This window comes from Polynucleobacter sp. MG-5-Ahmo-C2, from assembly GCF_018687735.1.
Taxonomy (GTDB): Bacteria; Pseudomonadota; Gammaproteobacteria; order Burkholderiales; family Burkholderiaceae; genus Polynucleobacter.
In genome coordinates, this window is record NZ_CP061304.1 from 111,720 (window position 1) to 227,062 (window position 115,343).

Annotated in this window: 111 protein-coding genes, 1 tRNA gene and 2 pseudogenes (2 of these 114 cut by a window edge); 66 read left to right on the forward strand and 48 right to left on the reverse strand. The window is 46.0% G+C overall.

All coding sequences use genetic code 11. From position 1 onward, the window contains the following. Positions 1 to 218, forward strand: partial view of a tetratricopeptide repeat protein gene (locus tag C2740_RS00650; protein WP_215293499.1) — the final stretch only. It extends 1,699 nt beyond the left edge of the window; 218 of the gene's 1,917 nt are visible here — the last part of the coding sequence; the start codon falls outside the window, past its left edge; its stop codon occupies positions 216 to 218. Positions 219 to 234: 16 nt separating this feature from the next. Here the strand turns inward: C2740_RS00650 and C2740_RS00655 are convergent, their stop codons facing one another. Beyond that, a complete protein-coding gene (locus C2740_RS00655; protein ID WP_215293500.1) occupies positions 235 to 1,413 on the reverse strand; it encodes a Do family serine endopeptidase in 1,179 nt (392 codons plus the stop codon). A 21-nt stretch (positions 1,414 to 1,434) separates the two neighbouring features. Further along, the gene (gene mscL, locus C2740_RS00660; protein ID WP_215293501.1) at positions 1,435 to 1,854 is read right to left on the reverse strand and encodes a large conductance mechanosensitive channel protein MscL; all 420 of its coding nucleotides are present in this window, start codon (positions 1,852 to 1,854) and stop codon (positions 1,435 to 1,437) included. Between the two features lie 126 nt (positions 1,855 to 1,980). Between mscL and petA the strand changes: the two genes are divergently transcribed. The 6 genes from petA (at position 1,981) to C2740_RS00690 (ending at position 6,047) form a co-directional block, all read left to right on the forward strand. Continuing rightward, positions 1,981 to 2,583, forward strand: coding sequence for a ubiquinol-cytochrome c reductase iron-sulfur subunit (petA, locus tag C2740_RS00665; protein WP_215293502.1), 603 nt, complete (start codon positions 1,981 to 1,983; stop codon positions 2,581 to 2,583). A gap of 10 nt (positions 2,584 to 2,593) precedes the next feature. Then, positions 2,594 to 3,994, forward strand: coding sequence for a cytochrome bc complex cytochrome b subunit (locus C2740_RS00670; protein ID WP_215293503.1), 1,401 nt, complete (start codon positions 2,594 to 2,596; stop codon positions 3,992 to 3,994). A 41-nt stretch (positions 3,995 to 4,035) separates the two neighbouring features. Further along, positions 4,036 to 4,809, forward strand: a complete 774-nt coding sequence (locus tag C2740_RS00675) for a cytochrome c1 (RefSeq protein WP_371816718.1) — start codon at positions 4,036 to 4,038, stop codon at positions 4,807 to 4,809. Between the two features lie 97 nt (positions 4,810 to 4,906). Continuing rightward, positions 4,907 to 5,518 carry a glutathione S-transferase N-terminal domain-containing protein gene (locus C2740_RS00680; protein WP_028819209.1) on the forward strand — a complete coding sequence of 204 codons (612 nt, stop codon included), beginning with the start codon at positions 4,907 to 4,909 and terminating at the stop codon, positions 5,516 to 5,518. A 28-nt stretch (positions 5,519 to 5,546) separates the two neighbouring features. Then, on the forward strand, positions 5,547 to 5,954 hold the full coding sequence (locus C2740_RS00685; protein ID WP_215293504.1) for a ClpXP protease specificity-enhancing factor: 408 nt from the start codon (positions 5,547 to 5,549) through the stop codon (positions 5,952 to 5,954). A 17-nt stretch (positions 5,955 to 5,971) separates the two neighbouring features. Then, a tRNA-Thr gene (locus C2740_RS00690) sits at positions 5,972 to 6,047 on the forward strand. 53 nt (positions 6,048 to 6,100) lie between these two features. Here the strand turns inward: C2740_RS00690 and C2740_RS00695 are convergent. Beyond that, positions 6,101 to 7,450: an MFS transporter gene (locus C2740_RS00695; RefSeq protein ID WP_215293505.1), complete on the reverse strand. Its 1,350-nt coding sequence runs from the start codon at positions 7,448 to 7,450 to the stop codon at positions 6,101 to 6,103. 174 nt (positions 7,451 to 7,624) lie between these two features. On the opposite strand from C2740_RS00695, the gene C2740_RS00700 reads away from it, so the two are divergent. Next, on the forward strand, positions 7,625 to 8,209 hold the full coding sequence (locus C2740_RS00700) for a phasin family protein (RefSeq protein ID WP_215293506.1): 585 nt from the start codon (positions 7,625 to 7,627) through the stop codon (positions 8,207 to 8,209). A 78-nt stretch (positions 8,210 to 8,287) separates the two neighbouring features. Here the strand turns inward: C2740_RS00700 and rmuC are convergent, their stop codons facing one another. From rmuC to C2740_RS00745, 9 genes are all read right to left on the reverse strand, one after another. Further along, complete coding sequence (gene rmuC, locus C2740_RS00705) at positions 8,288 to 9,562, reverse strand: DNA recombination protein RmuC (RefSeq protein WP_215293507.1); 1,275 nt, start codon at positions 9,560 to 9,562, stop codon at positions 8,288 to 8,290. Between the two features lie 17 nt (positions 9,563 to 9,579). Next, on the reverse strand, positions 9,580 to 9,888 hold the full coding sequence (gene grxD, locus C2740_RS00710; protein ID WP_215293508.1) for a Grx4 family monothiol glutaredoxin: 309 nt from the start codon (positions 9,886 to 9,888) through the stop codon (positions 9,580 to 9,582). Positions 9,889 to 9,987: 99 nt separating this feature from the next. Next, positions 9,988 to 10,839, reverse strand: coding sequence for a peptide chain release factor N(5)-glutamine methyltransferase (prmC, locus tag C2740_RS00715; RefSeq protein WP_215293509.1), 852 nt, complete (start codon positions 10,837 to 10,839; stop codon positions 9,988 to 9,990). A 4-nt stretch (positions 10,840 to 10,843) separates the two neighbouring features. Next, positions 10,844 to 11,923, reverse strand: a complete 1,080-nt coding sequence (gene prfA / locus C2740_RS00720) for a peptide chain release factor 1 (RefSeq protein WP_215293510.1) — start codon at positions 11,921 to 11,923, stop codon at positions 10,844 to 10,846. Then, positions 11,924 to 13,240: a glutamyl-tRNA reductase gene (gene hemA / locus C2740_RS00725; RefSeq protein ID WP_215293511.1), complete on the reverse strand. Its 1,317-nt coding sequence runs from the start codon at positions 13,238 to 13,240 to the stop codon at positions 11,924 to 11,926. It lies immediately after the preceding gene. 280 nt (positions 13,241 to 13,520) lie between these two features. Continuing rightward, entirely contained in the window at positions 13,521 to 14,282 is a 762-nt protein-coding gene (locus C2740_RS00730) for a uracil-DNA glycosylase (protein WP_215293512.1), read from the reverse strand. 8 nt (positions 14,283 to 14,290) lie between these two features. Beyond that, on the reverse strand, positions 14,291 to 16,072 hold the full coding sequence (locus tag C2740_RS00735; protein WP_215293513.1) for a M61 family metallopeptidase: 1,782 nt from the start codon (positions 16,070 to 16,072) through the stop codon (positions 14,291 to 14,293). A gap of 5 nt (positions 16,073 to 16,077) precedes the next feature. After that, positions 16,078 to 16,794: a DsbC family protein gene (locus C2740_RS00740; protein WP_215293514.1), complete on the reverse strand. Its 717-nt coding sequence runs from the start codon at positions 16,792 to 16,794 to the stop codon at positions 16,078 to 16,080. Continuing rightward, a complete protein-coding gene (locus tag C2740_RS00745) occupies positions 16,787 to 18,061 on the reverse strand; it encodes an FAD-dependent monooxygenase (protein ID WP_215293515.1) in 1,275 nt (424 codons plus the stop codon). The genes C2740_RS00740 and C2740_RS00745 overlap by 8 nt, the downstream gene beginning before the upstream one ends. Before the next feature lie 40 nt (positions 18,062 to 18,101). On the opposite strand from C2740_RS00745, the gene ychF reads away from it, so the two are divergent. Next, on the forward strand, positions 18,102 to 19,196 hold the full coding sequence (gene ychF / locus C2740_RS00750; protein WP_215293516.1) for a redox-regulated ATPase YchF: 1,095 nt from the start codon (positions 18,102 to 18,104) through the stop codon (positions 19,194 to 19,196). Positions 19,197 to 19,267: 71 nt separating this feature from the next. On the opposite strand, the gene C2740_RS00755 is transcribed toward ychF, so the two are convergent. The 6 genes from C2740_RS00755 to rpe all read right to left on the reverse strand — a co-directional run bounded on the left by C2740_RS00755 (position 19,268) and on the right by rpe (position 24,378). After that, on the reverse strand, positions 19,268 to 19,618 hold the full coding sequence (locus tag C2740_RS00755; protein WP_215293517.1) for a hypothetical protein: 351 nt from the start codon (positions 19,616 to 19,618) through the stop codon (positions 19,268 to 19,270). Positions 19,619 to 19,754: 136 nt separating this feature from the next. Further along, on the reverse strand, positions 19,755 to 20,558 hold the full coding sequence (gene trpC, locus C2740_RS00760) for an indole-3-glycerol phosphate synthase TrpC (RefSeq protein ID WP_215293518.1): 804 nt from the start codon (positions 20,556 to 20,558) through the stop codon (positions 19,755 to 19,757). A gap of 5 nt (positions 20,559 to 20,563) precedes the next feature. After that, a complete protein-coding gene (trpD, locus tag C2740_RS00765; protein ID WP_215293519.1) occupies positions 20,564 to 21,589 on the reverse strand; it encodes an anthranilate phosphoribosyltransferase in 1,026 nt (341 codons plus the stop codon). An 8-nt stretch (positions 21,590 to 21,597) separates the two neighbouring features. Then, complete coding sequence (locus C2740_RS00770) at positions 21,598 to 22,164, reverse strand: aminodeoxychorismate/anthranilate synthase component II (protein WP_215293520.1); 567 nt, start codon at positions 22,162 to 22,164, stop codon at positions 21,598 to 21,600. Continuing rightward, complete coding sequence (trpE, locus tag C2740_RS00775) at positions 22,148 to 23,653, reverse strand: anthranilate synthase component I (RefSeq protein ID WP_215293521.1); 1,506 nt, start codon at positions 23,651 to 23,653, stop codon at positions 22,148 to 22,150. The genes C2740_RS00770 and trpE overlap by 17 nt, the downstream gene beginning before the upstream one ends. Continuing rightward, positions 23,653 to 24,378, reverse strand: coding sequence for a ribulose-phosphate 3-epimerase (gene rpe / locus C2740_RS00780; protein ID WP_215293522.1), 726 nt, complete (start codon positions 24,376 to 24,378; stop codon positions 23,653 to 23,655). The genes trpE and rpe overlap by 1 nt, the downstream gene beginning before the upstream one ends. Before the next feature lie 49 nt (positions 24,379 to 24,427). On the opposite strand from rpe, the gene apaG reads away from it, so the two are divergent. From apaG to C2740_RS00795, 3 genes are all read left to right on the forward strand, one after another. Further along, a complete protein-coding gene (gene apaG, locus C2740_RS00785; RefSeq protein ID WP_215293523.1) occupies positions 24,428 to 24,802 on the forward strand; it encodes a Co2+/Mg2+ efflux protein ApaG in 375 nt (124 codons plus the stop codon). An 83-nt stretch (positions 24,803 to 24,885) separates the two neighbouring features. Continuing rightward, entirely contained in the window at positions 24,886 to 26,061 is a 1,176-nt protein-coding gene (locus tag C2740_RS00790; RefSeq protein ID WP_371816719.1) for a murein transglycosylase A, read from the forward strand. 28 nt (positions 26,062 to 26,089) lie between these two features. Then, the gene (locus C2740_RS00795) at positions 26,090 to 26,866 is read left to right on the forward strand and encodes an enoyl-CoA hydratase (protein WP_215293524.1); all 777 of its coding nucleotides are present in this window, start codon (positions 26,090 to 26,092) and stop codon (positions 26,864 to 26,866) included. Between the two features lie 22 nt (positions 26,867 to 26,888). Here the strand turns inward: C2740_RS00795 and C2740_RS00800 are convergent, their stop codons facing one another. From C2740_RS00800 to bioA, 4 genes are read right to left on the reverse strand one after another with little or no spacing between them, the layout of a single operon-like run. Then, positions 26,889 to 28,085: a M20 aminoacylase family protein gene (locus C2740_RS00800; RefSeq protein ID WP_215293525.1), complete on the reverse strand. Its 1,197-nt coding sequence runs from the start codon at positions 28,083 to 28,085 to the stop codon at positions 26,889 to 26,891. A gap of 57 nt (positions 28,086 to 28,142) precedes the next feature. Continuing rightward, positions 28,143 to 28,862 carry a dethiobiotin synthase gene (gene bioD, locus C2740_RS00805; protein ID WP_215293526.1) on the reverse strand — a complete coding sequence of 240 codons (720 nt, stop codon included), beginning with the start codon at positions 28,860 to 28,862 and terminating at the stop codon, positions 28,143 to 28,145. After that, positions 28,855 to 30,093 carry an 8-amino-7-oxononanoate synthase gene (locus tag C2740_RS00810; RefSeq protein WP_215293527.1) on the reverse strand — a complete coding sequence of 413 codons (1,239 nt, stop codon included), beginning with the start codon at positions 30,091 to 30,093 and terminating at the stop codon, positions 28,855 to 28,857. Before C2740_RS00810 ends, bioD begins: the two co-directional genes overlap by 8 nt. Continuing rightward, positions 30,090 to 31,436 carry an adenosylmethionine--8-amino-7-oxononanoate transaminase gene (gene bioA, locus C2740_RS00815; RefSeq protein WP_251369653.1) on the reverse strand — a complete coding sequence of 449 codons (1,347 nt, stop codon included), beginning with the start codon at positions 31,434 to 31,436 and terminating at the stop codon, positions 30,090 to 30,092. Before bioA ends, C2740_RS00810 begins: the two co-directional genes overlap by 4 nt. Positions 31,437 to 31,525: 89 nt before the next feature. On the opposite strand from bioA, the gene bioB reads away from it, so the two are divergent. The 19 genes from bioB (at position 31,526) to lpxC (ending at position 52,572) form a co-directional block, all read left to right on the forward strand. Then, positions 31,526 to 32,563 (forward strand): biotin synthase BioB, encoded by a 1,038-nt coding sequence (gene bioB / locus C2740_RS00820; protein WP_215293529.1) that lies wholly within the window; start codon positions 31,526 to 31,528, stop codon positions 32,561 to 32,563. Positions 32,564 to 32,574: 11 nt separating this feature from the next. After that, positions 32,575 to 33,204: a 2-polyprenyl-3-methyl-6-methoxy-1,4-benzoquinone monooxygenase gene (gene coq7 / locus C2740_RS00825; protein WP_215293530.1), complete on the forward strand. Its 630-nt coding sequence runs from the start codon at positions 32,575 to 32,577 to the stop codon at positions 33,202 to 33,204. A gap of 315 nt (positions 33,205 to 33,519) precedes the next feature. Continuing rightward, on the forward strand, positions 33,520 to 33,948 hold the full coding sequence (mraZ, locus tag C2740_RS00830) for a division/cell wall cluster transcriptional repressor MraZ (protein ID WP_215294251.1): 429 nt from the start codon (positions 33,520 to 33,522) through the stop codon (positions 33,946 to 33,948). Positions 33,949 to 33,960: 12 nt separating this feature from the next. Continuing rightward, on the forward strand, positions 33,961 to 34,911 hold the full coding sequence (gene rsmH / locus C2740_RS00835) for a 16S rRNA (cytosine(1402)-N(4))-methyltransferase RsmH (RefSeq protein ID WP_215293531.1): 951 nt from the start codon (positions 33,961 to 33,963) through the stop codon (positions 34,909 to 34,911). Beyond that, positions 34,908 to 35,174 (forward strand): cell division protein FtsL, encoded by a 267-nt coding sequence (gene ftsL / locus C2740_RS00840; RefSeq protein ID WP_215293532.1) that lies wholly within the window; start codon positions 34,908 to 34,910, stop codon positions 35,172 to 35,174. The genes rsmH and ftsL overlap by 4 nt, the downstream gene beginning before the upstream one ends. Further along, the gene (locus C2740_RS00845; RefSeq protein ID WP_215293533.1) at positions 35,171 to 36,943 is read left to right on the forward strand and encodes a penicillin-binding protein 2; all 1,773 of its coding nucleotides are present in this window, start codon (positions 35,171 to 35,173) and stop codon (positions 36,941 to 36,943) included. Before ftsL ends, C2740_RS00845 begins: the two co-directional genes overlap by 4 nt. Positions 36,944 to 36,951: 8 nt before the next feature. Beyond that, positions 36,952 to 38,490, forward strand: a complete 1,539-nt coding sequence (locus C2740_RS00850; RefSeq protein ID WP_251369654.1) for a UDP-N-acetylmuramoyl-L-alanyl-D-glutamate--2,6-diaminopimelate ligase — start codon at positions 36,952 to 36,954, stop codon at positions 38,488 to 38,490. After that, a complete protein-coding gene (gene murF, locus C2740_RS00855) occupies positions 38,490 to 39,938 on the forward strand; it encodes a UDP-N-acetylmuramoyl-tripeptide--D-alanyl-D-alanine ligase (RefSeq protein ID WP_215293535.1) in 1,449 nt (482 codons plus the stop codon). Before C2740_RS00850 ends, murF begins: the two co-directional genes overlap by 1 nt. Further along, a complete protein-coding gene (gene mraY / locus C2740_RS00860; protein WP_215293536.1) occupies positions 39,929 to 41,098 on the forward strand; it encodes a phospho-N-acetylmuramoyl-pentapeptide-transferase in 1,170 nt (389 codons plus the stop codon). Before murF ends, mraY begins: the two co-directional genes overlap by 10 nt. A gap of 14 nt (positions 41,099 to 41,112) precedes the next feature. Beyond that, positions 41,113 to 42,735, forward strand: coding sequence for a UDP-N-acetylmuramoyl-L-alanine--D-glutamate ligase (murD, locus tag C2740_RS00865; protein WP_215293537.1), 1,623 nt, complete (start codon positions 41,113 to 41,115; stop codon positions 42,733 to 42,735). Between the two features lie 71 nt (positions 42,736 to 42,806). Next, positions 42,807 to 44,003: a putative lipid II flippase FtsW gene (ftsW, locus tag C2740_RS00870; RefSeq protein ID WP_251369705.1), complete on the forward strand. Its 1,197-nt coding sequence runs from the start codon at positions 42,807 to 42,809 to the stop codon at positions 44,001 to 44,003. A 20-nt stretch (positions 44,004 to 44,023) separates the two neighbouring features. Next, positions 44,024 to 45,073: an undecaprenyldiphospho-muramoylpentapeptide beta-N-acetylglucosaminyltransferase gene (murG, locus tag C2740_RS00875; RefSeq protein WP_215294252.1), complete on the forward strand. Its 1,050-nt coding sequence runs from the start codon at positions 44,024 to 44,026 to the stop codon at positions 45,071 to 45,073. Continuing rightward, positions 45,070 to 46,506, forward strand: coding sequence for a UDP-N-acetylmuramate--L-alanine ligase (murC, locus tag C2740_RS00880; protein ID WP_215293539.1), 1,437 nt, complete (start codon positions 45,070 to 45,072; stop codon positions 46,504 to 46,506). The genes murG and murC overlap by 4 nt, the downstream gene beginning before the upstream one ends. 19 nt (positions 46,507 to 46,525) lie before the next feature. Then, positions 46,526 to 47,512 carry a D-alanine--D-alanine ligase gene (locus C2740_RS00885; RefSeq protein ID WP_215294253.1) on the forward strand — a complete coding sequence of 329 codons (987 nt, stop codon included), beginning with the start codon at positions 46,526 to 46,528 and terminating at the stop codon, positions 47,510 to 47,512. After that, entirely contained in the window at positions 47,509 to 48,366 is an 858-nt protein-coding gene (locus tag C2740_RS00890) for a cell division protein FtsQ/DivIB (protein WP_215293540.1), read from the forward strand. Before C2740_RS00885 ends, C2740_RS00890 begins: the two co-directional genes overlap by 4 nt. Before the next feature lie 9 nt (positions 48,367 to 48,375). Next, positions 48,376 to 49,605, forward strand: a complete 1,230-nt coding sequence (ftsA, locus tag C2740_RS00895) for a cell division protein FtsA (protein WP_215293541.1) — start codon at positions 48,376 to 48,378, stop codon at positions 49,603 to 49,605. 48 nt (positions 49,606 to 49,653) lie between these two features. After that, the gene (gene ftsZ, locus C2740_RS00900; protein ID WP_215293542.1) at positions 49,654 to 50,997 is read left to right on the forward strand and encodes a cell division protein FtsZ; all 1,344 of its coding nucleotides are present in this window, start codon (positions 49,654 to 49,656) and stop codon (positions 50,995 to 50,997) included. A gap of 111 nt (positions 50,998 to 51,108) precedes the next feature. After that, positions 51,109 to 51,609, forward strand: coding sequence for a peroxiredoxin (locus tag C2740_RS00905; RefSeq protein WP_215293543.1), 501 nt, complete (start codon positions 51,109 to 51,111; stop codon positions 51,607 to 51,609). A 48-nt stretch (positions 51,610 to 51,657) separates the two neighbouring features. Next, positions 51,658 to 52,572, forward strand: a complete 915-nt coding sequence (gene lpxC / locus C2740_RS00910) for a UDP-3-O-acyl-N-acetylglucosamine deacetylase (protein WP_215293544.1) — start codon at positions 51,658 to 51,660, stop codon at positions 52,570 to 52,572. 23 nt (positions 52,573 to 52,595) lie between these two features. On the opposite strand, the gene C2740_RS00915 is transcribed toward lpxC, so the two are convergent. Next, positions 52,596 to 53,126 (reverse strand): hypothetical protein, encoded by a 531-nt coding sequence (locus C2740_RS00915; protein ID WP_251369655.1) that lies wholly within the window; start codon positions 53,124 to 53,126, stop codon positions 52,596 to 52,598. 24 nt (positions 53,127 to 53,150) lie between these two features. Between C2740_RS00915 and secA the strand changes: the two genes are divergently transcribed. The 4 genes from secA (at position 53,151) to mutT (ending at position 58,517) form a co-directional block, all read left to right on the forward strand. Next, positions 53,151 to 55,916, forward strand: a complete 2,766-nt coding sequence (gene secA, locus C2740_RS00920) for a preprotein translocase subunit SecA (RefSeq protein ID WP_215293545.1) — start codon at positions 53,151 to 53,153, stop codon at positions 55,914 to 55,916. A 62-nt stretch (positions 55,917 to 55,978) separates the two neighbouring features. Continuing rightward, a complete protein-coding gene (gene argJ, locus C2740_RS00925) occupies positions 55,979 to 57,214 on the forward strand; it encodes a bifunctional glutamate N-acetyltransferase/amino-acid acetyltransferase ArgJ (RefSeq protein ID WP_215293546.1) in 1,236 nt (411 codons plus the stop codon). Between the two features lie 14 nt (positions 57,215 to 57,228). Continuing rightward, positions 57,229 to 58,086 (forward strand): ATP-binding protein, encoded by an 858-nt coding sequence (locus tag C2740_RS00930; protein ID WP_215293547.1) that lies wholly within the window; start codon positions 57,229 to 57,231, stop codon positions 58,084 to 58,086. 14 nt (positions 58,087 to 58,100) lie between these two features. After that, the gene (mutT, locus tag C2740_RS00935; RefSeq protein ID WP_215293548.1) at positions 58,101 to 58,517 is read left to right on the forward strand and encodes an 8-oxo-dGTP diphosphatase MutT; all 417 of its coding nucleotides are present in this window, start codon (positions 58,101 to 58,103) and stop codon (positions 58,515 to 58,517) included. Here the strand turns inward: mutT and zapD are convergent. Genes zapD through C2740_RS00965 form a run of 6 tightly spaced genes read right to left on the reverse strand, consistent with a single transcriptional unit; the run spans position 58,514 to position 63,821 of the window. Beyond that, positions 58,514 to 59,266 (reverse strand): cell division protein ZapD, encoded by a 753-nt coding sequence (gene zapD, locus C2740_RS00940; RefSeq protein WP_215293549.1) that lies wholly within the window; start codon positions 59,264 to 59,266, stop codon positions 58,514 to 58,516. The two genes, mutT and zapD, sit on opposite strands and share 4 nt — an antisense overlap. Before the next feature lie 11 nt (positions 59,267 to 59,277). Then, a complete protein-coding gene (gene coaE, locus C2740_RS00945) occupies positions 59,278 to 59,964 on the reverse strand; it encodes a dephospho-CoA kinase (RefSeq protein ID WP_371816720.1) in 687 nt (228 codons plus the stop codon). Further along, on the reverse strand, positions 59,919 to 60,419 hold the full coding sequence (locus tag C2740_RS00950; protein WP_215293550.1) for an A24 family peptidase: 501 nt from the start codon (positions 60,417 to 60,419) through the stop codon (positions 59,919 to 59,921). The genes coaE and C2740_RS00950 overlap by 46 nt, the downstream gene beginning before the upstream one ends. Further along, positions 60,419 to 61,465 carry a type II secretion system F family protein gene (locus tag C2740_RS00955; RefSeq protein ID WP_215293551.1) on the reverse strand — a complete coding sequence of 349 codons (1,047 nt, stop codon included), beginning with the start codon at positions 61,463 to 61,465 and terminating at the stop codon, positions 60,419 to 60,421. The genes C2740_RS00950 and C2740_RS00955 overlap by 1 nt, the downstream gene beginning before the upstream one ends. Then, entirely contained in the window at positions 61,456 to 62,535 is a 1,080-nt protein-coding gene (locus C2740_RS00960; protein ID WP_215293552.1) for a GspE/PulE family protein, read from the reverse strand. Before C2740_RS00960 ends, C2740_RS00955 begins: the two co-directional genes overlap by 10 nt. Further along, positions 62,532 to 63,821 carry an HlyC/CorC family transporter gene (locus tag C2740_RS00965; RefSeq protein ID WP_215293553.1) on the reverse strand — a complete coding sequence of 430 codons (1,290 nt, stop codon included), beginning with the start codon at positions 63,819 to 63,821 and terminating at the stop codon, positions 62,532 to 62,534. The genes C2740_RS00960 and C2740_RS00965 overlap by 4 nt, the downstream gene beginning before the upstream one ends. Before the next feature lie 118 nt (positions 63,822 to 63,939). Here C2740_RS00965 and C2740_RS00970 point away from each other — a divergent pair, with 118 nt between their 5' ends. Beyond that, positions 63,940 to 64,452 carry a methylated-DNA--[protein]-cysteine S-methyltransferase gene (locus tag C2740_RS00970; RefSeq protein ID WP_215293554.1) on the forward strand — a complete coding sequence of 171 codons (513 nt, stop codon included), beginning with the start codon at positions 63,940 to 63,942 and terminating at the stop codon, positions 64,450 to 64,452. Between the two features lie 2 nt (positions 64,453 to 64,454). Here C2740_RS00970 and C2740_RS00975 read toward each other — a convergent pair whose 3' ends face one another. Continuing rightward, entirely contained in the window at positions 64,455 to 65,420 is a 966-nt protein-coding gene (locus tag C2740_RS00975; RefSeq protein WP_215293555.1) for a squalene/phytoene synthase family protein, read from the reverse strand. Positions 65,421 to 65,542: 122 nt separating this feature from the next. Between C2740_RS00975 and C2740_RS00980 the strand changes: the two genes are divergently transcribed. After that, the gene (locus tag C2740_RS00980; protein WP_215293556.1) at positions 65,543 to 66,958 is read left to right on the forward strand and encodes a sodium:solute symporter family protein; all 1,416 of its coding nucleotides are present in this window, start codon (positions 65,543 to 65,545) and stop codon (positions 66,956 to 66,958) included. 103 nt (positions 66,959 to 67,061) lie between these two features. Next, a complete protein-coding gene (locus C2740_RS00985) occupies positions 67,062 to 68,081 on the forward strand; it encodes a 2-dehydropantoate 2-reductase (RefSeq protein ID WP_215293557.1) in 1,020 nt (339 codons plus the stop codon). Positions 68,082 to 68,163: 82 nt separating this feature from the next. Here C2740_RS00985 and C2740_RS00990 read toward each other — a convergent pair whose 3' ends face one another. Then, complete coding sequence (locus C2740_RS00990) at positions 68,164 to 68,931, reverse strand: fumarylacetoacetate hydrolase family protein (RefSeq protein ID WP_215293558.1); 768 nt, start codon at positions 68,929 to 68,931, stop codon at positions 68,164 to 68,166. Between the two features lie 55 nt (positions 68,932 to 68,986). On the opposite strand from C2740_RS00990, the gene C2740_RS00995 reads away from it, so the two are divergent. After that, positions 68,987 to 69,922, forward strand: coding sequence for a reductase (locus C2740_RS00995; protein ID WP_215293559.1), 936 nt, complete (start codon positions 68,987 to 68,989; stop codon positions 69,920 to 69,922). 6 nt (positions 69,923 to 69,928) lie between these two features. Here C2740_RS00995 and C2740_RS01000 read toward each other — a convergent pair whose 3' ends face one another. Beyond that, entirely contained in the window at positions 69,929 to 70,933 is a 1,005-nt protein-coding gene (locus tag C2740_RS01000; RefSeq protein ID WP_215293560.1) for a polyprenyl synthetase family protein, read from the reverse strand. A 75-nt stretch (positions 70,934 to 71,008) separates the two neighbouring features. On the opposite strand from C2740_RS01000, the gene rplU reads away from it, so the two are divergent. The 4 genes and pseudogenes from rplU to proB form a co-directional block, all read left to right on the forward strand. Next, the gene (gene rplU / locus C2740_RS01005) at positions 71,009 to 71,320 is read left to right on the forward strand and encodes a 50S ribosomal protein L21 (protein WP_011902040.1); all 312 of its coding nucleotides are present in this window, start codon (positions 71,009 to 71,011) and stop codon (positions 71,318 to 71,320) included. A 19-nt stretch (positions 71,321 to 71,339) separates the two neighbouring features. After that, positions 71,340 to 71,600: a 50S ribosomal protein L27 gene (gene rpmA / locus C2740_RS01010; RefSeq protein WP_112202866.1), complete on the forward strand. Its 261-nt coding sequence runs from the start codon at positions 71,340 to 71,342 to the stop codon at positions 71,598 to 71,600. Positions 71,601 to 71,687: 87 nt separating this feature from the next. Beyond that, positions 71,688 to 72,776, forward strand: a complete 1,089-nt coding sequence (cgtA, locus tag C2740_RS01015; protein WP_215293561.1) for an Obg family GTPase CgtA — start codon at positions 71,688 to 71,690, stop codon at positions 72,774 to 72,776. A 26-nt stretch (positions 72,777 to 72,802) separates the two neighbouring features. After that, a pseudogene (proB, locus tag C2740_RS01020) lies at positions 72,803 to 73,573 on the forward strand (glutamate 5-kinase); the annotation flags it as partial. A gap of 17 nt (positions 73,574 to 73,590) precedes the next feature. On the opposite strand, the gene C2740_RS01025 reads toward proB, so the two are convergent. Both C2740_RS01025 and C2740_RS01030 read right to left on the reverse strand, forming a co-directional pair. Then, complete coding sequence (locus tag C2740_RS01025; RefSeq protein ID WP_215293563.1) at positions 73,591 to 74,160, reverse strand: CNP1-like family protein; 570 nt, start codon at positions 74,158 to 74,160, stop codon at positions 73,591 to 73,593. Next, entirely contained in the window at positions 74,157 to 74,756 is a 600-nt protein-coding gene (locus C2740_RS01030) for an RNA pyrophosphohydrolase (RefSeq protein WP_215293564.1), read from the reverse strand. The genes C2740_RS01025 and C2740_RS01030 overlap by 4 nt, the downstream gene beginning before the upstream one ends. Before the next feature lie 48 nt (positions 74,757 to 74,804). Here C2740_RS01030 and C2740_RS01035 point away from each other — a divergent pair, with 48 nt between their 5' ends. After that, positions 74,805 to 76,547 carry a proline--tRNA ligase gene (locus C2740_RS01035; RefSeq protein ID WP_215293565.1) on the forward strand — a complete coding sequence of 581 codons (1,743 nt, stop codon included), beginning with the start codon at positions 74,805 to 74,807 and terminating at the stop codon, positions 76,545 to 76,547. Positions 76,548 to 76,570: 23 nt separating this feature from the next. Here the strand turns inward: C2740_RS01035 and ffh are convergent, their stop codons facing one another. Then, the gene (gene ffh / locus C2740_RS01040; RefSeq protein WP_215293566.1) at positions 76,571 to 77,953 is read right to left on the reverse strand and encodes a signal recognition particle protein; all 1,383 of its coding nucleotides are present in this window, start codon (positions 77,951 to 77,953) and stop codon (positions 76,571 to 76,573) included. Positions 77,954 to 77,973: 20 nt separating this feature from the next. On the opposite strand from ffh, the gene C2740_RS01045 reads away from it, so the two are divergent. The 5 genes from C2740_RS01045 (at position 77,974) to C2740_RS01065 (ending at position 84,738) form a co-directional block, all read left to right on the forward strand. Next, entirely contained in the window at positions 77,974 to 78,822 is an 849-nt protein-coding gene (locus C2740_RS01045) for an inner membrane protein YpjD (protein WP_215293567.1), read from the forward strand. Between the two features lie 3 nt (positions 78,823 to 78,825). Then, entirely contained in the window at positions 78,826 to 79,644 is an 819-nt protein-coding gene (gene ampD / locus C2740_RS01050) for a 1,6-anhydro-N-acetylmuramyl-L-alanine amidase AmpD (RefSeq protein WP_256440744.1), read from the forward strand. Positions 79,645 to 79,919: 275 nt separating this feature from the next. Next, entirely contained in the window at positions 79,920 to 82,904 is a 2,985-nt protein-coding gene (locus tag C2740_RS01055) for a ribonucleoside-diphosphate reductase subunit alpha (RefSeq protein ID WP_215293568.1), read from the forward strand. Between the two features lie 45 nt (positions 82,905 to 82,949). Further along, complete coding sequence (locus C2740_RS01060; RefSeq protein WP_215293569.1) at positions 82,950 to 84,134, forward strand: ribonucleotide-diphosphate reductase subunit beta; 1,185 nt, start codon at positions 82,950 to 82,952, stop codon at positions 84,132 to 84,134. Between the two features lie 334 nt (positions 84,135 to 84,468). After that, positions 84,469 to 84,738, forward strand: coding sequence for a hypothetical protein (locus tag C2740_RS01065; RefSeq protein WP_305849418.1), 270 nt, complete (start codon positions 84,469 to 84,471; stop codon positions 84,736 to 84,738). Between the two features lie 184 nt (positions 84,739 to 84,922). Here the strand turns inward: C2740_RS01065 and C2740_RS01070 are convergent, their stop codons facing one another. From C2740_RS01070 to C2740_RS01095, 7 genes and pseudogenes are all read right to left on the reverse strand, one after another. Next, positions 84,923 to 85,882 (reverse strand): carbohydrate kinase family protein, encoded by a 960-nt coding sequence (locus C2740_RS01070; RefSeq protein ID WP_215293570.1) that lies wholly within the window; start codon positions 85,880 to 85,882, stop codon positions 84,923 to 84,925. 71 nt (positions 85,883 to 85,953) lie between these two features. Beyond that, positions 85,954 to 86,574, reverse strand: coding sequence for a DUF3426 domain-containing protein (locus C2740_RS09355; RefSeq protein WP_251369706.1), 621 nt, complete (start codon positions 86,572 to 86,574; stop codon positions 85,954 to 85,956). Continuing rightward, a pseudogene (gene prmA, locus C2740_RS09360) lies at positions 86,566 to 87,483 on the reverse strand (50S ribosomal protein L11 methyltransferase); the annotation flags it as partial. The pseudogene prmA and the gene C2740_RS09355, both read right to left, overlap by 9 nt. Before the next feature lie 16 nt (positions 87,484 to 87,499). Then, positions 87,500 to 88,864, reverse strand: a complete 1,365-nt coding sequence (gene accC / locus C2740_RS01080; protein WP_215293572.1) for an acetyl-CoA carboxylase biotin carboxylase subunit — start codon at positions 88,862 to 88,864, stop codon at positions 87,500 to 87,502. 44 nt (positions 88,865 to 88,908) lie between these two features. Continuing rightward, complete coding sequence (gene accB / locus C2740_RS01085; protein WP_215293573.1) at positions 88,909 to 89,370, reverse strand: acetyl-CoA carboxylase biotin carboxyl carrier protein; 462 nt, start codon at positions 89,368 to 89,370, stop codon at positions 88,909 to 88,911. 36 nt (positions 89,371 to 89,406) lie between these two features. Then, positions 89,407 to 89,856 carry a type II 3-dehydroquinate dehydratase gene (gene aroQ / locus C2740_RS01090; protein WP_215293574.1) on the reverse strand — a complete coding sequence of 150 codons (450 nt, stop codon included), beginning with the start codon at positions 89,854 to 89,856 and terminating at the stop codon, positions 89,407 to 89,409. A gap of 191 nt (positions 89,857 to 90,047) precedes the next feature. Further along, positions 90,048 to 90,575, reverse strand: coding sequence for a TlpA disulfide reductase family protein (locus tag C2740_RS01095; protein ID WP_215293575.1), 528 nt, complete (start codon positions 90,573 to 90,575; stop codon positions 90,048 to 90,050). Between the two features lie 26 nt (positions 90,576 to 90,601). Between C2740_RS01095 and mpl the strand changes: the two genes are divergently transcribed. Genes mpl through mtgA form a run of 6 tightly spaced genes read left to right on the forward strand, consistent with a single transcriptional unit; the run spans position 90,602 to position 97,357 of the window. Next, positions 90,602 to 92,002 (forward strand): UDP-N-acetylmuramate:L-alanyl-gamma-D-glutamyl-meso-diaminopimelate ligase, encoded by a 1,401-nt coding sequence (gene mpl / locus C2740_RS01100; RefSeq protein WP_215293576.1) that lies wholly within the window; start codon positions 90,602 to 90,604, stop codon positions 92,000 to 92,002. 16 nt (positions 92,003 to 92,018) lie between these two features. Next, complete coding sequence (locus C2740_RS01105) at positions 92,019 to 92,753, forward strand: beta-ketoacyl-ACP reductase (RefSeq protein ID WP_215293577.1); 735 nt, start codon at positions 92,019 to 92,021, stop codon at positions 92,751 to 92,753. Positions 92,754 to 92,755: 2 nt separating this feature from the next. Beyond that, positions 92,756 to 94,759 carry a ribonuclease catalytic domain-containing protein gene (locus tag C2740_RS01110; RefSeq protein ID WP_215293578.1) on the forward strand — a complete coding sequence of 668 codons (2,004 nt, stop codon included), beginning with the start codon at positions 92,756 to 92,758 and terminating at the stop codon, positions 94,757 to 94,759. A gap of 16 nt (positions 94,760 to 94,775) precedes the next feature. Beyond that, a complete protein-coding gene (locus C2740_RS01115) occupies positions 94,776 to 95,630 on the forward strand; it encodes a TonB family protein (RefSeq protein ID WP_251369656.1) in 855 nt (284 codons plus the stop codon). A 44-nt stretch (positions 95,631 to 95,674) separates the two neighbouring features. Then, on the forward strand, positions 95,675 to 96,580 hold the full coding sequence (gene aroE, locus C2740_RS01120) for a shikimate dehydrogenase (RefSeq protein ID WP_215293580.1): 906 nt from the start codon (positions 95,675 to 95,677) through the stop codon (positions 96,578 to 96,580). 24 nt (positions 96,581 to 96,604) lie between these two features. Further along, on the forward strand, positions 96,605 to 97,357 hold the full coding sequence (gene mtgA / locus C2740_RS01125) for a monofunctional biosynthetic peptidoglycan transglycosylase (RefSeq protein WP_215293581.1): 753 nt from the start codon (positions 96,605 to 96,607) through the stop codon (positions 97,355 to 97,357). Between the two features lie 16 nt (positions 97,358 to 97,373). Here mtgA and pyrF read toward each other — a convergent pair whose 3' ends face one another. Next, entirely contained in the window at positions 97,374 to 98,216 is an 843-nt protein-coding gene (gene pyrF, locus C2740_RS01130) for an orotidine-5'-phosphate decarboxylase (protein ID WP_215293582.1), read from the reverse strand. Between the two features lie 73 nt (positions 98,217 to 98,289). Between pyrF and corA the strand changes: the two genes are divergently transcribed. Continuing rightward, positions 98,290 to 99,255, forward strand: a complete 966-nt coding sequence (gene corA, locus C2740_RS01135; protein WP_215293583.1) for a magnesium/cobalt transporter CorA — start codon at positions 98,290 to 98,292, stop codon at positions 99,253 to 99,255. Here corA and C2740_RS01140 read toward each other — a convergent pair whose 3' ends face one another. Genes C2740_RS01140 through thiL form a run of 3 tightly spaced genes read right to left on the reverse strand, consistent with a single transcriptional unit; the run spans position 99,256 to position 101,329 of the window. Next, positions 99,256 to 99,750 (reverse strand): CinA family protein, encoded by a 495-nt coding sequence (locus C2740_RS01140; RefSeq protein WP_215293584.1) that lies wholly within the window; start codon positions 99,748 to 99,750, stop codon positions 99,256 to 99,258. It abuts the gene before it with no gap. Continuing rightward, positions 99,747 to 100,307, reverse strand: a complete 561-nt coding sequence (locus C2740_RS01145; RefSeq protein WP_215293585.1) for a phosphatidylglycerophosphatase A — start codon at positions 100,305 to 100,307, stop codon at positions 99,747 to 99,749. Before C2740_RS01145 ends, C2740_RS01140 begins: the two co-directional genes overlap by 4 nt. After that, complete coding sequence (gene thiL / locus C2740_RS01150; protein WP_215293586.1) at positions 100,304 to 101,329, reverse strand: thiamine-phosphate kinase; 1,026 nt, start codon at positions 101,327 to 101,329, stop codon at positions 100,304 to 100,306. The genes C2740_RS01145 and thiL overlap by 4 nt, the downstream gene beginning before the upstream one ends. 84 nt (positions 101,330 to 101,413) lie before the next feature. Between thiL and C2740_RS01155 the strand changes: the two genes are divergently transcribed. Then, positions 101,414 to 103,735 (forward strand): NADP-dependent malic enzyme, encoded by a 2,322-nt coding sequence (locus C2740_RS01155; RefSeq protein WP_215293587.1) that lies wholly within the window; start codon positions 101,414 to 101,416, stop codon positions 103,733 to 103,735. Between the two features lie 128 nt (positions 103,736 to 103,863). After that, positions 103,864 to 104,484 carry a barstar family protein gene (locus C2740_RS01160; RefSeq protein WP_215293588.1) on the forward strand — a complete coding sequence of 207 codons (621 nt, stop codon included), beginning with the start codon at positions 103,864 to 103,866 and terminating at the stop codon, positions 104,482 to 104,484. A gap of 34 nt (positions 104,485 to 104,518) precedes the next feature. Here the strand turns inward: C2740_RS01160 and C2740_RS01165 are convergent, their stop codons facing one another. Then, positions 104,519 to 105,280 (reverse strand): 16S rRNA (uracil(1498)-N(3))-methyltransferase, encoded by a 762-nt coding sequence (locus C2740_RS01165; protein ID WP_215293589.1) that lies wholly within the window; start codon positions 105,278 to 105,280, stop codon positions 104,519 to 104,521. 44 nt (positions 105,281 to 105,324) lie between these two features. Between C2740_RS01165 and tkt the strand changes: the two genes are divergently transcribed. Both tkt and gap read left to right on the forward strand, forming a co-directional pair. Then, positions 105,325 to 107,328 (forward strand): transketolase, encoded by a 2,004-nt coding sequence (tkt, locus tag C2740_RS01170; RefSeq protein ID WP_215293590.1) that lies wholly within the window; start codon positions 105,325 to 105,327, stop codon positions 107,326 to 107,328. 34 nt (positions 107,329 to 107,362) lie between these two features. After that, on the forward strand, positions 107,363 to 108,391 hold the full coding sequence (gene gap, locus C2740_RS01175) for a type I glyceraldehyde-3-phosphate dehydrogenase (RefSeq protein ID WP_215293591.1): 1,029 nt from the start codon (positions 107,363 to 107,365) through the stop codon (positions 108,389 to 108,391). A 102-nt stretch (positions 108,392 to 108,493) separates the two neighbouring features. On the opposite strand, the gene fur is transcribed toward gap, so the two are convergent. Then, entirely contained in the window at positions 108,494 to 108,949 is a 456-nt protein-coding gene (gene fur, locus C2740_RS01180) for a ferric iron uptake transcriptional regulator (protein WP_215294257.1), read from the reverse strand. Between the two features lie 136 nt (positions 108,950 to 109,085). On the opposite strand from fur, the gene C2740_RS01185 reads away from it, so the two are divergent. The 6 genes in view from C2740_RS01185 to C2740_RS01210 are tightly spaced (at most 56 nt apart) and all read left to right on the forward strand, a layout consistent with a single transcriptional unit that may run on beyond the window. Then, positions 109,086 to 109,727 carry an outer membrane protein assembly factor BamE gene (locus C2740_RS01185; protein WP_251369657.1) on the forward strand — a complete coding sequence of 214 codons (642 nt, stop codon included), beginning with the start codon at positions 109,086 to 109,088 and terminating at the stop codon, positions 109,725 to 109,727. 33 nt (positions 109,728 to 109,760) lie between these two features. Next, on the forward strand, positions 109,761 to 110,561 hold the full coding sequence (dapB, locus tag C2740_RS01190; protein WP_215294259.1) for a 4-hydroxy-tetrahydrodipicolinate reductase: 801 nt from the start codon (positions 109,761 to 109,763) through the stop codon (positions 110,559 to 110,561). Between the two features lie 56 nt (positions 110,562 to 110,617). Then, positions 110,618 to 113,290, forward strand: coding sequence for a leucine--tRNA ligase (gene leuS / locus C2740_RS01195; RefSeq protein WP_215293592.1), 2,673 nt, complete (start codon positions 110,618 to 110,620; stop codon positions 113,288 to 113,290). 14 nt (positions 113,291 to 113,304) lie between these two features. After that, positions 113,305 to 113,832, forward strand: a complete 528-nt coding sequence (gene lptE, locus C2740_RS01200) for an LPS assembly lipoprotein LptE (RefSeq protein ID WP_215293593.1) — start codon at positions 113,305 to 113,307, stop codon at positions 113,830 to 113,832. A 19-nt stretch (positions 113,833 to 113,851) separates the two neighbouring features. Continuing rightward, a complete protein-coding gene (gene holA, locus C2740_RS01205; protein ID WP_215293594.1) occupies positions 113,852 to 114,913 on the forward strand; it encodes a DNA polymerase III subunit delta in 1,062 nt (353 codons plus the stop codon). Positions 114,914 to 114,933: 20 nt separating this feature from the next. Continuing rightward, positions 114,934 to 115,343, forward strand: the beginning of a protein-coding gene (locus C2740_RS01210) for a glutamate-5-semialdehyde dehydrogenase (protein WP_215293595.1). The gene runs 868 nt beyond the window's last position; 410 of the gene's 1,278 nt are visible here — the first part of the coding sequence; the start codon lies at positions 114,934 to 114,936; its stop codon lies off the right edge, out of view.

The window sequence follows — 115,343 nt, forward strand, 5'->3', positions numbered from 1 at the left end:
TTATTACTTATTCGATTGGTGAATATGAAGAGTTTGCCGTGGAGTTGGCGACCCATAGATCAAAATTGCAATGCATCAGAAAAAAGATAGAGGCCAATAGGATGTCTGCGCCACTTTTTGATTCTCCCCAAACCACCAAAAACATTGAGAGGGCATTTCAAATAATGTACTCACGATATCTCGATGGTAAGGATCCCGAGAATATCGAGCTAGTCTAATCAGCATATTCAGTGATTAATTGATGGCTTTAGGTTTTGGCCTTTTGCCAATCTGCACTTTAAGTTCTAATGCTTTGTCCTTACGTTGTGTGCTGAGTGTTGCTTCCGATCCAGGCTTGAGTACAGAAACTCTGCTGAGTAACTCCCGTACATCTTTAATTTGCTGTCCATCAACCGCGGTTAGGACATCTCCAGGCTTTGCTCCTGCTCGGTCTGCCGGGCCTCCTTTTAGAATCCCTGAGAGCAATACTCCTTGTATTTTGGGGGAAAGCCCCATTGATTCTGCAAGCTCTTTAGATAGATTCTGAGGTTCAACGCCTATCCAACCTCTTGTAACGCTTCCGTTGCCAATAATGGACTCCATAATCTGTTTTACAAGATTTACTGGAATTGCAAAGCCAATGCCCATGGATCCACCATTGTTAGAGAAAATTGCAGTATTAATTCCTATCAGATTGCCGCGTGTATCAATGAGTGCGCCACCAGAATTTCCTGGATTAATTGCAGCATCTGTTTGGATAAAATTTTCGAATGTATTAATGCCGACATGGTCACGCCCCATCGCAGAAACTATGCCAGAGGTTACTGTTTGGCCAACGCCAAATGGATTGCCAATAGCCAGTACAACATCACCTACATGGACAGATTCAATTTTTCCAAGGGTAATTGGAGTCGGCAATTGTTTAGGGTCAATTTTCAAAACGGCAATATCTGTTTCTGGATCGCTACCAATTATTTTTGCTTTAACTTTGCGACCATCAGAAAGAGCTACATCAATATCATCCGCATCATGAATGACGTGATGGTTGGTGAGGATGATTCCTTCTGGACTTACCAGAACCCCGGAGCCCAGGCTGGAGCTGGGCTCCTCGTCTGGTGGCTGATCACCAAAAAAGAATTTAAATAAAGGGTCGGCAGGATTTTGTTTATTGCCTTTGCGCGCTTTTGTCTTTACAGAAGTCTTGCTAGTAAAGATATTGACAACAGCTGGCATCGATTTTTTGACTGCATCGTGATACGAGCCAGGACTTAGAGTGCTGCTGTCATATGAGTCCTCTTTTAATGTAACGCTGTCGACTATCGCCTCGAAGCCTTCATCAGATATCCAACTTGGTTTTAGGGTAATAACGATAAACCATGCAGCAAGAAGGATAGTTACCGTTTGTGCAAAAAGTAACCATAGGCGATTAAACATTTTTTGGTTTTCTTTGCGAGGTTATTTTTTGAGGCTGTCGCGAATCTCGCGTAGCAATACAACATCTTCTGGAGTTGGCGGTGGTGGTGTATCCATTATGCGAATCTTGTTGACGATCTTCACCATTTGAAAAATCACAAAGGCTAACAAAATGAAATTAATTGAAATGGTGATGAAATTGCCATAGGCAAAAATGGGCACCCCAGCCTTTTTGAGGGCATCGAAGGTTCTGGGCACCCCATCTGGAATATGGCCCAGGACGACAAATAGGTTTGTAAAGTCGATATGCCCCCCCAAAAGGGTCGAAATAACCGGCATAACAATGTCATTTACCAGCGAATCGACAATTTTCCCGAAGGCTCCGCCGATGATCACGCCCACTGCCAAATCAATGACATTGCCCTTTACGGCAAAGTCCCGAAATTCCTTTAAAACGCTCATTTAAACCCCACTTTTTGTTTAGAACCTGATTAACCCCATAACTTTCTTGCTTACCCCACTTTTTACTTTAAAATCCTACCTTTAAGCAATTTCCACCCATAAATACCCTTTCTAGGAATTTTGTAAATGAGTGACAAGCCCAGTATGGATAAGGATCGCCGTAATTGGCTGATCGCCACTTCGGCAGTTGGGGGCGTAGGTGCAGCCGCAGCCCTTTACCCTTTTGTAGACAGTTTTGAGCCTTCTGAGCGTGCTAAAGCCGCTGGTGCCGCTGTCGAGATTGATATTACTGGCATGAAGCCAGATGAAATGCGCATGGTTGAATGGCGCGGCAAGCCAGTGTGGGTTGTTCGTCGCACCCCAGAGCAGGTCGCCGAATTGTCAAAAATTGATAGCGAATTGGCTGACCCAGATTCATTGCGTGATCCATCTCAATTTACGCCTCCTTATGCCCAAAACCAATGGCGCTCAATCAAGCCTGAGTACTTGGTAGTGGTTGGTATCTGCACTCACTTGGGCTGCTCTCCAACGCCTAAATTTGAAGCGGGTGCACAACCCTCTTTGCCAAATACCTGGCCAGGAGGTTTCCTGTGCCCTTGCCACGGCTCTACCTTTGATATGGCAGGTCGTGTCTATAAAAATAAACCAGCCCCAGATAATCTTGAAGTTCCGCCACATATGTATTTGAGCGATACCAAGATTCTGGTTGGCGATGATAAGAAGGCCTAAGGAGAGATAAATGGCATTTCAAGAAAAACAAGTTCCAGCGGACGCCTCTGCGGCTCAAAAGCTGATGGCATGGGTTGACTCACGTCTACCGGTAACAGAAGCTTTTAAGCGTCACATGAGTGAGTATTACGCTCCCAAGAATCTTAATTTTTTCTACATTTTTGGCGCATTAGCTATCGTAGTGTTGGTAAACCAGATACTTACCGGTATTTTCTTAACCATGAACTACAAGCCTGATGCCGCCAAGGCGTTTGAGTCCGTTGAGTACATCATGCGCGAAGTTCCTTTTGGCTGGTTGATTCGTTACATGCATTCCACCGGCGCTTCGATGTTTTTCGTAGTTGTTTACATGCATATGTTCCGCGGCTTGATATACGGTTCTTATCGCAAGCCACGTGAGCTCATTTGGATCTTTGGTTGTGCAATCTTCTTGTGCTTAATGGGCGAAGCATTTTTCGGTTACTTACTCCCATGGGGTCAAATGTCCTACTGGGGCGCTCAGGTAATTGTGAACTTATTCTCCGCAATTCCATTCATTGGTCCAGACCTATCCCTTTGGTTGCGCGGTGATTATGTCGTGGGTGATGCAACTCTGAACCGCTTCTTTGCATTCCACGTGATTGCAATTCCATTGGTATTGATTGGTTTGGTTGCGGCTCATATTCTTGCTTTGCATGAAGTTGGTTCAAATAATCCAGACGGTGTTGAAATTAAAAATACACTCGATGCTAACGGGCATCCTGTTGACGGCATTCCATTTCACCCCTATTACAGCGTTCATGATGTGATGTATCTGGGCGGCTTCTTGATGGTATTTGCTTGTGTTGTATTTTTTGCCCCGGAAATGGGTGGATATTTCCTAGAAGCCAATAACTTCATACCGGCAAACCCATTTGTAACGCCATCGCATATAGCGCCTGTTTGGTATTTCACGCCGTTCTACTCAATGTTGCGTGCGACCACTTCAAACTTCTTGTTACCACTTTGGATTTTCTTAGCAGTCATTCTTGGAATGTTTGCTAAGAGCAGCAAAGACATCAAGATCAAAGGTGTTTGTGCTGCCATTGCAGTGGTATTGGCTGGCGGCTTCTATTTGTTTGATGCGAAGTTCTGGGGCGTAGTGATCATGGGCGGTTCGGTCGTGATCATGTTCTTCTTGCCTTGGCTTGATCATTCTCCTGTTAAATCCATACGCTATCGCCCACAGTTCCATAAATATATTTATGGCGTGTTTGTGGTCAGTTTTGTGATCTTGGGTTACTTGGGAATTCAGCCGCCATCACCGGTATTTGAAAAGATTTCTCAGATTTGTACTATCTACTACCTGGGCTTCTTCTTAGCAATGCCATTCTGGAGCAAACTTGGTACTTTCAAGCCAGTTCCAACCCGCGTTACTTTTGAGGCTCATTAATTCACGCCTCTGATATTGGTAAAAAGACATTAGGAACTAGTATGAAACGAATTCTTCAAACATTGATGGGCGTCTGCCAGGCAACAGTATTCGTTGCCGCCCTTGGCTTTGCGGTTGCTGCCGATGCAAATGAAGGCGGCTTTCCTTTGGATAAGGCTCCAGACCGCGTCAGCAGTAATGCTTCTTTGCAAAATGGCGCAAAGATTTTTGTGAACTACTGCTTAAACTGCCATGCAGCTTCTAGCATGCGTTACAACCGCTTGCGCGATATTGGCTTGACCGACCAGCAAATTAAAGACAACCTAATTCTTACTGATGCTAAGGTTGGCGATTTGATGACTATCGCAATGACGCCAAAAGAAGGCAAGGCTTTCTTTGGTAAGACGCCGCCAGACCTCTCTGTTGAGGCTCGTGCCCGTGGAACGGATTGGCTCTACACCTACTTCCGCACTTTCTATAAAGACGACTCTACTCAAACCGGTTGGAATAATATGGTCTATCCAAACGTAGGCATGCCCCATGTACTATGGCAGTTACAGGGTGAGCGTGCGGCAAAGTTTGAAGAGCATAAAGACCCGCATGATGAAGGCAGAATGGAAAAGGTATTCGTGGGCTTTGAGCAGTTGACCCCAGGTACCATGAAGTCGCAAGAGTATGACGACAATATCGCTGATTTAGTTGCCTTCATGTCTTGGATGGCCGAGCCAGTTCAGCTTGAGCGTAAGCGTCTTGGTGTTGTAGTGCTTTTGTTTTTAGCGATCTTTACACTCTTAGCGTGGCGCTTAAATAAGGCTTACTGGAAAGATATTCACTAATTGAATTTGATGGGCCCTGTAGCTGGGGCTCGTAAGTGAAAGATTTAACGCTGTTGTGCGTTTGTTGTATGAAGTAGAAATTTAAGGAAATAAATTTATGATGGTGTTGTACTCGGGTACTAATTGCCCATTCTCGCAACGCTGCCGTTTGGTGCTTTTTGAAAAAGGCATGGATTTTGAAATCCGCGATGTTGACTTGTTCAACAAGCCAGAAGACATTTCGGTAATGAATCCCTATGGCCAAGTTCCGATCTTGGTTGAACGCGATTTAATTTTGTATGAATCTAACATCATCAATGAGTATATTGATGAGCGTTTTCCTCATCCACAATTAATGCCGCCTGATCCTGTAGCTCGCGCACGTGCACGCCTATTCTTGTTTAATTTCGAGAAAGAGTTGTTTGTTCATGTTGCCGCATTGGAAAATGAAAAAGGCAAAGCCGCTGAAAAGACTCATGAGAAAGCGCGTTTAGCGATTCGTGATCGCTTGACTCAATTAGCTCCAATTTTCGTTAAGAATAAGTACATGCTTGGCGATGAATTCTCCATGCTGGATGTCGCGATTGCTCCATTGTTATGGCGTCTTGAGCACTACGGCATTGATCTTTCTCGCAATGCTGCAGCTCTGTTGAAATACGCTGAGCGTATTTTCAGCAGACCGGCTTATATTGAGGCTTTGACCCCTTCAGAAAAGGTAATGCGCCGCTAAGCAGTCCTAGCGGTTCATTTCAGTTGGCATGCCTGACGTTCCAAGTAATAAACCCTATCTAATCCGTGCTCTACATCAGTGGTGCACGGATTTTGGTTTTACGCCGTTTATAGCGGTGTTTGTGGATACCAGGGTTGAGGTGCCTATGGAGTTTGTCAAGAATGATGAGATCGTTTTAAATCTCGCCTTGGAGGCGTGCCATCAATTGCAGATGGAGAACGATTGGATTAGCTTTCAGGCGCGTTTTGGGGGTATTCCAAGAAAGATTATGGTTCCGGTGAGCCATGTTTTGGCTATTTACGCTCGGGAAAATGGACAGGGAATGTCTTTTCCATTTGACCCTAAGCAGGCGCGTGACTTGCATATTGCAGATTCATCAGATGCCCCCCCTGAAAAGCCTAAAACTAGCCGGCCTTCCTTGAAGATTGTGAAATAGGCTAAAATATTCACGTTGCCCCTTTAGCTCATCTGGTAGAGCAACTGATTTGTAATCAGTAGGTGGTCTGTTCGAGTCGGACAAGGGGCACCAAATACTTCAAGCCTCTAAGACAAAAGTCTTAGAGGCTTTTTCCTTTTAGTGCTCTAGAGATTCAAGTTGACTTTATTGGTCTCAGGTAAATATAGAAGTGCAACAATCGCTGCGCCTGTTAAAAAGATTGTTGGATACCAAAGTCCAGCTAAATCACCCCCCCATATTTGATTCAACCAGGTCACAATTAGTGGTAGAAGTCCGCCTATCCAGCCTGCTGCAAGGTTGTGAGGGAGGGTTGCAGCACTATTGCGAGTTTTAGCTGGAAATAGCTCTGCTAGAAGTGCGGTTTGTGGGCCAACAACCAATGCAAGCGCTAAAGATAAACAAATTAAAAGCAGCCCGATCAAGATAACTGAGCCGTTGACATCAGGCGCCATAAGATATTCTTCACTTAAAGATTGCAGCACTTGGAATGCGGGTCGAATGAAAATTGCACCCAACAAAAGTCCGCCGATTACAACTGGCTTTCGCCCCACTTTATCCGAAAGCCAGCCAGCAAAAAGTGTTAGCGGGAACAAAGCTAAGGTTGCATAAATACTTAGTTGGTCTACTAGCACCGCTGGTAGTTTGGCTGAAGTCTTTAAAAAGATTGCTGTGTAAACCTGTACGCAGAAAAATAGTACGGCTCCACCAGCAGAGATGCAGAAGAAAAGTAAAAACATTCGCTTGCGTGTTTCCGGATCTCGAAAATTACTAAGTAATGGATTCTCCGTTTTTTGATTGCATTTACTGAGCTCCAAAAATACAGGTGTTTCCTCCAGCGCCATGCGCGCTTTACATGCAATGAGCAACAATAAAATAGAAATCCAAAAGGGCACTCGCCACCCCCATTCCTGGAATTCTTCTGGCGAGAGATAACTTCGCAGAAGTGCGATTTGCAAAGTAGAAAACAGAATTCCAAGTGGGCCCATTAGTTGTAGAAAGCTAGTCTTGAATCCCCTGTGTTCGTTGCCGGCATGTTCGGTTAGGTATACGGCGCTGCCACCAATTTCACCACCGGCAGATAAGCCCTGAAGTAAGCGCAAAGCAACTAGCAAAATTGGCGCCCAGATTCCAACTTGGGCATAGGTAGGTAGGAGGCCGACGCAAACAGTTGCAAATCCCATCAAGGCAATCGTGATCATAAATACTGGTTTGCGACCAATACGATCGCCCATAGAGCCAAAAATGGCGGCACCGATGGGGCGAACTATCATCCCAACGCCAAAAGTGGCGAGGCTTGCTAATAGGCCTGCGCTTGGGTCGCTGGAAGGGAAGAAGAGAGGGGCAAAAACAACCGCTAATGTAGCAAAAGTCAGAAAGTCATACCACTCTAAAAAAGTTCCAAAACAGGCGGCAATCGCTATTTTTCGGTAAGAATGAGAATCTTGTAATTTTTTTAAGTTATTGATTTTATTCAATTTAATTCTTTTTATAAAATATTTGTTGCAAAGCAGCAAAAAGTTCTTGATTTGTCATTTTCGTTCAGTTACAGTTTGATGGTGCAGTGCAGTATTTGGGGTATCGAAACTTTTCTGATCCCTAAATCGCGCACCCAATGAACTAGTTTTACCACTTAATTTATGGAGAAATACATGAACCAAGACCAAATCGCCGCTAAATTGTCCCAAATTAATAGCAAAGGCCTCGAGGCTTCCTTTTCTTTAAGCGAAGCTGCTTTGGAAAACGCTCAAAAATTAGCTGAATTGAACTATGCAGCCTCTAAAGATGTTTTGGTAAATGCTCAAGACGGTATTCAACAAGTTTTGACAGCTAAAGATCCAAAAGAAGTGACCGAACTTCTCAATGCTGACACATTACAAGCTGCCGGCGATCAAGCGGTTGCCTATCAAAAGAGGGTAGCTAAAGTATTGCGTGACGGCAATAAAGAATTTGCAAACGTAGTTGATGCAAGCATCGACCATTTGCAAGATGGTTTCCAGGATTGGATTAATACTGTTGCCGCTAATGCACCTGCTGGCTCCGACGTATTTCTATCTTCCTTCAAGACTGTCTACGGTAGCGCGTTGCAAGGCTTTGAACAGTTCCGCGCTGCTAGCAAAGAAGCTTTTGCTACTGCAGAAAAAACTGCTGATCAAGCAATCGACGCCGTGCAAGGTCAAATCTCACAGGTTAAGAAATCTGCCACACCCGCATCACGTGCACGTAAATCTGCTTAATTAAGTCCAGATTTAGAGGTAGGTTTTCAATAAGGCCCCGCTTGGTCAGAACTAGGCGGGGCTTTGCTTTATAGCGATTTATTCAGAATCTGCAGAAGATTCAATCAATGGCATGGATAAATTTTTGCTAGGCTTGACGCCTAGCTCGCGAACCTTCTCAGCAGAGCGAATGAGATTGCCTTTACCAGACTTCAGTTTATTAAAGGCGTCGTGATAACTGGTTTGGGCTTGATCTAAACGTTGCCCAAGCTTCTCTAAATCCTCTACAAAACCCACAAACTTGTCGTACAGATTGCCACATTGTTTTGCAATTTCAAGTGCATTACGGTTTTGTTGATCCTGTCTCCATAAATGAGCCACAGTCCGTAAGGTTGCCATTAAAGTGCTTGGGCAAACCAAAACGATATTTTTGGCTAAAGCTTCTTGATAGAGATTGGGCGCAGTCTTTAGTGCCAATAAAAATGCCGGCTCAATTGGCACAAACATCAAGACAAAATCGACTGAGCCAGTGCCATATAGCGAGCTGTAGTTCTTTCCAGAAAGGCCTTGAATATGTTGGCGTAATGATTGGATGTGTGCTGCCAATTCTTGCTCTGCCACAGCTGGATCAGTAGTCTCAGCATGTCTTGCATAAGCAGTAATGGATACCTTGCTATCAACCACGAGACTTCTGCCTTCAGGAAGTTTAATGACAACGTCAGGCTGAAGACGAGATCCATCGGATTGAGTATGACTATCTTGCACAACATACTCTTCACCCTTGCGTAGGCCAGAAGATTCGAGGATTGACTCAAGAACAAGCTCGCCCCAATTGCCCTGCACTTTTGAATCGCCTTTAAGGGCTTGAGTTAAAGAACGTGTTTCATCAGACATGCGTAGATTGAGATTGGCTAAGCGCTCGATCTCGCTCTTAAGGGCAAAGCGTTCGCGAGCCTCGTTGCCATAAGAGGTGCTTACCTGCTCTTTAAACTCAGTAAGCTTAGTTTGTAGTGGCTTTAGTAACGCATCTAGGCTTGCTGCATTTTGCTCGGTAAAGCGCTTAGACTTGTCTTCTAAAATATCATTAGCTAGATTCTTAAACTGGTTTGTGAGGGCCTCTTTGGCCTCATTGAGAGACTCGATTCTTCCGAGTCCCTGTTTGCGCTCAGAGTCTAACTCTGCTTCAAGTCGAATAGCATTTTGTAGGGCTTGGTCACGTTCTGTCCGCAGACCAATCGCAAGAGCTGCTTCCGTTTGGGCTTGCTGCTCTGTTCGTGCTAGAGCAGAGCGTAAGTTCAGCGCATAAACCAAAAGGCCTGCACATAAAGCAAATGGCAGGCCAAACAGCAGAAGTGAGCTTAGATCAAAAGTCACGGGCAAATGGAAGAGACTTAAGCCTTGACTAATTTTTGCAGCTCACCAGACTGGAACATTTCAGTCAGGATATCTGAGCCGCCAATGAACTCACCATTGATATAGAGCTGAGGAATCGTTGGCCAATTAGCATATTCCTTAATACCTTGGCGGATTTCGGCATCTTCTAATACGTTCACGGTATGGAGTTTTTCAACACCGCTAGCGCGTAAGATATTGATAGCATTACCAGAGAAGCCGCACTGAGGAAACTGCGCCGTTCCCTTCATAAAGAGTACAACTGGGTGGCTGGTAACGATTTCTTTGATTTGGGCTTGTGTATCCATAAATTCTTTCTTAACGAGCAGTAATTCTGTAAAAAGGGTTTGCAATTCTCTTGGGTAGATTTTAAGACTATATGCGGAAAAAGGTTATTTAAAGCCTCATTACCCGCCTGAATTTCTACCGGAGGCGACTCGGCGATGTCCCGCTAAATCTAAATGCGTTTGAATATCACATAGACCAACGGATTTCATCAGATCAAGGACAGCATCCGATTGATCAAAGCCATGTTCAACAGCGATTAAGCCATTGAGATTGAGATGATCTTTAGCGCCATCAATAATTGTTTTTAGGCAGCTCAGTCCACCAGCGTGATCGGTAAGAGCCGAGATGGGCTCAAAGCGCAAGTCACCTTGTTTTAAGTGGGGATCTTGGCTGTTGATATAGGGTGGGTTGCTCAGAATGATGTCAAAGCGATTCTCATCACTTAAAGCCTCATACCAGTTACCCTCAATTAATTGAACTTGAGTTTCAAGACCTAAAAGTATGGTATTGGTTTTTGCAATAGCTAAAGCTTCGGTTGAATGATCGGCGGCTGTTACTAATACATGAGGGGCTGAATGTGCGACTGCTAGAGCAATGGCTCCAGACCCCGTTCCTAAATCTAATACTGATGCTGAACCCTGCAAGCGTTTAATTTCTCGCAGACCAATTTCAACCAGAAGCTCGGTTTCAGGGCGCGGTATTAGAACACCTGGAGCAACAGATAACTCGATATTGTAAAAACCTTTTTTGCCAACAAGGTAGGCAATCGGTTCACCCTGAAGTCTCTTAGACTCAAATCTCTTCCACTCATCCAGTGCCTGGCTATTAAGCCCTAAATCATCGTGCGATAGTAAGGCAGAGCGTGGAAGTTGGTAGTGCTTTTCAAGAATGTAGGCCATCAAAATTTTGGCTTCATTAGGGGCAAGTGCTGAGGCCCTCAGCAAGGAGCGTAGGCTTAAATCTTCACTCACAGATTTAGTTGTCACCCAGTGCTGCAAGCAATTCTGCTTGGTGTTCAGATGCCAATGCATTGCAGAGATCATCAATATCCCCATCCATCATGGCATCTATCTTATAGAGCGTCAGATTGATGCGGTGATCGGTAATTCTTCCTTGTGGGAAGTTATAGGTGCGAATGCGATCACTGCGATCGCCCGAGCCAATTAAGGATTTCCTGGTTTGCGCCTCTAGCTGATGCTTCTCTCGTTCGCGTGCATCCATAATTCGTGACACAAGTACCTTCATTGCCTGCTCACGATTACGATGTTGGCTACGGTCATCTTGACACTCCACTACAGTACCAGTCGGTAAGTGGGTGATACGAACTGCAGAATCGGTTTTGTTGATGTGCTGACCACCCGCACCAGAGGCGCGGAAAGTGTCGATACGTAACTCTGCGGGATTAATTTTTACCGCTTCCAATTCATCTGCTTCTGGCATCACCGCCACAGTACAAGCTGATGTGTGAATGCGTCCTTGAGTTTCTGTCTGGGGAACGCGTTGCACGCGGTGGCCGCCTGACTCAAATTTCAGCCGTGAGTACACTGCTTGGCCAACTAAGCGAAGCACAACCTCTTTATAACCACCCAAATCAGATTCGGCGGCACTAACTACTTCTACTTTCCAGCCTTGGCGTTCTGCAAAGCGGGTATACATGCGCAATAAGTCGCCTGCAAACAGCGCACTTTCATCGCCACCAGTGCCTGCTCTAATTTCTAAGAAGACATTTCGCTCATCGTTCACGTCTTTTGGTAATAAGAGTTTTTGTAGGGCTCCCGCAAGCTCTTCCATGGTAGCTAAAGCCTGCTTTTGTTCTTCGTCAGCAAAATCCTTCATTTCAGGATCTTTGCGCATTTCCTCTGCTGCTTGTGCGTCTGCCTCGGCTTGCTTGTATAGACCAAATTGCTCAACAACCGAAGCAATATCAGAATGTTCGCGCGTGAGCTTCCTATAAGCATCCATATCCTTGGTGGCTTCTTCGGAGGTTAAAAGGGAGTTAAGTTCGGCTAAGCGCGTGTCTAGATGATCTAGCTTAGCCCGCATGCTGGGCTTCATCTAATGATCTTCTGGCTTAGTGTGTGAGGCAAATAGTTTGGGTAAGAGCTTAATCAGAGCATCACGCTCAGCGCCATTGGAGTGTTGTAATGCATGAAGAGAACCATGCAAGAATTTGTTGGTTAATCCCTGAGCCATTGCATTCAGTACTTCTTGTGGATCATCGCCACGCATTAAGCGTTTCATGGCACGTTCTAATTCAAGCTGTCTTAAGCGTTCACCCTGCAGCTGAATATCCTGAATGATGGGCACGGCATTGCGTCCTTGCATCCAATGCATAAAGTTGCCAACGCGATCTTCAATGATGGCTTCAGCTTGACTTACCGCAGCTTGACGTAAATTAGCGCCAGTCTGAATCATGACGCCGAGGTCATCTACAGTGTAGAGATACACATCATCTAGTCGTGAGATTTCTGGCTCAAAGTCACGGGGAACCGCAAGATCTATCATCACCATCGGTTTATGGCGGCGCTGTTTAAGAGCGCTCTCCACCATGCCTAAACCAATGATAGGTAAAGATGAGGCAGTACTGGAAACAATAATGTCGAATTCATGTAGACGCCCTGGAAGCTCAGAGAGTTTGAATGATTCGGCTTCTATAGCTTGCGCAGAGATGGAGTCTGCCAATTCTTGGCCGCGTTCAATAGTCCGGTTAGCAATTGCAACATTTTTGGGCTTATGTGCTACAAAGTGTGTAGCACATAAGCTGATCATGTCCCCAGCACCAATAAATAAAATGCGCTGATCAGCAATCTTTTCAAAAATGCGCTCCGCAAGGCGAACAGATGCAGCGGCCATTGAAATTGAATGCGTGCCAATTTCAGTAGAGCCACGAACCTCTTTAGCAACAGCAAATGTTTTCTGAAAAAGTTGATTGAGATAGGTTCCCAACACGCCTGCATCATTTGCAGTGCGAACCGCATCTTTCATTTGACCCAAAATCTGAGTTTCGCCAATCACCATAGAATCTAATCCACAAGCAACTCTAAAAGCATGGCGAACCGCATCAGATTGTGGCAAGGAATAAATATGAGGTTGAAGGCTACTTGGAGCTAGCTGTTGAGTTTTAGCAAGCCAATCAAAAGTGGCTTCATGAAGGAGGTCGGCAGCGCTGGCATCATTTGCCGCGCAGTACACCTCAGTGCGGTTACAGGTTGATAAAATCGTAGCTTCTGGCAGCCCGGCCTGATTCGCGCCAAGCAAATGTTGGCGTAAATCATGCAACGCTTCTTGAAGAAATTCAGGGTCGAAGGCGACCTTTTCCCGAATGGCGACCGGCGCTGTGTGATGATTGATGCCGAGTGTCAACAACTTCATAATGGCGATTATAGATTTGATGACGGCATTAATGGAGGTATCAATGGGGTTTTTAGCTTTTCTGCTAATTGGAGGTGTTTCTGGGGCTTCTGCCTGGATCTTTTACCCAGGCCAAGCCAGTGGGCCAAATCTGGTAAAGCTTCTGTTGGCGGTGCTTATGGGCTTTATATCTGCCTTGCTGAGCTCATACCTAGGCCAGTACTTGGGATTTTTTCAGCCTGGCCAGATGTTGGAGTGGCTAAGTGCCATTTTTGCCTCTTGCCTGGTGGGGTGCATCTACTCAGCTTTTGCCAAATAGGTCTGTCTGGGGTGCTCCACCAACCCAAATAATTTCTTTTTTACCCAGCTCCCTAAGCCATTTATTGGTTTTGCTGAAATGCCCGCAGCTAGCTCTTGCCCCTGGCTCTAAAAAAGGCTTGTCTGTTTTGTAAACACCTAAACCAGAGGGGTGGGAAGACTGCAAAATGAATTGATCGATACCAGATTCAATCAACGGTAATTTAGATTGTGCGTGTCCGCCCCAGAGCATCCAAACTAATTGCGGCCTCTGTGCAGCCAAAGCAGAAATGAGTCGATCGATCAAACTCTTCCAGCCAAGGTTAGCGTGGCTACCTGCCTCACCTAATCTCACACTTAAGGCTGTATTGAGAAGCAGCACTCCTTGCTTTGCCCAGGCATGGAGATCACCATTGGGTAGGTGACCAAATCCCTCAAGAGCAAGTGCTTTGCTAATGTTGCGTAAGGAGCTTGGAAATTCTCGAGAGTTAATAGGGATACTAGCGGGAATTGAGAACGCCAATCCCTGAGCAAGGCCCGGTGAGTGATAAGGATCTTGCCCCAGAATCACAGCCTTAACAGATTGAACGGGAGTCAATTCAAATGCTCGAAAAAAATGACTCGGCTCTGGCCGGATGATTTTTGGATCTACATCAAGGGCGACTTGTAAATTGGTTTCTAATTCTTGCCAGGCGGTAGAGTCAAAATAATCACCCAGTAATTTGCGCCAATCTCCCGGAATGTCGTCTTTAGAAAAAGTGGACATCTATGAAATTAAGAGTTCGCGCTATTGGCGATGAGCTCATATTGCGTAGGTAGTTGACTTGCGTGCAAGCTTGCGATGCGCTCATGTTCTAAATCATCGCGATAGAAGCAAAAGTGAATATTTTGCGTTTCAGTAAGGCCAGCAAGAATCTTATCTAGGCGTGTATTGGTGACGCGTTGACCATTGATACTAGCAAGAAGATCACCAGGTGCCAGGCCCGCTAACTGTCCGGCTCCGCCATCCAAGACATGCGTTACTTTTAGCCATCCATTGGTATCGGAATGTCGCATTCCAAGCTGCAGCTTGATCTTCTCTAATTTGGAGTGCGTTTTTTGTTTTACTGCAATTAACTTAGAGGTGATCCATTTCTGAATTGGAATATCTTCTGTGCCAAAAATATAGCGTGCTTTCATGTCGGTCCAGGTTTTCAAAAAACCAACCCCAAGTAATTCATCAACCAAACTATCTAAGCCATCCTCGGCAATACCGTCGAGTGTGACGCCATGTCTTTGCCAAATTAAACGCATGAGGTCATCTAGTGATTTCTTATTTTTTGAGAAGGTCCGAATTTGTAGGTCCAGACCTAGCGCAAATAGGGCGCCCTTACTGTAGTAACTCACTACTGCATTAGGGGTGTTTTCATCGGCTTGGTAATACTTGGTCCAGGCGTCAAATGAGCTATCTGTCAGGCTCTGTTTATGTCTTCCCGGACCACGAAGGATGCTATTCCAATTATTAGAAACTAGCCCTAAATAAGTTTTGAGATCAATGCGTTTACTGCGTAATAGCTGGAGATCATCATAGTAACTAGTAAAGCCCTCAAACAGCCAAAGCAAACCAGTGTGATTGCGCTTGCTTAAATCATAAGGCTGAAATGCTCTTGGCTGAATGCGCTTGACTAACCAGGCATGAAAATATTCATGACTACATAAACCTAAAAACTCACGATAGACGGTTTCATCAAGCGGTGCATCTTGTTGCGGAATCTGGTCGCGGCGGCATAGTAGTGCTGTGCTGTTGCGATGTTCAAGTCCACCATAGCCATTCAGTAATGTATTGACTAGAAAGAGATAGTTTGCAAATGGAGCTTGATGGGTTTTGGGGTCAAATAAATTAATCGTGCAAGAACAAATAGCTTGCAAGTCTTGTGCAAGGCGCTTTGCGTCAATTGTATTAATGCATCCCTGAATCGCCATACTGTGTGGAATGCCATTTGATTCCCAGCGAACCATCTGAAATTCACCCATGGCAACGGGGTGATCAAGAAGGTCATCATAATTCTGTGCAAGGTAAAAACCAAATCCACGCTCGTCGGTTTTCGCTTCCCTTAAACCTGTTTGCACTGACCAATGCTCTGGAAAGCTGGCGTCTGGTGGCGCAATAGCAAGCGAGCAAGGCGTATTATTTTGACCTATGACCTCAAGACATAGGCTGCTTGCGTTGAAGAACCCGCGTTCAGTATCAAGATAAGCAGCGCGTACGGAGGAATCATAGGCATATACCGTCGTGATCACTTCAATTGCACTATTTTCTTTTGGTAAGCGCCACTGATCGTTATTGAGTCTGTCTAGAGGAAGCTTTTTCTTTGTACTCACTGAATAGGCCTCAATCGATTCAATCTGCTTACTAAAGTCTCGAATCAAATAGCTTCCCGGAATCCATGTTGGCATCTGCAATATCTGCCCTTCTGGGTCAGGATTCACAATGTGCAGCTTCACTTGGTAGCGATGACCATGAAGGTCTGCCGGCCATACGGTGTATTGAATTTCTGGAAGATCTGCTGTATTCATGATGTTTATTTCAGTGAACTCAATTTCTTTTCAATATCACCAATCTGAACTGCGCCAGGGAAGCGGCTGCCGTCAGTAAAGAAAAGAGTGGGTGTTCCTGTGATGCCATAGGTTTTTGCAAAAACGACATTCTTATCAAGTGGAGTAGCGCAATCAGTTTTACCACTTGGGCTGATGCCGTTAATCATCCAGTCGATGTATGCCTTGTATGGATCTGATGAGCACCAAATTTGTTTTGATTTTTGGGCTGAGTCGGGCGACAGGATGGGAACGAGGTAGGTATATACGGTAACGTTATCCAATTGTTGCAGGGATTTTTCTAAACGCTTGCAGTAGCCACAATTAGGATCCGAAAATACAGCTAGCTGACGGCTGCCATTACCGCGCACAGTTTTGATAGCGTTAGCTTGATTTAAGTCAGTCCACTTAATGCGATTTATATCAGCCTGCCTTTGCTCAGTAATATTTTTGCCAGTCGCTAATTCAATGATTTCACCCTGAATTAAATATTTCCCAGAGGCATCCGTATAAAAAACTTCATTACCAACCAATACCTCATACAAGCCTGGAACTGGCGCTGCTGACACGCCTCTCACTTTTACATTTGTACCCAGCTTTTTTTGTATCTCCATTTTGATTTGCTGTTCAACTTGTGCATTCGCAGAACCAGTGAAGAGGAGGATGGAGGAGATAAAAGCTAGTGCTGATAACAAGTTAATCAAAATCAATGTCTCCTAGAGCGCGTTCAATGAGGCGCTGTTTAATAAAATGGCTTTTATTAACTAAGCCAAGGCCCCAGTTACGTAGTTGTCGTTCAGTATTGCTGCTTGCAGAAAATAGTTTCTTGAGTTTGTCAGTGACCCACAAGAGTGCGCTCGTATCGCCTTGGCGTTGACGCTCGTAGCGACGCAGTAATACTGCATCGCTTGGTGAGCGGAAAGATTCGCGTTTACCAAGAATGTTGAGTAAGACAGCAACATCGCGCAAGCCCAAGTTGAGGCCTTGCCCTGCCAGGGGGTGCATCACATGAGCCGCATCGCCAATAAGGATAACTTTAGGCGTTACTTCTGGACCAATAAACCGTTTAGCCTGAATCTTCCTTAGCGGATGGGCCGCCGGGGTCGAGTTGAGGGTGAGCTCACCTAATTGTTTGCCAATGGCGCCGTTCGCAATCGAGCTAAATCGCTCTTGCCATTGGATTTGATCTAGGTTTAATAAATCTATCGCATGCTCAGGGGAGGTTGACCACACCATTGATACTTGCTTGCCGGGCAAGGGGAGCATCGCCACAATATCGCCGCCGGGCAAGAACCACTGAAAGGCTGTTTCAAGATGAGGGTAAGTGCAATTCCAGTTGGCAACTACAGCGCTTTGGGAGTAGCTCTCTTCGCTGGTAGTGATGCCAAGTGATGCCCGAATAGGAGAGTTGGCGCCATCAGCAGCAATAATGAGTTGTGCACGAATGGCCTCACCATTTTTTAGATGTAGCGTACCGCCATCAGCATCAACTTCTAGTCTTTCAATAGCATCACTAATGCGCTCCAACTTATTTTGAAAACGGGATGCTTGATCGAGCGTGTGTTCAATGAGGTTAGATTCGCCAATCCAGGCTAATTGCGGAGTACCTGCTTCGAAGGCAGACAGGTGAAGTTGATCATCTTTTTCACCACGGTCACCGTAGATACGCATATCGCGCACTGACTGCATGCGACTATGATCTAGCGCATCCCAAATTTGTAAATGAGCCAACAGTTTTTGGCTGCTGGGCGAAAAAGCATAGATACGTTGACCCCATTGATGGCCCTGAGGGCTTGGCGTGGCCTGACCAAGATCAGGTGCGATTTCAATGGTTTTGAGGCCAAGCTGGGCTAAGCCCAGCGCGCAGGCCTTGCCAGCAATACCTCCGCCAACTACGACAACGTCTACAGAACGGGTTTTAGCCGAATGCGTAGGGGAATTTGGTGGGCTATTTGCGTAAACTTCTGACATAACTCGATGATATCGAAACCAGGCCCTTTACAATAATGCTATGTCTTTGAAATGTGGCATCGTCGGCCTGCCTAACGTCGGCAAATCTACCCTCTTTAACGCGCTTACCAAAGCTGGAATCGCAGCGGAAAACTATCCTTTCTGCACGATTGAGCCCAATGTAGGCGTAGTTGAGGTTCCTGACCCCCGTCTCGCCGCCTTGGCTGAGATTGTGAAGCCTGAGCGCATCCTGCCTGCCGCAGTCGAGTTTGTCGATATTGCAGGTTTGGTAGCTGGTGCCTCCAAAGGTGAGGGTCTCGGAAATCAATTTTTAGCCAATATTCGAGAAACGGATGCAATTACCCATGTGGTTCGTTGCTTTGAGGATCCGAATGTGATTCACGTCGCAGGCAAGATTGACCCTATCGCCGATATTGGTGTGATCGATACGGAATTGGCACTATCAGATTTAGCAACAGTTGAGAAAACACTCAATCGTTCTAGTAAGGCTGCCAAGTCTGGTAACGACAAAGAGGCAGCAGCCTTGGTTGCAGTCCTTACTAAAGTCCAGGCTCACCTTGATTTAGCGCTACCAGTGCGGAGTCTGAATTTGAGCGAGGAAGAGCTTCTATTGATTAAGCCATTGTGTTTAATCACTGCTAAACCAGCAATGTATGTTGCAAACGTCAAGGAAGATGGCTTTACTAATAATCCACATCTTGAAGCAGTAAAGCAACACGCCGCAAAAGAAAAGGCTCCGGTGGTTGCTGTTTGTGCGGCAATTGAGGCAGAGATTGCTGATTTGGATGATGTCGATAAAACAGAATTCTTGGCTGACCTGGGCATGGAGGAGCCTGGCTTAGATCGCGTTATTCGTGCTGGCTACTCATTGCTTGGTTTGCAAACTTACTTTACAGCCGGGGTTAAAGAAGTGCGCGCCTGGACTATTCATCAAGGCGATACTGCGCCGCAGGCTGCTGGCGTTATTCATACAGACTTTGAGCGCGGCTTCATTCGTGCGCAAACTATTGCTTATGATGACTTCATTCAATTTAAGGGTGAGGCTGGAGCTAAAGAGGCTGGCAAGATGCGCGCTGAAGGCAAGGAATATGTTGTTAAGGATGGGGACGTATTGAACTTCTTGTTCAATGTTTAAGCAGTCGATATATCTTTGACTAATAAAAAAGCCCTTTCAATAAGGGCTTTTTTATTGGAACTTAAATAAACTTAAGCCGACTTCACTGCCTTCTCAAGACATTTCGAAATTTCTTCGTAGCGCTTGAGGGCCAACTTTGTTGGCACTACCTCCTTCTTGCGCCCATCAGCATTTGATGCCATTTTGATGTAGCCCATAGCACTCAGGTTTTTCAAGCGGCCATGTAATGTTGCTTGAGAACCCAGATCTGAAAGTGAAATTAAATCACCCACTAATAGAGGGGTTTTTGAATGTGCGCAGTTAACAATCTTATCTAATAAGTTTTCTTCAATGGCATCGAGTTTCTTGCCGGGGTTAATTCGATCTAAAGCATCGATTAAATTGAGAAAGCGAAGATAAGATGAGGGCTTCGGTATGGCCATAATTTATTAGTATTTAATCCAGTTTAAGGGCTATTAGCTATAGGGCTAGTATATTCCCTAAGCATCACTTTTTCAAACGAAATTAGTTATAAAAAGCATTCATAATCAATGCATTCTCTAGCTTGCTTAAAGTAGCTTAGAAAAATAACTCGCGAAGAGCTGCTCCTGGATCGGCTGCTCGCATAAATGCTTCACCAACTAAGAATGCATTGATTTGATTGTTGCGCATCAGTTGCACATCAGTACGGCCCAATATCCCTGATTCAGTTACCAAAGTCTTATTTTTTGGAACCATGGCTAGAAGTGAGAGCGTGGTTTGTAGTGTTACCTCGAATGTCTTGAGATTCCGGTTATTGATGCCAAGTAAAGGCGTTTTAAGCTGTAGTGCTTGCTCTAGTTCTGGCGCATTGTGGACTTCAACTAAAACATCTAGGCCGAGTTCGTGAGCGCAAGCCTCAAGCTCCTTCATTTGATTCATCTCTAAGCAGGCGGCGATTAAGAGAATTGCATCTGCACCAATTGCACGCGCCTCATAAACTTGATATGGATCTATGGTGAAATCTTTACGAAGTACTGGAATGCTGCAAGCAGATCTGGCTTCTTGGAGATAGGCATTGCAGCCTTGAAAGTATTCAATATCAGTAAGCACTGATAAACAGGCGGCGCCATGCTTTTCATAAGACTGAGCAATTTCTGCGGGTTTAAAATTTTCTCGAAGAATTCCTTTGCTGGGACTCGCTTTTTTGATTTCGGTAATCACGCCAGCTTTGCCGGCAGCGATTTTTTGTTCAATTGAGGCAATAAAGCCACGCGGCTTTAGCTGAGCATCTTTGTTATTGAATTCGGCAATATCACGTTGGTTCCCAAGTGAGACCTGCCTAAGGTTGTTTGCAATCTCAATCTTCTTGGTTGCAACAATTTTATCGAGAATGTCGCTCATGGGTTTCATTTAGATTGGCTTGCTGCAACAAATGCGTCTAGCTTCTTGCGTGCGGCCCCAGATGAAATTGCAGCTTTGGCCATTTCTACCCCAGAAGCGATATCTTTAGCGACACCGGCAACATAAAGAGTTGCGCCTGCATTGAGGCACACAATATCACTCGCCGCGCCTGGTTTGTTATCGATTACATCCAATACGATTTGTTTTGATTCTTCCGCATTGGCTACTTTGAAGCTATTCGTGAGGGCGGTATTCAATCCAAAGTCTTTAGGGTGGATTTCATATTCGCGGACAACACCATTCTTAAGTTCACCCACAAGAGTAGAACCCTCTAGGGAGATCTCATCGAGGCCATCGCAACCATAAACCACCAGGGCGTGTTCCATGCCTAAGGCTTGCAGCACATGGGCTTGAATGCCAACAAGATCAGGATGAAATACGCCCATCAAGATTCGTTTTGCATCAGCAGGATTGGTAAGTGGCCCCAAGATATTAAAAATCGTCCGTACACCCAATTGCTTACGAATGGGCACCACGTTTTTCATGGCTGGGTGATGGTTGGGCGCAAACATAAAGCCGGCACCTACAGTGGCAATACATTTGGCAACTTGATCTGCGGAAAGTCCTAGATTTACACCCAGAGCTTCAAGTACATCAGCGCTACCAGATTTACTGCTCACGCTACGATTACCGTGCTTAGCAATTTTGGCTCCAGCGGCTGCAGCAACAAACATCGCTGCAGTGGAAATATTGAAGGTATGCGCGCCATCGCCCCCTGTACCCACAACGTCAACTAGATGTGTGCGATCTTCCACCTTAACTGGGGTTGCAAATTCACGCATGACTTGTGCAGCAGCAGCAATTTCTCCAACAGTCTCTTTTTTAGTACGCAGAGCTACTAATAGCCCGGCAACTAATTCAGGCGACATTTCGCCACTCATGATGAGTCGCATCATTGCAGTCATTTCATCATGAAAGAGTTCGCGATGTTCGATGCAGCGTTGTAGTGCTTCTTGTGGAGTAATTGGCATAGTGCTGTTTACTTATTCAGTAAGAAATTCTTGAGCAGTGCATGACCATGCTCAGAAAGAATGGACTCAGGATGGAATTGCACGCCTTGAACAGCGAGTTCGCGATGGCGCACACCCATGATCTCTCCATCAGAAGATGTGGCAGTTACCTCTAGCATCGCTGGTAAGGAACTCTTTTCAATAGCGAGTGAGTGATAGCGAGTAACTTTGAACGGATCCGGTAAGTTTTTGAAGACACCCACACCCGTGTGGTGAATTGAGTCAGTCTTACCGTGCATGACTTTCTGCGCACGAATGACCTTTCCGCCAAAAGCTTCACCAATCGCTTGATGTCCAAGACATACACCGAGAATCGGAATCTGTCCTGCGTAGCATTTGATGGTCGCCACTGATATGCCAGCTTCAGCTGGGCTGCATGGCCCAGGAGAGATGCAAATACGCGCCGGGTTGAGCTTCGCAATGTCTTCTACCGCGATTTCATCATTGCGAAGTACTTTGACCTCTTCACCTAACTCAGCAAAATACTGCACGAGGTTATAAGTAAAAGAATCGTAGTTATCAATCATTAGGAGCATCGAGTCCTCCTTGTACCAATTCTGCGGCGCTTAGAACTGCGCGTGCCTTGGCTTCAGTTTCTTTCCATTCGGCAGTAGGATCTGAGTCAGCCACAACACCGGCACCTGCTTGGGAATGTAGCATGCCCTCACGAATCACTCCAGTACGAATGGCGATTGCCACATCCATGTCCCCTGAGAAGGATAGATAACCTACTGCGCCGCCATAAACGCCACGTTTCACAATTTCCATTTCGTCAATAATTTCCATGGCACGAATTTTAGGCGCACCAGAAAGCGTTCCTGCTGGGAAGGTGGCTCGTAAGACATCCATATTGCTCATGTTCTCTAAAAGATCGCCTTCTACTGAACTCACAATGTGCTGCACATGAGAATATTTTTCAATCGACATGGAATCGGTGACTTTGACAGATCCCGTTTTGGCAATTCTGCCAACATCATTGCGAGCAAGATCAATCAGCATGACGTGTTCGGCAATTTCCTTTGGGTCTGCAAGCAATTCTTTGGCTAAGCGCTCATCTTCTTCTGGGTTAGCACCTCGTGGACGGGTGCCGGCAAGTGGGCGAATCGTCACAATTTTTTCTGCGGCACGTTTTTCTTGACGAACCAGAATTTCTGGAGATGAGCCCACAATTTGCATATCACCAAAATCATAGAAATACATATAGGGCGAAGGATTCAGTGAGCGGAGCGCTCTGTAGAGAGCTAATGGTGAGTCAGTAAATGGTTTGCTAATTCGTTGGCCAATCACAACCTGCATGCAGTCACCAGCCAAAATATATTCTTTGGTTTTACGAACTGCATCTTCAAAATCCGCAGCCTTAAATTTACGAATTAGATCAGTTTTTGCACTTGGCAATGATGCAGGCATATTCGCCAGTTTACTAAGACAAGTGAGTAATTCTTTTAAGCGATCTTGTGCTTTTTCAAAGCCATCAGGAATGCTTGGATCGGCATAAACAATGAAGTAAATCTTTCCAGCGACGTTATCAATCACAGCTAACTCTTCGGTTAGCATGAGTTGAATGTCGGGCACGCCGAGTTCATCCGGTAAATCATGTTTCGCTAGACGCGCTTCGATATAGCGAACGGTGTCATAACCAAAGTAACCAGCAAGACCACCACAAAAACGAGGTAGACCTGGTTGAACTGCAACCTTAAAACGTTTGAAATAAGCATCTACAAAATCTAGTGGATTATCAGTATTGGTCTCAACTACTTTGCCATCAGTAAGCACTTCATTTAACGGTGAAGTTGGAGTGCCAACCGTTCTGACAATAGTCTTGGCAGGTAAGCCAATAAACGAGAAGCGGCCAAAGCGCTCGCCTCCCAAAACTGATTCCAAAAGGTAAGTGTTTTTCTTGCCAAACGCTTGACTTATTTTGACGTAAAGCGAGAGTGGTGTTTCTAAGTCCGCAAGAACCTCTTTCACAAGGGGAATGCGATTGAAACCCTGCTTTGCTAGGGCATTAAATTCTTCGCGCTGCATTAGGATTTCCCAGTCTTTCCTAACTCAGCGCGCATTGCCTCAATCACTTGAGCGTAATTTTCTTTTCCAAAAATAGCTGACCCAGCAACAAAAGTATCGGCACCTGCTTGGGCAACTTGCGCAATATTATCCACTTTGATTCCACCATCAACTTCAAGGCGAATATGGCGACCTGTTTCTGCTTCATAGCGATCTAAACGTACGCGAACTTGTTCAATCTTATGAAGAGTGCTTGGAATGAAGGATTGACCACCAAAGCCTGGATTGACAGACATGAGCAGAACTAAGTCGAGCAATTCCAAGGTGTGATCTAAATGATCTAGTGGCGTTGCAGGGTTAAGTACGAGACCTGCTTGACACCCTTGATCACGAATTAAATTCAGCGTGCGGTTCACGTGCGGGCTAGCCTCGGGATGAAAGCTAATTAAATTAGCGCCAGCTTTTGCAAAATCGGGCACGATGCGATCTACGGGCTCAATCATGAGGTGAACATCAATCACTGCAGGCTTGCCATTTTTTAAGGTGTGCGGACGAATCGCCTCACAAACTAATGGACCAATAGTGAGGTTAGGAACGTAGTGGTTATCCATCACGTCAAAGTGAATCCAATCAGCACCGGCCGCAAGAACATCCTGAACTTCTTTGCCTAAGCAGGCAAAGTCAGCCGACAGAATGGAGGGGGCAATGAAGAATTCACGATTTGAGGATGATTTTTGGCTTTCCATCCCTAGATTCTAGCTTGCAGTTGGCCTTGGGATGGAGCAGAATTCGAGGATGAATCCCCATGAAATGAGCATTACGGTCAAAGCCCAGTACCTTCCAGAGCAATCTGACCCCGATAACCGCCAATTTGCCTTTGCTTATACGGTTACCATTCGCAATACTGGTCCGGCCAGTATTCAGTTGATTGCCCGCCATTGGTTCATCACGGATGGGGATAATGATGTCCAAGAGGTCCGTGGCTTAGGGGTAGTTGGGCAACAACCGTTATTGCGCGCTGGGGAGCAATTTGAGTACACCAGCTGGGCCACTTTACCCACTCCAGCAGGAACCATGCGAGGCGAATATTTTTGCGTTACCGAGGAAGCACAGATTTTTCAGGCGCCAATCCCTGAATTTGCTCTGGTGATGCCCCGAACCCTCCATTAGGGGGGGCTTGGAAAAACTATTTTTTCCCTTTGCCCGTCCATAGGACAATAAATAGCAATAGCCCCAAAGCAATAGCCCCTTCAATGACAAAGAGCAGCATTGGGTATTCATCGAGTAAATTGGCGATCATGATTTCTAAATTTAAATTATTTGAAGTAAGTGTATTCGCTATTCTGATTACGAGCCTAGTTGCTGGATGCTCGACACCACCCACCAGAAGCGCCGGCTATCGATCTAGCAGCTCTGGAGCAGCTCCCTCGTCTTATAGCTCATCAATAGCTAGCTTTAATGTAGTTTCTTGGCAAGCTTTACCCGGTTGGCAAGATGATGACTTGTCACAAGCTTGGCCGGCGTGGTTAAAAAGTTGTGATGCATTACGTAAGCGAAGCGGAGAGGTGAATTGGCGCCAGGTGTGTGCGCAAACTGCTAACGTATCAGCTCGTGATACTCAAGCGATTCGCTCATATTTTGAAAGCAATTTCCAGGCTTATGAAATTCGCAATAGCGCTGGAAGCGAAACAGGTTTAATTACGGGTTACTACGAGCCAGTAATGAATGGGTCGCAAACCCGCACTAGCACTTACAGCGTGCCGCTCTATGCCTATCCGAATGCTTGGAAAAAATCAAAACCGAATCCAGGGCCAACACGAGCTGAACTCATGAGCTCAGGGATTTTGCAAGGGTCTGAAATCGCGTGGGTACAAGATCCTGTTGCTGCTGCATCTATGCAGATTCAGGGCTCAGGAAAAATTCGCCTGCAAGATGGTCGCGTATTGCGTTTAGGTTTTGCTGGTACTAATGAGCAGCCTTTTAAATCATTTGCACAATGGTTATTAGATCGCAAAGAGATTACTCGCAGTGAGGCCACCATGCAGGGCATTTCTCAGTGGGCTAAGCGTAATCCAGATCGAGTGAATGAAATGCTCAATGCTAATCCACGTTTTGTTTTCTTTAAAGAGTTGCCTAGCAATGTTGATGCTGATCTAGGCCCTAATGGCGCACTTGGTGTTCCATTAACAGGTGAACGCAGCATTGCAGTTGATTTACAAGCTCTGCCATTGGGCGCACCTGTATTTTTGGCTACTACTAAGCCTTTAAGTAATCAATCCTTGCAAAAGCTCGTGATGGCACAAGATACTGGTAAAGCGATTGTAGGTGGCGTCAGGGCTGATTATTATTGGGGTTCGGGTGAGGCCGCAGGAGAAACCGCAGGGCGTATGAAACAAAATGGCAAGATGTGGTTATTGTTACCACGTTAATTGACGGATATTGAAGAGAAAGAAATTGATGAGCTACAAAACAATTTTGACTGAAGTGGATGGCAAAGTTGCCATCATTACCTTAAATCGTCCTGAGGTTCTCAATGCATTAAATGATCAATTAATGGATGAGCTAGGCGCTGCTTTGCTTGGTTTTGATGCTGATGACAATGTTGGCTGCATCATCATTACTGGTAGTGAGAAAGCGTTTGCTGCTGGTGCTGATATTGCATTTATGGCTAAGTATGGTTTGCAGGAAGTCTATCGCGGTGACTTTATTACTCGCAACTGGGAAGAGATTAGAAAAGTTCGTAAGCCAGTAATTGCGGCAGTCTCTGGCTATGCGCTTGGCGGTGGCTGTGAGCTGGCGATGATGTGCGACACCATTATGGCTGCCGATAACGCCAAGTTTGCACAACCCGAAGTGAAGTTAGGAATCATTCCTGGCGCTGGTGGCACACAACGCTTGCCTCGCGCGGTATCGAAAGCCAAAGCGATGGATTTGGCCCTGACCGGGCGCATGATGGATGCCGCAGAGGCTGAGCGCTCTGGCTTGGTGTCACGTATTTTTCCAAAAGCAGATTTAATGAAGGAAGTGAAAGCCATCGCTAAAGAGATTGCTGATATGCCGCTACTAACATCGATGATGGTGAAAGAAGCGGTGAATACTGCTTACGAAACCACGCTCTCAGAAGGCATTCATTTTGAGCGTCGCTTGTTCCATGCTTGTTTTGGAACGAATGATCAAAAAGAAGGTATGGCTGCATTTATAGAAAAACGCCCAGCTAAATTTACCAACTCTTAAATGTAAAGATTTCGCGAGAGATCTAGGTTTTCTCGAGGTAGCGTTGCGCTAGTTTTACCCAATAGCTCACGCCTATTGGAATCAAGGCATCATTAAAGTCGTAAGAGGGGTTGTGAAGATGGCATGGGCCCATGCCATGGCCAACGGCCCGATGATCACCGTCCCCATTGCCCAGAAACACATAGCAACCCGGTTTCTCAAGCAACATAAAAGCAAAGTCTTCTGCGCCCATTGTCGGATCAATATGGGTATTGACGTTTTGTTTGCCCACCAATTCGCTCATCACCTCACTAGCAAATTGAACCTCGGCATCATGATTGATTAATGGTGGATAGTTTCTGGAGAAAGTAATGTCTACTTGGCAATCAAATGCACTTGCAATATTTTGGGTAATCTCCCGCAGGCGTTGCTCCATTAAATTGAGTACTTCTAAGGTAAATGTTCTGATGGTCCCGCCGATAAAAGCGCTGTCAGGAATTACATTACTGGTTTCCCCCGCATGAAACTGTGTGACCGATAACACAGCCGCATCAACAGGGCGCTTATTGCGAGTAATGATGCTTTGCAGTGCCAACACCACTTGCGCTCCAGTGAGTAGCGGGTCAGCGCTATTGTGAGGAAGCGCGGCGTGACCACCTTTGCCTGTAATGGTAATTTCAAAAGTATTGCTAGAGGCCATCATCGGGCCTGAGGTCACGCCAAAGTGTCCTTCGGCTAAGCCTGGCCAATTGTGTAAACCGAAAACAGCATTGCAGGGAAATTGTTTAAAGAGTCCATCTTTAATCATTTCATTAGCACCAGCGCCACCTTCTTCAGCAGGCTGGAATATAAAAATAACGCTGCCTTTGAAATCGCGATGATTTGATAAATACTGCGCTGCCCCTAAAAGCATTGCAGTGTGACCATCATGACCGCAGGCATGCATTTTTCCAGCGTTGCGTGAGGTATGCTCAAAATGATTATGTTCTTGTAATGGCAGTGCATCCATGTCGGCACGCAAGCCAATCATTTTTCCAGAACCCAATTCACCGTCTAGGCGACCGACAACACCTGTTTTGCCCATGCCTCGATAAACAGTAATCCCCCAGCTAGAAAGTGCTTCTGCAACTAAATCGGCTGTGCGATTCTCTTCGAAGCGTAATTCAGGATGAGCATGAATATTGCGACGAATGTCTTGAATAGCTTCTGCAGAATCAAGGATTTCAGAGGGTAAATGCATTCCTTCATCTTATCTGAAAGTCCCATTAGTTGCACTCTAGGGCTTGCCATAGGGACTTTAATTGCTCATTATTTGGATGTGCTGTGCAGCAAAATCAAGGGCTTCTATTGAATAAGGGTTGTTATTTAATTTTAGAAGCGCTTTTGGCAAAGAGGGAATCAATCCTAAAAAAGGCACATCCATTTTTTTTTGCAAAGTAGCGATATTTTCTTTTAGAAGAGGCATCTCGCTCGATAAGGAATTGGCAACCCATCCTGCAATTTTTAAGCCACGAGCTTTGATCGCCTCTTGGGTAAGAAGGGCGTGATTAATGCAACCTAATTTCATACCAACTACCAAGATGATTGGTAGGTCAATTTGTTGCGCAAAATTGCCTAGATCTTCATGCTCATTCAAGGGAATTAAGAATCCACCGGCCCCTTCCACAATAATGCAATCGCTGTGTTTTTGAACCTCACTAAGTGCTCGAATAATCGTATTAAGGTCAAGAGTAGTGCCCGTATTTGCCGCGGCCAGATGGGGTGCAACTGGCACGTCTAAAACATAAGGGCATAAATTTAATTGGCCAGGCGCAAGTTGGGAAGCAATGCGTAAAGTTTCTAGATCCTCGTTGAGAAGATCGCCATTGGCACTTTGATATGTGCCAGCAGCTACAGGTTTAAAACCGATAGCTTGCTTACCTTGCTTGCGTAGCTTGAGAATGAGTGCACCACTAATAAGCGTTTTTCCAACCTCAGTGTCAGTGCCTACTACAAAGTAGCCGGTTAGTTTAGTCATGACTTACTTTCTCACTCACTTGCTGCTCGATCCTTTTCAGAGTCATGATGAGTTTGCGTAATTCATTAACGCTATGGTTTGCTGAAAAGGTAATCCGTAAACGAGCACTGCCAAGCGGTACTGTTGGCGGACGAATTGCCGGAATCCAGTAACCCGCTTCATCTAATAACTTTGCCGCCAAGAGTGCAGTAGCGTTGCCGCCCAAAATGACCGGCTGAATTGGTGTACAAGAAGAAACTTTTTTCCAATCTGAGAAGGTCATTTCATCTTGCCAAATGGTAATGAGGTCACATAGTTGCGCGCGACGCTTTGCACCCTCATCGCTTTCGATGATTTCAAGACTTTTAAGTAAGGTATGCGCAATAGCGGGCGGGGTTGCAGTGCTGTAGATATAAGGCCTACCCTTTTGAATCAGCCATTCAATAAAAGAATCTTGTGCACAAATAAAAGCACCGCTTACTCCGGCAGCTTTACCTAAAGTCCCAATATAAATAATGCGATCAGATTGAATGCCCTCTTGCTCCAGGATGCCATGACCCTGTTTGCCAAGTACCCCAAAACCATGTGCGTCATCTACCATCAATAAGGCATCATATTGCTCTGCTATATGAAGTAACTCTTTAACAGGCGCCAGATCACCATCCATACTAAAGACTCCATCTGCCACAATCAGCTTGAGAGACTTAGTATCTTTTTTAAGAGTATCAGTTAAAGAAGTAAGCTGAGTGTGATCAAACAAGTGAACTACGGCATTGGTTTGTGCGCTAGCCAAGCGAACGCCATCAATCAGTGATGCGTGATTCAGCTTCGCCGAATAAATACTCAGATCGCCACGCTGGGCAAGTCTAGCAAGGCCCGTTATGGCTGTTAGGTTGGCAAGGTAGCCAGTACTAAAGAATAAGGCGCGAGCATTGGGAATGTGTTTTTCTTGAAAAGAAGCCAGCTGCTTTTCAAGAAACTCATGCGCAGCGCTATGACCACTGATTAAATGCGAAGCGCCGCTACCTACCCCATATTTTTCACCACCCTGCGCTAGCGCTTTAATGAGGTCTGGGTGATTGGCAAGCCCAAGATAGTCATTGCTACAAAAGGCCTTAAGCTGCCTATTGCTAATGGTTACATCGGTATCGCAGGGGGATTCGGTAATGCGCAATTTTCGTTTTAGTAATTGCAAATCTAAATCTGCAATTTGCTCTTGCGCAAGTTTTAGGGCATTAAATGCACTGGTCATGTGAGTATCTTTTCGATTGCACGTCTGATAGCTTGACCCATTTGCATGGTTTCTTCGGTAGATAGGATGTATGGGGGCATTACATAAATCGTATTGCCAATGGGCCTGATGAGAACGCCCTCTTCCATGCCTTTGGCAAATAATTCGCGAGGGAAGATGCTTGCATTCTTAAGGTATTCATTTTTAATATCGAAGGCTAAAATCATTCCTTGTTGGCGCCAATACTCTATTCGAGAATCGGTTTTTGCCCATCTAAATGCATTCTCTAAATCTTGCGAGCGAGCAATATTTTTTTCTAAAACATGTTCAACTTCGAAAATCTTTAAGCAGGCTAGTGCTGCTGCACATGCTAGTGGGTTTCCGGTGTATGAATGCGAATGCAAGAAGCCCTGTTGTGTTTTATCACTATAAAAAGTATAGTAAATCGTATCGGTGGTCATGCATAGCGAGAGGGGAAGATAGCCACCACTGATGCCTTTGGATAAGGTTAAAAAGTCAGGCCAAATACTGGCATGCTCACAGGCAAAAAACTTGCCACTGCGCCCACATCCTACTGCTATCTCGTCAGCTATGAAATGCACCTCATAGCGATTGCATAAGTCTCTTACTAAGCGAAGATATTCTGGTGAATACATTGCCATTTGCCCTGCACATTGCACTAGTGGCTCGATGATGATTGCAGCAATATGTTGATGTTCTTCTTTGAATAATTTTTCTAGTTCTGCCGCAGCATGTTTTGCAACATCTATTGCGCTCTCACCAGATTTTGCTTTGCGCGCATCAGGTGATGTGACGGTATACACATCTTGCAAGAGTGAGCCATATGCTTCACGAAAAATAGCAACATCGGTTACGGCTAATGCGCCAAGTGTTTCTCCGTGATAGCCATTCTCTAGGCAAACAAACTTTTTCTTTTTGGGTTTGCCATTAAGTTGCCAAAAATGATGACTCATTTTTAAGGCAATCTCGACTGCAGACGCACCATCGGAGGCATAAAAGACATGACCTAAATTTCCACCCGTGAGCGTGGAGAGTTTTTCGGAAAGCTCTACAACCGGTGGATGCGTAAACCCAGCCAGCATGACATGCTCAATTTTTTCTAACTGATTCGTTATTGCTTGATTAATCTGTGGGTTGGAGTGGCCAAATAAATTGGTCCACCAGGAGCTAATGCAATCAAGTAGAGCATTGCCTTTTTCGTCATATAGCCATGGACCCCGCCCTTTTGTGATGGCAATCAGCGGAAAAGACTCATGATGTTTCATCTGAGTGCAGGGGTGCCAAACGGCAGTCAGGCTACGATCAACGAGAGTGGGTTGATTTAAATCAGTAATAACCTTCATGTTTGATATTTGACCACTAGTTTTTCCAATTTCCGGCATGTATCTGTTATGTTTATGCCTTGAATTGATCTATTTTCTGGAATTTGCCTATGTTGGACGCCCAAACTGCTGAAAAACCGCTTACCTTAGTTAAATCTAAGGCTAATTTACGTAAAGAGGTTGATGCCTCTGGCGATTGGACTGTTACCCAGATCGAGGCACTCTTTGCGATGCCTTTCAATGAATTAATGCTACAAGCTCAAGAGACTCATAAGGTCAATTTCCCTGAGGGTGATGTGGAGTTGGCTACTTTGTTGTCCATTAAGACCGGTGGCTGCCCTGAGGATTGCGGCTACTGTCCGCAAGCTGCTCGCTATGACACCGACGTTAAGGCCGAGAAACTGATGGGCTTGGCAGAGGTTTTGGAAGCTGCTAGGGCTGCAAAAGCAGCCGGTTCAAATCGTTTCTGTGTGGGCGCTGCATGGCGCGAGCCCAAAGATCGCGACATTGAAAAGGTGGCAGCGATGATTAAGGGTGTAAAGGCTCTAGGGCTTGAAACTTGTGCCACCTTAGGCATGTTGGAGGCTGATCAAGCCCAGGCATTACAAGAGGCCGGCCTGGATTTTTACAACCATAACCTTGATACCAGCGAAGATTTTTATCGCTCAGTGATTTCTACGCGCGGCTATCAAGATCGGCTTGATACGATTTCCAATGTGCGTGCTGCCGGTATGTCTGTTTGCTGTGGTGGGATTGTCGGAATGGGTGAGTCGCGTGAGCAAAGGGCGGCCTTCCTTGCCCGCTTGGCTAATTTAAGTCCTTATCCTGAGTCCGTACCTATCAACCATCTGGTACCTATTGCAGGTACACCCTTGGCAGACCAGAAGCCTTTAGACCCGCTTGAATTTGTGAGAACCATTGCAGTTGCGCGCATCACCATGCCTAAGGCCCGTGTGCGCTTATCTGCTGGTCGTCAAGCGCTTGGACGGGCCGTTCAGGCAATGTGCTTCTTGGCTGGCGCGAATTCTATTTTCTATGGCGAGCAATTACTCACTACCGGCAATCCAGAGGCGGAAGAGGACCGTGAGCTATTGGCAGAGCTGGGATTAAAGACTAAGCAAAGCCGTAAAGCTGAGGTTTTAGTCTAATTTTCCGGCCTATGGCGCTAATCGACCGCTTCATTATTGAGTTTGATACCGCGCTTCGTTCAGTCGTGGGTGGAGCGAGTGCTCAAAGACCCACTCCCGGTTCAGAATCTGGTGCAAATAGTGCATTAGATTCTGAGCAACGAAAACATGCAGCGGGTTTAATGCGCGTTAATCATGTTGGCGAAGTTTGTGCGCAAGCTTTGTATCAATCGCAAAAATTAGTTGCAAGAAATTCAGATATTCAAGACATGCTTGAGCGCTCTGGTCAAGAAGAAATGGATCACTTGGCGTGGTGTGAAACTCGTCTTAAAGAGCTTGGTTCGCACACCAGCTATCTCAATCCATTTTGGTATGCAGGATCCTTTTTGATCGGCATGGCAGCAGGCTTAGCAGGTGATCAGTGGAGTTTAGGCTTTGTTGCTGAAACTGAAAAACAAGTTGAGAATCATTTAGAAAGTCATCTCAAAAAATTACCCGAAGATGATCATCGTTCACGTGCAATTGTTGATCAAATGCGGATTGATGAAATTGAGCATGGGCAAGCAGCTCTGCATGCTGGTGGGGTGGCTTTACCTGAGCCAATTCAAAAAATCATGCAAGCAATATCCCAGGCGATGACAACAACTGCTTACAAAATTTGACATTGATATTAGGGAGTTGGCTTAAGCTAATCCCAGAATTTAAGTTTGTATTAACTTTTGACATATTTTCTTATTGCTACTGTTTTTAAATACAGTATATTGAGGAATTATCTAGTCATATAGCTAAGACCTATTCTTAAGTATATTTTCCAAGCCATTGTTTCAAGTAGCTATTTTATTATCACTATCTTCTGAACACATGACGCTAAGTGTTTGTAAACATTAGAGAATTTCCCAAAAAAATCCCTTAAAACACTTGACCCCCCTATTGCGATCCTCTAAAGTGGGAGGAAGTGTGAAAAAGTGGGGTAAATGGTGTTTCAAGGTGCGTCAGCTCTCAATTTAGATGCAAAAGGCCGAATGTCAGTTCCGGCCAAGCATCGTGACGCCTTGATGGTTCAAGGCGAGGGCCGCCTTACGCTCACAAAACATCCAGATGGTTGTCTTTTGCTATTTCCAAGGCCGGAATGGGAAGGCTTTAGAGCAAGGGTTGCACAACTTCCTATGGATGCGCATTGGTGGCGCAGAATTTTTCTCGGCAATGCTGCAGAGATCGATTTGGATAATGCCGGTCGAATTTTGGTGAGTCCGGAATTACGTGCAGCAGCAGGAATTGAAAAAGAGGTGATCTTGCTCGGCATGGGCAGTCACTTGGAGTTGTGGGATGCAGCAACATATGCTGCGAAAGAACAGGCGGCGATTGCATTAGGTATGCCTGAAGCGCTCAAGCAATTTAATTTTTAATGACAGGGTGCTATGAACATAACTCATCGCCCAGTGTTGCTGGCCGAGGCGGTGACAGCGCTGATCAGTGGGCCGCTCATTCAAAAACAAAACATAGCAAACAATATTCTGCTAATCGATGGGACTTTTGGGCGCGGTGGTCATACGCAAGCTTTGCTCAAGCAGCTGCCTCCATCGGCTCGTATGATTTCTTTCGACAAGGATTTAGACGCGATTGCTGTCGCGCAGAGTATCAGCGATCCACGTTTAACTATCGTGCACGACAGCTTTGCGTGCATGGATCAGTATGCATCAGCGGAAACAGTCGATGGAATTTTATTGGACTTAGGAATCAGTTCACCCCAGGTGGACGAGGCACACCGAGGCTTCTCCTTTCGTCGCGAAGGTCCGCTAGATATGCGGATGAATACGGATCAGGGAATGACGGCAGCAGAGTGGCTGGAGCAGGCGCCGCAGGAGGAAATCACGCACGTGATTAAGACTTACGGAGAAGAACGTTTTGCATTTCAGATCGCTAAAGCCATTGTGGCAAAGCGAGAAGAAGGATTGTCCCCAAAAACTACGACTCAATTAGCAAGTTTAGTTGCTAGCATAGTGCGCACACGCGAAGCTGGGCAAGATCCTGCTACAAGAACTTTTCAGGCATTGCGTATTTTTATTAATCGCGAATTAGAAGATTTAGAACTTGGCTTAAAAGCCGCGTTGAACTTATTGAAGCCGGGCGCAAGACTTGCGGTGATTAGTTTTCATTCGCTAGAAGATCGTATTGTGAAACAGTTTCTGCAGGCACATGCAAAAGTTGAGGTGCCTCGTGGCTTGCCAGTGCGCGAAAAGGACTTACCACAAAGTGCTCTAGAAATTATTGGACGCGTGAAACCAAGTGACGCAGAAATATTAGAAAACCCACGTGCTCGCTCTGCCATCATGCGCGTTGCAGAAAAACGAGTAGGGGCCTTAGCATGAATCGCGCTACTCTGACTTTGCTTGCTTTGTTATTAATTTGTGCCTTATCGCTAGTGGCAGCGCAGCAACGCACGCGTATATTATTTGTTGCCCAAGAGCGCGCGCTCATTGAAGAGCGTAAATTAAATCAAGATTGGTTGCGCTTGGAGTACGAGCAACGCAATCTTTCGAAGTCTGCCCGTATACGTGATGTTGCGCGTAATCAATTGCGCATGTCCCCAATTTCTCCTGAACGTACTTTGTATTTAAAGGAGGCTAAATGAGGTCGGTTGGTTTTTCTACGACACCAAATTTAGTGTTGCGTCTGCCCATGTGGCGGTCACGCTTGATGCTCTTCCTTTTGTTCTTTGTTTTTATGCTTCTCCTATTGCGTGCTTTTTGGATTCAAGGTCCGGGAAATGCCTTTTATGAAGCTAAGGGAGTGCGGGGAACTCAGCGTGAATTGGAGTTGCCAGCAAGTCGTGGAAAAATCTTGGATCGTAATGGCCAGGTGATTGCTACTAGTTTGGAGGCAAAGTCTGTGATTGCCTATAACGATACAGTCCCCGATGATTTGTCAGCAGACAAGGTGCGCAAGCTTGCCAGCTTATTGCAAATGAGCGAATCGGATTTGCGAAAGAAGTTGAAAGAAGATCGCAAGCAAATCTTCTTAAAGCGACAGGTCGAGCCGGCAGTTGCGCAACAAATTAAGCTATTAGAAATTCCAGGCATTGGATTGAATAATGAATATCGTCGCTTTTATCCTGAAGGCGAGGCGATGGCTCACGTAGTTGGTTTTACAAACGTCGAAGATCGCGGCCAAGAAGGAATGGAGCTTTCTAGAGAGAAAGAGCTTGCTGGCCATCCCGGGCAAAGACGTGTGGTGGTTGACCGATTAGGACGTGTAGTTGAAGAGATGGCCATCTTGCAGTTGCCTCAAAATGGCAAAGATTTAAATCTTTCTATCGATAGCAAAATACAGTATTTGGCTTATAACGCCGTTAAAAGTGCTGTTGAGGAGCATCATGCAAAAGCAGGCGGTGCCGTAGTTCTAGATACTCAAACTGGCGAAATTTTGGCATTAGCTAATTACCCTAGCTATAACCCCAATCAGCGCAAATATCTCAATGGCGAGCAGTTACGAAATCGGGTATTGACCGATACCTTTGAGCCTGGCTCAACAATCAAACCATTAACCATTGCAATTGCTTTAGAAAAAGGTGCGATTAAGCCCAATACCAATATGGTAATTGGCGCTAAGTATCTTGTTGGACCAAAGCCAATTACAGACACTCACCCTAGTACAAATTTATCTGTAACCGAGGTAATTCAAAAATCAAGCAATATCGGTACCGCAAAAATTGCAATGAATAATCTCACCGCAGAAGAGATGTGGGATTTTTATAGTGCCGTCGGTCTTGGGCAAGTGCCAAAAATTGGATTTCCGGGAGCTGTAGCTGGGACTGTGCATCCATTTAAGAAGTGGACTCCAACTGATCAAGCACGAATTGCATTCGGTTATGGAATTTCAGCTTCCCTCTTCCAGGTGGCGCGGGCTTACACAATTTTTGCGCGTGATGGTGAGTTGGTGCCGCTCACTATTGAGCGTAGTCCTGAATTCAAGCCGGGCACAAGAGTGCTCTCTGCTAAAACTGCAATTGAAATGCGCACCATGCTTGAAACTGTTACCGAGCCAGGGGGTACGGCAATTAAAGCGCAGGCTGATGGTTTTCGGGTTGGCGGCAAGACTGGTACTGCACATAAATTAGTGGGTAAAAGTTATGGCAATAAGTATCGCGCTTACTTTGCTGGCTTAGCACCCATTAGCGCGCCTCGCATTGTGGTTGCAGTGATGATTGATGAGCCAACTAGTGGAAGTCACTATGGCGGTGATGTTGCTGCACCAGTGTTTTCAACGATTGTTAGTGAAACATTAAACACTCTTAATGTTTCACCCGACAGTAAAGCGAAGCAAATGGTTTTGCAAGATAAGGGTCCCGAAGAGATTCGTACTGCAAATGTACAGACGCAGCAGGTGGTTCTGAAAAGATGAGGGCGGCGTTGAATATAGAACCCAATGATCTGATTGACCATTTGCACACCTTAGCAAATAGCACTGCTAAGGTAAGTGCGGATAGTCGCCAGATCCAGTCTGGCGATATCTTTTTTGCCTACCCAGTCGGCCATGGCAATGCATTAAGGGATGGCCGTCAATTTATCCATGCCGCACTAGGGAACGGTGCAGCAGCGGTCGTATTCGACCCCGCAGGTCTTGATAATCAATATGCAGATCACCCACAATGCATTGCGGTTGAAAACCTCGCGGCAAAAGTTGGTGAGTTATCTGCGCAATGGTACGGATACCCAAGTAAACAATTAAAGTTAATTGGTGTAACGGGCACCAATGGCAAAACCAGCATTACACAGTGGCTTACTCAGGCTTTGGATGAGCCAAATCATCGAACAGCAGTCTTGGGTACCTTAGGCACCGGCTTCCCAGGTTCTTTGGTGCAAACCGGATATACCACTCCAGATGCGCCAAAGTTACAAACCCAACTTAAAGAATTACTCAATGCTGGTGCCAAGCAGGTGGCAATGGAAGTGTCATCACATGCCTTGGATCAGAATCGACTAGCTGGCACTCGACTGAATTGCGCTGTGCTTACAAATCTAACGCAAGATCATTTGGACTATCACGGCAGCATGGCTAATTATGCAGAAGCCAAGGCGAAACTATTTCAACTCGCGGGGCTTGAGCATGCCGTCATTAATTTAGATGATCCATTTGGGCGGGAGATTGCAAGTAAGCTTTTAGCCAAAGGCGACGTTAGCGTTTGGGCATACACAATCAACCAAAACGTCCTTGAGGGCTTTGAAAAATTTGGCGATCGTCTGCATCGCGTTTATGCAAAAGATAGTGCGTTAAATGGTGCGGGATACGACTCCGTGTTCACGTATGAGGGGGTTGGAAGTAATGGCTTATATATTCCTTTATTAGGTGAATTCAATTTAAGTAATGCGCTTGCGGTATGGGCGGTATTGCTAACCCAAGGGTTGACTTGTGATGAAGCAAGCAAGCAAGTCAGTCAATTGCGTCCGGTACTTGGACGTATGGAATTCATTCAAGTAGGTAAACAGCAAAAATCAGAGGGTTTGCTGGTTGTGGTTGATTACGCCCATACCCCTGATGCACTTCAAAAGACATTGCAGGCTTTGCGTCCCATTGCAGGCCAGCGCGGCGGAAAAGTATGGTGTGTATTTGGTTGTGGTGGCGAGCGTGATATTGGTAAACGCCCTCAAATGGGTGCGGTAGCTCAGCAATACGCTGATCAAGTCATTATTACTAGTGATAACCCAAGATCTGAAGAGCCGCTAGCAATCATGGAAATGATCCGTGGCGGAATCAGCCGGGAAAATTCAAATGTGCAAATGGTTGTTGACCGTGCCGCAGCGATCATGGCCGCTGTGCGCAATGCCGCATCTCAAGATGTCGTATTAGTAGCGGGGAAGGGTCATGAAAATACCCAAGAAATTAATGGCAAGAAATTTGATTTCTCTGACCAGGAACATATTCGCTTGGCTGCTGGAGGCATAGTCTGATGTCTGTTATGACAACACTTGCCCAAGTCCATGCAATGTTGCCTGGAAGTGCTTTGATCAATATTTCCGCACAAGATGCTCGGTTATCAAATATTTTAAGAATTGGCACAGATAGCCGCCAGATTGATCCCGAAGAGTTATTCGTTGCCCTGGCGGGTGAGCGCTTTGATGCACATGATTTTTTATCTGATGTTGCTAGGGCAGGCGCAACGGGAGCGCTTATTAGTGATCAAGATAAGTGCCCTAAGGATCTGCCTGCTGTTTGCGTTGCCGATACTCGCATTGGGCTGGGTTTATTGGCAAAAGCCTGGCGTAGCAATCATCCAATTCCATTAGCACTGGTGACTGGCAGTAATGGTAAGACCACTGTAAAAGAGATGATTGCCTCTATTTTTAAAGCAGCAGTTGGTCAAGAACATACCTTGGTGACTATAGGTAATCTGAATAATGATATTGGCTTGCCCCTGACCCTATTAAAGCTGCGTTCAGCAGATCTGCTTGCTGTGGTTGAGCTTGGCATAAATCACCCTGGTGAAACTGCTCACCTGGCCGATATTGCGAAGCCCAATATTGCATTGATTAATAACGCACAGCGTGAGCATCAAGAGTTTATGACTACTGTAGCTGCAGTTGCGCAAGAGCACTCTGATGCAATTCGTGCATTACCTAAAGACGGCATTGCAGTTTTCCCAGCGGATTCAGAGTTTACAAGTGTCTGGCACGAAGCAGCTGCTGGCCGCAAGGTAATCGATTTTATTTTAATGTCAGGCCACTCAAAATCACAGGCTGCAGTGATGGGACATTTATTAAGCAATGGTCACGTACAGGTACAAACTGAACTCGGCTCTATAGAGGTCCAGCTCAATACATTGGGCAGTCACAATGCACGTAACGCATTGGCTGCTAGTGCTGTTGCCATAGCAGCAGGTGTGAGTTTAGAGAAAATTAAACAGGGTCTTGAATCATTCTCACCTGTTGATGGCCGTATGCAGGCCAAGAAGATTAATCCCAAGCACACTTTAATTGATGACAGCTATAACGCTAATCCAGACTCAGTAAGAGCAGCAATTGATACTCTAAAGCAGTCAGGCAATATGTCATGGTTAGTTTTAGGCGATATGGGCGAGGTCGGTAATCAAGGCCCTCAATTTCATCGCGAGGTTGGTGCCTACGCTGCCGAGCAAGGAGTTAATCAATTATTTGCTTTGGGCGAGCAATGTCAATTTGCCATTAAAGGTTTTGATGAGGTTCGGAAAAATGGCTTACCTGCCGCTAGCGCAAAACATTTTTCTGAAATGGGTGGTCTTATCGAGCAGTTGAGAGATGCATTACATGCCCAGTCGACTGGTAGCGATGAGCATTTAAATATTTTGGTTAAGGGTTCACGTTTTATGCATATGGAGCGGGTAGTGCAAGCCTTGTTAGAGGAGGCTAAAACATGCTCTTAATTTTGGCGCAATGGCTGCAAGATGATTTTGGCTTCTTCCGAGTCTTTAACTACATCACATTTAGGGCGGTCATGGCAACGGTAACTGCCTTGTTGATTGGTTTAGCCGCCGGTCCTTGGGTGATTCGTAAATTGACTGCTTTGAAGATGGGTCAAGCCGTTCGTACTGATGGACCACAAACCCATTTAGTTAAATCTGGCACACCAACTATGGGCGGCGTGCTGATTTTGATTGGTATTTTCGTCTCTTGTATCTTGTGGGCAGATCTCAGCAATCGCTTTATCTGGATTGTGATGATCGTCACTTTCGGATTTGGTGCAATTGGCTGGGTAGATGACTATCGCAAGGTGGCTCGCAAAGATCCTAAAGGAATGGCTTCCAGAGAAAAATTCTTTTGGCAAACTTTGATTGGATTATTTGCAGCGATCTATTTGGCATTCTCAGTCTCAGAGGTGAATAATCTTAAAGTCCTACAACTTTTTTACGAATGGCTGAAAGGTGGCTTTGCTTTAGATCTTCCAGCAAAAACAAATTTACTCTTACCCTTCATTAAAGAGGTTAGCTATCCCCTTGGCATGATGGGCTTCATCATCTTAAGTTATTTAGTCATTGTGGGCAGCAGTAATGCTGTAAATCTCACTGATGGACTAGATGGCTTGGTGATCATGCCTGTCATTTTGGTAGGAGCTGCGTTAGGCGCATTTGCTTATGTAATGGGTAATGCAATCTATGCCAAATATTTATTGTTTCCCTATATCCCAGGCGCTGGGGAATTGATGATTTTTTGTGGTGCCATGGGTGGAGCAGGTTTAGCCTTCCTTTGGTACAACACACATCCAGCGCAAGTATTTATGGGTGACGTTGGTGCACTTGCTCTAGGGGGCGCACTTGGGACGATCGCAGTTATTGTGCGTCAAGAAATTGTGCTTTTTGTGATGGGTGGAATCTTTGTTGCAGAAACTGTCTCAGTAATGCTGCAGGTGTTTTGGTTCAAATTGACGAAAAAATATTATGGTGAGGGTCGCCGTATTTTTCGTATGGCGCCACTCCATCACCATTTTGAATTAGGCGGTTGGAAAGAGACACAGGTGGTTGTGCGTTTCTGGATCATCACCATCCTATTGGTATTGATTGGCTTATCTAGCCTGAAATTGCGGTGAGCCCAAGAATAAATATGTTGAATATAGAAAACACTTTTGCTAATCCAGCCTTCATAGAAGATGCGGGCTACCAAGCGCCGCATCGTTTTTTGATTATGGGTCTGGGCGAGTCTGGAGTTGCTATGGCGAAGTGGTGCCTGGGTAATGGCGCGGCTGTTCGTCTAATAGACACCCGTGAGCAGTCTAAATTTTCTGAACGCCAAAATGCTTGGCTTGATGAATTAAAAATGGCCGGACTGAAAGATATTCAATTCGGACCATTAGTCGATGAATTGTTAGTAGATATTGATGTTATCGGCGTTAGTCCTGGTTTATCCCCGCTACAGGAGCCCACTCAATCATTTTTAGTGAAGGCTAGAAAAGCCAGAATTGATGTTTGGAGCGAAATCGAGTTCTTTGCTCGCGCAATTGCGGCATTAACTCGCATGGCGCAGGCAGCTGAATCAAACCATGAAGCAGCAGTGTTGGCGATTACCGGCACGAATGGAAAAACAACTACCACTGCATTAACAGGACAACTCTGTGAGCGTGCCGGGAAAAAGGTTGCCGTAGCTGGAAATATTAGTCCTGCTGCATTAGATAAGTTAATGAGTTGCTTGAGCGCTGCAGACCAAATTGAAGATATGCCGGATATCTGGGTCCTTGAGTTGTCTAGCTTCCAATTGGTTTATACGCATACCCTTAATGCAACTGCAGCTACCGTACTCAATATCACCCAAGATCATTTGGACTGGCATGGTGATATGCAGGCATATGGAGATGCAAAGGCCAGGATATTTGGCCCCGACACAATTTGTATTTTGAATCGTGATGACTCTTTAGTGATGAATTTAATTTCTGATGATCAAAAAATAGAAAAATCGATTGTGACTTTTGGCTCTAATAGTCCAGATGAGCAGGGTGCCTTTGGTATTGAGCATGACTTGCGTGCTGGCGGAATTGACTGGCTGGTATGGGCTGAGGTAGACGAGGATGTTGAGCCTAAACCAAAACGTCGTCGTAAATCTGCGGTGATTGAAGACAGCGAGCCGCTCCGCTTGAAGCGTTTAATTCCTGCTGATGCGTTGAGAATTCGTGGTCGTCACAATGCATTGAATGCACTGGCTGCGCTGGCATTGGCGAGAGCTGCCAATTTACCAATGAATGTTCTTCTGCATGGTTTGCGTGATTACCATGGCGAGCCTCATCGTGTTCAGAGTATTGCGATTGTGAATGATGTTGAATATGTCGATGACAGCAAAGGGACTAATGTGGGGGCTACTGTAGCCGCTCTTAATGGCTTAGGTAGCAATGAATCCGGTAAGAGAATTTGGTTAATCGCGGGCGGCGATGGCAAGGGGCAGGACTTTAGTCCCTTGCGCGAACCTGCTTTACGATTTGTTAAAGGCGTTTTCTTGATTGGCAAAGATGGTGCTGCCATTGGTGAGGCCATAGGCAAGGACATTCCATGCACGATCAGTGGTAACTTGGAAACCGCTGTTAAGGCTGCGGCACAACAAGCTCAGTCTGGAGATTTGGTAATACTCTCTCCCGCTTGCGCGAGCTTTGACCAGTTTCAAGATTATATTGCCCGTGCCCAAGTATTTATTGGTGAGGTTGAAGAGTTGGGAATGCGTTTTGAGGAGGCTCAAGCGTGAATCTAAAAGACAAATTTTTCCCTCAAAATCGCTTAGGCTTAGATCGCTTCTGGAATTTTTCAAGGGGGGGTATTGATAACTTCCGAACTGGCTTGAGAGATGCTGTATCTGGAGTAGAGCAAACTCGCTCACGCATGATGGAATACGATCAATTGCTCGTATGGGCAGTTCTTTCTTTAATGTTGATTGGCTTGGTAATGGTGTATTCCGCTTCAATTACTTTGGCTGATGGACCTAAGTACGCGAATTACAGTAGTAATTTTTTCTTAATTCGTCACCTGATTTCTTTGGCGATTGCTGCAGGGGTGGGTATTTGGACTTTCAAGATTCCAACCAAGATATGGGATCGCTATTCTCCATTGATTTTTGGATTTACCGTCTTGCTATTGATCGCAGTTCTGATTCCTGGTATCGGTAAGGGTGTGAATGGGGCAAAGCGTTGGATTCCGCTCGGCTTAATGAATTTTCAACCATCTGAGTTAATGAAATTTGCAGCTGTCATTTTTGCTGCAAGCTACACCGTGCAACGTCAAGAGTATTTGCACTCCTTTGTTAAGGGCATGTTGCCAATGGGTGTAGCCGTTGCATTGGTTGGCTGTCTTCTGATGGCCGAGCCAGACATGGGCGCATTTGTAGTGGTGGCATTTATTGCATTTGGCATCCTGTTCTTGGGCGGTATTAATGCCAAGCTCTTTGGGGGCTTGATTGCCGTGGGTTTGATGAGTGGTGCAACGATGATTGCACTTTCACCATTCCGTCGTGGCCGCATGCTCGCCTTCATGGATCCATGGCAGGTAGATAACGCTGCAAATAAGGGTTATCAGTTAACTCATTCCTTAATGGCTTTTGGTCGTGGGGAATGGTTTGGTACTGGACTGGGTGGCAGCGTAGAGAAATTGCATTACTTACCTGAGGCGCATACCGACTTCATCATGGCAGTAATTGGTGAGGAGCTAGGCTTCGTTGGTGTAGTTGTGATGATCTTCTTGTTTTATTGGATCGTACGACGCGCGTTCTTAATTGGCCGTACTGCACTGCAATTAGATCGCAGTTTTGCCGGTCTTGCTGCTAAGGGTGTGGCAATTTGGATCGGCTGGCAAGCCTTTATCAATATGGGCGTGAATCTCGGTTTATTGCCAACCAAGGGGTTGACATTGCCATTAGTGAGTTACGGTGGCTCCGGAATTTTGATGAACGTTGTGGCGATTGCAATGTTGCTGCGGATTGATTATGAGAATCGTATTTTGATGCGCGGAGGGAAGTTGTGACAAGACCTTCTATTTTGGTGATGGCTGGTGGTACTGGTGGGCATATTTTCCCAGGACTTGCTGTTGCTGAATATTTGCGTATCTGCGGTTGGAATGTGTCATGGTTGGGTAACCAAAGTGGCATGGAATACCGACTAGTGAAGTCTTGCGATTTTCCATTTGAAGCCGTTGAGTTTGGTGGTTTGCGCGGCAAGGGTCTTAAGGCCAAGTTGATGTTGCCCATCAATTTAATGCGTGCTTGCTTTCAAAGCTGGAAGATCATGCGTCGCATAAAACCTTCTGTGGTCTTGGGTATGGGCGGTTACATTACTTTTCCAGGTGGCTTGGTAAGTAAGTTATTAAAGCGCCCCTTAGTGCTACATGAATCAAATTCTGTAGCAGGTAGCGCAAATCGCGCGCTTACTAAAATTGCAATGCGCACATTGACTGGCTTTCCAAATACGATGGTGCATGCTGAGTGGGTAGGCAATCCTATTCGTGAAGAGTTTGAGCACATTCCAGCGCCCGCTTTGCGCTACGAACAGCGTCAAGGGCCTTTGTCTATATTGGTGGTGGGCGGTAGTCTGGGTGCAGCCGCTTTAAATGAAAGTATGCCTGCGGCTTTGGCATTGATTTCTAAAGATGCACGCCCTAGGGTGATTCATCAAGCGGGCGATAAGCATTTAGCCGATTTGCAGAAGCGCTATACCGACTTGGGCGTTGAAGCTGATGTGCTTCCCTTTATTGACGATATGCCATCTGCATATGCACAGGCAGATCTCGTGATTTGTCGCGCTGGCGCTATGACGGTTTCAGAGTTAGCAGCCTGCGGCGTTGCTTCTTGCTTAATTCCTTTTCCATACGCAATTGACGATCATCAAACTGCTAATGCAAAATTTTTAGCTGATGCAGATGCTGCGATTTTATTGCCCCAGCAATACCTCAACCCTCAGGATTTAGCGTCAATGATTCAAAACTTTAACCGTGCGGACCTAAGAGATATGGCTTTGCGTGCACATGCTTTGGCTAAACCACATGCGACTCAACGAGTAGCTGAGGTTTGCGCAGATTGTGCGGGGGTAGGCGTATGAAGCATATCGTTCAACAAATCCATTTCATCGGTATTGGCGGTGCCGGTATGAGCGGTATCGCTGAGGTCTTATTGAACTTGGGCTATCAAGTATCTGGTTCTGATTTAGCCGAAGGCCCAGTAACAAAGCGTCTGCGGGAATTGGGTGCAGTGATTCATATTGGGCATGATCCTAAAAATATTGGCACTGCAGAAGCGGTGGTTATTTCCACTGCTGTCGCTGGAAACAATCCTGAAGTGCTGGCGGCACGTGCTGCAAAGATTCCGGTGATTCAGCGGGCGGTGATGTTAGGTGAGTTGATGCGCTTAAAACAAGGCATCGCTATTGCTGGCACACATGGTAAGACCACTACAACCAGTTTGGTTGCGTCAGTACTTGCTGAGGGTGGTTTAGATCCTACTTTTGTCATTGGTGGAAAGCTGAATTCTGCTGGCGCTAATGCCCGTTTGGGCCGTGGTGATTTCATCGTCGTTGAAGCCGACGAATCTGATGCCTCTTTCTTGCAACTTTTCCCAGCAATGGAAGTGGTCACCAATATTGATGCTGACCATATGGATACCTATCAACACGATATGGCGAGATTGAAACAAGCCTTTGTACAATTTATTCAGCGCATGCCGTTTTATGGTGTAGCAGTGTTATGTATTGACGATACTAATGTACGTGACATTATTCCATTTGTATCTCAACCCATCTTGCGTTACGGACTTTCTGATGATGCGGATATTCGGGCGAGTAATGTGCGTGCCGACGGTACTCGTATGCACTTTACGGTGGATCGCCGTACCGTTCGTAGACACGGTGCTAAACCGGGCCCACTAAATGTGACGCTAAATTTACCAGGTTTGCACAATGTGCAAAATGCCTTGGCTGCAATTGGTATTGCTACAGAGTTAGGAGTTGGTGATGAAGCAATTACAAAAGCACTCTCTGAATTTAGCGGTGTGGGTCGTCGTTTCCAGCGACATGGTGAGATTTCCCTGGCTTCCGGGGGAAGCTTCACGCTGATTGATGATTATGGGCACCACCCAGTAGAGATGGCCGCAACTTTGTCTGCTGCTCGGGGCGCATTCCCAGACCGCCGTCTGGTACTAGCCTTTCAACCACATCGGTTTACTAGAACGCGTGATTGTTTTGGAGAGTTTGTGCAAGTCCTCAGAAACTTTGATGCCTTGGTATTAACTGAGGTTTATCCCGCTGGAGAGGCAAAGATTCCTGGTGCGGATGGTAAGAGTTTAATGAAAGCTGCACTTGCAGAAGACAGGCATACAAAAGGCACTCTCAATTCTGCTGCGGTGGTCTTTGCAGTAAACGTTGCCGAAATGCCAGAGAAGTTATCTCAAGTATTAAAAGATGGTGACGTTCTAATCACGATGGGTGCGGGATCAATCTCTGCGCTACCTCATACCTTAGCGGAGGCAAAGAGTGTCTAAGGTAGATGCAAACCTCGGCATGTGGGGTGATCGCGTGAAGTACCAGTTATCTAGGCTGGATGTGAAATCACTTGGGCGTGTTGGCATTTTATTGGGTGGACGCTCTGGTGAGCGTGAGATTTCCCTAATGTCAGGCAATGGTGTTTTGGAAGCTTTACTTTCCAAGGGTGTGGATGCGCATAGTTTTGATCCAGGTTTACGTTGCCCAACAGAGCTAGTAAAAGAAAAATTTGATCGCGTATTCATCTCTCTACATGGTCGCTATGGTGAGGATGGCACTATCCAAGGTTTGTTGGAGTTGTTAAATCTGCCATATACCGGTAGCGGTGTATTAGCTTCTGCTTTAGCAATTGACAAGATTGCGACTAAACAAATTTGGCTAAGCAATGGCTTATCTACCCCAGATTTTGAAGAACTTACTGCAGGAAGTGATTGGAATGCAGTGGTGAAGAAGTTGGGCTTACCTTTGATTGTGAAGCCAGCGCACGAAGGTTCTTCGCTTGGCTTAACCAAAGTGAAGTCTGTAGATGAATTACCTGCTGCTTACCAACTCGCCGCAGGAATGGATAAAAAAGTAATCGCTGAGACCTGCATTGTGGGTGATGAGTTAACTTGTCCATTAGTGGGCCAGGGCGATACAGCTGAAGCATTACCTGTGATCAAAATTATTCCGCCACAGGCGAATTACGACTTCCATAACAAGTACTTTTCAGATGAAACCCAGTACTTATGTCCAACTGGACTTGCCTCTGAAGTCAATGAGCGCGTTCAAGAGTTGGCTTTAGCTGCTTATAAAGCATTAGGTTGTCGCACGTGGGGTCGTGCTGATGTGATGCTTGATCAAAAAACTGGTAAGCCTTACTTACTAGAGATGAATACTTCTCCAGGGATGACCTCCCATTCATTAGTGCCGATGGCAGCTAAGGCTGCTGGAGTGGCTTATGCAGATTTAGTGTTGTGGCTACTGATCCAAACTTTGCAACAAAAAGAGAGTGCTGCTGCATGAACACTCTTTTAGACCGGTTTGGAGATATTTTCTCCGTCATCATGTCACCACTGTGGAACTATCCAGAGCGGATGCAAAAGCTTAGCCGCTTCTTAATCCGCTGCTTCACTGTGATGATGGTGGTTGGGGTTTTGGGCTGGTTAAGTCAGAGACCTGTCTTCACTTTGAAGCAAATTCAGGTTGAGCCCGTTGCTGGTCAAACGCTAAATCATATTAATAAGTCTCTCGTGAAGCGTCAGGTAATAGAAACCGTGCAAGGCAATTTCTTTAGTGTGCGTTTAGAGGATGTAAAACGTGGCTTTGAGAGTATGCCGTGGGTACGCCACGCTAATGTTCGTCGAGTTTGGCCTAATGGTTTGGTTGTAAATATTGAAGAGCAAAAGCCATTTGCTACTTGGGGCGGCGATGGTAGTAATACCTTGGTGAATACACATGGTGAGCTATTTGCTGGTCGCGTTTCGGAGTTAGTTGACGACAAGCGCTTGTTGGATTTTTCGGGCCCTGATGATGCTAGTAAAGAGGTGATGAGTCTTTACGAAAAAGCAAATAACTGGTTTAAGCCCTGGAATACTGAGGTGGTGAGTTTGGCCTTGACTGAGCGCTATGCATGGCATGTCAAGCTGTCGAACGGCATGAAGGTGGAATTTGGACGCGATGAAGAGAGCTCTGATAGGAATTTAACGGAAGAACGTGTGGCACGTCTATTTAAGTATTGGCCGCAAGTGCAAGAGAAATGGGCTAACCGAGTCGATGCAGTCGATCTACGTTATGCAAATGGTTTTGCAGTTCATCTTGCATCTGCAAGTTTGAAGAAGAGTGATGTAGACGGCAAAAAAAGTGAGCTGAAGCAATGAGGAATGTGAATGAGTAAAGATAATCGCGACCTACTGGTAGGTTTAGACATTGGCACATCCAAGGTAGTAGCCTTGGTTGCAGAGCTAGGTCCTGACGGGCAATTCAATGTGGTTGGCGTTGGCCAAACGGCATCTAAGGGGCTAAAGAAGGGTGTCGTCGTTAACATTGAGGCAACTGTCCAGTCGATTCAAAAGGCTTTGGAAGAGGCTGAAGTGATGGCTGACCGTCAGATTGTTCAGGTCTTTACAGGGATTGCTGGAAATCACATTGTGAGTTTCAACTCGAGCGGTATGGTTGCCATCCGCGATAAAGAGGTGAGCGCTGGTGACGTTGAGCGTGTGCTGGAGACTGCTAAAGCGATCAATATTCCAACAGACCAACAAATTTTGCACATTCTTATTCAAGAATTCATCATCGATGGCCAGGAAGATGTGCGTGAGCCTATTGGAATGAGTGGTTTGCGCTTGGAGGTAAAGGTTCACATTGTGACTGGTGCCGTAAGTGCGGCACAAAATATTGTGAAGTGTGTGCGCCGTTGCGGTCTCGAGGTGAATGACTTAATTCTGCAGCCTTTAGCATCAAGTTTAGCTGTACTTACTGATGATGAAAAAGAGCTCGGGGTTGTCTTAGTCGATATTGGTGGAGGTACTACAGATATTGCTATCTACTGCCAAGGATCGATTCGCCATACAGCAGTGATTCCAATTGCGGGCGACCAAATTACTAACGATATTGCAATGGCATTGCGTACGCCAACCATTGATGCCGAAGATTTAAAGATTGCTCATGGAATTGCGCGTCAAGAAATGGCCGATCCAACCGCCATGATAGACGTCCCTGGCATGGGTGATCGTGACCCACGTCCAATGTCTAAGCAGGCTTTAGCTGCGGTGATCGAGCCCAGGGTTGAGGAACTCTTTACTTTAGTTAGAGGGGTTGTGCGTGATTCTGGCTATGAAGATATGGTTTCTTCTGGAATTGTTCTGACTGGTGGCACAGCCTTAATGCCAGGGATGGTTGAGTTAGCCGAGCAGGTTTTCTTAAGGCCGGCCCGAATTGGCACTCCAGAATATCGTGGCCACTTACATGAAGTATTGCGTAGCCCCAGGTATGCAACCAGCATTGGTTTACTTATGGAAGGTCAAGCACAGTTCTTGCGTGGTCGTCGTGTTTCTCAATCAGGCGCGTTGCAAGGAGTCATGTCGCGCATGAAGGAATGGTTTGCAGGAAATTTTTGAGTTTTTTCGTCGTCGTCAATGTAGTAAGTAATTTACCTAGGAGGGTATATGGAATTTGAAATGTTAGATCAAGAAACAGCTGGCAAGACCATTATTAAAGTGGTTGGAGTCGGTGGCGCTGGCGGTAATGCTGTCCAGCATATGATCCGTCGTGGCGTTAACGGTGTAGAGTTCATTTGCATGAACACCGATGCTGGCGCTTTACAGCGCTCTGAGGCATCTGTGAATTTGCAACTGGGTTCTAGCGGATTAGGTGCTGGTGCCAAACCAGAAATCGGCGCAGCCTCTGCTGAGCAAGCGCGTGCACGCATTGCAGATACATTACAAGGTGCGCATATGGTATTCATCACTGCGGGTATGGGTGGTGGTACTGGCACGGGGGCAGCCCCCATCATTGCTCAAGTAGCAAAAGAAATGGGCATTTTGACCGTAGGCGTCATTAGCAAGCCATTTGATTTTGAAGGTGTGAAGCGTTTGAAAGTGGCCGAGAATGGAGCGGCCGAACTCGAGTCCTATGTAGATTCATTGATTGTGGTTCTCAATGAAAAACTCTTTGAGGTGATGGGTGAGGATGCCGAGTTTGATAAGGCTTTTGCTTGTGCAGATGATGTATTGCATAACGCAGTCTCTGGTATTGCAGAAATTATCAATGTTCAAGGTTTGATCAACGTTGACTTTGAGGATGTAAAGACCGTTATGGGTGAGCAAGGTAAAGCCATGATGGGAACGGCCACTGTTTCCGGCATGGATCGCGCACGTTTAGCTGCTGAAGCTGCAGTTGCATCTCCGCTGCTAGAGGGCGTTGATTTATCAGGAGCACGTGGCGTGTTGGTAAATATTACTGCTAGCCGCTCCTTAAAGTTATCTGAAACACGTGAAGTAATGGCTGCGATCCGTGGCTATGCTGCTGATGATGCAACCGTGATCTTCGGTACCGTGTATGACGAGAGCTTAGGTGATGCGTTGCGTGTAACTGTGGTTGCTACTGGCTTGAATAATCCTCTAGCCCGTAAAGCAAATCAGCCGGAAGTGGTTTGGAGACAGGCTACTGGTACTAGTGATGCAATGCCAACCATGGCAGATCTCAATACTTTTGCCCCTGCTAGCGCATCTGCTGCCATGAGCAAAGTAGGCCTGGATTCTGCTCTCAGCACTAGTTCAGGTATGGCCTTGACTGGATCTGGCAGTACTCCATCGATTGCAGCTCAACCAGCAGCTAGCAGCAGTGTTGATTACAGCCAATATGATTTGCCACGGGTATTTCGTAGCTCCCGTGAGGCGACTCCTGCACCTACTTTAGGTGCAGATAGCTCTCCTCAGGCTAAATCCATGTTGGATAAAGGGGCTGATTACTATGAAATTCCAGCCTTTTTACGTAAGCAAGCAGACTAAGTAAAGCTCAATACAATAGGTAATTGCAAAATGCCAGCGCGGCGCCCCTCCGGACGACGAATCCCGCGCTTGCGTTGGCATGCTTACTAACAATTACTTATTGGAGATGTCATGATTTCTGTAGGACAAAAATTACCTAACGCTACTCTTTATGAATTTTTTGATGAAGAGAGCGAAGGCTGCTCCTTGGGGCCAAATGCCTTTGAAGTTGAGAGGCTTGTAGCTGGCAAAAAAATTGTTATCTTTGCATTGCCTGGTGCATTTACGCCAACTTGTTCTGCAAAGCACGTGCCAGGATATGTTGAGCACTACGATGCAATTAAAGCAAAAGGCATTGATGAAATTTGGTGTATATCCGTAAATGATCCATTTGTAATGGGTGCTTGGGGACGCGATCAAAAAGTTGGGAAAAAGATTCGTATGATGGGTGATGGTAGTGCAGAATTTACCAAGAAGATGGGAATAGAGTTGGATCTAACTGCTCGTGGTTTTGGTGTGCGCTCAGACCGCTATGCCATGATTGTTGAGGATGGTGTAGTGAAATCTTTGGATCGCGAGGCTCCTGGTAAATTTGAGGTGAGTGACGCGGCCTCAATTCTGAAAAAACTGTAATTTGAGTTAATCAAGCAACGAATACCCCCTGAATTTAGAGATATCACCATGATGAAACAAAGAACCATTGCCACTCCAGTGAAAACTGTTGGCATTGGGTTGCATTCTGGTCGTAAGGTGACGATTTCTATTAAGCCGGCGCCAGTAAATTCAGGGGTTCAGTTTGTGCGAGTTGATACGCCAGAGCAGTCTGTTGTTCCTGCAACTGCTTTGGCTGTATGTGATACCAGGCTTGCATCCGTTATCCAAAAGGACGGCGTGCGAGTTTCCACGGTTGAGCATTTACTATCGGCTTGCGCAGGCTTGGGTTTAGATAACCTATTAATAGAGCTTGATGGCGAAGAAGTGCCCATCATGGATGGTAGCGCTGCCTCTTTTTTATTTTTAATTGAATCTGCTGGGATTATCGAACAAGCTGCGCCACGTCAGTTTGTTGTGATTAAGAAGGTAGTTGAAGTGCGTGAGGGCGATAAGCTCGCACGCTTAGAACCTTTCTTCGGGTTCAAGTTAGATTTTACAATCGACTTTAAACATCCTGCGGTTGATAAGACTGGACAACGTTTCATTGTGGATTTTGCAGAGCATGCTTACCGCAGCGAAATTGGTCGCGCGCGTACCTTTGGTTTTGCGCATGAAGTAGAGGCTTTGCGTGAAATGGGCCTAGCTCGTGGCGGTAGTTTAGATAATGCAATTGTTTTGGATGAGCACCGCATCTTGAATAATGAAGAGTTGCGCTACGAAGATGAGTTTGTGCGCCACAAAATTTTGGATGCCATCGGTGATTTATATTTAGTGGGTCATCCTATTGTGGGTGCATATGTGGCTGAAAAATCTGGCCACGCTCTTAATAACGCACTTTTACGCAAACTACTGGAAGACCCAAGTGCTTATGCAATAGAATCTTTTGCAGAAACTAAAGCCCCTGGGGCTTATTCTCAAGAAAGCCAACCCCTCTTTTTCTAGGGCGGCATAAAAAATCCAGCAGCTTATTTGGTTTTATTTTGCAGGAGGCGTTCAACCGCCTTACGCAGTTCAGAGTCTGGCGGAAGTTTTTCTGAGAGGTCTTGCCAAGACTTTTGTGCCACTGCATTTAAACCTTTAGGAGCTGCATTTTTGGGATTTTGTCTTGGTTTAACTTCCCAGTCGGGGCTGGCAGGTTTAACTTTGACTTTAATCACCTTGCAATGAAGCCCAATATTTCCTAACTCATTGATTAAACTAGGTAAAGTTTGCTGTAAGCGGGTAGCAATACTGGCGCTACTGACTAGTAAAAAAAGCTCATCTTGGGCTCCCGAGCGCCATCCCGCCTCAATTTTTGGACTCAAGTGACCTAAATCCAGGCATTCCAAGGCCGTATGGAGCTTCGCCTTTATTTTGGCCAGATCTTCTGTCTTGGCCAAAATGCCCCCAAGACCATTTGACTCCCGCAGGTATTCAAGCCAGTCATGGGCTGTTTGATTGCGAGAAGGTTTGCGGGCAAAGTTCATAAAAAATGGGGTTGCGGGTGATAAACTCAAGGACTTCATTTTCTTCAATATCCCATGGTAATCGGTCTTCTTAAAACCCTGGTCGGCAGTCGTAACGACCGCCTCTTAAAACAGTATCGCAAAGTCGTTGCCAAGGTTGGCGCCTTTGAGGCCAGCCTGCAATCTTTGGATGATGCCGCTCTTGCTGCCAAAACGGCTGAGTTTAAATCTCGCCTTGCTGCAGAGGAGTCTCTGGAGGATATGGCTGCAGAAGCATTTGCCGTAGTCCGGGAAGCTAGCGTTCGAGTGATGAAGATGCGTCACTTTGATGCGCAGATCATGGGCGGCTTGGCTTTACATCAAGGAAAGATTGCCGAGATGGGAACTGGTGAAGGAAAAACCTTAACAGCAACCTTGCCAGTCTATTTAAATGCCTTGACTGGTAAAGGCGTTCATGTCGTTACAGTAAATGATTATTTGGCTCAGCGCGATGCTGAGTGGATGTCAACCTTATATAACTTCTTAGGTATGCAAGTCGGCGTGAATCTATCTCAGATGGATCACAAGACAAAACAAGAGGCTTATGCTGCAGATATTACTTACGGCACTAATAATGAGTTCGGCTTTGATTATCTGCGTGACAATATGGTCCAAGACTTGGATCAACGTGTGCAGCGCGGCTTAGCCTATGCGATTGTTGATGAGGTCGACTCAATTCTGATTGATGAGGCGCGCACACCACTGATCATTTCTGGTCAAGCTGAGGATCACACTGATCTGTATATCAAAATCAATGCACTCCCTTCTTACTTAGAGCGTCAAATCGGTGAAGAAAAAACGGACGGTACTGGCGTTGAGAAGCCTGGCGATTATTGGGTGGATGAAAAGTCGCAACAGGTTTATTTAACGGAGCAGGGTCACGACAAAGCCGAGGAAATCCTGGTGCAGTTGGGTGCCTTAAATGATGGCGCTTCTTTGTATGCTCCACAAAATATTACTTTGATGCATCACGTTTATGCGGCATTACGTGCGCATTGTCTCTATAACCGTGACCAGCACTACGTTGTGCAAAATAAAGAAGTCATCATTGTTGATGAATTCACGGGACGATTAATGCAAGGTCGTCGCTGGTCTGATGGCTTGCATCAAGCAGTAGAGGCTAAAGAAGGTGTGCCGATTCAGAATGAGAATCAAACTCTAGCCACAATTACTTTCCAAAACTACTTCCGCATGTATGGCAAATTGTCTGGCATGACAGGTACCGCTGATACTGAAGCATATGAGTTCAAGGAAATCTACAACCTTGAAACGGTGGTGATGCCTCCCAACAGAATTAGCCAGCGCAAAGATCGTCAAGATCAAATCTTTAAGTCATCTCGCGAGCGTTATGACGCCGTTGTTAAAGATATTGAAGATTGCTACGAGCGCGGTCAGCCAGTTCTGGTAGGCACTACTTCAATTGAAAACTCTGAGTTGATTGCTGGTTTATTAGATAAGCGCAAATTACCTCACCAAGTACTTAATGCAAAACAGCATGCACGTGAGGCTGAAATTATTGCGCAAGCCGGTCGTCCAAAAATGATCACCATTGCCACCAATATGGCTGGCCGTGGAACAGACATTGTGCTTGGCGGTAATGTAGCCAAACAATCCGCTTTGATTGAGGCGGACTTCGCGCTTTCTGATGCAGAAAAATCCAGCAAGATTAGAGCGTTGCAAGACGAGTGGCAAGGTCTTCATGACCATGTTTTAGCTGCGGGTGGTTTACACATTATTGGTACCGAGCGTCATGAGAGTCGCCGTATTGATAACCAGTTAAGAGGCCGCTCAGGCCGTCAGGGTGATCCAGGTTCATCTCGTTTCTATCTTTCTTTGGATGATTCACTCTTGCGTATTTTTGCTGGCGATCGTTTGCGCGCCGTCATGGAGCGCTTAAAGATGCCTGATGGCGAGCCAATTGAAGCTGGTATGGTGACTCGATCGATTGAGTCGGCTCAGCGTAAGGTTGAAGGCCGTAACTTTGATATTCGTAAACAGTTATTGGAGTATGACGACGTTGCCAACGATCAACGTAAGGAAACATATCGCTTAAGAAATGAAGTTCTTGAAAGCAAAGATATTGGCGATTTAATTGCCAATTTACGTGAAGATGTTTTGCGTTCTGTTTGTTCTCTTTATGTTCCTCTTGAGTCCATGGAAGAGCAATGGGACTTGGCTGGACTCGAGAATGTCTTGGCAAGTGACTGGGGTTTGACTGTCGATTTGCGTGCTTGGGTTGAAGGTGCCGAGACGGTTGACGATACAGAGATTGTTGATCGAGTACTGCAAGCAGCTAAAGATGCTTACGATGCTAAGGTGGGGCTATCAGGCCGCGAGTCTTTTGCAGGATTTGAGCGTTCTGTTCTGCTTTACAGCCTTGATACCCATTGGCGTGAGCATTTGGCAGCCTTAGATCATTTACGTCAAGGTATTCATCTACGTGGCTATGCCCAAAAAGATCCCAAGCAAGAGTACCGCCGTGAAGCTTTTGAGTTGTATGGCGAGTTACTAAGCATTATTAAGAATGATGTTGTGAAAAGCATCATGACTGTGAAGATCAGAAGCGCTAGCGAGTTGGACGAAGCAGCTGAATCCATGAATGATGACTTGGCTAAATTGGCGGATGTCCAATATCAACATGCGGATCCTGATAAAGAGGTGGCTGGCTCAACAGGTGATCGCGGCGCTCCGATTGAGGTTATTCCAGCGCCGATGCGAACTGGTCCTAAGGTTGGTCGCAATGATCCTTGCACCTGTGGCAGCGGTAAAAAATATAAAAATTGCTGCGGCGCCTTAAGTTAGTAGTTGTTTAAACGGGGCGCGAGTGAGCAACCCTTTAAACCCTCATCTACAATTGTCAAACTATGACAGTTAATCTACCTCTCCCTCAAAAAGCAGATCTTAAGCCGGTTAAAGGTTTTGAGATGGGCATCGCTGAAGCTGGCATCAAGAAAAAAAATCGCAAAGATTTATTGGTCATGACATTGGCTCCTGGATCTCAGGTTGCCGGCGTATTTACTTTAAATCGCTTTTGCGCTGCACCTGTTCAGGTTTGTCGTGAACATTTGGCGCAAGAGGGTCGCAATGGAGAAATTCGGGCTTTAGTTGTTAATACTGGCAATGCCAATGCTGGTACCGGTGAACCAGGCATGAAGCATGCCTTAGAGACATGTGCTGCATTAGCGAAAGAACTCAAGATTCATCCAGAACAAATTCTGCCGTTTTCAACTGGGGTAATTTTGGAGCCATTGCCGGTAGAAAAAATTATTACTGCTTTACCTAAGGCGGTCTCCAATTTAGGAGGGGATAACTGGTTTGATGCTGCAGAAGCAATCATGACCACCGATACCCAGCCTAAGGCAACTTCAATCACAGTACCAACGCCAGCGGGACCAGTTGTGATTACTGGTATCTGTAAAGGCGCAGGCATGATTCATCCAAATATGGCAACCATGTTGGGTTTCATTGCCACTGATGCTGGTTTTGCTCCAGGCTTATTGGGCAATCTCACTCGTGAGATTGCTGACCTGTCTTTTAATGCAATCACGATTGATGGCGATACCTCAACCAATGATTCTTTCATCATCATGGCGACTGGCCAGTCTGCAGTGCAGATCAAGTCGGCAGCTGAGCCCAATTACGTATTGGTGCGCGATGCTTTAATTGCGCTTGCCAGAAAGTTAGCGCAAATGATTGTGCGTGATGGTGAAGGCGCCACCAAGTTTATGACCATTGAAGTTGTTGGCGGTAAGACTCAGGAGGAGTGCCGTTTAGTTGCCAAGGCCGTCGCTCACTCACCTTTAGTGAAAACCGCTTTCTTTGCTAGCGATCCAAACTTGGGCCGTATTTTGGCGGCGATTGGTTATGCAGGCATTGCGGATTTAGACGTAGGTCGTGTGCAGATGTGGCTTGGAGATGTTTGGGTTGCTAAGGATGGGGGTCGAAATCCCAGCTATCAAGAGGCCGATGGTCAGAGAGTGATGCAGGCTTCAGAAATTACCGTCAAGATTGATTTGGGCCGTGGTAATGCAGTTCAAACTATGTGGACTTGCGATCTATCCCATGATTACGTTTCAATTAATGCGGACTATCGCTCATAAAGGTTTTTGGATAGATGAATGAAAAATTAGACCGACTCTTAAGTCATCTTGAAACCTTTTTACCGAAGCCTTTAAGTGATGAGCAGTGGAAATCGTCGACTGCATTTAGATGGCGCCGCCGCGATAGTATTTTTGGCAGCATTGGCTTCTTGCAGCCTGTGAAGCATGTCTCAGACATTACCTTCCAAGATCTAAAGAATATTGACCGTCAACGCGATGCCATCCGGGACAACACCCAAAATTTCATCCAAAAAAAACCAGCAAATAATATTTTGCTGACTGGTGCTAGGGGAACTGGTAAATCATCATTGATCAAGGCTAGCCTTCACGAGTTTGCCAGTAAAGGCCTGCGTTTGGTGGAGGTTGAAAAAGAGCATTTGGCTGACTTGGCAGATATCACTGACCTTTTGGCCGAGCGTCCTGAGCGTTTCATCATCTTTTGCGATGATCTTTCTTTTGAGGATGGGGAATCTGGCTATAAAGCCATGAAATCCGCCCTAGACGGTTCAGTTTCTGCTCAGGTAGACAATATTTTGATTTATGCCACCTCAAATCGACGTCATTTATTACCTGAGTACATGAAAGATAACGAAGGTTATGTTCATGGTGATGATGGGGAAATTCATCCGGGCGAAGTGGTGGAGGAAAAAATTTCCTTATCTGAGCGCTTTGGGTTGTGGCTTTCGTTTTATCCACCCAAGCAAGATGAGTACCTGGCTATCGTTGCACATTGGTTAAACCATTTTGGTTTAAGTACGGTACAAATTGAAGCTGCTCGTGCAGAGGCATTAGTTTGGGCGCTAGAGCGCGGTTCACGTTCCGGCCGGGTTGCTTGGCAATTTGCAAAGCATTGGGCGGGCACTCATGCCTAATCTGATTTATTTCTATGAATGAAATAAATCGCCCTGTCACTGTTGTTGCTGCGGGAATATTGATTGATTCTGAGAATCGCTATCTTTTAGGTCAAAGACCCGCAGGAAAACCATATGCGGGCTACTGGGAAGTGCCGGGTGGAAAAGTCGAAAAAGGTGAAACTGTTTTTCAGGCTCTGAGACGTGAGCTACAGGAAGAGCTGGGTATTGATATTGAGGCTAGCGAAGAATTAACTATTTTAGAGCACGACTATCCGCATGCTTATGTTCGCTTATATGTCAGCATCATCCGCAATTGGACAGGCACTCCAATGGGGTGCGAGGGACAAGCCTTATCTTGGGAGTCCATTGGTGCTGAAGCACCGAGTGTTGAGCCTCTGCTGCCGGCTGCTTGGCCAATGCTGGAGTGCCTTAGAAGGTCTTTGGCTTAGAGCTGACAGAGTGTCAGTTTAAATGGCACATCCGCATTAACAGTTTGCGCTTTTTTATCCCGATCAGCCTTTAAGAAGCGTACTGAAAGCAGATATTTATTGGCGCTGATTTCTGAGAAGAAGGTGTCATCTTCTAATGTAATTCGCATTAATTGGTATACCTTGCCGGAGGGCGCTTGCTGAAATGAACCATTGTGAGCAAGCACATCTTTTGCTTCGCCAGATTGACGCAATAGACGCAAAAATAATTGGCATGCCTCTTGCCATGGCAAAAGCGGGTTTACGTAATTTTCTAAAAGTTTGCGCCGCTCAATTGAGGGACTATTTTTCCAAGCGTGATAACTAGGTAAATCAATTGGACTAGTTCCACCAGGAATATTGAGGCGTGTGCGAATCGCATTTAACCATTCACTCTCGGCAATAGCTGAGTTAGGCCTACCGGTGGAGTGATTAATTCCGCTGGCAACAGAGTCAATTTCAGTAAGAGTTTGGGATAGCGCTTCTTGATCTACTTTTTGTGATGATTTGAGACCATTGAGAGCATATTTTTGGCGCTCGAATTCTTTGAGCAATAGTGATTTGATGTCACCCCTGGCGCCAATGTCTCCTAGATCAAACAAAATAGAGATTGCATTATGGTGAAGCTCTGGATCGTCTGAGCGAAGAAAGTGATTGAAGCGGGCGAACAAATACTCCAGTCGAAGCATGCTTCGAACTAATTCGTTAAATGGGTATTCGTAGACAATCACAAGCCCATATTCTATGACGAACTGAGCTGATCTTTCTGAATCTGCAAGATTTCTTGGTGCAAGCTTGCTACTTCTGATTCTAAGTCCCTAAGAGTTCCCTGGTTTTCAATCACCATATCGGCATGCTTGAGACGTTCGTGGCGACTGGCTTGGGCCGCGAGAATTCCTTGTAGCTCCTCTCTGGCTAAATTGCTGCGCTGCATCACTCTTTTAATCTGAATCTCTTCCGGGGTGTCCACCACTACCAAGCGATCTATCAAACTTAACCAGGAGCCGGACTCAATGAGTAGAGGTGCGACAAAGACTAGGTAGGGCGCACCATCTTTGCTGAGCTGCAAGGCCTGTCTGATGGTCTCTTGGCGAATGAGCGGGTGAGTAATCGCCTCCAGGGATTTTCTGGCCTCAGGCTTTGCAAAAACGAGAGCACGCATCTTGTCTCTGTTGAGCGCCCCATTGACTGTAATAAAGCCTGGGCCAAATTGTTCCTCGATTAGTGCAATGGCTGGTCCATTGGATGCGGTAACTTGATGGGCAATGAGGTCGCTGTCCACAATGCCTGCGCCTAGTTTGGCCAGTAAGTCGCTTACAGTAGTTTTCCCGGATCCAATGCCACCGGTTAGGCCAATAAGGGGTATATGCCCCTTTAGTGCGCTTAAGTCAGATTGCTCAGCAGTAGGTTTTGGAGGAACTGTGGCCATAACAACTCAATGATGCCAGCAAAGATCAGAAATGGGCCAAAAGGAAAGGGCGTCTCATGATTCTTCTGATTAAATCGTAGCCATACTATGCCGCCAATGATTCCGGTTATAGAAGCTATGAGCAGGGTACTTGGCAGGCTTGCCCATCCCAGCCAAGCACTGAGCGCAGCGAGAAGCTTGGCATCACCCATGCCAATCCCATCTTGTTTCTTGATATATCGATATAGGCGATTCAATAGCCATAACAGTAGGTAGCCAAGTAGGCTGCCAAAGATCGATTCTTGAAGACTTACAAACTGCAGGGCCGGGAAGCTATTGAAGCAAAGACCAGTGAAGATCAGCGGAAGAGTGATGAAGTCGGGTAGCCGGAAAGTTCGTAGATCGATATAGGCCAAGTAAGCCAATATCAGGATCAGCAAAACCCGAATAAGGTCGACAACTTCTGGAGAGCCCATTAGACAATCTGTCCTAGATTAAAGATTGGGAGATATAGGATTATGACAAAACTGCCGATTACAACCCCAACAAAGATAATGAGCAAGGGCTCTAAGCTTTGACTCAAAGTATTCAGGCGGTTGCTCAGTTGGGAGCCTAAGGTATGGGCTCGTTTGCTCAGCATTATTGGAAGAGAGCCGCTTTCTGAGGCGATTCGGAGTAATTGCAAAGTTTCAATATCAAATAAGACATGTTTAGGGTCAGCACGAATTAGTGCATCACCTAGTGGCCAGCCTCTAGTGAGGTGTTTAAAGATTTCTGCGCTTAAATCGTGGCTAAGCCAATGGTTAGAGGATTGCGCCGTCACCCGGAGCGCGTCAGGAAGTGCCAAGCCTGAGTCTAATAAATGCCCGAAAGTCCTGCACCAGTGGGTCAGCGTTGCCAGGCGAAATAATTTACCCAAAACGGGAATCTGAAAACTCAGTTCATCACATGTTTTCTGTAGGCGAGGTATTTTTAGCCAAGCGAATAAAAATAATCCAACGCTAACAATGAAGAGGCCAGTCATTTCCAGGTAGAAGTGTTCAATGACAGTCGATATTTGTATGAGCACTTTTGTGGGCGCTGGTAATTCAGCCTGAAAGTGGGCGAAGACGTCCTTAAATACCGGCACAACCCAAATCATCATGACCAGAATCAGCAGAACAGAGCTGGCAAGGGTGATGATGGGATAGCTAAGCGCTTGCTGGATTTTGCGGCGTAATTCAATTTGCGCTTCCAGTTGTCGACAAATCGTTTCTAGTGCCAATTCAATATTACCGGTGCGCTCACTGACCCGAATAAGATTAATAAATTCCGCAGAAAATTGGTTTCTCTGCGCCACCAATGCTTGAGAAAAGCCCTCTCCCCGCCTGAGCTGGGCGCATAAATTAGCCAAGCAGATCTGCCAGTGCTTGGGGGCAGACGCTAGAATAAGTTCCATCGCATTTAAGAGTGCAAGACCAGCGCTTAAAAGCGATAAGAGCTGCTGAGCGAATGTCAGTTGATCTGATTTGCTTAGTGCCATGTGCCGACCTCGCTCTCTAGGTCAGACTCTCTAATCAAGCCCTCTTTTACATATCGAAGCCCAGCCTCATGCATGGTGAGGGGCTTTAAGGATGAGTCAAATAAGTGTTGCACACCTAATACTTCATGCACTCCGATACGACCATGACGTCCGCTACCTTTGCAAGCGGCACACGGGGTCACTTTATGTTTAGCTTGACCTTGGCATTGCCGACATATTTTTCGAATCAAGCGTTGCGAGCTGATTGTGCGCAAACAAGATTCCAGTGATTCTTGGTCAAGCCCTAAACTTTTCAGTCTGATTAAAGCGCCTCTAGCATTGCGAGTATGTAATGTGCTCAGGACAAGATGACCAGTTTGCGCGGCCTGTATGGCGATCTGGGCGGTAGCACTATCCCGAATTTCACCAATCATGATGACATCCGGATCCTGTCGTAAGAGCGCGCGAATAATCGTGGAGAAATCTAAACCTGAGCGAGGGTGATAGGCGACTTGATTTATTCCAGGTAGACGAATCTCAATGGGATCCTCTATGGAGCACAGGTTTCGGTGACTTTGATTTAGGGCGCGTAAGCAGCTATACAGAGTTCTGGTTTTACCGCTACCAGTTGGTCCCGTAACCAATATCAAGCCATTTGTTTGATTGAGAGCATCTTGGAAAATGGTTAGTTGCTCTGGATGCAAGCCAATTTGATCGATAGCCAGATCATTGATGCAACTAGGCAAAATCCGCACAACAGCCTTTTCACCATAGAGAGTGGGGAGTATCGATACTCGGCAGTCAATATTTGGCTTGGAAAAATCATAGCCAATTAAGAGTCGTCCATCTTGGGGAAGACGTTTCTCTGCAATATCGAGCCGTGCCAATATTTTGATGCGAGTGATTAAGCGTTCGTGAAGTTCAATCCCAAATTGGGCCTGGATTTGTAGCAGGCCGTCTACTCGAATGCGGACTAAAGTACCCTGGGAAGCGGCTTCAATATGAACATCACTCGCCCTAGATTCAAGCGCATTAACTGCGATTTCATGCCAGGTGCGAATAATGAGTGAGTCATCATGGGTGTTACTCAATCTTGCTCTTGAGTGAGGGCAGGTTGATACAGTTTTACAGTCTTTACTCCCTGCTCATCAAATTGCACGATCTCCATCACAATTCCTGCAATTTTTAAACTGACGTCATGATCGGGAATTGCTTCGAGCTTTTCAAGGATGAGGCCATTTAAAGTGCGAGGACCATCCAAAGGCAAGTTGAGGTTGAGAAGGCGATTAAGATCTCTTAGCGATGCAGTGCCACTCGCCAGATAAGTACCATCAGCTAGCCAATGAGGGTCAGTTGATAAATTGGAAAAAGAAGTGGTGAACTCACCAATGAGCTCCTCCACAATATCTTCGAAGGTGACTAGACCAAGGACTTCGCCATACTCGTTGACAACTAGGCTTAGGCGCTGCTGGTTGTCCTGGAAGAATTGCATCTGCTGTAAGACAGGGGTGCCGCTTGGAATGAAATAAGGCTCATTTAATAAGGATTGAAAGTCCTCATGCTTCAGGTCTGTATCACCCAGCAGAGATAAAGTTTTTTTGACAGACAGGATGCCTACGATGCGCTCAGAATCGCCGTCACAAACTGGAAGCTTATTGTGATAGCAGGTTTCTAATTGTTGAATTACCTCTTCAATTGGTCGTGAGAGGTCAAGAACTTCAATTTTCGATCGGGGGGTCATCACATCGTCAACCGTAATATTTTCTAGGTTGAATAAATTGAGCAAGATATTGCGATGATGGTTTGAAACAAAGCGATTGGACTCTAAAACTAAGCTGCGAAGCTCCTCTTTACTCATGGTTCTGCTATCAGAGGAGGATTGCAGCCCAGAGACCTTCATCAGGCCGGATACAAAGCTATTGATAAACCAGAGCAGTGGCTTTAGGAAAAAAGTCAGCGGCAGAATAAACCAGCCCACTCGAGATGCAATTTTTTCTGGAAAAGCTGCCCCGATGACTTTCGGGGTGATTTCACTAAAAATAATGATGAGCAAAGCAACGACTAAAGTTGCAATAGATAGTACGAGGCCACTATCTCCGAAGATATGTAAAGCAATTCCCGTCACCAAAATGGGCAGGATGGTATTAATGAGATTGTTGGAAATTAAAAGCACCGACAAAAGCGAATCAATGCGTTTAAGGAGTCGCTCTGCTAAGGCTGCCCCCGCATTACCACTCGTTGCCATGGCGCGTAGGCGATGGCGATTAGCGGAAAGCATACTGGTTTCTGCCATTGAGAAAAAGCCAGAAAGTGCGAGTAAAAATAGGACCAGAGCAACTTGGCCATAAAAGGGCCAATCGTCAAAAAAAGTGTCCATGAGGTCTGCCTGCAAAAAGTAAGGATGAATCAATATAGCAAAGTGGCATTTCACAAGCTATAGATACGGAAGAAACCCGCGTCGTCTTTGGCGTTTAATTATGTGAGAATTGCTTTCTATGGCCCCAGTTAAAAAACAAGTTTCCTCAGATAGCGCGCAATACTGCGTGATTGCAGCCCCTTTTGGGCGCTTAGGCATTTGGACTGAAATGGTTGAGGGAAGTTTGATGTTGTCGGGGATTGAGTATCTACCGGCTTCTGCGACCTTAGTAAGCCCCCAAAATCAACTGGCAAAAGAGGCTGAAAAGCAGCTCAAGGCCTACTTTCAGAATCCACATCATGAGTTTGATTTGCCCATTAAGTCCTCAGGTACCGAGCATCAGCAAAAGGTCTGGAGAAATATTCAGACAATACCCGTTGGCAAAACAAAAACCTACGGTGAGATTGCTAGCAAGATTAAGAGTGGCCCGCGTGCAGTGGGGACAGCGTGTGGTGCAAATCCCTACCCATTAATAGCGCCCTGTCACCGGGTGGTTTCTGCACAAGGAATTGGTGGTTTCATGAAAGAAAATTCGCCGGGACTTTATCGTCAAATCAAGCTATGGCTTTTACAGCATGAAGGAGCGCTGTAAGTTCAGATAGTTTTTCTTAAAGCGCTAGACGAGATGTCAAAGAAAGTCCTCATTAGGGCATCACTTTTCACTGCGAATTGAGTAAAGGCATAAAAAGCAATCACGGTATTTCTGGAGAGCTTTACTTCCTCTTTGTTGCTAAATTCTTTCTGCTTTGCAATCTTTGAGAGTGTCATGACAGCTAAGCCAAAGGCTAAGAAACAAAAACGCCGCATTCCAAGCTCCTCTTTTGGAATCAAGAAAATGTACCTTAAGGAGTCTTGCAGCTTTTCATAGGAGATCTTTAAAAGTGCTTTTTGACTCATATCGGCTGGCTTCCAAGATACACCACGGGCGTGATCTTCAGGGGAGTCTTTAAGAATGTTGGTCATCTGCAAGGCTTGACCGAAGGCAATAGCGAGGTCCTCGTGGCCCTTGATACTCTTTGCAAATGCAGACGAGTGATTGCTAAAAATAGTCGTCAAGAGCTCTCCCACTACACCCGCAACCACATAGCAATATTTCTCAAACTCCGGCAAATCTTTTAGGCCCGCTTGAGTTTGTTTCCCGTGGAAATGGGACATGCCCTCTGACATGATGGAGACGCAGCGACTCACTGCTGCTTGATCATCCTTCGAGCAGGTATGCAAAATTCGTAAAACAGTTGGGGTATGGGCAATGAGGTCTAACTCATCTTGGTTACCGTAATGGTGGAGCGCTTCAAGGCAGGGCTTTACAAAAGATTCTACTGACCCTTTCTCAAGGACAGCATCTAAAAATAATTGAGAAAGTCTTTGCTTGGTCTCTGGGTTTAAATCGGCTGCATCTTCAATGGTGTCAACAATGCGGCAGAGCAGATAAGTGTTGCCCACTACTTTTTCAATGATGGGAGTTAAAAGTGGAATGGTTAAGGCAAAGGTGCGAGAGACTGAGCCCAAAATGGCTTTTTGATAAGCCAGGTCAGTGCTTGGGTTTTCGCTCAGGCTCATTTGGGGTGAATTCACCCTTGAATTATGTCAGAGTGGCATGCTCTAAATTGGTACTTATTCCCTTACTAACAAAAGTGACAAGGCCATATAATTTCACCAAATTCTTCAGGGAGAAATCGGGCGTGCTGATTTGGTTCGTCATCATTTACTGGGTTATATCTGTCGGCATTGGCTTGTGGGCTGCTCTACGTGTAAAAAATACGGCCGACTTTGCTGCTGCTGGCCATAGCCTTCCGCTTCCAATTGTTACAGCCACTGTATTTGCTACCTGGTTTGGCTCTGAGACTGTTCTAGGTATTCCAGCTACTTTTCTTAAAGAAGGTTTGGGCGGAGTGGTTTCTGATCCCTTTGGATCCTCCCTCTGTCTCATTTTGGTGGGCCTCTTTTTTGCACGCCATCTTTATAACCGTCGGATGCTGACGATTGGCGATTTCTTTCGCGAGAAATACGGACGTACTGTTGAAGTCCTGGTAACCCTTTGTATTGTGGTTTCTTATTTGGGCTGGGTGGCTGCTCAAATTAAAGCCTTGGGCCTAGTATTCAATGTGGTGTCTGAAGGAGCGATTTCTCAAACGGGCGGCATGATGATCGGTGCCGCTAGTGTGTTGATCTACACCTTATTTGGCGGTATGTGGTCTGTAGCGATTACGGATTTCATTCAGATGATCATTATTGTGATTGGTATGCTGTATATCGGCGGAGAAATGACCATGCAAACCGGTGGTATCGGGGTTGTGATTGAGCATGCGGCAGCTGCTGGTCAATTTAGCAACTTCTGGCCCGATATGAACCTTGCTTCCATCCTGGGGTTTGTTGCCGCTCTGTGCACCATGATGCTTGGATCCATTCCCCAGCAAGACGTTTTTCAGCGCATTACCTCTTCTAAGAATGTGAATATTGCTGTGCAGGCTGCAATCTTGGGCGGCGTTCTTTACTTTATTTTTGCTTTCGTACCAATGTATTTGGCTTATTCAGCAACCCTCATTAATCCGGACTTGGTTAAGGAGTATTTGGATACTGATCCGCAGATGATTTTGCCAAAGCTGATTCTGAATCATGCGCCGATCATTGCGCAGGTGATGTTCTTCGGCGCTTTACTCTCAGCGATTAAGAGCTGTGCGAGTGCAACCTTACTCGCACCTTCCGTAACTTTTGCGGAGAATATCGTTCGAGGATTTTTTAAGCACCTAACGGATCATGATTTGCTAAAAATCATGCGCATCACTGTTTTATGTTTTGCAGTGGTGGTCACTTTCTTTGCTGTAAATTCTGAGCTCTCTATTTTTAAGATGGTTGAGAGTGCCTACAAGGTAACTTTGGTGGCAGCATTTGTCCCGCTGGCGTTTGGGGTGTATTGGCCCAGAGCTAACTCTTTGGGCGGCTTACTGGCAGTGATCTGCGGCCTGACGATTTGGATTAGTTGCGAAATTCTGGCTCCAAATAGTATTTTGCCGCCTCAGTTGGCAGGTTTATTTGCCAGTCTTGCAGGCATGATCTTGGGTAGCTTAGTGCCCAAAGATCTACTTAAAGCAGTTTAAGGCTTATTTCGCCTAAAAATTAGGCAATATAAATTGTTGCACTGCAAAATATTCTCCTCTAATATGACATTAATTCAAAAATTATTGTTCTTATGGAGTTCCTATGAAAATCTGTGTAATTGGTGGAGGTGGCGCCATTGGTGGCTATCTCGCTGTCATGTTGGCGCGAGCGGGTAATGAAGTAACGGTCGTGGCGCGTGGTGCAACTCTAGCTGCTATTAAAGAACGTGGTTTGGCGTTGATTATGAATGACCAGCCAGAACCTTTAGTTGCTGAAGTCAAAGCAGTCGAAAAAATTACAGATGCTGAAACACCGGATGTAGTCATTTTGGCTGTAAAAGCACATCAAGTTGAACCAATCATTGATGACTTAGCTGCCATTATGGGGCCAGAGACTATTTTGATTCCAATGCAAAATGGTATTCCATGGTGGTATTTCCAAAAGCTTGGCGGGGAGTATCAAGATCATTCAGTTGAAACTGTTGATGCTGGCGGCGTTGCGAAGAAGGCAATTAATCCAAATAACATTATTGGTTGCGTTGTATATCCAGCAACCTTTACCCAAGCCCCTGGAGTGATTCGTCACGTTGAGGGCAATCGTTTTCCATTGGGTGAGTTAGATGGCAAATCTACCGAGCGCATCCTGAAGGTGTCAGAGATGATGGGTGCGGCTGGGTTTAAATCACCAATCCTTGATGACATTCGCTCTGAGATCTGGCTCAAGCTTTGGGGCAACATGACTTTCAACCCAATCAGCTCTTTAACTCATGGAACCTTGGAAGGCATTTGCCAATACCCATTGACTAAAGAGTTAGCGCGCAACATGATGGCAGAAGCGCAAACCATTGCAGAAAAGCTTGGCGTTACTTTTCGGGTTGATATTGAGCGTCGCATTGCTGGCGCTGAAAAAGTCGGCAAGCACAAGACTTCAATGTTGCAGGACTTGGAGGCCGGTCGTAGCTTAGAGATCGATGCGCTCTTGGGCTCAGTAATTGAGCTTGGCAAGATTACTCAAACACCTACACCTTGTTTGAATACCGTCTTTGCTTTGACAAAGTATTTAGATGAAAACGTGCAGGCTTCTAAAGGGAGCTTGGCATTGCCATCGGTATCTGGCTACTAGGCTTAAAACTAAACCAGTTTTTTAGTATTAAAAAATCCTTGCTACTCAGCATAGCAAGGATTTTTGTTGTGTAGCAGCCAATTTATTCGAAGCGATTATCTAATTGGCCAACGCCCTCAATCATGATGCTGACATTGCTGCCAGGTTTCATTGAGCCAACGCCCACTGAAGTTCCACAGGCAATGATGTCGCCCGGCTCTAAAGGGATATCTTGTGAAATGAGGCTTACCAATTTTGCTGGCGGGAAAATCATATCCGCTACTGGATAGTTTTGGCGCTCTTGATCATTGAGAATGGTTTTAATGGTCAATTTACTTGGGTCAACATCAGTGGTGATGTAGGGGCCAAAGACGCCGAAGGTATTAAAGCTCTTGGAGCGAGTCCACTGTGCGTAGCCAGGGTCGCGATTGAGAATTTCAATGGCAGTGACATCGTTAATGCAGGTATATCCAAAGATGGCTTTCGCTGCTTCAGATTCATCTGCTTCATGGATTCGTTGGCCAATCACGATGCCAAGTTCCCCCTCATAAACGACTTTTCCTGAATAGGACTTGGGTGTGCGAATGACTTGGTTCGCTGCCAGGAAAGAATTGTTCCCCTTTAGAAAGTACAAAGGCTCAGCAGGTATAGCGTGTTCTAGCTTGGCAACGAGAGCGTGAAAGTTGTCGACCATTGCAACCATCTTGGATGGGGTGCATGGTATGTCAATGACGACATCTGCTAATTGAAGTGTTTCGCCAGTAGGTTTTGGATTCTGAAATAAGTCTCCTGAGTACACCGCGATTTGGTCGCCTTGCACTTGTCCTAAGCCACTTTTACCTTGGTGCTGAAATCTAAGCCACTGAGCCATAATGAGTTCCTGAGAAGTAAATATTTGATAAGCAATATCTTACAGGGACGTATTGATGTCGAAGACTTCTGAACTCGCATTTGCTCCAGAAATGGATCAGCCCATTCGCTATATCGAGCGGACTCGAAGCTATTACCTCGGTTTAGGTTATGAGAACCCTTATGTTTGGGCGCATTACATCGATGTGCCATTTTCCCCGCTCAAGAAACCACTCAATCAATCAGTCTTGGGGCTGATTACGACGGCAGTGCCCTTTGATGCTGATAAAGGTCCGCAGGGTCAGGGCGCTTCTTATAATGCTGCTGCAAAGTTCTATCAGCCATATCAAAAACCAATCAACCCTGATATCGATTTAAGAATTGCTCACGTAGGCATTGATCGTAAAAATGCCAATATGGAAGATAGCAATTGTTGGCTTCCCTTAGAGGTCGCTAAGCAAGCAGCTCAGTCCGGAAGGGTGAAGACTCTATCGTCGAACTTGTATGGTTTGCCAACCAATCGAAGTCAGCGTCATACTTTGGAAATAGATGCGCCTCTCATTTTGGAAATGCTGCGTATTGACAAAGTTGATGTTGCGGTATTAATTCCAAATTGCCCGATATGTCATCAGAGCCAAAGTTTGTTGGCGCGATATCTAGAGATAAACGGTATTTCTACAGTCATCATGGGAGCTGCAAAAGATATTGTTGAGTATTGCGGTGTGCCGAGATTTTTATTTAGCGATTTTCCATTGGGAAATGCAGCAGCAAAGCCAAATGATCCAAGTTCTCGTGAGCTCAATTTTGAATTAGCGCTAAGCCTTTTAGAAAACGCTCCTGCGCCACGCACGACATTACAGTCACCACTAATTTGGTCTTCTAACCCCTCTTGGAAGTTCGATTACTCGAATCTAGAAAAGCTATCTCCTGGAGAGATTGCGCGCTTAAGTGCAGAGGCGGAACAGGCGCGCATTACTGCGCGTGAACTCAGAGTGAACAGCGTGGGAGCTTAATAGGTTTTAAGTTTGGCGCGACAGAGAGTATTCGCACAAGGCATGCAATGCTGATGAAGCCTCGTTAGCTGGAAAGTCTTGAATGCAGGCCAGAGCTAAATCTGCTTCACGTTTGGCGGCAGCCTGGGTGTAATCCAATGCGCCAGAAGTTTGCACGGCTCTTAAGATTTGTGCGAATACGTCATCTGGTAAATCTTGATTTTGTTCAATGGCGGCACGAACTAGAAGACGTTCTTCATTGCTGCCATTTTCTAATAAGTAGATGAGCGGTAGCGTCGGTTTACCTTCACGTAAATCATCGCCAGCGTTCTTGCCCATCTGCTCAGCATTGGCCGTGTAATCCAATAAATCATCCATGAGTTGAAATGCGGTGCCAATGTGACGACCAAACGCGGCAGCTTGCTCGCGCCGAACGTCAGATCCATTTGCCAAAATTGCGCCCAGCTCGGTTGACGCTTCAAATAGTTTGGCAGTCTTGTAGCGAATAACTTGCAAATAGCTTGCTTCATCCACTTCAGGATCGTTCATATTTAAGAGCTGCAGCACTTCACCTTCGGCAATCGTATTGGTGGCGTCTGACAGAATTTGCATGACTCGCAGGTCATTTGGAGCAACCATCATTTGAAATGCCCGGGAATACAGAAAATCACCCACTAAAACGCTGGCTGCATTCCCAAAAGCCGCATTTGCGGTTTCTCGGCCTCTTCTGAGGGTGGATTCATCGACCACATCGTCGTGGAGGAGGGTGGCGGTATGGATAAATTCCACTACAGCGGCCATTTCTAGGGTGTGCGCGGTCTCTTTCCCGTCAGCTAGAGCTTTAGCTACTAGCATTAATAGGGCTGGTCTGACCCGTTTTCCACCAGCTTGGATGATGTATGTGGAGATTTGGTCAATTAAGGCTACTTTTGAGGCTAAACGATGGCGAATCACTCCATCTAAGGCCTTGAAATCTAAGGCAATTGGGGCCAGGATTTGGCTTAAGTCATTGATTTTGACAGTGCTCGACATGCAAGATATAATAATGGGCTTAGCTTATCCAGGGTGGATTGGCTTAAATGTAAATATTAATTGAGGTTTCAAACCATGTACGCGGTCATAAAAACCGGTGGCAAACAGTATAAAGTTGCTGCAGGCGAAAAATTGAAAATAGAACAGATACCAGCGGAAATCGGCAGCGAAATCACTCTTGACCAAGTCCTCGCCGTTGGCGAAGGCGCTTCACTGAAATTAGGTGATCCATTGGTTAATGGTGCAGCTGTGATGGCCACTGTCGTCTCCCAGGGACGTCACGATAAAGTGACAATCTTTAAGATGCGCCGTCGCAAGCATTACCAAAAGCACCAAGGCCATCGTCAGAATTTCACTGAAATTTTGATCAACACGATTAAAGCCTAATTCAGGGTAGGAGAAAGATATGGCACAGAAAAAAGGCGGCGGCTCAACACGAAATGGCCGCGACTCAGAATCGAAACGCTTAGGCGTTAAGGTATTTGGCGGCGAGCAGATTAATGCTGGCAGCATCATCATTCGTCAACGTGGCACTAAGGTTCATCCTGGTGTAAACGTTGGTATTGGTAAAGATCACACTTTGTTTGCCTTAATTGACGGCCAAGTGGAATTCGGCGTTAAGGGTGCTTTGAAGAAGGCCCAAGTTTCAGTCTTGCCTCGTTCATAAGGCGCCTGACTGAGACTCGTTTGATTCAGATTTATTCCGAATTTAACTCTTAGGAACAGGCCTCGCTAAGCGAGGCCTTTTTTATTCATGAAATTTATAGACGAAGCGCGTATTGAAGTCATAGCCGGCCAAGGTGGTGCCGGGAGTGCCTCTATGCGCCGTGAAAAGTTCATTGAATTTGGCGGGCCTGACGGCGGTGATGGCGGCAAAGGTGGAAGTGTATGGGCCGTTGCTGATCGCAATATCAATACTCTAATTGATTACCGTTACGCTAAAACACACACTGCAAAAAATGGTGAACCTGGTCGTGGTGCTGATTGCTATGGTCGCGCAGGCGACGATATCGAATTACGTATGCCGGTTGGTACGATCATTGCTGATTACGAAACGGGTGAGCCGATTGCTGACTTAACAACCCATGGTGAGCGCCTATGTCTTGCGCAAGGGGGCGTAGGCGGTTGGGGAAATATTCACTTTAAGAGCAGTACCAATAGAGCGCCACGTCAGAAAACGAATGGCAAGCCAGGTGAGCGTCGTAAATTGAAATTGGAACTCAAAGTGTTGGCTGATGTTGGTTTGCTCGGCATGCCTAACGCTGGTAAATCTACTTTGATTACAGCTGTTTCAAATGCGCGACCAAAGATTGCCGACTATCCATTTACAACTCTGCATCCTAATTTAGGTGTGGTTCGTGTGGGTAATGAGCGCAGCTTTGTGATTGCGGATATTCCGGGTTTGATTGAGGGTGCTGCTGAAGGTGCTGGCTTAGGCCATCGTTTCTTGCGACATCTACAACGTACAGGCGTGCTATTGCATTTGGTTGATATTGCACCTTTTGATGAGAATGTCGACCCTGTGGCGGATGCAAACGCGATTGTGAATGAGCTGCGCAAGTACGATGAGGCTTTAGTTGAGAAGCCACGTTGGCTAGTGCTCAATAAAGTGGATATGATTCCTGAAGAGGATCGTAAAAAGGTTGTTGCAGACTTTGTGAAAAAGTTTAAGTGGAAAGGCCCCATGTTTGAGATCTCCGCTTTAACTGGACTTGGCTGCGATAAGCTTTGTTATGCCCTGCAAGATTATTTGGATTCTGTGCGTCGTGATCGTGATGAGCAAGACGAGCGCGCCCAAGATCCTCGCTACAAAGATCAGTTAGAAGATAAAAAACCCGATTAAAGTATTCATTCAGATTCTTATTTGTTATGAACGCCAAAGAAACTAAACGTATCGTTGTTAAAGTAGGCTCTAGCCTTGTCACCAATAATGGTGAGGGTTTGGATCATGCTGCGATTGGGATGTGGGCTGAGCAAATGGCTGCTTTATTAAAGACTGGTCATGAAGTGTTGATGGTGAGCTCAGGGGCTATCGCTGAGGGAATGCAGCGTTTAGGATGGACCAAGCGCCCACAGGAAATTCATCAACTTCAGGCTGCTGCTGCAGTTGGCCAAATGGGCTTAGTCCAGGTTTATGAAAGTTGTTTTGCGCGTTTTAACTTACGCAGCGCACAGATTTTGTTGACTAATGCTGACTTGGCAGATCCAGAGCGTCATGCGAATGCTAAGGCAACCTTAGACACCTTGTTAAAGCTGGGTGTCGTTCCGATCATCAATGAAAACGATACTGTAGTTACTGATGAAATTAAGTTCGGCGATAACGATAGTCTCGCTGCCTTAGTCAGTAATTTAATTCATGCCGATTTGCTAGTGATCTTGACTGATCAAGGTGGTTTATATACTGCTGATCCTCGTCAGAACGCTGACGCTACCTTGCTAACACATGCTATTGCAGGTGATCCTGCTTTGGAGAAAATGGCTGGTGGCGCCGCAAGTGAATTGAGCAAGGGCGGCATGTTAACTAAAGTACTGGCTGCAAAAATTGCCGCTCAAACTGATACATCGACTGTGATTGCGTCTGGTCGTGAGCCCAATGTACTTACTCGCCTCTTAGCCGGCGAGAAAATTGGCACGCATTTATCTTCCACTGAAAATAGCTAGTTCGCTATCACTCCAAATGAGTTGCTGGGCTGAGTCCCGCCGGTAAAATTGCTTGGATTTAAGGCCTTCAGAATCGCATTCATGCTCTTCTCTTGGGTGGTGAAGTTACAAAAAGCACCTTGTGCCAGAGCTGCCTGATAGCGATTCGGCACTTTGCTTTGAATTGTTTGCCAAGTGGATAAGGGATTTTCTTTCCAGATTCCATTCTCAAGCGTTCCGTATAGGCGCCACTGAAATGAGTCACAGCGAATACCTTCGTATTGGGCCTGCTGCTCACCGCTTGGATTACTCACTACTACGATATAGCGTGTAACCCCATCTTTACCGATCAAGATGGAGTCAGTATCTATGGCGAATTTAAATACTGAGCGTTCAGAAACATAAAAGGACTGTAGAGTAGATTTATTCGGAGGGTTCAAAGGCATTGTGGTTGTGCCCTCCTTAAATACCATGGGCGCAAATGGATCTAAACCACTTTCTAGTGGGTCACCTGCGCAAGCTAGCAAGCTTGCGCTGATAGTAATGCTAATCGCATAGGCGCTTATTTTGCGGAATGTAGCATTCATTTTTCATTATCCGATTTAGTAGATGTATTGTTTTGATCGTCGTCGCCGGCGTAAAAAGATTGAATTAGATCTAGCGGGGTCCCCCAGGCTAGTTGTTGTAGGCGTAACCCTCTGGAAAGATAGCGGGCGAGTTCTGAAAGGGCTAACTCATAAACCTCGCGTTTGAAGTCAATGACAGCATCTAACTGAATCCAGAAGGGAACCCATCGCCAGGCATCAAACTCTGGGTGATCTGAGGCGCGTAGCTGAATATCGCTATCTAAGCCTACTAAGCGCAAGAGAAACCAAATCTGTTTTTGACCGCGGTAAGCGTTACGGTGAACGCGCGTGGCATGTTGACGGCGCAAGTATTCCTCGGGGACGTCATAACGAAGCCAATCCCTAGTCCGTCCAATAATTTGGACATGTTCTGGTAGCAAGCCAACTTCCTCATGCAATTCGCGGTACATTGCCTGTTCAGGGCTTTCACCATGCTGAATCCCACCCTGTGGGAACTGCCACGAATGCTGCCCAACGCGTTTTCCCCAGAAAACCTCGTTACGGCTATTAAGGAGGACAATGCCGACATTGGGGCGATACCCTTCACGGTCAAGCATGATCGTGCCTCAAATCCTTTAAAATCAATGATTTGATTATATCTATACATGAAAGCATCGCAATCATTTCTCGCCACCCTAAAAGAAGCGCCCTCTGACGCTGAAGTGGTTTCGCACAAGCTGATGGTGCGAGCAGGTTTAATTCGCAAGCTCAGCGCAGGCATTTATAACTATTTGCCGCTCGGTTTGAAGGTGATTCGCAAGGTCGAAAACATCATTCGCGAAGAAATGAATCGTGCTGGCGCGATTGAATTACTCATGCCAATGATCCAGCCCGCAGAATTATGGCAAGAGACGGGTCGTTGGGAAAAAATGGGCCCTGAATTACTGCGCATTAAAGATCGTCATGATAGAGATTTCTTAATTCAGCCAACCTCTGAAGAGGTGATTACTGATTTAGCTCGCAATGAGATTAAGAGTTACAAACAGTTGCCAATTAATTTCTATCAGATCCAAACAAAATTCCGTGATGAGCGCCGCCCGCGTTTTGGCATTATGCGTGGTCGTGAGTTCAGCATGAAAGATGCTTACTCATTTGATCGCGATACCGAAGGATTGAAAAAGTCTTATCAAATTATGTTTGATGCTTACACCCGTATCTTTCAGCGTATGGGTTTGAAGTTCCGCGCGGTCACCGCCGATAATGGCGCAATTGGTGGATCTGGTAGCCAAGAGTTTCATGTGATTGCTGATACGGGTGAAGATGCCATTGTGTATTGCCCTAACTCTGACTACGCAGCAAATTTAGAGGCTGCCGAATCTCTAGCATTGACAGCAATAAGAGATGCAGCAAGTGCCGCAATAGCTAAAGTTTCTACGCCTAATAAGAGTACTTGTGCTGATGTCGCCCAGTTTCTCAATCTGCCATTACAAAAGACGGTAAAGACTTTATTGTTTGCAGCAGATCAAGAAAAAGGCCCTGTCAAACTCTTTATGCTTTTGGTGCGCGGCGACCACGAACTCAATGAAGTCAAAGCCAGCAAGATTCCTGGCATGGCTGAGTCACGTTTTGCTACTGAAGTAGAAATCAAACAAGCATGCAATGCGCCTGCAGGCTATTTAGGCCCTGTTGGCGTGAGTGCTGATGTCACCGTAGTGGCAGATCGCACGGTTGCCAATATGTCTGATTTTGTTTGTGGCGCCAATGATGCTGGCTACCATTTAACTGGTGTGAATTGGGGGCGTGATTTACCAGAGCCTTTAGTGTTGGATATTCGTAATGCAGTGATTGGCGATCCTTCTCCAGATGGCAAAGGTGTAGTGGATATTTGCCGTGGTATCGAGGTTGGTCACGTATTCCAATTGGGCACACGTTACTCAGAAGCAATGGGCTGCACCTATCTCGATCAACAAGGCAAGGCACAGCCGATGGTGATGGGTTGTTATGGCATTGGTGTAACTCGCCTGCTTGGCGCAGCAATTGAACAGGGGCACGATGAGAAGGGCATTATTTGGCCCATTTCCATGGCACCATTTGAAGTAGTGATTTGCCCAATGGGTTATGACAAGTCAGAAGCAGTGAAGGCTGTATGTGATCAACTGTATGATGAATTGCGCGCTGCTGGTGTCGATGTGATTCTGGATGATCGCAATGAGCGTCCAGGTGCGATGTTTGCAGATTGGGAGCTCATTGGTGCACCGTTCCGCGTTGTGGTTGGTGATCGCGGCTTAGCCAATGCTGAAGTGGAATTTAAAGGGCGCATTGATGCTGAGTCTCAAAATATTCCGCTAGCGGATATCAAAGCAGTAGTCATCGCTGCCGTTCAAACTGCGAAGAACTTAATTCAATAATTTTTTCGTAGCACTGAATTAGTTTATTTTTTAAAGAGCCCGCCAATACCTTTGGCGGCTCCCTTTGCGGCCATACTTGCCATGGTGCGAGCCATCTTCCCACCCTTAAATTGTTTCATCATGGTTTGCATTTGCTCAAACTGAGCAAGTAGGCGATTCACTTCTTGTACTTCTACACCGGCACCTGCCGCAATACGTCGCTTGCGACTGGCTTTGAGTAGCTCTGGTTTGCTACGTTCACGTGGCGTCATACTGTCGATAATGCCGCGCATACGGGTTGTTTGTTTGTCGGCATTACTAAGATTTGTTTTGGAAGCTGCTTGAGTAACCTGGCTGGGTAATTTATCCATCAAGCTTGCCATGCCACCCATTTTTTGCATTTGCATGAGTTGATCGCGAAAGTCTCCTAGATCAAATCCACCTTTAGAGATCTTGCTTGCTAACTTTTCAGCTTTAGCAACATCAACATGCTGCTGCGCTTGTTCCACCAAGGCCAGAATGTCGCCCATACCCAAAATACGATTGGCCATGCGCTCGGCATCAAAGGCCTCAAGACCATCCATTTTTTCAGCTACGCCAATAAATTTGAGTGGCACGCCAGTCACTTGACGCACTGAAAGGGCGGCACCACCGCGTGAGTCGCCGTCTAGCTTGGTAAGAATCACGCCAGTCAGTGGTAGCGCTTCATGGAAGGCTTTAGCAGTATTAACAGCATCTTGACCGAGCATGGCGTCCACTACAAACAAGGTTTCGATTGGATTCAGGCTTGCATGCAACGTTTTAATTTCTTGCATGAGTGCTTCGTCAATGCCTAAGCGACCTGCGGTATCGACTAAGACCACATCAAAATAATGACGGCGTGCCCAATCAAAAGCTGCGAGAGCAATGTCGTTTGGTTTTTGATTGACATTGCTTGGGAAAAATTCCGCACCAACCTGCTTGGTAACCGTTTCAAGTTGTTCGATGGCGGCTGGCCGATAGACGTCGCAAGAAACTGTAAGAACTTTCTTCTTTTTCTTTTCTTGGAGCCACTTAGCTAGCTTGCCAACAGAGGTTGTTTTGCCTGCGCCCTGCAACCCCGCCATCAAAATCACTGCTGGAGGCTGGGTGGCTAAATTGAGTTCGCCACTTTGACTGGTGTCGCCCATCATGACTTGGGCGAGTTCATGCTGTACTACGCCAACTAAAGCTTGTCCTGGACTAAGGCTGCCAACCACTTCTTCGCCAAGGGCTTTAAATTTAATTTGCTCGAGCAAAGACTTGACTACTGGGAGCGCTACGTCAGCCTCCAATAGGGCCAGGCGGATCTCCCGCAGCATTTCTGCGGTGTTGGCTTCAGTTAGGCGGGCTTGCCCCCGCATTGTTTTAACAACGCGGGATAAGCGGTCGGTAAGGTTCTCTAGCATTTATGGATTAGACTTTCTAGATGGATATTTTAGGTTACTCAAGTTCGGGATGGCTCCCATCTGTGCTTTACTTGCTCCTTTTGCTGATTTTGGGCTCGAGAGCTAGAGGCAGCATAGAGTCGCCTTTATTTTCTGGGCTTGTGCAGGCGGGTATTTTCTTGGTTTTGCTGGTTCATGCCATTGAACTTCATGACTCAGTCTTTACTTCCCAAGGATTTGTTTTTGGGTTTGCCCAGGACCTATCACTGATTGCCTGGGTTGGCCTTGCTTTTTACTGGTTCCAGTCTTGGTTTTTGCCAATCTCCAGTTTGCGCTGGATGGCTTTGTTATTTGCCCTTGTTTGTACTATGTTGCCCAATTTATTCCCTGGGACATTAATTTCACCTAAAGCAGTATCGGACCCTTGGTTCAAAGGTCACTTCATAGTGGCAACGATTTCTGTAGGCTTGCTCAGTTTGGCTGCGATGCATGCCATGTTAATGAGTGTTCAGGACCGAGCACTACATCGCCAGTTAGCTATTGTTCCCAATAGCCGTCTTGCTCACTGGTTGGAGGAGTTACCTCCATTGATGACAATGGAAAGCCTATTATTTAATTTGCTCTACGTTGGCTTTGCCCTGTTAAGCCTGACAGTGTTTTCAGGCCTGCTATTTTCTCAAGCCTTATTTGGCAAGCCTTTTGTTTTTGATCACAAAACTATTTTTGCGCTGATTTCTTGGTTCTTGTTTGCAGGTTTACTCATTGCGCGTTGGAGGGTTGGATTGCGCGGCAGGGCTGCGATTCGTTGGGTATTGAGCGCATACACCGCTTTGCTTCTCGCTTATGTCGGTAGCCGTTTTGTGTTGGAAGTGATTCTTCAGAGAGTATGACCTTTGATTAAGTGGCTTTTACTACTTGCCGGAGCGGGCCTCTTCTATTTGTGGCTTAAGGGAAAAAAGCAAGCCAAATTTGATCGGGAGCAATCAAGCAGCCCCAGGACTGGTAATGATCAGACGCTCACTGAGCCCAAGACAATGATTCAATGCCAGCATTGCAAAGTACATCTACCGCAATCTGATGCAATTCTTCATGATGGCCGGTTTTATTGTTCAAAACAGCATCTTGATGTATTGGATCCTCATGGCTGGGTTGGCGTCGCCAGTAGACATGTTTCCCCAAATAAGGACCCAAGGCCAGAAGGAGTGGCTCCTGAGTTACTGGTAATTCATCACATTAGTCTGCCGCCTGGCGAATTTCAAAGTCGTGCATCTAATCAACACATCATCAACTTTTTCCAAAACACATTAGATCCAAACGCACATCCCTATTTTGCAGAGATTGCCGAACAAAAAGTCTCAAGTCATTTTCTAATTACGCGATCTGGCGAGCTGATTCAGTTTGTTTCTGCTGGGGAGAGGGCGTGGCACGCTGGCGCATCCTCCTTCATGGGTAGAGAAAGATGTAATGATTTTTCGATTGGCGTTGAGTTGGAGGGTGATGGAGAGACGCCATTTGAAGATGCTCAATACACAGCATTAGCAGGACTTGTGCAGAAATTGCTACGGACTTATCCAAATTTGCAATTTGCAGGACATAGCGACATTTCCCCGGGGCGAAAAACAGATCCTGGAAAATATTTTGATTGGGGAAAGTTCCAAAAAGAGACAGGTATTTCGGAAGAAAAAATACCGTATGGCGTAGTTTCTCGTTAGTTCAAATCTTTGTATGTGAGCATACGCTCACTTTTTTAGCCTTTAGCTAAAAAGGGCTAAAAATTCCGCACCAAAATGACCCCTAAATTATTGTAAAACTTAGTAAAAATACTAATAAGCAATAGTCAGAAAAAGCTTACCAAAGACTAAATATTTCCCTATACTTAGTATCAAATGCACTTCGAGACACTAGATGTAGTGTTTGAATGTAGCAATACCCCATTGTTTTTTAACGGTATTTTGTCCAAATCACCATATATAGACGCAGGAATAACATGACATACGCAAATCCACAGACAGCAGGCCAAACACCTGGAGCAAATAACCCAGGAATCAGTCCTGCGGGGGCAATTAATCAGACCCCTTCTGCCGGTTTTGTGGCGGGTGGTGTTGGCGGCAGCCAGGCAACCCAGTTGTCTGACTACAAGATTATTCGCCGCAATGGTTCTGTTGTTGCATTTGAGCCATCTAAGATTGCGATTGCTGTAACTAAGGCATTTTTAGCAGTGAATGGTGGCCAAGGAGCGGCATCTGCACGTGTGCGCGAGCAAGTCGAGCAACTAACACATTCAGTGGTGCGTGCTTTATTGCGTAGTCGCCCAAATGGTGGCACTTTCCACATTGAAGATATTCAAGACCAGGTTGAATTGGCTTTAATGCGCAGTGGTGAGCACAACGTTGCTCGTGCCTATGTTCTTTACCGCGAAAAGCGCAACCAAGAGCGTGCTGCTCAGCAAGTAGCCTCGCAAGATACTCAAGTGGCCAATCAAGCCGGTGAGTCTGGCATCAAGGTTACCGATAACGGCGTCGAGAAGTGGCTTGACATGGCTGCTTTGCGCACTGTGATTGAGGCAGCTTGCGAAGGTTTGGGTAATCAGATTGATGCTACACCAATCATTACTGAAACCATTAAGAATTTGTACGACGGCGTACCAATGGCGCAAGTGTATGACTCTGCCATCTTGGCATCCCGTACCTTGATCGAGAAGGATCCTGCATATAGTCAGGTGACAGCTCGTATCTTGATGCACGTGATCCGTAAAGAGATTTTTGGTAAAGAGGTATTGCAAGGCGATACACAGACTGAATACGGCACTTACTTTGCCAAGTACATCAATGAAGGTATTTCTGCGGAGTTGTTAGACCCACGTATGCGTGAGTTTGACTTACCGCGCTTGGCTGCAGCCTTAAACGCGAGCCGCGACTTGCAGTTCAACTACCTCGGTTTGCAAACGTTGTATGACCGTTATTTCTTGCATATTGAAGAGCGTCGCATTGAAATGCCGCAGGCTTTCTTTATGCGAGTGGCGATGGGCTTGGCTTTAAATGAGATGGACCGTGAGCGCCGTGCGATTGAGTTCTATGAAATCCTCTCTACATTTGATTTCATGTCTAGCACACCAACTCTATTTAATTCAGCAACAACTCGCCCACAGCTTTCTAGCTGCTACTTGACAACGGTCGAAGATGATCTCGATGGCATTTACGAAGCCTTGAAAGAAAATGCTCTGTTATCCAAGTTCGCTGGTGGCTTGGGCAATGACTGGACTAACGTCCGCGCCCTAGGTAGCCATATCAAAGGTACTAACGGTAAATCACAAGGCGTTGTGCCATTCTTGAAGGTAGTTAATGACACTGCGGTAGCTGTTAACCAAGGCGGAAAGCGTAAGGGTGCAGTTTGTGCCTACTTGGAAACATGGCATCTAGATGTTGAAGAGTTCTTAGAGTTGCGCAAGAACACTGGTGACGACCGTCGCCGTACGCATGATATGAATACCTCTAACTGGATTCCTGACTTGTTCATGAAGCGTGTTATGGAAAACGGCGATTGGACTCTGTTCTCCCCATCCAACACTCCTGACTTGCATGACAAGTACGGCAAAGCATTTGAAGAGGCTTATGTTGCCTATGAACAAAAAGCTGACCGTGGCGAGTTAAAACCATTCCGCAGAATTCCGGCGCAACAGTTATGGCGCAAGATGCTGGGTATGCTGTTTGAAACAGGCCACCCATGGATTACTTTCAAAGATCCTTGCAATATTCGTAGCCCACAGCAGCACGTTGGCGTGGTTCACTCGTCCAACCTGTGTACTGAAATTACCCTCAACACTAATGAGGAAGAGATTGCTGTTTGTAACTTGGGTTCCGTGAACTTGACAGCACACATGACGACTGACGCTAACGGCAAGATGATTTTGGACCATGAGAAGCTTCAGAAGACTGTTCGTACTGCTATGCGCATGCTGGACAACGTGATTGATATTAACTATTACGCAGTTGCTAAGGCCCGTAATTCCAATTTGAAGCATCGTCCCGTTGGCATGGGCATTATGGGCTTCCAGGATTGCTTGCATATGCAGCGAATTCCTTACGCTAGCGATGAGGCGGTAAAGTTCGCCGACTCCTCTATGGAAGCGGTTTGCTACTACGCATATCAGGCTTCATGCGAATTGGCTGAAGAGCGTGGCGTTTATAGTACCTATAAAGGTTCCTTGTGGGATCGTGGCATCCTTCCGCAAGACTCAGTAGCGCTATTAGCGCAAGAGCGTGGCGGCTATGTTGAGGTAGATAACTCCTCAACCATGGATTGGAGCGGTTTGCGTGCACGCATCAAACAGCACGGAATGCGCAACTCTAATTGCGTAGCGATTGCACCAACAGCAACGATTTCAAACATCATTGGCGTTTCCGCCTGTATCGAACCTACTTTCCAAAATTTGTTCGTGAAATCGAATCTTTCTGGTGAGTTCACCGTGGTAAACGAGTACTTGGTGCGTGATTTGAAGGATCGCGGCCTTTGGGATGAAGTCATGATTGCTGATTTGAAGTACTTTGACGGTACTCTATCTAAGATTGATCGTATTCCACAAGACTTGCGTGATTTATATGCGACCGCCTTTGAAGTGGAGCCAAGCTGGTTGGTTGAAGCTGCCTCTCGTCGTCAGAAGTGGATTGACCAGGCTCAGTCATTGAATATCTATATGGGCGGCGCATCTGGTAAGAAATTGGATGACACCTACAAGTTGGCATGGTTGCGCGGCCTGAAGACAACGTATTACCTCCGCACTATGGCTGCAACTCACGTTGAGAAATCAACTGTTGCTAGCGGTCAATTGAACTCAGTTTCAAGTGGCGGCGGCGTAAACGGTACAGATGCAGCTGCGGCAGCAGGTGCTGGTGGTGCGGTTGAGGCAGACGGTCCAGTTTGTACTATGCGCCCTGGCGACGCCGGCTTTGAAGAATGTGAAGCATGCCAATAAGCAATTTGCTTATTGGTCAGAAATAAAAGAATTTAGGAGAAAGTTATGTTGAATTGGGATGAGGAAGTTGCTCCAGCGTTAGCGAAAGCTGGTGTTCCACCGCAGCCGGTTGCAGTGGAGCCACAACGTCCACAGCCAGATCAAGTGGCAATGGCACCGCAAACTGTCGCGTCTGCGCCGGTAGAAGCCGCTAACTTAGCTGGTGGCGCAGCATTGCGTGTAAACGCGGCTGATAAGCGCGTGATTAATGCCAAGACTGATGTAAATCAACTGGTGCCATTTAAATATAAGTGGGCTTGGGAAAAATATTTGGCTGGATGTGCAAACCATTGGATGCCACAAGAGATCAATATGAACCGCGATATCGCGCTTTGGAAGGATCCTAATGGTTTGACTGAAGATGAGCGTCGCATCATCAAACGCAATCTGGGTTTCTTTACCACTGCTGATTCTTTGGCGGCAAATAATATTGTTTTGGGTACTTATCGCCACATTACTGCTCCAGAGTGCCGTCAATACCTATTGCGTCAGGCTTTTGAAGAGGCGATTCATACTCATGCGTACCAATATATTGTCGAATCTTTAGGTTTAGATCAGAGCGAAATCTTCAATGCGTACAACGAAATTGAGTCTATTCGCGCCAAAGACCAATTCTTAATTCCGTTTATTAACGTGTTGACAGACCCAAATTTCAAGACTGGCACGCTAGAAGCTGACCAAATGTTGCTTCGTTCACTCATCGTTTTTGCTTGTGTGATGGAAGGTTTGTTCTTTTATGTTGGTTTTACGCAAATACTTGCAATGGGTCGTCAAAACAAAATGACGGGTGCTGCTGAGCAGTATCAATACATCCTTCGTGACGAGTCAATGCACTGCAATTTTGGCATCGATTTGATTAACCAAATCAAGCTGGAGAACCCGCAGTTATGGACTTCCGCGTTCAAAGACGAGATTAAATCTATCTTTGAAAAAGCAGTCGAATTAGAGTACCGTTATGCCGAAGATACGATGCCTCGAGGAGTGCTCGGATTGAACGCTCCAATGTTCAAAGGTTACCTAAGATACATTTGTAATCGCAGATGTTTGCAAATAGGACTTGACGCGATGTTCCCAAATGAAGAGAATCCATTTCCATGGATGTCAGAAATGATTGATCTGAAAAAAGAACGAAACTTTTTTGAGACACGCGTTATTGAGTATCAGACCGGTGGTGCGCTAAGTTGGGAGTAGTAAAGTAATTAGTAAGCGCACAACTGGCTAAATAGGAGATTAGACGGTTGGACAGTTTAAGAAGTCAGCAGAAACAGACTCAAATCCGAAAACCCTTACTCAAGGGTGCCAGAGCTATTCTCTCTATTTTTTCCACCACATTTAAGAAGCCGTTGCCCTTTGGGGCTGCGGCTTTTTTTCCAGGATTCATTAGCGTGCAGCACTTAGCATCAAGCCGCGCGCCGATGAATGGCTCGCTCGTCAGATCTAATTGGTTGCAAAACCAGGCGGAAATGAGTGGTCGGGTCTTCTTAATCGGTAGTTTGTATCAATCCTCACGTGAAGGAGTATGACTATGGCAATCGCCAAGAAAAAACCTGCTGCAAAGAAACCAGCTGCGAAGAAAAAAGTAGCTGCTAAGAAGCCTGCTGCTAAAAAAGTAGCTGCTAAGAAGCGTCCTGCTGCGAAGAAAAAAGTAGCTGCTAAGAAGCCTGCTGCTAAAAAAGTAGCTGCTAAGAAGCGTCCTGCTGCTAAGAAGCGCCCAGCTGCTAAAAAAGCTGCCGCTAAAAAGCCAGCCGCTAAGAAGCGTCCAGCTGCTAAAAAACGCGTAGCAAAAAAAAAGTAAGTAAGCCTGCTGCGAAGAAAGCGGGCTCTGCTGTAAAAAAGCCCGTGGCTAAGAAAGCTGCTCTAGCAACATCTGCTGCTGCTTGGCCCTTCCCAACTGGCACACGTCCTTAATCAGACGGGTGTTACCAAAAGGGGTCTCTAACGAGACCCCTTTTTTATTGCTGAGCGATTTTAGATTGCGCTTAGTAACTAAAGCCAAAAGCAGTTTTAAATTGCTCAGCAATCTGAGCCTGGCTTAATTGATGATTTTGTGGTCCCTGATGGGTAATTTTGATTGAGCCCATCAAACTGGCTAGGCGACCGGTTGTTTCCCAGTCCATGCCATTTTCGAGTCCAAAAAGTAAGCCACCACGAAAAGCATCACCACATCCGGTTGGGTCAACTACCTTTGTCGCTGGTACGGATGGAATGGAGATGCACTTACCATCAGAATAGATGTCAGCACCCTCAGCACCTTTGGTGACAATCAAGGCCTTTACTCGCTCAGCTACCTTGGCTAGGCTCAGCCCGGTTCTTTGTGAAAGCATTTCGCCTTCATAGTCATTTACAGCCAGATAACTTGCAATATCAACCAACTCCAGTAGTTCTGGACCGTTAAACATCGGCAGACCTTGGCCTGGATCAAAAATAAATGGAATGTTGGCTTCTGCTAATTGATGGCAGTGCTCCCACATGCCTTGACGACCATCTGGAGCGACGATGCCAAATTTGGCTGCGCCCTTAGAGTTTTTACTGCGCTCTGCAAGTACTGCAGAAACTTGGTTGAGATGGGATTCACCCATTGCACCTGGATGAAAGGCAGTAATCTGATTATTGGCTTGATCGGTTGTAATCATCGCCTGCGCCGTGAAGGCTTGGTCAATTTGACGTATGTGGCTAGCATCAATCTTCAGCTGCTCAAGACGGCTCATATAGGGAGAGGCATCACCGCCAACCGTTGCCATGATGATCGGGTCACCACCTAAGATCTTGAGGTTGTAGGCGATATTACCTGCGCAGCCACCGAATTCTCGGCGCATGGTTGGTACTAAGAAGGCCACATTCAGAATATGAATCTGCTCAGGCAGGATTTGGTCGGCAAATTTGCCTTCAAAGTTCATGATGGTGTCATAGGCGATAGAGCCGCAGATCAAGCTAGCCATAAATTGCTTTCTGTAAAAAATGAATAGGAATTAAGGATGAGAATAAAGAAAAAGTGAAATCAGTGAGTTGCTTAGGGGTAAAAGACTCTGACGCGATAGCCAGCAGCATTCTGTGGCAAGGAAATTGGTAACTCGGACTGAATCTGCTCGCCTGAGGGGATGCCTGTCCGCAAAAAATCAGAATGAGATTCTTGCCAAGCAATAGGCAACCATTCTTTTGGGCTTATTTGAATTGATTGGATCTCAGATTCTTCTGCATCAGTGAGAGAAATTTCTAAATTTGGGGGTAAAACAGCTATTGCGAGACGATTTTGTATTTCAACTTGCAGTAATGATTGATTTACGCCGCTTTTAAGCCCCTCTCCTGCACTTTCAGGTGATAGCGTGGCTGAGATTATTTTCCAAGCTGCAAAATCGCGTACAGGGCGATTTACGCAGCCTAGTGCGTGACATAATTTTTGATCAACACGCTGCAAAACAGAAAATGCACTGACAGCAAACGAATGTGATGTGCCATCAACACGTGGTGCTAATGTAGGCAGTAAAGAATTTCTAGAAAGATGCTCACCAAATACAAGTAGCAGGGCAAAAAAGCAGAGCTGTAGGGCTAACTTAGTTCTTTTTTTTTCAGCAGGTGCAGCAATATCAGCTTTGCTGACATTCTGCTTGTCTTGACTCAGGGCCCCATGCAAGCAAACCCAGCCATCACTCTCTTTCCAAACGGTAAGGGTCAGCCATTGACTGTAGGTTGAGATTACTTCATCAGCTTGGCGCGCAAGTACGCCGGATAAAACAATCTGTCCGCCTGGGCGCATTTTGTTTACCAATGCTGGCGCCAGAACTTGTAGTGGGTTGGCTAAGATATTGGCCATCACGATGTCATATTTTGTTTCTGCAGCAAGCTGAGGGGCGTTTTCGTTTGGCAAAACAAACTGAATTACGGTGTGATTAATTTGCGCATTACTGCGGGCGGCAATCATTGCTTGAGGATCAATATCAGTGCCTACGACTGGATTGCAACCGAGTTTTGCAGCTGCAATCGCGAGAATGCCAGACCCACAACCGTAATCCAAAAGACTTTGTTGTTGTAGGCCCTGATGTTCTTCAAGCCAAAGTAAGCATAGATGGGTGGTGGGGTGACTGCCCGTGCCAAAGGCAAGGCCTGGATCTACAGCTAAGCAAATCGCATCTGGATCGGAGGGAGCTTCATGCCAAGATGGCACAACCCAAATGCGCTTACCAATCTGAATAGGTGCAAATTGGCTTTGAGTGAGCCTTACCCAATCTTGTTCTTCAACGATTTTTTCTTGAGGGGCTGTAAGATTGAAGCCAGCTTCTTTCAGGGAATCAAGTAACTCAGGAATAAATTCTGCGCTAGCTGAGGCGTCGATGTCTGGATTGAAAAGGGCTGTAACAGCAGATCTATCCCAAGCCTGAATTTCTGGCGATAGACCAGGTTCTCCATAAAGCGGGTTTTCATCATGTCCACCAGCTGCATCATCTTCTACCGTGACAGAAAGTGCCCCCAGCTCAAGCAGAACATCACCTAAGGATTCAGCAGTTTCAGCAGCTACCGTGAAGACCAGTTCACGATAAGACATGAGGTGCTCGCATGAATTAAGATTTTCCGCGACTTGCAGCTTGCTCTTCCAAGCGATGCTCAAGGTAATGAATACTGGTACCGCCTTCGATGAAATTAGGGTCCAACATCAATTCGCGATGGAGGGGCACATTGGTAGTGATGCCGTCAATGACCATTTCTGAAAGGGCTATTTGCATGCGGCGGATCGCTTGTTCGCGAGTGTTGCCATAAGAAATCAATTTACCAATCATGGAGTCATAGTTCGAAGGAACTACATAACCGCTATAGGCATGAGAGTCGACACGAATTCCGGGGCCGCCTGGCATATGGAATGAGCCAATTTTGCCTGGGCTTGGCGTGAATTTAAATGGATCCTCAGCATTTAGGCGACATTCGATTGCATGACCACGGAACACAATATCCTTCTGGCGGTAATTTAATTTGAGGCCAGCTGCAATCCGAATCTGTTCTTGAACAATGTCTACGCCGGTAATCATTTCAGTCACTGGATGTTCAACTTGAACTCGGGTATTCATCTCAATGAAGAAGAATTCACCATTCTCATAGAGGAATTCGAAGGTTCCTGCGCCACGATAAGCAATTTTTCGGCAGGCTTCTGCGCAGCGCTCACCAATTTTTGCAATCAAGCGGCGATCAATGCCAGGCGCTGGAGCTTCTTCAATGACTTTTTGATGGCGACGTTGCATCGAGCAATCACGTTCGCCTAACCAAATCGCATTGCCATGGGTATCGGCCAGAATTTGAATCTCTACGTGCCGGGGTTTTTCTAGAAACTTCTCCATATAGACTTCTGGATTACCAAAAGCGCGGCCTGCTTCTTCACGAGTCATGTTTACTGCGTTGATCAGGGCTGCTTCGGTATGCACAACTCGCATGCCGCGACCACCACCACCACCGGCAGCTTTAATGATGACCGGATAGCCAACCTTTTTTGCGGCAGCAATAATTTCTTTTGGATCATCCGGCAGTGCACCCTCAGAGCCAGGAACGCAAGGGACGCCTGCTTTAATCATGGCGCGTTTCGCAGAAACTTTGTCACCCATGAGCCGAATCGATGCTGCAGTCGGACCTATGAAGGCGAAGCCTGATTTCTCAACCCGTTCAGCAAAGTCAGCATTCTCGGAAAGAAAACCATAGCCAGGGTGAATTGCTTCGGCATCAGTCACCTCAGCTGCAGAAATAATGGCCGGCATGTTGAGATAACTGAGTGGGGAAGGCGCTGGACCAATACACACCGCTTCATCAGCAAGCTTCACATATTTAGCTTCTTTATCTGCAGTGGAATACACCACTACAGTTTTAATTCCCAATTCGCGGCAAGCACGTTGGATTCGGAGAGCAATTTCCCCCCGATTGGCGATCAGAATCTTATCGAACATGTAGGCTCTAAGTTAGGTAAAGATGGACTAGAGGGCTTAAAGAATTAAGCAATGATGAAAAGTGGTTGATCAAATTCAACGCCTTGACCGTTTTCGCAAAGAATTTCTCTCACGACACCGGCATACTCTGACTCAATTTCATTGAGCAATTTCATGGCTTCAATAATGCAAAGGGTTTGGCCTACTTTTACAGTGTCACCAATGCTTACAAAATTTGGGGATTCTGGATTTGGGGCACGATAGAAAGTACCCACCATTGGTGAGCGCGCAACAGAGCCAGTTTCAGTGGCAGGCGCTTCAGCTACCGCTCCTACTCCCGCAACTGCTGTAGGGGCAGTTTGAGCAGCATGAATGGGCGCCGGGTTTGCATAAACTGTTTGTCCAGCAGGGGCTGAAGAGCCAGCATTTACGATGCGGACACGGTCTTCACCTTCGTTCACCTCTAACTCAGAAATGCCTGATTCAGAAACTAGGTCGATCAAGGTTTTTAGTTTTCTCAGATCCATACGAGTGCTTCCTCTCATCTAATACTTTGAATAGAATTATTTTTGTAAATGGGTAATGGCTGCTTTGAGCGCTAATTCATAACCAATAGCGCCTAAACCACAAATTACTCCCGTAGCAATGTCAGATAAATAGGAGTGCTTACGAAACTCTTCGCGCTGATGAATATTGGATAAATGAATTTCCACAAAGGGAATGGCTACCCCAGCTAAAACATCCCGTAGGGCAACGCTAGTGTGGGTAAAGGCGCCTGGGTTAATGATGATGAAATCAACCCCATCTAGTTTGGCTTTTTGAATGCGGTCAATTAGCTCGCCTTCATGGTTGCTTTGGTAGGTGCTGAGGTTTACAGACTCAGCTTTGGCTAAATCTTCTAGCTTTTGGTGAATGTCTTCAAGCGTAGTTTTTCCATAAACCTCTGGTTCACGAGTGCCTAATAGGTTGAGATTTGGGCCCTGAATTACGAGAATTGAAGCTTTTTTCGACATAGATCCCTGTTTTTAGAGGCAGTTAGATGTTAATTGCTTCACATGTTATGCCCGAAGTATACCTTCCTAGGCGTCTAAAAAAGCGAATTTTTGGGGTTTTTAGATGAAGTTACTGAAACAAATTCGATTTATTGCCTATTTTCTATGCAATAAAGAGAAGGGGTATCATTACAGAAAATCAATAAGATGGCCTATAAAGCAGACTTAATTGCTTTTCTGAGCTCTTCTTCGTTTATCTTTCCTAATTTAGTAAAAGTAGATTTACCTTTGCTATTAATGATTACGGTGTAAGGGAGTGCACCTTGAGTATTTCCCATTTGCTTGGAGAGACTGCTGCCTACCAGGCCGCCAATGAGAATAGGGTAGCTTACAGGGGTCTTTTCCAGAAATTCTCGAATATTAGAGGGTGAATCGATGCCGATGCCGACAAATACTACATTTTGCTGCATATATTCCCGCTGAAGCTGGTCTAAGGCCGGCATTTCTTCAACACAGGGAGGGCACCAGGAGGCCCAAAAGTTAACTACTAGGATTTTCCCTCGCCATTGCGCAGTATTGGCTGTTTTTCCATCTGGACTTTGCCAAGGGTTCGCAAAAAAGGCCTTAACGGATGGTTCACTGGCTAAGCCAGTTTGCGAAATCCATTGGGAAGTGAAGACGCCGCCAAGCAAGGCTATGAGACTGATTCCGCAGATGATCAGTAATTGTCTTCGGTTCATTGCAACTCCTTCGCTAAAATTCGTAGATGCATATACATATCTTAGGCATCTGCGGTACTTTCATGGGCGGGATTGCCGCAATCGCTCGGCAAGCCGGTCACCGTGTAACTGGTTGTGATGCTAATGTGTATCCACCAATGAGTACTCAACTTGAGGCTCAAGGCATCGAATTGATTGAAGGATTTTCACCGGATCAATTATTGCAGTTTGAGACGATGCCTGATTTATTTGTTATCGGCAACGTGGTCTCTCGTGGCAATCCACTAATGGAGGCTATTCTCAATCAAGGACTCCCTTATACTTCTGGGCCGCAGTGGTTGGGCGAGCAAGTTTTATATGGCCGACATGTTTTGGCGGTTGCTGGCACACACGGTAAGACAACAACATCAGCCATGCTCACCTGGATACTTGAATTTAATGGCTATAAGCCTGGCTATTTGATTGGCGGAGTGCCGCTGAATTTCCCGGTATCTGCACGTTTAGGTGAGAGCAAATATTTTGTGATCGAGGCCGATGAATATGACACCGCATTCTTTGATAAGCGCAGTAAGTTTGTCCACTACAGACCGCGCACTGCCTTGCTAAATAACTTGGAGTTTGATCACGCCGATATTTTTGCTGATCTAGCGGCCATTGAAACCCAGTTTCATCATTTAGTTCGCACGGTCCCGAGCGAAGGTTTGTTGGTGGTGAATGGTGAAGAGCCTGCCCTAGCGAGTGTGATTACAAAGGGTGCCTGGGCGCCAGTAGAGTGTTTTGGTCATGCTACTAGTAACGAATGGTCATTTATTTCTCAAGAGGGCGATGGGTTTATTGTCCACAGATCCGGTAAAGAAGTCGCAAAAGTGCATTGGGCTGTAGACTCCGGAATAATGGGTCGTCATAACCAATTAAATGCTCTTGCAGCAATTGCATCGGCAAGCCACGTTGGTATTCCCCCGGCAGATTCTGCTCGCGCCCTGGCAGAATTTAAGAATGTCAAACGACGCCTCGAGACCGTCGGTGTTGTAAATGACATCACTATCTATGACGATTTTGCGCATCATCCAACTGCCATTACGACAACTGTGGATGGTTTACGTCGTCGCGTTGGTAAGAGCCGCATCTTGGCTGTCTTGGAACCTCGCTCTAATACGATGAAGCTTGGGGTGATGAAGGCTCAGTTACCTGGCAGCTTGGAGCAGGTGGATAAAGTTTTTGCCTATGGTGCCAATACTGGTAAGGAGTCTCTAGGTTGGGACTTGGCAGAGGTCTTATCTCCGCTCAATATGAAAGAGCAGGGCAAAGCATTTGCTTTTGATGACCTTGATGTTTTAGTAGGTGTGCTTGCAAAAGAAGTAAGGCCTGGGGATCATGTCTTGGTGATGAGTAATGGCGGATTTGGTGGCGTGCATCAAAAACTATTAAAAGCTATTGCAGGCCAATAGAAAAAGAAAGTAAAAAATGGGTGACAGATTAAAAGACAAAGTAGCAATTATCACGGGTGGCGCTAAAGGGATTGGCTTCGCTACTGCTCAGCGCTTTGCGGGAGAAGGCGCAATCACAATCGTTGCGGATATGAATTTAGAGTCTGTAAAAGGCGCTGCCGCACAAATTCCGAAGGCAGAAGCTTATGCCATGAACGTGACTGATCGTGCCAGTATTCAGGCGGTTGTGGATCAGGTGATGCAAAAACACGGCCGTATAGATATCTTGATTAATAACGCTGGTATTACACAAGATGCCCGTCTGGTGAAGATGACAGAGGCGCAATTTGACTCTGTAATTGATGTCAATTTGAAGGGTGTTTTCAATTGCACGCAGATAATTGTTCCGCATATGCTAGAGGCTAAATCAGGTGCGATTGTGAATGCATCTAGTGTAGTTGGTATTTACGGTAACTTTGGTCAAACCAATTATTCAGCCACCAAATTTGGGGTGATTGGCTTTACCAAGACTTGGGCTCGAGAGTTGGGCCCCAAAGGTATTCGAGTGAATGCAGTCTGCCCCGGCTTTATTGCTACCGAAATGGTTAAAGCAATGCCTGAAAATATTCTGCAAGATATTGAGAGGCGAAGTTGGCTTGGCCGCCTTGGCACTCCAGAAGAAATGGCCAATGTCTATTTATTCTTAGCCAGCGATGAAGCTAGCTATGTCAATGGAGTTGCATTAGAGGCTAGCGGCGGAATTTCCCTCTGAGTATGAATCTTTTATACGAAGAAGGTGGCGATATTAAGATTGCCGCAGTGCAGTCTGCATCGGGCACAGGTGATGCCGAGTCTTGGCAGGCCACTAGTCTTTCTGGAAAGAAGATCAAACTCAAAGCAAAGGAAGTTTGGCTCCGCTTTGAAAAGCCTGAGCCTCAAGCCGTGATGGACGAGGCCACTGCTTTATCTCAGAATATCGATTTGCAGTTACTGTGGGATTGCGCTCCAGATAAAGAGTTTGGTTTGGTCGATGTTTCTCATGAATATTTTGGCGCACAAGCAACTATCCCGCAGCAAGTCTCTTTAGCAATTGCTTTGCAAGGAGCCCCAGTATTTTTTCGTCGCAAGGGGCGTGGCCGCTTTCAGAGGGCGCCCCTAGAGCAACTGCAGGCCGGCTTAGCTGCGCTTGAGCGCAAACAAAAAGAATTGGAGCAGCAGTCTGCATGGCAACAAGAATTGGTTGCCGGCACTTTCCCGGAAGTGCTCAAATCTTCTTCTCAGCAATTATTGTTTTCACCGGATAAAAATACCACTGCGTATAAAGCATTGTTAGCCGCATGCGCTGAGACTGGTGAATCTCCGGCGCAGTTGATGATTCGGTGCGGTGCAATTCTTTCGCCCCTGGCTTATCACCAAGGCATGTTTCTGAAAGCACACTTCCCCAATGGCGCTGCGCATAGTCAGGGCATTGGGGTTGATCAATCTGCTTACGCTGCTGCCATTGCAGATCTGCCACTCGCAGACGTGAAAGCTTTCTCAATTGATGACTCGGGTACAACAGAGATTGATGATGCTTTATCAGTAACTGATTTGGGAGAAGGAGTTCATCGCATTGGTGTTCATATTGCTGCCCCCGGCTTAGCGATTACCAAAGATGACTCACTTGATCAGGTAGCGCGTACTCGTATGTCTACCGTATATTTCCCAGGTGACAAAATCACGATGTTGCCTGACTCGGTCATTGAGCAATTCTCTTTGGATGCAGGTGCTTCGAGGCCGGCCTTATCGATTTATGTTGATGTCGATCCAGAAGGGGTTGCGAACAGGGATTCCCTGCAAATGCGTGCTGAGATGGTGCCAATGGCAGCTAATTTGCGTTTAGAGAATATTGAACACCTTGTTAGCGAAGATAGCTTGCTGGATGAGGGTGCGGCTTATCCATATCGTAAAGAGCTCGCCATTTTATGGAAAGCGGCTAAACATCTGCATGCTGGACGTCAAGAAAAGCGAGTGGCTAATGGCCTTCGCCCAGAGCAGTTAGGTCTCATTGATCCCAACGCTTTAGCAAGAGATTTTCATTTCCAGATTCAGGATGTGAATGGGGTCCAGCGCGTCGAGATTGAGCCCCGTCAGCGCGGATCGATTCTCGATACGATCGTTGCGGAATGGATGATTTTCTGTAATAGCGCCTCAGGGCAGCTGTTAGCTGATCATGGTTTGCCTGGCTTATTCAGAACCCAAAAGGGTTGGGGGCCTCTACGCACCCGTATGCAAACCACCCCGGGTCCTCATGAAGGCTTAGGCTTGGATTACTACGCATGGTGTACATCACCTCTACGTCGTTACTCTGATTTGGTAAACCAATGGCAATTGATTGCCCTGGCTAAACATGGTGTGACTGCAAAGATGGTCGCACCTTTTCCGCCTCGAGATGCCACTTTGATGGGGATTGCGGCAGATTTTGAGTCTTGTTATCAAACTTACGGTGAGTATCAAGATAGATTGGAGAAGTATTGGTGTTTGCGTTGGGCTATTCAAGATGGTGAATCAAAAAATGTACACGTTCGTCATTTAAAGGAAGGAATGTCTCGACTCGAGCTGGTGCCGCTCCATTTGCCTATACCGGAGTTGGCAAGTCATCCGCGGATGACCCGTGCTGAGGTAGTCTTGGAAGATATCGATCTATTGCAGTTAAGTGCCGCCGTCAGGGTATTGGAAATTGAAGCTAAAGTCGAGGTGCCTGAAGTTAGCGCTGCAGAAGATGGTAGCCCAGATTAAATCTGCAGGATTCGTGATGCCTAAAACATTAAATAAGGGAATACTTTATTTTCAAACTGCTTGGCGACGCCACCCATTTCGTCTAGCCCTTTGTGTATCGCTTCTCATTCATATTATTTTTCTCTCGATACGCTGGGGAATTGGAGAAGTTGAGAATCGTCGCCTTAACACCCCCCTGAGCGTTGTGTTGGTAAATGCCAGCACTAAAACGCCGCCGAAGGAGGCCAATAAATTAGCCCAAGCTGATTTACAAGGCGGCGGCAAAACAATGAACCAAGATGCAACTGCTTTGCACCGTGCGCGTTTAGGGGCAGAGGCTCGACTAGAGGTTTTAGAGAAACAACAGAAGCAAATGTTGGCAAAACTGGATGAGCAATTTACTCGTTCCGGCGGACGTAAGAGTGGTGATGATCAAAAAATGACCCCACAACTCAATTCGCTAGAGGCTGAATTAGCCAAGCGTTTGCAGACTGATGGGCGCGAGCCTCGACGTAAAGTGTTGACTGGTGCCAATGCCAAGGCAGTGACTTTTGCGCACTACTACGACGCTATGCGTCAGAAGATAGAAGCTTATGGAAGTGCATTTTTCCCACGCGCTAATGGCCACCCTTTGTATGGCAGCTTAGTGATTGTGGTCAGTGTGGATGCCCAAGGACGCATTACTACAAACGCCCAGGGTAAAGATGGCCTATCAATAGGTCGCAGCTCAGGCAATCCTGAGTTGGATAGGCAGGCTCTTGCCATCGTGCGCGCCTCCGCCCCCTTCGGACCATTTCCTTCAGAAATGCGTAATCAGATCGATGTGCTCGATTGGGTTTCTACCTTTGAGTTCACTCGAGATGGCTCTGACTACTTAGAGCTTAAGCGTTAACTTTTTTAAAGATAGTTTCTAAATTCGCTTATTCTGTAGTCATCATGAGTTCACCTAAATCTGTCGATCTACATACTGATCCCGGTCTATTTTCGGGGCTGGATGTTTATGCTGTTGCTGGCAATCCAATTGCCCATAGCAAATCTCCCGTAATTCATCAACACTTTGCAGAGCAGGCGAGCCAAAAAATGCACTATGGTCGCTTGCAGCCTGAAATTTATTCATTTGCTGCCGCAGCCAAATCTTTCTTCGCCGCAGGTGGAAAAGGCATGAATATCACAGTGCCATTTAAATTGGACGCGCAAGCTTTTGCGGATGTATTAAGTTCGCGCGCCAAGTTAGCAGGAGCAGTCAACACCTTATGGATAAAAGCGGGCAAAGTCTTTGGCGACAATACCGATGGTGCTGGACTGGTGCGCGACTTGTCAGCACAGGGCCTTGCGATTCATCAATCTAGGATATTGCTTCTAGGTGCTGGTGGTGCCGCACGCGGTGTGATTGGACCATTGCTAGAGCAATCACCAAAGTGTTTGGTGATTGCTAATCGATCTACTGCAAAAGCGGATGAACTCGTGAAGTTGTTTGCTGATCTAGCGGCTTCTAAAGAAGTTGCTCTGGAATCTAGATCCTTATTGGAATTAGAGGATTCTTCAACTACCCCTTACCCATTTGATTTGGTAATCAATGCTACAGCCGCAGGATTAGTGGATGAATCACCTTTGACTCCTGCGGCAGCCATCAATATTTTTGTGCCAAGTTCCTTTGCATACGAGATGGTCTACGGCAAATCTACGGCCTTTATGCAACAAGCTTTGCAAAAAGGTGCGCGGGTAAGTGATGGCTTAGGGATGTTAGTTGAGCAAGCCGCTGATGCATTTTTATTGTGGCGCGGTGAAGACTTGGCGACAGCAATTGATTCACGTGCAGTCTTAGCTAAGCTTCGCAGTTAGTTCTACTATTCGACTGACTTTCTAATGCGTTGGCTTACTTACCTGGTCAAGTGTTTGCTCTGTGGTTTTGTCGCAATGCAAATTTACTTTGTGATTCAAATCGCCCTCTGGATCGAGCTCAATCCTGCTAGTACTGCGTTTCAGAGGGCTGAACGTTGGCGTTTGTGTTCATGGCATTGGTCGTGCCCAGTCTATTCTGAGTGGACTCCTTATGACAAGATTTCCAACAATCTTAAGCGTGCGGTATTGGTCAGTGAGGATGATATTTTTTTTCAGCACAACGGTTTTCGGTTTGAAGATATGAAAAAAGCTTGGGAAAAAAATCAACAAAGAACTCAGGTGGGTAGCTCTAGGACCGCTTTGCGCGGTGGCTCAACAATTACTCAGCAGTTAGCAAAAAATCTCTTTCTTTCTTCTGAGCAAAATTATTTGCGTAAGGGGCAAGAGCTCATCATTACTGAACTTTTGGAGCTAACCCTCTCAAAACAACGTTTATTTGAGATCTATCTCAATTCAGTTGAGTGGGGTGAGGGTATCTTTGGTATAGGATCTGCTGCTCACTACTATTACGCAAGCACTCCAGCCGCATTGGATCGAGACCATGCCGCCGCATTGGCCTCTGCCTTGCCCGCACCAAAGTGTTTTGATAAGCCGCAATATTGTCGTAAGGCTAATATTCATTTTCCAACTCGCCAAGAGTTCATCTTGGAAAATATGGATCGGGTTGCCTTAGCGCCTTATTCGTCAGCTAAAAGCAGTAAATCAATCAAGCAATAATTTATTGCCTCTCAGTCTACTTGGCACTAGCAACCCTGAGGGCATCACGCGTGCTTTGCGCTACCGCTCTTGCTGCCTGGGCAAAATCACTACCAACGCTGGCATACAAAATGGCTCTAGATGAATTAATGATCATTCCAGTGCCCGGAGCATGGGTAATGCGACCTGCTGCAACGGTAGCATCAATATCACCGCCCTGGGCGCCAATGCCTGGAATGAGTAAAGGCATATCGCCAATAATCGCACGCACCTTAGCAATCTCTTCAGGAAATGTGGCGCCTACTACCAGGCTAATTTGGCCAGAGCTATTCCACTTTTGTGCGGCCAGTTTAGCAACATGCAAATAAAGGGGTTCACCAGAAGCGGTATTGATAAATTGCAAATCTGATCCACCGGGATTTGATGTGCGACAAAGCACAATGACACCTTTGCCAGCATGCTTCAGATACGGCTCGATTGTGTCAAAGCCCATATAGGGGTTTACTGTGACTGCATCTGCTCCATACCGTTCAAAGGCTTCGAGAGCATAGTGATCTGCAGTGCTCCCAATATCTCCGCGCTTGGAATCTAAGATTACAGGAATATGGGGGTACTTATCCTTGAGGTGCTGAATGAGTTTTTCTAGTTGCGCCTCGGCTCTTTGAGAGGCAAAGTAAGCAAACTGGGGTTTAAATGCGCACACTAAATCGGCAGTCGCATCAGCGATTTCGCGACAGAACTCAAATATTCCCTCAGGTTTGCCCTGGAGGGATGAGGGCAAGCGCTTAGGATCAGGGTCAAAACCAACACACAGCATACTGCCTTGGGAAGCCCATGCAGACTGGAGTTGCTGGTTAAAGGTATTTGAGCGAGAGTTCATTGGATTTGGCTTATTTTAGTGAAACTGTCATGGTGTATAGGATAAACTAGCGCTCATTCCTTAGGAGTTCACCATGATCAACTTGTTCGTCCTGCAAAATGGCCGCCTCTCTCAAGAGCAAGTGGAAGATCGCAATGAATTGTTGCAATACGCTAATCCTATCTGGATTGACGTAGTTGATCCAGAAGAAGAAGAGCTGATTTGGATTAAAGAGGCGTTTGGCGTGCTTTTACCTGAATTGGATGATTTGGGCGATTTGGAAGCTTCCGCGCGCTATTTTGAGGCCGACGATGGTCATCTTCATATCCGCACTGATTTTTTATTGGATGAAGAAGAAACCTCTCGCAACGTGCGAGTTGCGTTTGTCCTGACCAAGCAAGTCCTGTTCTCGATTCATGATGAAGATTTACCAGTGTTCCGCTTGGTGCGTTTGCGCGCACGCTTGCGACCTGGTTCAGTGAGCAATGCAAAAGATGTTTTGCTGGATCTGTATTCCACCGATGCTGAGTACTCTGCCGATGCGCTAGAAGAGGTTTACGAAAATCTCGAGCAAGCCGGTAAGCGAGTTCTTTCTGACAGCATTAACGATGCTGATGCTGCAGAGGTTTTAGAGACGATTGCTAAGGAAGAAGATACCAACGGACGTATCCGTCGTAATGTGATGGATACGCGCAGAGCCTTATCTTTTCTGATGCGAAGCAAGTTGTTATCAGACGAACAGCAAGAGGAGGCGCGTCAAATTTTGCGAGATATTGACTCGCTCGAGAACCATACTGCATTCTTGTTCGACAAGATCAACTTCTTGATGGATGCAACAGTCGGCTTCATTAACTTGAACCAATCTAAGATTATCAAGATCTTCTCGGTGGTATCTGTTGCCTTAATGCCGCCTACTCTCTTGGCCAGTATTTGGGGCATGAACTACAAACACATGCCTGAGCTAGATGCCACTTGGGGTTATCCAATGGCAATTGGCGCAATGATTGTTTCAGCCATTATTCCGTTGGTTTACTTCCACAGTAAGGGTTGGATGAAGTAATTAGTTCTTTAGTAATTGAATTAGACCTGCTAAAGCATGATCAGTTGCCTGTTGGCGTATCGCTTGCCGATCTCCATCAAATAGTTTGGTTTCACAAGTGGTGATATTTGTGCCGGCAACATTTCTGATGACCCACCCAAAACAAACAGTTCCCACAGGCTTATCTTTTGACCCTCCGGTGGGGCCGGCAACTCCAGTAATGGCAATGGCAAGATCAACGCCTGCGTTGATTTGAGCTCCCTGTGCCATGGCTTTAGCCACCGGTTCACTGACCGCACCGTGGGACTCTATGAGTTCTGCCGGAACCCCTAGGCACTCAGTTTTGGCTTGGTTGCTATAGGTGATGTAGCCACGCTCAAACCATGCGCTTGATCCTGATAGTTCCGTTAGGGTGGCGCAGACGAGGCCACCTGTACAAGATTCAGCCAGCGCCAGTTTCCAGCTTTTGGTAGTTAATAGTTGAGCTAGTTCTTTAGCGTGATTAATAGAGTTCATAGTGGAATCATCTTTTGTATCAAAGCAATCACTAGAAGCGTGAAAAAGGCTGCAGCAAGGTCATCCACCATGATGCCAAACCCGCGCCAGATAATTTGTAATATGGTTGATGGGTTGTGATTATTCTCTAGATTTTTAAAGTGACAATCAATCATTCCAATGGGTCCTGGCTTGAGGGCATCAAAAAAACGGAAGAGTCCAAAAGCGATTGTCTGCATCCAAATGCTGCTTGGCATGATCAACAGCAGCACAATCCAAAAGGCGATGATTTCATCCCAAACAATTCCACCAAAATCTTTTTTACCCAACTCTTCGCTGACGTGACCGCAGATCCAGCATCCCAAAATAATGCCGCCACCAATAATCCAGAGAAAGTCCTCTGTAGATAGAAAATACTCCCCTACTAAGAACGCTGCCCAAGCCCAAAGAGTGCCTGCAGTACCAGGTGCCACAGGGCTTAGGCCGCTGCCAAAGCCAAACGCAATAGTGCGACTTGCAGTTTGTCTTACCCATTTAAAAGTGGGTATTACTGGATCGGGATCTTTGGGGATACTCATTTTGCAAAGTGGTCAAAGGATGCAAGCAGCGTTGCTGTTTGGGTAGCGTTTAGTAGGTCGCCATGCTGATTGAGTAAATGTAATTTTCCGGCTTCGCCTGCTGCTTTCCTAATGCTGCCGATTCTAGCGAGGGATAAATTAAGATCTTTGCTGATCCCATCAATAGCAGCCCTCTTCTCAATCGGAGCAGTGAAACAAATTTCATAATCGTCACCACCGCTGGCGGCAAATTGATTTTGGATGGCCTCATTCTGTTTTTGTAAGGTTGCAGATTTTGGCAGAAGCGCTAAAAATATTTCCGCCCCCACTTCAGACTGTTTGAGAATGTGCTGAAGGTCGCCAAGCAATCCATCCGATACATCCAAGGCTGCGCTTGCGATATCGCGAAGTTTGATACCAAGCTCTATTCGGGGAGCGGGGTCATGCATACGATGTTCTATTTGCTTTAAATCTTGCTCGGAAAGAATGATTTCATGACGCAGCGCAGCAAGAGCGAGTCTCGCATCACCAATCGTTCCTGAAATCCAAATGTCATCCCCAACTTTTGCCCCTGATCTTCGAATGGCTTTTCCGAAGGGGATGCTGCCAAATGCTGTAATGGAAATTGTGAGGGGGCCAGCAGTGGTGTCGCCGCCAATGAGTGAGCAAGAATATTCATTTGCAATAGCAAAGAGGCCTTTGGAAAAGGCTGCAAGCCAAGCGGTATTGACCATCGGTAAAGCGATTGCCAAGGTGAATCCGATAGGCTTTGCTCCCATAGCCGCCAGGTCTGAAAGGTTGACTGCTAGAGCTTTGCGGCCGAGTAACTCTGGATCGGCATCGGCAAAAAAATGCCTCCCCTCAACCAGCATATCGGAAGTAATGGCAATTTCTTCGTTAGGTCTGGATTTGAGAAGGGCGCAATCATCCCCCATTCCCAGGGCGATAGCTTGCTCTTTATTTGAGCCCATGGCATCTGACCCCGTTTTAAAAAAACGCTCAATGAGATCAAATTCGCCGAGAGGGCTGGATTCAGGATGCATATCTTATTTTATGGCTCTTGGGAGAGGTGCGCTCGAGAGGAATAGAATTAGACTCTTCTATGTGTCTTACCAAAGAGTACGCTGATGAGCAAAGAAAACAATAAAGAGCAACAAATTGCAGCCCTAAGAGAGGCTGCTCTCCAGTATCACGAGTTTCCGACCCCGGGGAAGATTGAGATCGCGCCAACTAAGCAGTTGACCAATCAACGCGATTTAGCGCTTGCTTATACGCCAGGCGTTGCTGCACCGTGCGAAGAGATTGTTAAAGATCCCGCTAATGCTTTTAAATACACTGCTCGCGGAAATTTAGTTGGTGTAATTACCAACGGTACTGCTGTTCTTGGCTTGGGAAATATTGGGCCGCTGGCAAGCAAGCCAGTGATGGAAGGAAAAGCTGTTCTCTTCAAAAAGTTTGCCGGTATTGATGTTTTTGATATCGAAGTAAATGAAAACGATCCTGATAAGTTGGTTGAAATCATCGCCGCATTGGAGCCAACATTTGGCGGTATTAATCTAGAAGATATTAAAGCGCCTGATTGCTTTGTGGTTGAGCGCAAATTGCAAGCTCGTATGAAGATTCCAGTCTTTCACGATGATCAACATGGCACTGCGATTGTGGTAGCCGCCGCGATTCTAAACGGCCTAAAGGTGGTTGGTAAGGATGTTGGCAACGTGAAGTTAGTGACATCTGGGGCTGGCGCTGCTGCTCTAGCCTGTTTGGATTTATTGGTTGATTTGGGTATTCCTCGCAAAAATATTTGGGTAACGGATTTAGCTGGTGTCGCATATAAGGGTCGTAAGGAATTAATGGATCCCGAGAAGGAGCCATTTTGTCAAGAGACAGAATTGCGCACTCTGGACCAAGCAATTGAGGGCGCGGATATTTTCTTGGGTCTTTCTGCTGGTGGTGTATTAAAACAAGACATGGTGAAGAAGATGGCACCTAATCCATTGGTCTATGCCCTAGCAAATCCAACCCCAGAAATTCTTCCCGAAGAGGTAAAGGCGGTTCGTCCTGATGCAGTGATGGCTACAGGCCGCACCGATTATCCAAACCAAGTAAATAATGTGTTGTGCTTTCCGTTTATCTTCCGTGGAGCATTAGATGTAGGCGCCACAACCATTACACGCGGCATGGAAGTCGCTGCGGTGAAGGCGGTTGCAGAGTTAGCGCAAGCGGAACAGAGCGAAGTGGTTGCCTCTGTATACGGCATTGAGAACCTCTCTTTTGGCCCGGAGTACTTGATTCCAAAACCGTTTGATCCGCGTTTGATCACGGTGATTGCCCCTGCTGTAGCGAAAGCTGCCATGGATGATGGGGTGGCTTCACGCCCTATTAAAGATTTCGATGCTTATCGTAATCAGCTTCAACAGTTTGTGTACCACTCTGGTACTTTGATGAAGCCGCTCTTTAGCATTGCGAAGCGTGTACCAGCAAATCAAAAACGGATTGTGTTTGCCGAGGGTGAAGATGAGCGCGTATTGCGTGCAGTCCAAATCATTATTGATGAAAACCTGGCTACTCCAATCTTGATTGGCCGCCCAGCAGTGATTGAGCACCGCATTGATAAGTTTGGTCTGCGCATGAAGACGGGTGATGACTTTGAAGTTGTTAACCCAGAGAATGACCCTCGTTTCCGGGACTTCTGGCAAACCTATTTGAGCTTGACTGAGCGCAAGGGGGTGTCTGAGTCTTACGCCAAATTGGAAACCCGTCGTCGTAACAGCTTAATTGGCTCCATCATGATTAACAAAGGGATGGCCGATGGGATGATTTGCGGCACGATTGGTAATCCCGCTACTCATCTTAAATATATTGATGAGGTGGTTGGTCACGAGGCTGGCGCGAATGTTTATGGAGCGATGTCTGGTTTGATTCTGCCGGGTCGCCAAGTATTCCTGGTAGACACGCATATCAATATTGATCCAAATGCAGAAGAGTTGGCGGAGCTGACCTTGATGGCCGCTAGTGAAATGCGGAAGTTAGGCTTAGTACCAAAAGTTGCCCTCCTTTCTCATTCCAATTTTGGTTCAAGCAACGCGCCTTCGGCAGTGAAAATGCGCGAAGTACTGTCCTTGGTGCAGAAAGCAGACCCTACATTAGAGGTTGATGGTGAAATGCACGGCGATAGCGCTTTGGATGCAACCATTCGTGCTGGTGCAGTAACTTCTTCCCCCTTGAAGGGCGATGCAAATCTTTTAGTTCTGCCCAATATTGACGCCGCTAATATTTCTTACAATTTGTTAAAAACTGCAGCGGGTAACGGTATTGCTATCGGGCCATTGTTGTTGGGTGTGGCTAAACCAATCCACATTCTGACTCCAGCAGCTACTGTACGCAGGATCGTGAATGTAACAACTTTGGCAGTCGTAGAGGCGGCTAGCAACACGAGAGGCGTCTCCTAAGGCATTTTTATATATGTAAGTTAGTAATAACTTACATATATTTATCCTATATAAATCAATGGTTTATATAAAATGCACTGTATTTGGGCTTGATTTGATGGCGTGTTACGGGTAACCTAGCACCCATCATGAATAATCGCACTGAAAACACCGATTTAGCTAGCTTCGAAGAACATAGCCGCGCCGAAAGTTGGGACAGTAATGATCGACTAGAAACAGAATCATCTGCCGCCAATGTTTATGCCCAGGGTGGTTTATCTCGTTTACAAACCTATGCAGCAAATCAAGTGTCGGGAAAAAAAGTGACAGCTTCTTGGCGTGCCGCTTTGGCCGTTCGTGATGCCGGACCGCCGGCAATGTTGCGCAGTGTGCGTACAAATATCGTTCAATCCATTCGTGCTTTTCGTACACCAGATCTACAGGAAGCAGCGACTGAACTCGGTCAGCATTTCATCTACGCCAATTGCACAAATGCAATGACTAAAGGTGAAGTGCTCGAAGCAATTGCAATTGCATATTCCTTTACTAAGCAACAAGCAAAAAACTTCGATCCTTTATTGGATGCATTGACAACATTGACAGATAAAGCTGGCCAACAGCCTGGATTTGTTGTGGTTCTCGAAGGTCTGCCTTGCACTCAGAAGTTTGACAAAGAAGCGCGTGAAACTCTCTTAGACGTTTTCCGCGACGCCGTTGATTTTTGGGCCGAGCGCCGCACGCCTTACAGGGTCTTTTACTCTTTCGCTTAATCGCTTAAGCTGCTCAAGCCCCCTGGAATCGCCTCTACTTGAGGCGATTTTGCATTTCAGGGTTCCATATGCTGTGGACAGTTGTGATGGCGACAGTGCCAGCGGTTTCCGTTCTCAGCACACGCTCTCCGAGTGAAACAATTTGGTAGCCAGCTGCTTGGGCTTGCGCCTCTTCTTCTGGTGAGTGACCACCTTCCGGGCCGATCATGAGAATAATATCTTGTGGGGCACTTTCTAACAGAACTGAATGCATGCTTTTAGTGGCCTCGGGGCTTAAAAGAAGTTTTAGGGTTGGCTTTGAAGGCACCTTTAAGTAGGCCTCAAAAGTTTGAATGGGTTCTAGGGTGGCAAGCACCGTTCGGTCACATTGTTCGCATGCTGCTTGAACAATGCCATTCCAATGGGCAAGGCGTTTTTGGGCGCGATCAAGATCGCTTGAACGGGTCAACTTTAAGATCGAGCGTTCGCATTGCAAGGGGGTAATAATTTGGGCGCCGGTTTCAACCGCTTTCTCGACAATCCAATCCATTTTGTCGCCACCGGCAAGACCTTGGGCCAAAGTAATGGCATAAGGGGCTTCACGGCGGGTGTCAGTGTGTATCTCTTTGAGCTGAACTTGCCCCGTTTTTGCGCTCAAAGAGAGTAGCTCGGCCTTGGCTACCTGACCTTTTCCATCAAATACTGGAAAGGATTCCCCGGTCTGGATACGCCGAACGCGCAAATGGTGGGCAACCTCAGGGGTGAGGGTAGTTGGCTTTTGGGATTCCCATGGTCCGGGAAGATAAAATTGAGGCATTACTGAAATATAGCCAATTTATTTTCCTCGAGACCACTTTTACGATGTCAAACCTTCAAATCCGCATGGCCAATGCCATTCGTGCTTTATCCATGGATGCAGTTCAACAGGCAAACTCAGGCCACCCTGGTATGCCAATGGGGATGGCAGATATCGCCGTTGGACTTTGGAACGATCATTTAAAACATAATCCAACCGATCCACATTGGATGGATCGCGACCGTTTTGTTTTATCTAACGGTCATGGTTCGATGCTGTTGTATTCCCTCTTACATCTTTCTGGTTACGACTTACCAATTGAAGAGTTAAAGAATTTCCGCCAGTTGCATAGTAAAACTCCAGGTCATCCAGAGTGTGGAATTACGCCTGGTGTTGAGACAACAACTGGTCCACTTGGACAAGGAATTTCCAATGCAGTTGGTATGGCTCTTGCTGAAAAATTATTAGCAGAAGAATTTAATCGTCCCGGTCTTAATATCATCGATCACTATACCTATGTATTTTTAGGTGATGGCTGTTTGATGGAAGGTATTAGTCATGAAGTGTGTTCATTGGCTGGTACTTTAAAGTTGAACAAGTTGATTGCACTTTGGGATGACAACGGCATCTCGATTGATGGCAAAGTCGTTTCTTGGTTTAACGAAGATACTCCGAAGCGTTTTGAGGCGTACAACTGGAATGTCATTCGTAATGTAAATGGCCATGATGCTGAAGCTGTATCTGCTTCCATTGCTAAGGCTAAAAAGAGTGATAAACCAACGCTGATTTGCTGCAAGACGGCGATTGGCCAAGGCTCGCCCAATATGGCTGGCAGCGACAAGGTACATGGTTCACCATTGGGCGCAGCAGAAATTGCTGCAACTCGTGTGGCATTGAATTGGCCATATGCTCCTTTTGAAGTTCCACAAGATATTTACGCTGCCTGGGATTTTAAGAGGCGTGGTCAAGCAGCTGAACATGAGTGGAATAAAGAATTTCAGAAATATAAAAACAAATTTCCAGAACTTGCTTCAGAATTGCAACGTCGTATGCAAGGCGATTTGTCAAAAGACTTTTCGGCCACACTCGATGCTTATTTAAAGACCTGCCAAGCAAAAGCGGAAACTATTGCCACTCGTAAGGCGAGTCAAAATGCGATTGAAGCATTAGCACCAGCCCTGCCAGAATTGATGGGCGGCTCTGCTGACTTAACGGGTTCGAACTTAACTAATTGGTCTTCATGCAAACCGGTGCGTGGCGATCAATGGGGTAATCACATCAACTACGGTGTGCGTGAATTTGGTATGAGTGCCATCATGAATGGCATCGCTTTGCACGGTGGTTACATTCCTTTTGGTGGTACCTTCTTAACGTTCTCAGACTACAGCCGCAATGCTTTGCGCATGGCAGCTTTGATGAAATTACGCAGTATTTTTGTATTCACCCATGACTCTATTGGCCTTGGAGAAGATGGCCCAACACACCAATCAGTAGAGCATGTTGCTAGCTTGCGCTTGATCCCAAATCTCATGGTTTGGCGTCCTTGCGACACTACTGAGAGTGCTGTCGCTTGGGGTTCAGCCCTTGAGCGCAAAAATGGCCCTAGCGTCCTGATCTTCAGCCGTCAGAACTGCCCATTTGTTTCGCGTAGTGTTCAGCAAGTTAAAGATATTGCGCGTGGTGGCTATGTGTTGCGCGATCCTCAAGTTGGAAAAATTAATGCAGTCATTATCGCTACCGGCTCTGAAATTGCGCTTGCATTACAAACTGCTGAGCATCTAGAAAAACAAAGCCCAGGAAAAATTGGCGTTCGGGTAGTTTCGATGCCTTCGACTACAGTATTCGATCAGCAGGATACTGACTACAAATCTAAAGTATTGCCGGCCAAGATTCCACGCATTGCTGTTGAAGCTGGCGTGACTGATTTCTGGTGGAAGTATGGATGCGCAGCAGTGCATGGTGTAGACACTTTTGGTGAATCTGCTCCTGCGGGTCAGCTGTATGAATATTTTGGTTTAACAGTGGATCAAATTGCCAATACTGTTAAGCAATGTATCGCGAAGAAATAATCAGCAAGAATTTAAAATTAGCGAGGGAAAATAAATGACAATTCGTGTCGCAATCAATGGTTATGGACGTATCGGGCGCATGGTCTTACGCGCTTTATACGAAGATCAGGTTAATGGTAAGCCACGTCGAGATATCAAGATCGTTGCCATCAATGCCATGGGGGATATTGCCATTAATGCCCATCTGACCCAGTATGACTCAGCACACGGCCGTTTTCCTGCAGAGGTTTCAGTAGATGGCGATTGCATGGTAGTCAATGGCGATCGCATCAAAATGTTCTGTACACGTAATCCAGCTGAAACCCCATGGGGTGAGTTGGGTGTTGATTTAGTTTTGGAGTGCACCGGAAAATTTACTTCCAAAGAAAAAGCCATGATTCATCTTCAACAGGGCGCGAAGAAAGTATTGATTTCTGCTCCTGGTGAAAAAGACGTCGATGCAACAATTGTGTATGGCGTTAATCAGAATGTATTAAAACCAACTGATGTCGTGGTTTCTAATGCAAGTTGCACAACCAATTGTTTGGCGCCCTTGGTAAAACCATTACTAGAAAAAATTGGCATTGAGTCTGGTTTGATGACAACTATTCACGCATTTACGAATGACCAGGTATTAACTGATGTCTATCATAAGGATATGCGTCGTGCACGCTCTGCTGTAACCAGCATGATTCCAACGAAAACCGGTGCTGCAAAAGCAGTTGGCTTGGTTTTGCCAGCATTAGCAGGGCGCTTCGATGGTTTTGCAATGCGCGTTCCTGTCATTAATGTTTCTGTGGTCGATCTCACTTTTGCGGCTAGCCGCGCTACTAGCGTAGACGAAGTGAATTCCATTCTGAAGGCTGCGAGCGAGGGTGAGCTCAAGGGTATTTTGGGCTTTAACACTTTGCCCTTGGTTTCGATTGATTTCAATCATGATCCTCGCCCGAGTATTTATGATGCTTCCCAAACTCGTGTTTCTGCTGATGGCAAGTTGGTCAAGGTATTGGCCTGGTATGACAATGAGTGGGGTTACTCGGTCCAAATGCTCAATGCTGCTGAAGCATTAATGGCTGTAAAGTGATTAAAAGTATTTAAAATCTTTTAAAAGTAGCTAAAAAATATAAAAGACCTCAATTTGAGGTCTTTTTTCATTTTGGGGGCAGTAAAAAGCCCTAAAAAGTACCTATTTTTGCTTATTTCGACAGTTTTTCTTCTGGCAATGTCCGTACATAGCCAGGGAATGTTCCTGGAGCTTAAATCCTAAGCTCTTTGCGATATCCCGCTGTCTTTTCTCAATAGCTTCGTCAACAAATTCCTCAACGTGGCCGCAATCAAGGCAAACCAGGTGGTCATGGTGCTGACCCTCATTGAGTTCGTAGATCGCTCTGCCATCCCCCTTACTAGACTCAAAATGACTGCGGAGTAGCAGCCCCGCTTGTTCAAACTGAGTAAGTACACGATAGACCGTGGCCAAACCAATTTCTTGGTCTTCCTTGGCTAAGGCCATGAAAACATCCTCAGCGCTAAAGTGGGTACCGCCATTTTGATGAAAAAAATCCAGAATTTTCATGCGCGGACCGGTGGCCTTTAGGCCAATGTCTCGCAAATCTGCGGGCGTAGGGTTTTGGTTCATATTCATGGCTTTGGGAGCTAAAATCAATGTCTTAATGATACGGCCAGCCATGCAAAATTGCCTTGAACTTTTTAGTCGTTTTTTGAAGACCCTTTTAAAGGGTATTTTCAGTCCTGCCCGCCTTGGGTTCGCCGCTATTGCCATGAGCGCTTTATTGGGGGTTACGGGTTGCACTTCAGCTGTTGATGAAACCCAACGCGCTTGGATGAACAAAGTATTCAGACCCTATGTCCCAGATATAGTGCAAGGCAACTTTATTTCTAGCGAGCAATATGCAAAGTTGGAATTAGGCATGAGCCGTGAGCAAGTGCGTCAAATTTTAGGCACACCTTTATTGGCAAGCTATTTCCATGCCAATCGTTGGGACTATATTTTTGAATTTAAGCGACAGAATCAGGTCATCGGTAAAGAGCGTCGAGTCACGGTATTTTTTGATGGCGATAAGGTTGTGAAGTTTGAGGGCGACGCTTTGCCGACTGATGTCGAGCTGGTTGCTGAAATTGATGGCTATGCTAAAACGAAGCGCTCATTTTGGCAGATGATTACTGGCACAGGTAAGGGGCCTGTTACTCCGCCCTTACAACAACCAGAGTTATTAGTAGCAAGCCCAACAGATAACTTACCTAAGGGTGCGGCTGTGCCAGCAGTGCCTGCTGCAAGTAAAGGTTCATTTTGGGATTACTTCAGTTTCTCAAAACAGCCAGATGGGCAAGCTGTACCAGCGTCAGAAACTTTAGGGCCTGGTGCTATGAATATTCCGCAGGCCACTGAGACCAAGAAGTAAGAATTACCTATAACTTAAGCGATGAAATAAATGATGAAGATTGCAATTGCTGGAGCAACTGGCCGCATGGGGAAGATGTTGATTGAGGCGGTACTCAATACGCCCGATGCCCAATTGGTTGGTGCGCTTGAGCATGCTTCTTGCCCGCAACTGGGCGAGGATGCTGGAGCATTCTTGGGTAAGAAAACAGGCGTGGTAATTTCTTCCGATGTTGAGCAGGTTTTGGCAGGCGCTGAGTTTTTAGTTGACTTTACTAGACCTGAAGGCACGATGACTCATTTAGCTGTTGCAGAGAAAACCGGAACCAAAATGATTATTGGTACAACGGGGTTAAGTGCAGAGCAAATTACTCATCTTCAGAAAGCATCGGCAAAATTAGCAATTGTCTTTGCTCCCAATATGAGTGTTGGCGTCAATGCCACATTCAAGCTGCTAGAGATTGCAGCCAAGATGCTCAATCAAGGTTACGACATTGAAATTATTGAAGCTCACCATCGCCACAAAGTAGATGCGCCTTCAGGTACGGCGCTGAAGATGGGGGAAGTGATTGCAGACGCCCTGGGCGAAAAGTTAGACGACGTCGCTGTGTATGCACGCGAAGGTCATACGGGCGAGCGCAAGGAAGGCTCAATCGGATTTGCCACTATCCGTGGCGGCGACATTGTTGGCGATCACACCGTTCTATTTGCCGGTGATGGTGAACGTATTGAAATTAGTCACAAGTCCTCCAGCCGTCAATCTTACGCACAGGGTTCATTGAGGGCCGCACGCTTTTTGCAAACACAAACTTTTGGTTTGTATGACATGCAAGATGTTTTGGGTCTGCGTAAATAAGAGTCAGCTTAAGCAATTAGCCAATCATTAAAAATAGAAGAAAAGAGTTGTCTTGAATGAGTAAGGATTACGACTACCGCATAATTGAAGCGGCAGCGCAGGCTGATTGGGAAAGTGCGCAAGTCTATACAGTTACTGAGAATGCGGTAGATTCCTTTGGTAAGAAAAAGCCAAAGTACTACGCTTGCTCTATGTTGCCTTACCCGTCTGGTAAGTTGCATATGGGGCATGTACGTAACTACACCATCAATGATGTAATGGCGCGTCAGCTCCGTATGCAGGGTTTTAACGTTTTAATGCCGATGGGCTGGGATGCTTTCGGGATGCCCGCAGAAAATGCTGCGATTCAGAATAAAGTGCCGCCAGCAAAATGGACCTACGAGAATATTGCTTATATGAAAAAGCAAATGGCTGCGATGGGCTTGGCGATTGATTGGTCTCGTGAGGTTGCTACCTGTAGTCCTGATTACTATCGTTGGAATCAATGGCTTTTTTTAAAGATGCTCGAAAAGGGTATTGCTTATCGCAAAACCCAAGTCGTGAATTGGGATCCTATCGATCAAACAGTTCTGGCAAATGAGCAAGTAATTGATGGGCGAGGTTGGCGTTCTGGAGCTTTAGTTGAAAAGCGTGAGATCCCTGGTTACTACTTTAATATCACTGCCTATGCAGAGCAATTACTTTCTGGTTTAGATGGTTTGGGTTGGCCTGAGCGCGTTAAGACCATGCAGCAGAATTGGATTGGCAAAAGTCGTGGCGTGCGTTTTGCTTTCAAGCATGAGATTGCTGATGATCATGGAAACTTCATTCAAGATGGTCTCTTGTATGTTTTCACAACGCGCGCTGACACCATTATGGGTGTTACCTTTTGCGCTGTTGCCGCAGAGCATCCTCTGGCAACTAAAGCTGCTGCCAATAATCCACCCCTCGCTGCCTTTATCGAGAAGTGCAAAACGGGTAGTGTGATTGAGGCGGACTTAGCGACTCAAGAAAAAGAAGGGATGTTTACTGGTTTGTATGTCACCCATCCTTTGACTAAAGAGCCTATTCCAGTTTGGGTTGGTAATTATGTACTGATGTCTTATGGCGATGGCGCAGTGATGGGTGTGCCCGCACATGATGAGCGCGATTTTGCTTTTGCACTTAAATACGATTTACCGATCAAACAAGTCATTGCTCTGAAGAGCGAGTCGCCAATATTTAATGCAAGTCGCTGGGAAGATTGGTATGCCCAAAAAGAGGGCGTAGTTTGCTTTAACAGCGATCAGTTCGATGGTTTATCTCATGAAGAGGCTGTCAGTGCTGTAGCAAAAGAGTTGTCGCAAATGGGAATTGGTGAAATCAAGACTACCTATCGTTTGCGTGATTGGGGCATTTCTCGTCAACGCTATTGGGGTACTCCAATTCCGATTATTCATTGTGGGGATGATGCAAATCCAGGTTGCGGTGCCGTGCCCGTTCCTGAATCTGATTTACCAGTGATCTTGCCAGAGGATTGCGTTCCAGATGGTAGTGGTAATCCATTGAATAAGCGTGCAGATTTTCTGAATGTGAAGTGCCCTCAGTGCAGCAAGCCCGCTAGACGTGAGACCGATACCATGGATACCTTTGTGGACTCTTCCTGGTATTTCATGCGCTACACCGGCCCCAATGCATACAGCATGGTCGATGAGCGCAATGAGTACTGGATGCCAATGGATCAATACATTGGCGGTATCGAGCATGCCATTTTGCATTTACTCTATGCGCGCTTTTGGACTAAGGTCATGCGTGACCTCAACCTCATTACTTTTGATGAGCCATTTCAGAATTTATTAACTCAAGGCATGGTGCTCAACGAGACGTATTACTCTGAAGATGTGTCTGGTAAGAAGACTTGGCTCAACCCTTTAGATGTTGAATTAGCTCTCGATGACAAAGGTCGGCCTAAAGGTGCCAAGCTAAAAGGTGATACATCAAACGCACCTGTGATTGTTGGTGGCGTTGAGAAGATGTCCAAGAGTAAGAACAACGGGGTTGATCCCCAGGCTCTGATTGATGAGTATGGCGCTGATACTGCCCGTTTATTTGTGATGTTTGCAGCTCCACCAGAACAACAGCTGGAATGGTCTGGTGCTGGTGTTGATGGCGCCTCACGCTTCTTGCGTCGTGTTTGGCTGTATTCGAGTAGTCAGGCTAGCAGCATTCGTGATGCGCAAGATTCTGTACCAAGCAACTTGAGTGATGCTGAAAAAGAATTGCGCCGTGAAGTGCATACCATCTTGAAGCAAGCAAATTTTGACTATCAACGTCGTCAATACAACACGGTAGTTTCTGCAGCAATGAAGATGCTGAATGTGCTTGAACCCGTTAAGTTAGATCAAAACACTGCGATTAGTGCTCCAGTGCTGCGGGAGTGTTTAAGTATTTTGTTGCGCATCCTGTATCCCGTAGTTCCTCACTTAACCCATGTGCTTTGGGAAGATATGGGCTATACGAAGACCTTTGGTCTAATCTTAGATGCTCCTTGGCCGGCGGTAGACGAAGCTGCTTTGGTTCAAACTGAAATTACCCTCATGTTGCAGATTAATGGCAAGTTACGCGGGGATATTCGCGTACCAGCAGATGCCGACAAGGAGCAAATCGAAGCTTTAGCATTGCAAAGCGAGTCTGCAACCAAGGCTCTTAATGGTGGCGCGCCAAAGAAGGTGATTGTTGTTCCGGGCCGCTTAGTCAATATCGTGGCCTAAAGGAAGCTGGACATATGAGTGCAAATCACATTCGACGGACCTTGTTGGGTTTAATTGCCACTGCGCCCATCGGCGGCTTAATCGCTTGTGGTTATCGCATGCGTGGCATGGTTGATTTGCCTTTCAAAGCGATTGCGATTACAGGCAGCCCATCACCCCCATTGCGTAATGATTTGCAGGCTGCCATTTTGACTGGTACCGATGTTAAGGTGGCCATCAATCCTAAGGATGCCGATTTAATTTTAGATATCAGCAACGAAATCAATGGTCGAGAAATTTTGGCTTATAGCTCAACGGGTCAAGTTTCTGCTTATCGCTTAACCATTCGCGTAACGTTTAGAGCATATGACTTAGCTGGAGCAGAGATCATTCCCGATAGTGAAATTTACATCACAAGGGATATGGATTTCTCGAACAGTACTGTTTTAGCAACCGATAGTCAGCAGATGCAATTCTTAACATTAATGCGTAAAGACTTGGCTGTGCAAATTTTGCGTCGCATTGCTGCTGCTGCAAAAAATCCTCAAGCAAGATCTTTCTAGGGGCGGATAGAGAACTTGCATGGTTAAAGTTGATGTCTTGCAGGCACATCTCAAATCGCTGAGCTCTGGTGTTGCCATGCTGCCGCTTTATGTTTTTAGTGGTGATGAGCCTCTTTTAATGATGGAAGCGATGGATCAACTGCGATCAACTGCGAAGAAGTTAGGTTTTACCGATCGTGAAGTCATGGTGCAAGAGCGCGGCTTTGATTGGAGTGCTTTGATGAATGCAGGTCAAACCATGTCTTTGTTTGGTGATAAGCGCTGGGTCGAGTTACGCATACCAACTGGAAAGCCCGGTCGTGATGGGGCTGATGCCTTAAAGCAATTTGCCACACAAATAGCCTCTCAGCAAGATGGCGCAAATGGGCCTGATACAGTTGTTTGTATTGTGCTACCAAGATTGGATGGAAAGACCAAGACATCCGCTTGGTTTAGCGCTTTAGATGATGTTGGTATGGCTATTCAGGTGGATACCTTGGACCGTGGTCTTTTGCCACAATGGATTGCTGGTCGGCTTAAAAAGCAAGGTCAAGAAGTCGAGGCTGGGCCTGAGGGTCAGCGCGCTTTGGAATTTATTGCTGATCAGGTGGAGGGTAATTTAATTGCCGCCCATCAAGAAATATTGAAATTGGGTTTGCTATACCCTGAGGGTAAGGTAAGTGAAGAGCAAATTCGTTCTTCAATCCTGAAGGTAGCGCGCTATAACGTTTTTGAACTAACTGAGGCCATGCTTGCTGGTGATTTACCTAGGCTAAATCGCATGTTAGATGGTTTAAAAGGCGAGGGTGAGCCTTTGGTATTAATTTTGTGGAGCGTAACCGAAGAGCTTCGGCTACTATCTAAATTAAAGGCTGCAAGCGATGCTGGTGAATCTGTTCAACAGCTCATGCGGGTCAATCGGATTTGGGGTAATAAAGAGCGTTTATACCCAGCTGCTATTAGAAGGGTCCAACCCATCAAGCTACGCAAAGCAATGCAGCTTGCTGCAGGTTTGGACCGGCAGTCTAAAGGATTGCATGCGGTAGAGCTGCCGGCAGATCCATGGGATGGTTTACGTTTAGTTGGAAATTTATTGCGGTAATGGTTTAGAAAGTTAGGAAGATGAGTTCAAGTATTCAAGAGATGATGCAAGACATTGGTAAGCGGGCCCGTGGCGCATCGCGTGCAATGGCTCGGGCATCTGCTGAGCAAAAGAATCAAGCGCTCTTGCATATTGCTAAGCTTGTACGTCAAAAAGCAGATGAAATTCAGAAAGTCAATTTACAAGATGTTGAGCGCGCAAAAGGGAATGGCCAAGATGCTGCTTTTATAGACCGCTTAACAATGACTCCAAAGACAATCGAAACAATGGCCCTAGGTCTTGAGCAAATCGTTTCCTTGGATGACCCGATTGGAAAAATTTCCTCCTTTCAAAAGCAGGCATCTGGTATTGAAATTGCTCAAATGCGTGTTCCACTGGGCGTCATTGGAATTATTTACGAGTCACGCCCTAATGTCACGATTGATGCGGC

Bases quoted from the DNA above. Each gene is read 5' to 3' on its own strand.
- C2740_RS00655 (WP_215293500.1), bottom strand. From the start codon at position 1,413: ATGTTTAATCGCCTATGGTTACTTTTTGCACAAACGGTAACTATCCTT.
- mscL (WP_215293501.1), bottom strand. From the start codon at position 1,854: ATGAGCGTTTTAAAGGAATTTCGGGACTTTGCCGTAAAGGGCAATGTC.
- petA (WP_215293502.1), top strand. From the start codon at position 1,981: ATGAGTGACAAGCCCAGTATGGATAAGGATCGCCGTAATTGGCTGATC.
- C2740_RS00670 (WP_215293503.1), top strand. From the start codon at position 2,594: ATGGCATTTCAAGAAAAACAAGTTCCAGCGGACGCCTCTGCGGCTCAA.
- C2740_RS00675 (WP_371816718.1), top strand. From the start codon at position 4,036: ATGAAACGAATTCTTCAAACATTGATGGGCGTCTGCCAGGCAACAGTA.
- C2740_RS00680 (WP_028819209.1), top strand. From the start codon at position 4,907: ATGATGGTGTTGTACTCGGGTACTAATTGCCCATTCTCGCAACGCTGC.
- C2740_RS00685 (WP_215293504.1), top strand. From the start codon at position 5,547: ATGCCTGACGTTCCAAGTAATAAACCCTATCTAATCCGTGCTCTACAT.
- C2740_RS00700 (WP_215293506.1), top strand. From the start codon at position 7,625: ATGAACCAAGACCAAATCGCCGCTAAATTGTCCCAAATTAATAGCAAA.
- grxD (WP_215293508.1), bottom strand. From the start codon at position 9,888: ATGGATACACAAGCCCAAATCAAAGAAATCGTTACCAGCCACCCAGTT.
- prfA (WP_215293510.1), bottom strand. From the start codon at position 11,923: ATGAAGCCCAGCATGCGGGCTAAGCTAGATCATCTAGACACGCGCTTA.
- hemA (WP_215293511.1), bottom strand. From the start codon at position 13,240: ATGAAGTTGTTGACACTCGGCATCAATCATCACACAGCGCCGGTCGCC.
- C2740_RS00730 (WP_215293512.1), bottom strand. From the start codon at position 14,282: ATGTCCACTTTTTCTAAAGACGACATTCCGGGAGATTGGCGCAAATTA.
- C2740_RS00735 (WP_215293513.1), bottom strand. From the start codon at position 16,072: ATGAATACAGCAGATCTTCCAGAAATTCAATACACCGTATGGCCGGCA.
- C2740_RS00745 (WP_215293515.1), bottom strand. From the start codon at position 18,061: ATGTCAGAAGTTTACGCAAATAGCCCACCAAATTCCCCTACGCATTCG.
- ychF (WP_215293516.1), top strand. From the start codon at position 18,102: ATGTCTTTGAAATGTGGCATCGTCGGCCTGCCTAACGTCGGCAAATCT.
- C2740_RS00755 (WP_215293517.1), bottom strand. From the start codon at position 19,618: ATGGCCATACCGAAGCCCTCATCTTATCTTCGCTTTCTCAATTTAATC.
- trpC (WP_215293518.1), bottom strand. From the start codon at position 20,558: ATGAGCGACATTCTCGATAAAATTGTTGCAACCAAGAAGATTGAGATT.
- trpD (WP_215293519.1), bottom strand. From the start codon at position 21,589: ATGCCAATTACTCCACAAGAAGCACTACAACGCTGCATCGAACATCGC.
- C2740_RS00770 (WP_215293520.1), bottom strand. From the start codon at position 22,164: ATGCTCCTAATGATTGATAACTACGATTCTTTTACTTATAACCTCGTG.
- trpE (WP_215293521.1), bottom strand. From the start codon at position 23,653: ATGCAGCGCGAAGAATTTAATGCCCTAGCAAAGCAGGGTTTCAATCGC.
- rpe (WP_215293522.1), bottom strand. From the start codon at position 24,378: ATGGAAAGCCAAAAATCATCCTCAAATCGTGAATTCTTCATTGCCCCC.
- apaG (WP_215293523.1), top strand. From the start codon at position 24,428: ATGAATCCCCATGAAATGAGCATTACGGTCAAAGCCCAGTACCTTCCA.
- C2740_RS00790 (WP_371816719.1), top strand. From the start codon at position 24,886: ATGACAAAGAGCAGCATTGGGTATTCATCGAGTAAATTGGCGATCATG.
- C2740_RS00795 (WP_215293524.1), top strand. From the start codon at position 26,090: ATGAGCTACAAAACAATTTTGACTGAAGTGGATGGCAAAGTTGCCATC.
- C2740_RS00800 (WP_215293525.1), bottom strand. From the start codon at position 28,085: ATGCATTTACCCTCTGAAATCCTTGATTCTGCAGAAGCTATTCAAGAC.
- bioD (WP_215293526.1), bottom strand. From the start codon at position 28,862: ATGACTAAACTAACCGGCTACTTTGTAGTAGGCACTGACACTGAGGTT.
- C2740_RS00810 (WP_215293527.1), bottom strand. From the start codon at position 30,093: ATGACCAGTGCATTTAATGCCCTAAAACTTGCGCAAGAGCAAATTGCA.
- bioA (WP_251369653.1), bottom strand. From the start codon at position 31,436: ATGAAGGTTATTACTGATTTAAATCAACCCACTCTCGTTGATCGTAGC.
- bioB (WP_215293529.1), top strand. From the start codon at position 31,526: ATGTTGGACGCCCAAACTGCTGAAAAACCGCTTACCTTAGTTAAATCT.
- coq7 (WP_215293530.1), top strand. From the start codon at position 32,575: ATGGCGCTAATCGACCGCTTCATTATTGAGTTTGATACCGCGCTTCGT.
- rsmH (WP_215293531.1), top strand. From the start codon at position 33,961: ATGAACATAACTCATCGCCCAGTGTTGCTGGCCGAGGCGGTGACAGCG.
- ftsL (WP_215293532.1), top strand. From the start codon at position 34,908: ATGAATCGCGCTACTCTGACTTTGCTTGCTTTGTTATTAATTTGTGCC.
- C2740_RS00845 (WP_215293533.1), top strand. From the start codon at position 35,171: ATGAGGTCGGTTGGTTTTTCTACGACACCAAATTTAGTGTTGCGTCTG.
- murF (WP_215293535.1), top strand. From the start codon at position 38,490: ATGTCTGTTATGACAACACTTGCCCAAGTCCATGCAATGTTGCCTGGA.
- mraY (WP_215293536.1), top strand. From the start codon at position 39,929: ATGCTCTTAATTTTGGCGCAATGGCTGCAAGATGATTTTGGCTTCTTC.
- murD (WP_215293537.1), top strand. From the start codon at position 41,113: ATGTTGAATATAGAAAACACTTTTGCTAATCCAGCCTTCATAGAAGAT.
- murG (WP_215294252.1), top strand. From the start codon at position 44,024: ATGGCTGGTGGTACTGGTGGGCATATTTTCCCAGGACTTGCTGTTGCT.
- murC (WP_215293539.1), top strand. From the start codon at position 45,070: ATGAAGCATATCGTTCAACAAATCCATTTCATCGGTATTGGCGGTGCC.
- C2740_RS00885 (WP_215294253.1), top strand. From the start codon at position 46,526: ATGTGGGGTGATCGCGTGAAGTACCAGTTATCTAGGCTGGATGTGAAA.
- C2740_RS00890 (WP_215293540.1), top strand. From the start codon at position 47,509: ATGAACACTCTTTTAGACCGGTTTGGAGATATTTTCTCCGTCATCATG.
- ftsA (WP_215293541.1), top strand. From the start codon at position 48,376: ATGAGTAAAGATAATCGCGACCTACTGGTAGGTTTAGACATTGGCACA.
- ftsZ (WP_215293542.1), top strand. From the start codon at position 49,654: ATGGAATTTGAAATGTTAGATCAAGAAACAGCTGGCAAGACCATTATT.
- C2740_RS00905 (WP_215293543.1), top strand. From the start codon at position 51,109: ATGATTTCTGTAGGACAAAAATTACCTAACGCTACTCTTTATGAATTT.
- lpxC (WP_215293544.1), top strand. From the start codon at position 51,658: ATGATGAAACAAAGAACCATTGCCACTCCAGTGAAAACTGTTGGCATT.
- secA (WP_215293545.1), top strand. From the start codon at position 53,151: ATGGTAATCGGTCTTCTTAAAACCCTGGTCGGCAGTCGTAACGACCGC.
- argJ (WP_215293546.1), top strand. From the start codon at position 55,979: ATGACAGTTAATCTACCTCTCCCTCAAAAAGCAGATCTTAAGCCGGTT.
- C2740_RS00930 (WP_215293547.1), top strand. From the start codon at position 57,229: ATGAATGAAAAATTAGACCGACTCTTAAGTCATCTTGAAACCTTTTTA.
- mutT (WP_215293548.1), top strand. From the start codon at position 58,101: ATGAATGAAATAAATCGCCCTGTCACTGTTGTTGCTGCGGGAATATTG.
- coaE (WP_371816720.1), bottom strand. From the start codon at position 59,964: ATGGCCACAGTTCCTCCAAAACCTACTGCTGAGCAATCTGACTTAAGC.
- C2740_RS00950 (WP_215293550.1), bottom strand. From the start codon at position 60,419: ATGGGCTCTCCAGAAGTTGTCGACCTTATTCGGGTTTTGCTGATCCTG.
- C2740_RS00955 (WP_215293551.1), bottom strand. From the start codon at position 61,465: ATGGCACTAAGCAAATCAGATCAACTGACATTCGCTCAGCAGCTCTTA.
- C2740_RS00965 (WP_215293553.1), bottom strand. From the start codon at position 63,821: ATGGACACTTTTTTTGACGATTGGCCCTTTTATGGCCAAGTTGCTCTG.
- C2740_RS00970 (WP_215293554.1), top strand. From the start codon at position 63,940: ATGGCCCCAGTTAAAAAACAAGTTTCCTCAGATAGCGCGCAATACTGC.
- C2740_RS00975 (WP_215293555.1), bottom strand. From the start codon at position 65,420: ATGAGCCTGAGCGAAAACCCAAGCACTGACCTGGCTTATCAAAAAGCC.
- C2740_RS00985 (WP_215293557.1), top strand. From the start codon at position 67,062: ATGAAAATCTGTGTAATTGGTGGAGGTGGCGCCATTGGTGGCTATCTC.
- C2740_RS00990 (WP_215293558.1), bottom strand. From the start codon at position 68,931: ATGGCTCAGTGGCTTAGATTTCAGCACCAAGGTAAAAGTGGCTTAGGA.
- C2740_RS00995 (WP_215293559.1), top strand. From the start codon at position 68,987: ATGTCGAAGACTTCTGAACTCGCATTTGCTCCAGAAATGGATCAGCCC.
- C2740_RS01000 (WP_215293560.1), bottom strand. From the start codon at position 70,933: ATGTCGAGCACTGTCAAAATCAATGACTTAAGCCAAATCCTGGCCCCA.
- rplU (WP_011902040.1), top strand. From the start codon at position 71,009: ATGTACGCGGTCATAAAAACCGGTGGCAAACAGTATAAAGTTGCTGCA.
- rpmA (WP_112202866.1), top strand. From the start codon at position 71,340: ATGGCACAGAAAAAAGGCGGCGGCTCAACACGAAATGGCCGCGACTCA.
- cgtA (WP_215293561.1), top strand. From the start codon at position 71,688: ATGAAATTTATAGACGAAGCGCGTATTGAAGTCATAGCCGGCCAAGGT.
- C2740_RS01025 (WP_215293563.1), bottom strand. From the start codon at position 74,160: ATGAATGCTACATTCCGCAAAATAAGCGCCTATGCGATTAGCATTACT.
- C2740_RS01030 (WP_215293564.1), bottom strand. From the start codon at position 74,756: ATGCTTGACCGTGAAGGGTATCGCCCCAATGTCGGCATTGTCCTCCTT.
- C2740_RS01035 (WP_215293565.1), top strand. From the start codon at position 74,805: ATGAAAGCATCGCAATCATTTCTCGCCACCCTAAAAGAAGCGCCCTCT.
- ffh (WP_215293566.1), bottom strand. From the start codon at position 77,953: ATGCTAGAGAACCTTACCGACCGCTTATCCCGCGTTGTTAAAACAATG.
- C2740_RS01045 (WP_215293567.1), top strand. From the start codon at position 77,974: ATGGATATTTTAGGTTACTCAAGTTCGGGATGGCTCCCATCTGTGCTT.
- C2740_RS01055 (WP_215293568.1), top strand. From the start codon at position 79,920: ATGACATACGCAAATCCACAGACAGCAGGCCAAACACCTGGAGCAAAT.
- C2740_RS01060 (WP_215293569.1), top strand. From the start codon at position 82,950: ATGTTGAATTGGGATGAGGAAGTTGCTCCAGCGTTAGCGAAAGCTGGT.
- C2740_RS01065 (WP_305849418.1), top strand. From the start codon at position 84,469: ATGGCAATCGCCAAGAAAAAACCTGCTGCAAAGAAACCAGCTGCGAAG.
- C2740_RS01070 (WP_215293570.1), bottom strand. From the start codon at position 85,882: ATGGCTAGCTTGATCTGCGGCTCTATCGCCTATGACACCATCATGAAC.
- accC (WP_215293572.1), bottom strand. From the start codon at position 88,864: ATGTTCGATAAGATTCTGATCGCCAATCGGGGGGAAATTGCTCTCCGA.
- accB (WP_215293573.1), bottom strand. From the start codon at position 89,370: ATGGATCTGAGAAAACTAAAAACCTTGATCGACCTAGTTTCTGAATCA.
- aroQ (WP_215293574.1), bottom strand. From the start codon at position 89,856: ATGTCGAAAAAAGCTTCAATTCTCGTAATTCAGGGCCCAAATCTCAAC.
- C2740_RS01095 (WP_215293575.1), bottom strand. From the start codon at position 90,575: ATGAACCGAAGACAATTACTGATCATCTGCGGAATCAGTCTCATAGCC.
- mpl (WP_215293576.1), top strand. From the start codon at position 90,602: ATGCATATACATATCTTAGGCATCTGCGGTACTTTCATGGGCGGGATT.
- C2740_RS01105 (WP_215293577.1), top strand. From the start codon at position 92,019: ATGGGTGACAGATTAAAAGACAAAGTAGCAATTATCACGGGTGGCGCT.
- C2740_RS01110 (WP_215293578.1), top strand. From the start codon at position 92,756: ATGAATCTTTTATACGAAGAAGGTGGCGATATTAAGATTGCCGCAGTG.
- C2740_RS01115 (WP_251369656.1), top strand. From the start codon at position 94,776: ATGCCTAAAACATTAAATAAGGGAATACTTTATTTTCAAACTGCTTGG.
- aroE (WP_215293580.1), top strand. From the start codon at position 95,675: ATGAGTTCACCTAAATCTGTCGATCTACATACTGATCCCGGTCTATTT.
- mtgA (WP_215293581.1), top strand. From the start codon at position 96,605: ATGCGTTGGCTTACTTACCTGGTCAAGTGTTTGCTCTGTGGTTTTGTC.
- pyrF (WP_215293582.1), bottom strand. From the start codon at position 98,216: ATGAACTCTCGCTCAAATACCTTTAACCAGCAACTCCAGTCTGCATGG.
- corA (WP_215293583.1), top strand. From the start codon at position 98,290: ATGATCAACTTGTTCGTCCTGCAAAATGGCCGCCTCTCTCAAGAGCAA.
- C2740_RS01140 (WP_215293584.1), bottom strand. From the start codon at position 99,750: ATGAACTCTATTAATCACGCTAAAGAACTAGCTCAACTATTAACTACC.
- C2740_RS01145 (WP_215293585.1), bottom strand. From the start codon at position 100,307: ATGAGTATCCCCAAAGATCCCGATCCAGTAATACCCACTTTTAAATGG.
- thiL (WP_215293586.1), bottom strand. From the start codon at position 101,329: ATGCATCCTGAATCCAGCCCTCTCGGCGAATTTGATCTCATTGAGCGT.
- C2740_RS01155 (WP_215293587.1), top strand. From the start codon at position 101,414: ATGAGCAAAGAAAACAATAAAGAGCAACAAATTGCAGCCCTAAGAGAG.
- C2740_RS01160 (WP_215293588.1), top strand. From the start codon at position 103,864: ATGAATAATCGCACTGAAAACACCGATTTAGCTAGCTTCGAAGAACAT.
- C2740_RS01165 (WP_215293589.1), bottom strand. From the start codon at position 105,280: ATGCCTCAATTTTATCTTCCCGGACCATGGGAATCCCAAAAGCCAACT.
- tkt (WP_215293590.1), top strand. From the start codon at position 105,325: ATGTCAAACCTTCAAATCCGCATGGCCAATGCCATTCGTGCTTTATCC.
- gap (WP_215293591.1), top strand. From the start codon at position 107,363: ATGACAATTCGTGTCGCAATCAATGGTTATGGACGTATCGGGCGCATG.
- fur (WP_215294257.1), bottom strand. From the start codon at position 108,949: ATGAATATGAACCAAAACCCTACGCCCGCAGATTTGCGAGACATTGGC.
- C2740_RS01185 (WP_251369657.1), top strand. From the start codon at position 109,086: ATGAGCGCTTTATTGGGGGTTACGGGTTGCACTTCAGCTGTTGATGAA.
- dapB (WP_215294259.1), top strand. From the start codon at position 109,761: ATGAAGATTGCAATTGCTGGAGCAACTGGCCGCATGGGGAAGATGTTG.
- leuS (WP_215293592.1), top strand. From the start codon at position 110,618: ATGAGTAAGGATTACGACTACCGCATAATTGAAGCGGCAGCGCAGGCT.
- lptE (WP_215293593.1), top strand. From the start codon at position 113,305: ATGAGTGCAAATCACATTCGACGGACCTTGTTGGGTTTAATTGCCACT.
- holA (WP_215293594.1), top strand. From the start codon at position 113,852: ATGGTTAAAGTTGATGTCTTGCAGGCACATCTCAAATCGCTGAGCTCT.